Origin of the sequence: Exiguobacterium sp. 9-2, assembly GCF_036287235.1 — a bacterium.
GTDB lineage: Bacteria > Bacillota > Bacilli > Exiguobacteriales > Exiguobacteriaceae > Exiguobacterium_A.
The window spans coordinates 2,895,172-3,010,514 of the sequence record NZ_CP142850.1; the positions used below are offsets into that span (position 1 = coordinate 2,895,172).

The window sequence follows — 115,343 nt, forward strand, 5'->3', positions numbered from 1 at the left end:
ATTAACACCTGCCGGGGTAGCAGCGTTACATGCACAAGGACATCGTGTCATCATTGAATCGATGGCAGGCATGGGGAGTGGCTTCACGAACGAGGAGTACGTCAAAGCTGGTGCTGAAATCATCGCGACTGCTGCTGAAGTCTGGGCAACAGCCGAACTGGCTTTAAAAGTCAAAGAGCCAATCGCTTCAGAGTACCAATATTTCCGTCCGGACCTGACATTATTCACGTATCTCCATCTAGCTGCTGAGCCAGAACTGACACGTGCACTCGTTGATTCGAACATCACAGCAATCGCTTATGAGACAGTAGAGAAGAACCGTACACTTCCATTGTTAACACCAATGAGTGAAGTCGCCGGTCGTATGGCATCACAAATCGGTGCACAGTTCTTGGAAAAACCACACGGTGGTATGGGCATCCTGCTTGCAGGTGTCCCTGGGGTTCGTCGTGGAAAAGTAACAGTCATCGGTGGCGGTGTCGTCGGAACAAATGCTGCGAAACTCGCTGTCGGTCTTGGTGCAGATGTTACGATCATTGATGTTAGTCCAGAACGCCTTCGCCAGTTAGATGATATCTTTGGTAACTCGATCAATACATTGATCTCAAACCCGTACACGATTGCTGAAGCGGTCGCTGAAAGTGATCTCGTCATCGGTGCTGTCTTGATTCCAGGTGCAAAAGCACCGAAGCTCGTCACTGCCGACATGGTCAAACGGATGAAGCCAGGTGCTGTCATCGTTGACGTTGCCATCGACCAGGGTGGAATCTTTGAGACGGTTGACCGCATCTCGACGCATGATGATCCAACGTACGAAAAATTCGGTGTCGTTCATTACGCGGTCGCGAACATGCCGGGTGCCGTTCCACGTACGTCTACCCTGGCATTGACGAACGCAACGCTTCCGTATGTCCTTGAACTCGCGAATAAAGGCACACATCGTGCGCTTGCTGAAAACAATGCTCTTGAAAAAGGATTGAATGTCGCGCAAGGCTTCGTCACGTATGAAGCGGTCGCACGCGATCTCGGATACACGTACAAATCCGTTGAAGATGTACTTCACTTACACGCATAATTTCGAAAGTAAAAATAGCCGATGCTTCCTTTTCTAGGAATGATCGGCTATTTTTTATGAAAAGAAGAAATTGCGGACGAATCTCTTTATTATTTCTTGAGGCACCACTCGGCTTGTCATATGATGAAAATGAAAATATATGATTTTGAATTAATAGAGGTGATTTCATTACATGACACAAACCGTAACCGCTCATTCTCATGAACTTCAGAGCCATGTCGCTGAAGTTGCGTTACTCGAAGCACTGACATCTGATACAGAAGAGAACGTACGTATTGCCGCAACCGAGCGCTTACGTGTTCTTGTTCCATCCCATCCATTGCTCAACATTGCTACAGCCCATTCCCTTTATTTTAAGAACGAACTCACTCAAGCGCGTCGACTTATTGAAGAGACGCACCAGCAAATCGGCGAGCATGTGCAAGGATACATTCTTCTCGGTATCATCAGTGAAGAGGAAGGATATATGCACGAAGCAGAACAGTTTTTCCTTTCAGCCATCACACGGTTCCCGGAAGAACCGGCAGGACATCGTTCTCTTGCCGTCCATTACAATCATCGACAATTTTATGGAGAATCAGCCGTCCATGCGTTTACATATTTAAAGAAAGTTGGCGCATCTGGAATCGATACGCTGATGGCTATTGATTCCATCCAACAACTAGACGGTCATTCGATCGATATGTTGGAAACACTCTATGCGTTAATCATCGGGGTATCTCATCTCGATAAAACAGCTGTCTTTCATGCGACTGCTTCTGCTAATCAAGGTATTCAATACGAGATGCTACATGCTACATTGCGTGAAGACAGCGACGATACACTCTACGCTAAACTCGACGAACGCATTTCCAATATGCTCGAGCACGGCTTGTACGCAGCTGTTTATGACGATTCCGAAGAAAAAATCTATCGCTATGTTTTCCGTGATATGTGTCGAGATATGACCATCCGTCATGCAGGATGGCGTGCGTACCCAGACTATATTCGACTACGTTTTCTCTATTTCAAACAATTGTTGTTACGCGACTGAAAGTCAAAAAGCAAACGCAACGAGTGCCGCGATCGTCCATGGCAAGATTAAGTTGTCGAGATCGCGATATGAGATTGCTTCGATTAAGGCTGCGATGTTTGCAAGCAAGAAGCCGTAACTGACAGCGAGCCAAATCGGTTGTCCATAAAATAAGAACGTTACAGTCAAAACAAGGAATGACGCTAAAAACAAAGCGATACTTCCTTCAAAGGAACGTTTCGTCTCACCGCGGACGTAAAACGTCTTCCCGAAGCGTTTTCCGACGAGTGCCGCGAGACCATCTCCCCAAGCGAGCACCATGCTTCCCGCAACGAGTGCCATCGGTTGTCGTTCGAAGAAGAATAGGACGAGTCCTGCCAATGCGAGCGGATAATAGACCGTTCCATAAGAAGGACGGTCGACGCCATGCATCTGTCCGATTCCTTTTCGTAATGTCAACAGATTGACGAGAGCAAAGAAAAGTAATGGTACGATCGCGATGTACCAGTGATCAAGCCATAGCAGCGCAAGAAATACCCAGTGACCGACAGCGACATGAATCCATTTCCGAACCGTCTCGGGAGAAAAACCGAAACGGCGTCCAACGAATTCAAGAATGACGAGAATGAAGCCAACGATTCCAATCGTGCCAATGGCAGCAAACCATTCCATCGTGATTCCCCCTTTCCTATTATTGTACGTTGTTTTAGTTGCCATTTGCCCTATTGAACCTTCATTTGATAACATAAGGTCAAATGACGTCCTAGAGAGGAAGTTTTGGAAATGTATGATGCTCAAGCAGTCCAAACATTATCAAGTTGTCTGCAACGCCTGAACGAGGGGAAAGGAATCGAACCCCTCGTCGCAATAGAAGGAACGGAATTGCCAAAGGTCATCAATCGCCTGAAACAATTCGATCCATTAAAAAATGGTTTATCGATCAATGAAATCGTTCATTTGGCAAATGCTCTAATCGGAGAACACATGTCAGCGACGACGATCCAGAACTGGACGAAACGTGAAGTTCGGGACATCATCGGCGTACCGCACCGTGGGAAAAAATACTCGATCAATCAAGCCGCCATCATCTACCTGTTGGATGATTTAAAACACCTCTTCTCGTTAGAAGAAACACGGGAACTGCTGACGATTGTCTTCCAGAACCCAAATATCGATGAGGATGATTTAATCAGCCCTCTTAATTTTTATCTCGTCTATACGCAGCACGCGGAGACAAGTGGACCGATCGAATTAACGGAGAAGCGTCTCAAACGCTCGCTCGAGCGGATTAACGCCTACCGCCCTGAAACTGTTCATGTCTTACAACTCTGCCTCTACGCCCGTCGTGTGTCGCATTTGACACACGAAGCCAAACAACGCCTCCATCATGTCCTGCAAACGACATGATGAAAAAAAGATGCCATCCATGTCATGGAAGGCATCTTTTTTTATTTAAACAGCTGTCAGTGATTTATAGTGGACGTTGTTCGTCAGACTTTTCAGGACAGAGAGTAGTTCGTACATCGAGAGCTTGTCAGCATCCTTGACAAGACGGTATTCATCACCGTCCTGCAATAATTCCGCAACGACTTCTCCGGCTGCACTCCGTACGGAGAATTTTCCTTTTGTCAGGTCGAAGGAAATCGTGAACGTACCACGCTCATATACGTTGTACTCACATTTCTTCGAGAAGAGCGAAAACTTCTCGCGCATTTGACCTACCTCTTGTCCATCATGGTTCATCACGACCCATTTCTTACATGTCGGAATGAACTTACCAAACGCTACCCCTCTACCTTCACCATTCATTACTTGAACACGACCGTTTTCGTCGTGTTGAACCGCACCGATCATTTGGTGCGCTTCATCATAAATCGCGGCATGACCTTGCGAAAAAACGCAACCCTGCACATAGACAACTTTGCGCAACAGAAATTCTCCTCTCACTGCTAAAACGTGCTGGTTTTTCGTCCCCAGTTTATTTAGACATCCTGTATAGTTTAACTTTCTTTATCTGTATGATATTTCGTTAACGAAAATGATTATTGCACCGTTTCTTCAAATTGACAACCCCCTTTTGTCGACAATCATTCGACAAGTTCAATGCAGGTTCATCTCCTTTGCAAATGCGAGCAATTCTTCCCGATCGATGAGGCGAACTTGATTCGGTTCTGCCAGTTGATACGCGGCTTCTGTAAAGGTCGAATTCGTAACGACCCATCCCTCGTCCATTTCGTAGAATGGAACCGAGGCAGCGACCTGTTGAACCGCTTCGAGCCCTACAGCCGCACTGTATCGCTTCGCCTGGATGGCAATCTTATACCCTCGTTCATCCTCTATCAACAAATCTGCTCCGAAGTCGCGTGAGGCAGGTGTCAACTCGACCCGATATCCTGCTGTTTCAAATAAATCGGCAAGCCATTCTTCAAATTCTCGTCCTTCCATTCGATCGAGTCTTTTTTCAAGCGACGGCGTTAAAACGGACAAAAGAAGAAAAAGGATACACCCTACTATACTGATGATTAAGATTAAAGGTTCCCAAGAACTCGAAAAAAAATAAGTTCCGAAAATTCCTATCATGGCAAACAAAGCTGCTAGTAACAATCGTTTTCTTTTTAATTGTTTCATCCTACTTTTCCCCTCTACTTCGTCGTGACCTTTTTTTCACTATACTAAAATTCTTCGTTGGTTGCTTCCTTCGACAGGAAACGCGGCTCGTCTTGCAGAAGTAAACTAACGAGGAAAGACTGTCTTAAAATCCACGGTCGAAGACCAGTCAGGAGGTAGCTCATGGCAGAACATTCATCTCCTTCATCGCTACGGATCATCCATTCGACGTTACGTGCTATGAAAGAACCCGTACTTCTTGTCGATGCAGATGGAAAGATTCACTTTCATAATGACGCGTTTCAACACCAGTTCATGACCGCTCCGGATAAAGAAACGATCCAGGAACTTTTTTCGATTACGGATGATTTGTTTCCGATCCAACAGGAAACCATCATTTTGACGACACATCAGTTAACAGTCACAGCGATTGAAGAGACGGACTATTTTCTTGTCCATGTCGCTTCTCTTAAAATAGAAGACTTATTCGATTCAACGCTTGATGCTGCCTTATTCATCACAGATCCGGAGTTTCGGATTCGAGCATACAACGAGGTAGCCAGTACCTTATTCCGATTCGATCTTGCTGAAGACATCATCGGTCTAAAACCGACGATTCTCCATGACGCAAAGGAAGTCGCTACCCGCCGTCAACATCTTGAACAACTGAACTTAAAAGATTTATCAGATGAACAACTCTTCTTACTCCATGGTCGGGACGCGGAAAATGAATGGACCTATCATCGTCTGGATGGTTCGACGTTCCATGGACGGCTTTATATGACACGTCTGCCGAATGATACGTACTTTTTACTCATTCAGGACATCACGACACAAAAACAAATCGAATGGCACCTGACGAAAAGTGAACGCCGCTTCCGACTCTTCTCGGAGTCCGTCGTCGAAGCCGTCATTTTTCATGATCATGGCATCATCATCGATGCCAACCGTGCAGCAGAGGTCATCTTCCGGACGAAGCTTGAAAAGATGAAAGGAAAAACGACACTTGAGTTGATTCATCCGGATCATCATGCGCGTGTCTTACAACGAATCGAAGAGCATCGAGAAGAGCCCTATGAAGTTCTTGGTCAACGTGCTGACGGAACTTCTGTCGAAATCGAAGTTTTCCCACGTGAAATCATCTACAACAAAATTCGCATGCGCGTCGCCGTCGTTCGGGATATCACGGAACGAAAAAAAATCGAGAAAATGCTTGAACGTGAAAAAAATGCCATCATGCGTCAACGTGACATCACACAATCGATTCTTCAAGCCTCTAATGAAGGATTCCTGCTGACGGAAGAGGATGGAAGTTTCATCTTCATGAACGTCAAAGCACGCAAGTTACTTGATGTACCAGGGATTGCGCCAAGTAAGATCCAAGAACGGATCAGCTTGATCCCGAATCTTGATTTGAATACCCGATTCGATATGTTACGACAAGTCGAAGAGCTACTCGCCGGAAAACATTCTGAACTATCGTTTCGTTTTACGTTACAGCGACCGAACGAATCAAGTCCACTTTATTTTGAATTTTATGCGACGGCGATCAAGAAGGAAAAGAGTCGTATTTCTCGTCATGGTTTCTTATTCGTTTTCCGTGACCGAACTGAGGAAGCAAAGATGGATCAAGTCAAGGATGAACTTGTCAGTACCGTATCGCATGAGTTACGGACGCCACTCTCATCGATCCTTGGGTATATGGAATTGCTTCGCTACCGAGAGCAACCAGCTGATAAAATCAAACGTTATGTCGAAATCGTTCATGAAGAGACCAAACGGCTGACGACACTATTAAATGAGTTTTTAGATATTCAGCGTCTAGAGGGTGGAAAACAGGAGTATATCTTTACCTCGTTCTCATTACGCGATCTCCTCACATCGACCGTCGATGCCTATCGGGAAACCGTCGAACACCGGATTGAATTGGAACTGCCGGAAGATCCTGTACTCGTTTTTGCGGATGAGCACAAAATCAAGCAAGTCATGTTGAATTTGCTTTCGAATGCTATTAAATACTCTCCACAGGCGGATCACATCCAAGTCCGTCTCTCGGCAAACGAAGAGAAAGCGACGTTCTCCGTGACCGATTACGGACTCGGTATTCCACAAAATGCATTCGACAAACTCTTTACGAAATTTTACCGGGTCGATAACTCGGACATCCGAAAAATTGGTGGTACCGGACTCGGTCTTGCCATCTGTAAGGAAATCATCGAATCACACGGAGGAGCGATTTCAGTTGAATCAGAAATCAATGATGGTTCGACGTTCACCGTCGTTCTCGAACGCGATCCAAGAAAGGAATGGAATTGATGCGGACCTATTTCATGACGGGTTTTCCCGGCTTTTTAGCGACCAAACTAATTGAACAACTCGCACGTATTCCAGATCAAATCGCTTGTTTTCATGTGCTTCATTTATCGTCAGAACGAAACGCAGCTGTTAAGCGACGCGATGATCTTTTAGAACGCACATCCTTACGACCTGAGCAACTCGCGTTGCACGAAGGCGATATCACGCTCGAACAACTTGCTTTGTCGTCTGATACACGGATGATCCTGCAACAAGAGGTCACACATATCTTTCATCTCGCCGCACTGTACGATTTAGCTACGGCATATGAACCTGCCTTTCGGATCAATGTCATCGGTACCGCGAACGTGACCCAGTTTGCCCACACGTGCCGTGCTTTAGAACGCTACATCTACTTCAGTACAGCGTATGTCTCCGGTCTGCGCTCCGGAACGATTCTCGAAGAGGAATTACAGGCAAGTCGCTTTAAAAATGCTTACGAAGAAACAAAATACCTTGCTGAAGTGCGCTTACGCAAAGAACTCGGAACGATTCCCTATACAATCATCCGCCCCGGCATCGTCGTTGGACATTCTGAAACAGGTGAAACACCGAAATGGGATGGTGTTTATTTCGTTTTGAACGCGATGCGTCTCCTGCAATCCTTTGCTCCTCTTCCGTATCCTGGTCGAGCAAACGCGCTCGTCAATCTCGTGCCATATGATTATGTCATTGAAGCGACTGCTTATCTCAGTCATGCACCCGTCGGAAAAAATAAGACATATCATCTGACGGATCCATTTCCACATGGCGCACGCGCGATTTTCGAGATGTTACATGTCGCCTATTATGGACGTTACCCGCGTGGTATCGTACCATTTCGGCTCATCAGTACAGCGTTGACACCCACCGTCGCAAAACGACTCCAGATGCAACTTCAGACACTCGATTATTTCATCCATCCTGTTCAATACGATACAACACAGGTCTTACGTGATTTACGAGATACTGGAATCATTTGTCCGGACCTAACAGAAACGATGCCTCGGCTCGTCCAGTATTACCAAACACACGCGACACACTAAAAAAGTCCAATCGCTCTTCCCTAAGGGAAGTCGATTGGACTTTTTTTATCGGTTACCCGATCAACATATTTTCTTTTGGATAACGAATCGTCCGGTCTCGTTGTGCCGCAAACGTGAACAAGATCGTCAAGGATCCCACACGCCCGAGCAGCATCATGAACATGATCAAGAACTTCCCAAAGCTATTTAACTCTGGTGTCACATTCAATGATAGACCGACCGTCCCGAATGCAGAGACGGTCTCAAAGAATAGACCGATGAACGATAGATTCGGTTGACTCAACGCAAGGAGCGTCGTAATCAAAGCGATGAACAATAAACTGAAGACAGCAATCGCATACGCTTTTTGGATTGCCTGTGCTTGCACCGTCCGTCGCATCAGAACGGTCTCACGCTGTCCGCGTAGATACGTCCAGACATTCTTTAAGATGACCGCCGCCGTCGTAACCTTGATCCCGGAGCCTGTCGACGCGGAACCTGCTCCAATATACATTAAGACCATCATCAAGCCGATCGAGAGCGGCACCATCGTCGTTAAGTCGATTGTCTGGAAACCAGCCGTCCGTGTCGTGACGACTTGGAAGAATACGATATGAAGTGCATGAAAGAACGACTCGTCGCGTAATGAACCTAAGTGAGACACCCATTCATAGAGCATCATCGCTAAGACACCCAGTCCGTTAATGACGAATAACGACAGCACCATCAATTTCGAGTGTAGGGAGATTTTTTTGAAGCTTCGTTTTCCCGCGATGTCAGCAATGACCGTAAAGCCTAATCCACCAATCATCAAGAGCGCCGCGATCGTCAGGATGAACGTCGTATCTTGTTGGAAACCAATCAAGTTATCGCCCCAAAGTGCGAATCCTGCATTGTTAAAGGCAGATACGGCATGGAACAAACCGTAGTAAAGTGCTTTCCCAAAGCTATATTTGTATTGAATGAACAAATCGAGCGCAATCAAGAACATACCAACGATTTCGACAAGGACTGTCGTGACGATGATATTTCGAACAAGACGAATCGTTCCCCCTGGGCTATCGAGGTTGAACATTTCTTGGATGATGATGCGCTGACGAATTCCGATCTTTCGCCCTGTCACGCTCAGCAAGACGAGCGCAATCGTCATGAAGCCGAGCCCTCCGACCTGAATCAAGAGCATCATGATAAGTTGCCCGAACAGATTAAAGGCTTCCGCGATATTAATCGTCGATAGACCGGTAACGGTTCCGGCAGAAGTCGCGACGAACAAACAATCGATGAAGGAGATATCTTGCCCCTCCTGTTGCGAAATAGGCAACCATAACAAAAAACCACCTAGCAAAATCGTCAATGTGAAACCCGTCGCGATGAAGCGTGCCGGTTTATCGAACAACTGATGGTAAATCAATTCACCCACACGACCAAAACGTGCCAGTGGTGAACGTCTTTTATGCGAGAACATCTTACTCCCCCTAGATTTTTTTCAGACAGAATTGTCTTTATCATACTCCCTCGAATTAAGAAGTTCTATCGAAATATGCAATCGACTAAACGTTTTCTTATTTTTTTGGTAAACTAGATAAAAGTGGACGTGTAATCATTAAAGGAGGTTGAGGGAAACAGTGGACCCTAAGACGGCTGATCATTCGATTGAGGATGTCTGGCGAAGGCTGGAACGGCAATCACAATGGATGCCTGCGCAATTGTATTATCAATTTGAGGAACTCTTGTCACTACATTTGGAGCAACCGATTCTAAATGAATTGTATCAAGTGTTAAAAAAATACGACGTACTGACCGATATAGAGCGTGACGAACGAAACGAAAGCATTCAAATGCTAATCGATGAAAACGGCGCTTGATTCTCGGTTTTTGGATTTCCGAGCAGAAGAAGTGTCTTCTGCTCTTTTATTTTTCGTTCTTATACGCATTACATACAGAAAGGTGGCACACATCAATCATGGATATCGTGTCGATAATCGGGATCATACTAGGTCTTATCACATTGATCGGAGGAATGATCTTAAAAGGTGCGCCTCCAGTCGCCCTACTTAACCCTGCAGCCCTCGTCATCATCTTCGTCGGGACAGCCGCTGCCATCATGATTTCCTTCCCGAAGGAACGCCTAAAGGTACTACCGGCACTGTTTAAAGTCATCTTTTTCGAACAAAAATTAATGACGAAACAAGTCTTACTCGGACAGTTTCTGACACTTTCGACGCAAGCACGGAAAGAAGGACTGCTGTCATTAGAAGCAGCTTTAGAAGAAGTCGACAATGCGTTCATGAAGCGTGGTGTCATGATGGTCATCGATGGGCAGCCATCTGAATATGTCGAGGACGTCATGACGCGCGACCTCGAAAACATGACGGAACGGCATCATGCCAATGCAAACATCTTCACGCAAGCTGGAACTTACGCTCCGACCCTTGGGGTTCTCGGTGCCGTCGTCGGTCTTGTTGCCGCTTTATCCGATCTGTCGGATATTGAAAAATTAGGTCATGCGATCTCAGGTGCCTTCATCGCGACGCTGTTCGGGATTTTCACTGGGTATGTCCTTTGGTTCCCGTTCGCAACGAAACTGAAGCAAAAATCAGCGAGCGAGATTCAACTGTACGAGATGATGATCGAAGGCATTCTGTCGATCCAAAACGGTGAATCACCAAAAAACTTAGAAGATAAGCTACTCGTGTACCTGACACCGAAGGAGCGTGCGAACTATGAAGCGGAAAAAGAAGCCGCATGACGAACATATCTCCGAAGGCTGGTTGATTCCCTACGCCGACTTATTGACCTTACTTCTAGCACTCTTCATCGTTCTTTTTGCTTCGAGTAATGTCGATGCCGTCAAGCTAAAAGCGATGTCCCAGTCGTTTAGCTCCGTCTTCAATGGTGGTTCAGGGATGATTACGAACAGCTCGCTCTCCACTCAAGAAGAAGAGGATTCGAAAAAACTCGACGCGCGAACGAAGGCACAAAGCTATGAAATCGCAGAACTCGAGAAGATTAAAGACGAAGCAAACAAATATATCAAAAATGAACAACTCGAAAAAGACATCAAGGTGGAAATTACAAATGAAGGACTTGTCTTCACGATTCGTGACCGAGCCCTCTTCTCGCCAGCTCAAGCAGAAGTAAGAGGACGCTCGCTTCAAATCGCAGAAGGCATGAGTGCTCTACTCGTCAAGGCAGGACAACGTCAGATTCAAGTCTCTGGTCATACGGATAATATCCCAATCAATACGGCACAGTATCCATCAAACTGGGAACTCAGTGCAGACCGGGCGATCAGTTTCATGCGTGCCTTACAACGCAATCCAAAGCTCGAACCAAAACGGTTTACTGTCAGCGGTTACGGAGAGTTCCAACCGATTGCGTCCAATCAAACAGAATCCGGTCGTAGTCAGAATCGACGTGTCGAGGTATTGATTCGACCATTGATCGACTTAAAAGCAAACGTACTCGACGAAACGAAAGTTAAGTCCGGCACGTAAAAAAAGATCCTTCGTGGTTACCCACGAAGGATCTTTTCAATAATACGGACGAATCATGATATAGACGATGACGCCAGTGAAGCTGACGTATAACCAAAGCGGCATCGTAAAGCGTGTCCATTTTTTATGCTTTTCGAAATTTTGATTCACAGCATGCGCGAGTGACATCAAGACGAGCGGAACGATGACTGCAGCTAGAATGATGTGCGTAATCAAGATGAAGAAATAGATTGGACGAACAAATCCTTCTCCACCGAACTTCGTCGATTCACTGACTGCATGGTACGTGACGTATGAAATCAAGAATAGCGTTGTCGTCGTCATCGCACCACCAATGAAGCGGCGATGATTCACGCGGTTACCGCGACGAATCGAAATCCATGCGCCGAGCAACAGCATGAAGGTAAAACTATTAAAGATGGCGTTCAAAAAAGGAAGTAACGTCCAATCGAATCCTGAGTCGACTTGTACAGGTGGCGCAAAAAATAAGAGAGCCACGAGTAGGTTAATGACAAGAGTCAACAGGATGACGAGTGGGACAAAATTCCGTTTAGTAGCAGGTTGTTGCATGAATCATTCTCCTTGTTTCCAGTCGAAATAACGTTTCAACCATTTTGGGATCGGACCAGCGAATAAACGCTCACGCCAGTAGACATCAGCAGCACGCTGAACGGCAGCACCACGAATCGGATACGGATGCACGACACGTGACAGTTGACCGACCTTATCTTTACGTGCCATTGCATAGACGACTTCTTGCATCCACTCGCCGGCTTGTTCTCCGATCGCATGTGCCCCGATCAGTTTCCCGCGTTTATCGGCGATGAGCTTGACGCGCCCTTCCGTCTGACCATTGATGACGAAACGATCCACTTCATCGAGACCCGTCTGGTAGACTTTGATGTCACCGTGTTTCTTACGTGCTTCTTCTTCTGTCAAACCGAGATGGAACAATTCAGGCGTTGTGAATGTTACCCACGGGACCGCTCGATAATCAGGTTTCGTCCGTAAACCGAACAAAGCATTTGTGACGACGGTTTTTCCTTCTAGTCCTGCGACGTGCGTAAACGGTAAGGAATCAATCGTATCTCCGACGGCAAAGATATGCCGCTGACTTGTCCGGAGCGAACCGTCGACTTGGACGAATCCTTTTTCGACATGAACACCAGCCCGGTCAAGACGTAACGCCTCGATGCGTGGCTTACGACCGACCGCGACAAGAACGGCATCCGTTTCGATGACACGTGATTCCCCATTTGCTTCGACCGTCACTTCGATGCCTCCAGCTGACTTGCGGACATGCGTGACCTTCGTATCGAGATGCAACGTCAATTCTTGCTCGAGCTGACGTTGAATGACTTCGACCATGTCACGATCTTCTTTTCCGAGCAGCGTCTTCATGCCCTCGATAACTGTGACTTCCGTTCCGAGGTGCGCGTAAGCTTGCGACAGCTCAAGACCGATCGCCCCGCCACCAATAACGAGCAGCCGCTCAGGACGCTCTGTTAATTCAAAGATCGTCTCGTTCGTTAAATAATCGATCGTATCTAGTCCATCAATCGGTGGAATGATCGGTTGAGATCCTGTTGAGATCGCAAACTTTTCACCAACGACAAGCTGTCCCGCTACTTCGACTTCATGTGCACTAAGGAATGTCGCTTCTCCGATATAGACATCGACACCAAGATCTTCAAATCGTTTCGTTCCATCATGTGATTGAATGATGTTACGCGCACGATCAACGCTTGCTTTCGTTTTGGAATAGACCGCGTCTCCGTTCAGCGTCACGTTGTATTTTTCAGCCGTCCGCTTCATGACGTGCACGTCGTGTGCGGCTTCAATCAAAGCCTTTGAAGGAACACAACCATAATGGAGACAATCTCCACCTAGATGTGCATGACGTTCAATCAGGGCAACATGTGCACCAAGACTTGCTGCACCGGCAGCAATCGTCATTCCGGCTGCACCACCACCGATGACAACTAATTGATAGGTCTTCATCGCAAACCCTCCTCATACCGACGTGTGATGTCTTCCATCCGTTTACGGTTGACGCCCCAGTCAGAGTATCCGACGCGTGATGCCGAACGGAAATGAATCACTTGTGCGGCTTCATCGAAGTAAAATTCGACGTCATCCTTGAAGCGAAAGACTTTACTCGTAAAGATGGCATGGATGTATGTTCCTTCCTCCTTAACGATTTTTACTCGGTCGAGGCTTTGTAGAATACGTAAGAGGTGGAACTTCGAATCCGCAAGCGTTCCTTTGAACGGGAGCGGACGCATTTTCATATCCTGTAGATCGGTTTGAGTAGATACCGCATTCGGTTTTCCGGAGAGCGGTTGAAGCGTACCATTTGAAACACCAAGTGCCATGACTGATTCCTCCGTTTCCTATCATCTGATCCATTTCGTACTATAATCCACTTTACTTTACCAGTTTCTGTTTCACTCTGCCTGTCTGAGTGTTTACGCTTTCGTGACAGGGAGCAGAATCGTCGCGATGACGCCGCCTTCTGGCTGATTGTCGATGAATAGCTTGCCTTCATGTGCTTCAACAAGCTCTCGACAAATCGATAGCCCGAGTCCCGTTCCGCCCTTTCCTTTTTGCACTTGATAAAACTTTTCCGTGACATGACGTAGGTGTTCTTTCGGAATACCAGGTCCTTCGTCACTGAAAGAAAGGAATAACACACGCTCGGAACGAACGAGTCGAACCGTAATCGCTCCTCCAATTGGTGAAAAACGGATTGCATTATCAAGGAGGTTCAAGAAGACTTGTTTCAATCGGTTTTCGTCGTATAGACCAATGACTTGCGCCGGTAACTTTTGCACAATCTGAACATTTTTCTCTTCCAGCTTTTGACGTAGTTGCGCTGCGACGGTCTCGATGATTTCCGTTAAGTTGACTTCCTGACGGTATAGGACGAGACGACTCGTCTCGAGTTTTGAGAAATCGAGTAACTGTTCAACGAGCGAAATTAAACGCTCCGTCTCTGAATGAATGATGCCCATCCCAAGCGACGCCTCTTCCGGCAACTGATCCTGTTCGACGAGTAACGTCTCACTCCAGCCTTTGATCGATGTCAACGGTGTCCGTAACTCATGGGAGATACCCGAAATGAATTCATCTTTCAATGTTTCCTGTTGTTTGATCTGTTGCCCCATATAATTGATCGTCCGTGCTAGTTCTCCAAGTTCGAACGAATACTCCTCGTTCACCTTAACGTCGTAATGTTGTTTCGCGATTTGGTCCGACGCACCGATTACCTCTTGAATAGGTCGAACGATCGAAGACACCAGACGTGAGGAATAAATGAAGGCAAGTCCCCAAACTACTGTACCCAAGAGGACGATCGCTAAACAAATTTCAATCACACGTCGGTCGATTCGTTCAAGCGATGTCGTATAACGGAGCGCTCCCGTCGTCTGACCGAATGACACGACAGGTTCCGTCACTTCCAGCAAATGCTCTCCCGTCGCCTCATCGTCATATCGTTTCGTGACGGTTTGACCCGCTCTTACTTGATTGACTGCTTCTCGCGTCAATTTACGTTGCGAAATGAACCCTGTCGAGGAATAACGCGGAATGCCTGTCGCATCCAACACTTCGATTTCTGCATCTGGATAGGCATAAGAATCGAGTACATCATGAATCGTCGCTTCGGAATCCGTGTAATCATAAGCGAGACCGCTATTTGCAAACAACACCGCACTCGCATTCGCATGACGTTTCAAGACATCCGTCACCGTCACGTAATAATAGTTATAGGTCACGAACGAGAGAATCCCGATGACAAGTAGGACCGTCACCGTGATGATCGTCATGAACCGCATTAATATCTGGCGCTTCATTCTTCGTTACGCCACTTGTATCCATGTCCCCACAGTGTCTCGATAAACTTCGGTTCCGCTGGATTTTCTTCGATTTTTTGACGAAGACGGCGAATGTTGACATCGACTGTCTTTCGATCGCCGAAATAGTTCTCGCCCCATACCGCATCGAGTAGTTCATCTCGCGACATGACTTGATCCTCATTTTTAATGAAATGACAAAGTAAATCATATTCAGTCGGCGTCACTTCGACGTCAATGCCGTCTTTTTGGACACGCTTCGCTCCTAAATCAATTCGGAACGGTCCAGAAACAAGTTCACGCGGCTGTTTTCTGCGGCGTAATGTCTCTACCCGTCGTAACAGCGACTGGATACGTGCGAGTAATTCTGCTGGACTGAACGGCTTCGCGATGTAGTCATCCGCCCCTACGCTTAGTCCCATGACTTTATCTTCTTCTCGCGTCCGTGCCGTCAGCATGATGATCCCGACCACTTCATCCTTCGCCCGCGCCTGTTCACAGACAGCGAAACCATCGACTTCCGGCATCATGATATCCAGTAACAGAATATCAAAGGTTTGTTGATCAAATTGCGCGAGTGCCTCTTTTCCGTTTTCCGCTTCAATGACGTCATAGCCTGCCCGTTTCAAATTGATGACGATGAAACTGCGAATCGCGTGTTCATCCTCGGCTACTAGTATTTTGGTCATTCTTTTCTCCCCCTGATTCTTTATTCCACGAGTGTGACACGATTGACGAACATTTCATAATCCTTCGTCGCATCGATCACATAGACATAATCGATGCCCTCTTTAATTTTTCGTTTTTGGTCACTAGCAATGTATTGATTCTTTGGAATGATCTCTAATTCAAAATCAACCTGCTTCGTATCCCGATTGATGAAACGAACGCGATTTTCACGTTTTTCGATCGTTTCCCGTGTCGCCCAATTGGCCGGGAAACGCATAACGAAATTGTATTCCTGATCAATGTACTGCTCTTCCCGTAGTTCGAATCCACTCTCAAGAAATGGCGGATTGTCCGATCCATTCCATGTGTAGTACGCGGTGATACGTGGTTTCGGCTCACCTTCACGCCCTTCACTACCGCCCGGCGTATATTGATGACCGAACTCGACGATTCCGTCTTGATCGACATCCTTCGGAAACGTATACATCGGTTCAACGATCTCATCGACTTGACCGAAGCGCACTTGTTCCAACGTATCGTTCGCTAAACGGAATAATGCGATGTGCATCTTAGCATCACGTGTATAAGAGACAATCAAGCCTTTATTGCGCGCAGCATTGATCGTATCGACTTCAAATAAATCATGTTCTGCGAATAAATCGCCATCTTTTGTCGCTAGCGTCGTCTCTTGACGCTTTTTCGACAAGATATCCTTATAATAGATCAAACGAGATGGACTTCCCTTTTGTAGAAGCACCATATCTCGCTCGCGATCTTGATTCAAATCATCCACCGACAGGCGGTCATACCGATCCACCTTCGTGACATCTCGTTGCTTCGACAACAGCTGTTCAATGATATATAACGTGTTTTCACCATAACTGGTAATCCCGATGACTAAATGGTTTTGTTTATGTTGCGCGTCAGATACGACTTCGAGTCGATCGATGGCTCGCCCATCAGCAACTGTCTGCCGTGTCACAAGTCGCCATTTTTCACCTTGTCGTTCATGAACGAGAAGATGAATCGTGAAACGTCCATCCTGCTCACTACGGTAGAAGGTGATCGCCTCATCCTTACCGTTTCGATCTAAATCAACGAGTTCGTATAGACGGGATACTGCTTGATTTCGTGGCGCCACGATTTCTGCCTGTTTCGGCAAATCGCGGTCAATCCGCTCTTTCAACGACTGCTCCCATGCCGGAAGGGACGGATGTTGGAGTAGAGAGGCGGGATGCGGAAACATCGTACTGCATCCTGCTAATAATAGACTTGATATGATCATGAAGAGATATTTCATAAAGTTGGAATCCTTTCCGTACGGGCTCTGTTTCCACTTTATCATACTCTCTCAATGGAGAGTATATTGTCGAATGGGACACAAGTTGTTACGATATACAGATAATTGAAAGGGGTTTGAATGTATGACGTACAAAATGATTGTTCTCGATTTAGATGATACCTTGTTGACAAGTGATCATACGATTTCACCACGTACGAAAGAAGCCTTACTTGCTGCGCAACGTCGTGGGAAGAAAGTCGTTCTTGCAAGCGGTCGTCCGACATATGCGATGCTTGATCTTGCAGAAGAACTAGAACTCGCACGATACGGAAGCTACATCCTGAGCTTCAACGGAGCTTCGATCATCGATTGCAAAACGAACGAATCACTTTTCCTCAGTACCCTCTCTCCGGAGACGGTCCATCGTCTTTATGATGTAAGTAAACGGGAGGATGTCTACATTCACACGTATGTCGGACATGAGATTCTGACAGAACAACCGAACGAGTATACGACACTCGAAGGACAATTGACTGGTATGGACGTCATTCCCGTCGCTGATTTTAAAACAGCGATTCAAACACCTGTCGTCAAGTGTTTAATGATGGCAGAAGAGACACACCTCGCGCGGGTCGAGCAGACGCTTCAACAAGAGCTTGCAGGGGAACTCGCGGTTGCTCGCTCAAAGCCATTTTTCCTTGAATTCACGGAAGACGGTGTCACAAAAGGCACAAGCCTTGCCTTACTGTCTGAGAAGCTTGGTATCGCTCAGGAAGAAGTCATTGCTTGTGGAGACGGCAACAACGATCTATCGATGATCGAATGGGCAGGTCTTGGCGTCGCGATGGCGAATGCAGCCGATACCGTTAAAGAAAAAGCCCAGTATATGACCGCTTCGAACGATGAAGATGGTGTCGCCCTCGTCGTCGAAAAGTTCATGATGGATGAAGAACCGACTATCTCAAGTCACTAAGTAACTCAAAAAAGCGTGTGTTCCGCATTCAACGGAACACACGCTTTTGATTTACGATAAACACCAGTCAATTGGCTCTCTTCCCTGCTCTTTCAGCCAAGCATTCGTTTGCGAATAAGGTTTGCTACCGAAAAATCCTCGGCTCGCTGATAAGGGACTTGGATGAACGGCCTCGAGAACAAGATGACGATTCGTATCAATCAGCACCTTTTTACTCTTCGCATGATTTCCCCATAGGATGAACACGATCGGTTGTGTCTGTGTTCCTAGGACTTCAATGACCCGATCCGTGAATGATGCCCAGCCTTTTTTAGCATGCGATCCCGCTTTTCCTTCTTCAACCGTGAGCGACGTATTCAGTAAAAAGACACCTTGTCGTGACCAAGCTTCGAGATTTCCGGATGTCGGAGCCGGACAACCGATATCCGCGACGAGTTCCTTATACATGTTTCGAAGGGACGGCGGGATCGGAACTCCGTCATGGACAGAAAAGCTGAGTCCGTTCGCTTGTCGTGGACCATGGTAGGGATCTTGTCCTAAAATGACGCACCGGACGTCTTCCGGTGCGACCGCATCAAACGCATGAAAGATCCGCTCTTTCGGAGGATAGACGGTCGTCGTTTGATAGGCTTCCTTCAAAAAAGCCCACAATTCCTGAAAATAAGGTTTTTCCTTTTCTTCTTTTAACACCGTTTGCCAAGATGGATGCACATGGATCCGCTCCTTTTTCAGTCTCAAGTCGCTGTTCGTACGTCTTGATTCTGCTATGATGGATGATGAGGTGGGAAACTATGATTCAGACAAAACAATTATTTGGACTACCATTCGTCGATGCGACACCTTCGCAATGGTATACCCATATTAAAACAATCTTACACGACCGCGGAAAAGCCTTTCTTGTCACGGCGAATCCTGAGCTCGTGTTGCGTGCATTGCGCGAACCTTCTTACGAAGCCATTTTACGGCAGGCGACGTTTATCACACCAGATGGAATTGGTGTGACCGCTGCCAGTAAACGAATGGGAGCGCCCCTCACTGCGACATTGCCAGGGATCGAGACGGCACGTGAACTATTGCGGACGGCAGATGCACTGAAGAAGCGTGTATTTTTGCTTGGTGGACGCCCGGAAGTTATGAAATCGTTGATCCATCAGTTATCGATTCGTTTTCCGAACATCCGCTTCGTCGGAACGTTTCACGGTTTTGGAAAGACAGAGGAAGCAACGCAAGCGATCGCAGAAGCACAAGCTGATCTTATCCTCGTCGCACTCGGTGCGCCAAAACAGGAGGAATGGATCGCTTCTGTTTATGATCAAGTCGATCACGGCATCTTCATCGGTGTCGGTGGTGCATTCGATGTCTGGTCCGGACATAGTAAGCGTGCTCCAAAATTATTCCGTCGCCTCAAGCTAGAGTGGCTCTATCGTATCTCGACGCATCCCCGCGGCTTTGAGAAATTAAAAGATTTGTTGCTCTTCCTGACGCTTGTGCTTCGCAAAAAATCAACGCTCTCTTAACTCAATACAAATACAAAAAGGCTCCCGACACGGCGGGAGCCTTTTTTACGCTTATCTTATGCGTTGACAGTCGAGAATGAACGACCGAGTTCTTTCGCTTTTGCGATTGCTGCTTCTTTGATTTCTTCTGCTTTTTCTGGGTTCATCGCCATACCTTCGATGAAGAGGGCATCGTAGTCTGTTACACCAGTGAAAGCAAGTGCTTGACGGAGGTAGTCATCACCGAAGTTAAGACCAGATCCTGTGTACACGCCACCTGTCGCTTGGATGTGGAGTGCTTTTTTGCCTTCCATCAAACCTTTAGGACCTTCTGCAGTGTAAGCGAATGTTTTACCTGCAAGAAGTACGCTGTCGATGTACATTTTGAGACGTGCTGGGAAAGAGAAGTTCCACATTGGTGTGACGAAGACATACTCATCTGCTTCCATGTATTGTTCGAGATGTTTTGTCATCGTACCAACTTTTGCGATCTCCACTTCTGTTAATTCTTCGCCTGTTGCGAATTTGCCCCATGCGCTTAACACGTCTGTGTCGATTTCTTGGACTGTTTCGTTATATAGGTCAAGAACTTCTACTTCAGCTGAAGGATTCGCTGCTTTATAGCTTTCGAGGAATGCTTCACCGACTTGAAGGCTGAAAGAGTGTTCTGTAGCTTTTGGGTTAACAGTTACATAAAGTAATTTAGTCATTATTATTTCTCCCTTTTATTTAAAGTAAATTCTGTAACTAAACATACCAACCACCTTTTCGTTTGTCAATTAGTTTGACTTCTGATTGTAGAAAAAAAGCTCAAGTCCGTGACTTGAGCCTTTTCCATCATATGAGTGCTAATCCTTATGCATTTTCGAGCGGCGTATAATGTTCGGCTCGTAAACCGATTCGTTTCAATTGATCAATCAACTGTTCCTTTTCCGACACTGACAAATCCTTGAACAAGTCTGCTAAAAAGGCTTCATGCTTCGGGAATGTCTCTTCCATCAGTTCGCGTCCAGCTTCCGTTAATGTTCCAAACGTGACACGACGATCCGTCGCACATGATTTTCGCGCAATCAATCCACGCTTTTCGAGTTTATCGACGACATACGTCACACTGCCGCTCGTTAACAGAATTTTATCACCGATCTGTTGTAAAGGCGTATCCCCTTTGTGGTAAAGCAATTCCAGGACTCCGAATTCCGATAAATTCAACTGATGTGTTTTGATGTCTGCCTTTACTTGCTCCGTCACCGCATGCATCGTCCGAGATAGAACAACGAGCATTTTTAATGCCAGCTTCGAGTCTGTCGATTCCATTTTACGTTCGCCCCTCTTTGTGTTGTATCGTCACAATCATAGACTTCTTTGTCTACTCGGTCAATTCTTGCTGAATTTTCTCAATCAATCCATTGCTCAAAAATAGTTCTTGCCGTGAAACGCGTTTCATACCCTATCGTCTTGATATACACTAAAAAGGAGGTAATCATCATGTCGATCCATACTCGGTTAACCCAGCTATTCAAGCGGAATGTTGCTTTTGAATGGGCGATTGAACAATTGCATACACCAGCAGGCTATTATTTGTGTCAACACACGTTGGTTGATCAATATCCTGATTTGTCTCCTCAAGAAAAAACACGACTGCTCTCAAAAATCAATGAATTGGCTGAACAGACATCTCCATTCTCGGCTCCCGTCTCCCGACAGGATTGGCGCCGACTTGAACAACGATTATCTCGCCAGACCTAAAGGAGGGATGCGCGATGACGAACATCCGAGACTTGGCACGTGAAGCAAACGTGTCCGTCACGACAGTCTCACGTGTACTAAATGATCACCCATACGTGGCGAACGAGAAGCGACAAGCTGTCCGAGAAGCGATAGTAAAACTTGGCTATATCCGTAATCAAACCGCTGTCCATCTTTCGACGGGCATGACGAAGACGGTCGGTGTCATGCTCCCATTCGTTGATCATCCATATCACGCCGCCATTCTCCAAGGCATCGCACAAGCGGCTTTTGACGCCAGTTATCGTTTCTTGACGTGGCAAACGAATTATTTGGAAACGCGTGAGCAACTCGCTCTTGATGCGCTAGCGCAACAGGAGATCGACGCACTCATCGTCGTGTCGCACAGCCTTCCGTTATCAGCGATTTTACCGTACGAACGCTATGGACCGATTGTCTTTTGTGAACACCACGAAGACGTCGCTGCTGTCTATATCGATCACTATACGGCCTTTCAACAGGGACTTGCACATCTACGACAACAAGGACATACAAGCATTGGTATTTGTCTCGGGCGCCCCGACAGTACGAATAGTTTGGCGCGTAAACATGCGTATCAAGAAGTTGTCAGTGACGCGTTCGTCTACGAACTGACATTGACGATCGAAGATGGTGCGAACGTCGCAAGGCGCTGGATGCAACAAAAACAACGACCGAGCGCCATCTTGACTGCCAGTGATCACGTTGCCGCGGGACTGATCTTGGAACTACGAAAACAAGGCTATCAGGTCCCGGGAGATCTCTCTGTCATTGGCTTTGATGGAAGTGAACTCGCTGAAGTCTTATCGATGACGACGATCGCGATTCCATATGCTACGATCGGACGACATGCTTTTCAGCTAACAGTTCGAAACGATATAAATATTCGTCCGCAAATCGAAGTACCGTCAACGTTCATTGCTGGAACGACCGTTCTTCCTTATACCTGAATCCATATAAAAAAGCGACGAGTTCATCGATTTGAATTCGTCGCTTCATTTCGTTTAAAGTGCCCCTGCTGCTACATACCGTGATCCCCAGTAGCCGCCACGGAACGATTCTTTGACAACTCTTCCATAATACGAGTTCGCATTGATCATCGTACTCCCATCGACAGCGATCCCAACGTGCTGAATGCCACTACCGTGTGTAAAGAAGACGAGATCCCCGGCACCAGGAGCTGTACGTTTCGTCGATGAATACTGAGCAGCTGCTGTGCGCGGAAGTGATTTTCCTAGTGCTTGATAGACGTAACGTGTAAATCCAGAGCAATCAAAGCTAACTGGACCCGTCGCGCCAAAAACATAAGGGCGTCCTTTAAGACCTTCCGCTACCGATACGATTGTTGATCCTGTTTTGCTCAATCCTTTTGTTGCTTTTGCATTGTATGCTTTCGTATACATCGAAGCGATATACGCTGTTTTTCCTTGATGACGAATTTGGTACCAATCTTTCACTTTTCCGCTCACTGCCACAGACTGTCCAAGTTTCAATTGACCGACTCGCTTACTCGATGCTGTCGCTTTCGCTCGGATATTTAACACATCCACGGAGATCGTGACTTTCTTACTCGTTGCGGCTTGTGTTGATGACGGAACGAGTGTCCAGCTACTGATTAGTAACGTTAAGGTTAGCAAAACGCGAGTGACAGTTTTCATCGATTCATTCTCCTCTTATGTATGAGTATAATATGCACTTGAATTGTCAGATAATTTCTGTTTTTATCCTATCACGTTCCAGATTTTCATCATGTTACAGTTATTTAACGCGAATTCTTTCTTGTAATACTTTTGTAACAAAATAAAAAAACAGATATGCTGAATGGCTTATTCTCGCCATTTCTGCATATCTGTCCGTTTTAGTGATTTAATCGTTTTTTCAAGAATCAATTGACTTCTTTTTTCGGAAACGTGCTAAGAATTCGTACACGATTGGAACGATAAGAAGTGTCAACAATGTCGAACTTGTAAGTCCACCGATGACCGTCACGCCTAATCCTTTTGAAATTAATGCGCCACCTTCGAGTCCAAGGGCGAGTGGTGCAAGGGCACCGATCGTCGCAAGGGCTGTCATCAAGATTGGACGTAAACGTGTACCTGCTGCATCGAGTAGTGCTTGACGCGTCGATAAACCTTCTGCTTCTTTATGAATGACACGGTCGATCAAGACGATCGCATTTGTCACGACGATCCCAATCAACATCAAGGCACCGATTAAGGACGATACAGAAATCGTCTCGCCTGTAATCAGAAGTGCAACGAGCCCACCGATGATTGCGAATGGAAGTGAGAACAAGATGACGAGTGGCGTCAATGCTCCTCCGAACGTAATGACAAGGACGAGATAGACGATGGCTACAGCTGCTGCCATTGCTAGACCGAGTTGTGTGAATGATTCTTGGATCTGTTCAGTAACTCCGCCTTGCTCATATGAGACACCCGTTGGACGATCGATATTCTTGACGGATTTTTCAATCGCTTGAGAAGCTTCTGTTGCTTTATCCGTTTTCAGTTCTGCTGTCACAGTAGCAACGAGTTTTCCATCGCGTTCGTTGAGTGAGTCAGGTGTCGTTCCTTTTTTCACTTCAACAAAATCGGACAGTTTACGAACACCAAGTGGTGTCACGACATCTGTCTCTTCCAAGTCTCGTATCGAATCATATGTCGTTTGTTCGTTTGGAACGATGACATCGAGTTCCTTCCCATCCACCTTAATAGTAGAAAGTGGTTTTTCCTCACCTTGGACATTCGCGATACCTTGTGCGAGTTGTGCTGTTGAAACACCGAACTCAGCCGCTTTTTGCTGATCGACTTCGAACGTATACTGCGTATAAGCTTCTTTTAAATCTGTCGTTACTTTTCGAACATATTTCGTTTCGCCTTCGATCGCATCGACGAATTTCGGTGTAACTTTTTCTAAATCTTCAATGTTATTCGCGAAGATCGAGTACGAGACACCTGACGACGCAGCTCCACCACTAAAGTCTTGCTCTTTCCATTCTCCTGTCGGAATGTCGGCATTCAACTGCTTGATTGCTGTCTGTTTAACATCTGCGAAATCTTCTGTGTCTGGATCATACTGGACGATAAAGACACCTTGTTTTGTATTCCCTGGGTTCAATGGATTTTCTCCACCGACGGTAAACTGAAGATTGTCGATATTTTTTTGTTTGTTGAAATAATCTTCTGCTTGATCAGCTGCTTTTAACGAATCATCCAACGTTTGTCCTGGTTTTGGATTGTACGTGACATACAGTGTTTTTTCTCCTTCTTGATTCAAGAAGTTGACACCAATTGTTGGTACAAGTGCAAAACTTCCGATCAATAGTAGGACGGATAGTCCAAAGACGATGAATTTATGGTTCAACGACCAATTCAGCATACGACGATAACCGTTCGCTAACTTCCCACCTTCTTCTTTTTCTGGTTTTGGTGCCTTACCGCGCTTAAAGAGCGAGTCCGCAAACATCGGAACGACCGTGACCGCTACGATCAAGGACGCAAATAGTGCAAAGACGACTGTCAATGCGAACGGTAAGAAGAGTTCTCCGACGAATCCCGTAACAAATCCGAGTGGTAAGAATACAGCAATCGTAACGACCGTTGACGATGCGATTGGAATGAATACTTCTCGTGTTGCACTGATGATCAGTTCTTTTCCTTTTAACTTTTCTGTCGGATCCGTCAAACGACGGTAAATATTTTCGATGACGACGATGGAATCATCAACGACTCGACCAATTGCGACCGTCATTGCCCCAAGCGTCATGATATTTAAAGAAATATCCATCTGCTTCAGCACAAGAATCGCCATCAGAAGAGATAGTGGAATCGAAATGACTGCGATGATCGTTGATTTGATGTTTCGAAGAAACAGCAAAATGATGACGATGGCAAATAATGCACCAATCAGTGCCTTACTAATCATCGTTGAAACGGATTCCTCGATTGGTTTTCCTTGATCAAGTGTCACAGATGCATTGACCGAACCGTTTTCTTTTTCAAAGTCTTTAATCGTCTGCTTGACGCCATTGACGACATCAACCGTATTTGCGTCCTGCGATTTCGTCACTTGAACACCGATCGATCTTTCGCCATTCGAACGAGAAATCGATTCTTCAATCCCTTTGTCTTCAATCGTCGCGACTTGCGACAACGTGACAGTTGGTACTTGTGTTGGTGCTTGAGTTGCTTGTCCCGACGTAGCACCTGTCGACGGTGTCGTTTGGGATGCTGCCTCTGCCTCTCCTGTTGCTGATGGTGCTTGCCCTGCTTGCCCTGCTTGCCCTGCTTGCCCTGCTTGCCCTGCTTGCCCTGCTTGCCCTGCTTCAGGAGTATTCGCTGCTGGCGGTGTATATGGAAGACGAAGATCTTTTAATTCTTTGACCGTCGTTGCTTTTCCATCTAGTACAACTGCCTGTTCTTTATCTCCTAGCTCGTACAAACCAAGCGCTAAACGTGAATCATTAGCTTGAATTAATTGTTTCGCATTCTCTTCTGTTAAACCGTAACGTTCGAGTTTTTTCTCATCGAAGCGAATCTCGATTCGGCGAATCTCTTGCCCTGCGACTTGAACCGTTTGAGCACCTTCGATTCCCTCAAGCTTCGGTTGAAGTTCGTTTTCGACGAGTTTCGTCAACTCAGACAGAGAGCGTTCCTTGTCTGAGACAGCGAATCCGATGACTGGAAATGCATCAAAGGAAATCCGTGATACTTGTGGCTCTTGGACACCTTCTGGTAGTTCTACGTTTGAAAGAGCTTCTTTTACCTTTTGCTCTGCTTCTTCCATGTCTGTACTGAAGTTGTAGTCAATTTGTAAGTTCGATGCATTTTGGAAGGACGTCGAACGTACAGTATCGACACCTGGTAAATTTTCGACCTTACTTTCAAGTTCTCGACTGACTTCATCTAAAACCTGTTCTGGTGTAGCACCCGGATAAATCGTCGTCACGGACACGGTTGGTGTCGTGATGTCTGGCAATGTCTCAAGCTTCATCGATGTTCCCGCATAAATACCGGCAACTGTGATGATGATCGTCATAAGCCAGAGGGCAAACTTATTGTTCACCGAAAACTGGATGATCTTTTTCATCGTATGGTTCTCCTTCACTCTTCAATTTGCTTGTCTAATTGTCGTGCACGTTCTATTAATTGCTGAATCAATTGTTGTCGGATAGTCGGAGAAGGTGCACCAAACTGAAAATGCTCCGACAGTTTCAAACCGTCTAATGTAAAACGAATCGATAACACCTCAACCGGATCCATCTGTTCTGTCAGTTGGCGGAAGAAATGCTCAACTTGTCGCTTTCGTTCCTCGACGAACGTCGCGTGATCCTTTAACAAGGACAATAAGTAAAGAAGCGCATCCATATCGAGGTGGAATTCCTCTTGCTGCTGGATTTGCAACGTCACGAACGCTTCCATCGGTCCCATCGTCAACTGATGCTGTTCGTACAGTTCAAATTGACGTGCTTCTTGCGCTTCGATGACTCCCATCAGCAACGCTTCTTTCGAAGCAAAATGATACAATAGTCCACCTTTCGAGACATTTGCCTGTTTCGCGACTTCATCGAGCGTTAGCTGAGTAAAGCCTTGTTGCAATATGATCGCTGTCGTTGCTTCAAGAATCCGGCGACGTGTCTCTTGTGCTTTTGCACTAGCCAAAAGCCTCCCCCTTTTCCTATCTATTTTACTGTACCGTCTGGACGGTTTCTTTTTATAGTGTACGGATTCTCATTTCGAGATGCAATCGCTTTGCTTATGTTTCACGTGAAACTTTCGTGAACAAAAAAAACGCTTACGCATTTTATTATACGTAAGCGTTCTGAAGTGGATTATTCGTTTGCTTCACGTGCACTCTCTCGTAGCGCCGCTTGCATCGTTTCGAACAGGTGACGCTCCCGTAACACTTGGACACCACGATCCGTCGGTCCACCAGGTGCTGCAACGTCAGCAATGAGACGATCTGTGCTCTCATTAGAACGCATGAGAATTTCAGCTGAACCTTTCATCGCTTGAGCAACGATTCGACGTGCATTTCCCTCTTCAAAACCGGCATCCGTCAAAACTGGTACCATACCAGCTACGATTTCATAGAAGAATGCTGGACTACATCCAGCTGCCGCCATGAACGCTGGCATCGTTGTTTCATTTGCCTCCGCGATTTCTCCGACACGTTCAAATAATGCCTCGACTACACTTCGGATCTCTTCGTTCACGCGTGAGCCGAACCATAGTCCAGTCATTCCTAATCGATGGGCAACGGGTGTATTCGGCATGACAGCAACTGTCGGACGTTCCGTTAACCGTTCGATTTCGTCCGGTGTAATGTGAGCCGCAATCGAAACGATCGTTTGATGCGTCCATTGTTGGTTTGCTACGTAGGCAAGTACACCATCGGGTTGCATGCCAAGCATGACGACATCATATAAGGAGACATCTTCTTGCTCGACTGTTTGAATGCCGTGTCGCGCCGCGACTTCCGTCAAGCGTGCTCCACCACTGCGATTCGTCATCGTAATGTCCTCACGCTTAAATCCAGAAGCGACCCACCCTTGAACGAGCGCCTCACTCATCGCACCTGCTCCTACTACTAATAGTTTCATCGTCTATCCTTCCTTTCCCTCAAAAAAAGACCAGTCATGACTGGTCTTATGCGGGTCCATTATACACGAACAGCTAAATCTTCAACAGCGACGACACGAAGACCCTTGTCGTCAAGTTTCTTCACGATTTTTTTCTTCGTCTTCTCGTCACAATCCGTTGGTAACGTAATTAATACGCGACGCATGACACTACTCTTTGCATCGAGAGTCATCAGACTCGCCACCGTTGAATATTTGTTAACGATCTTCGAAATTTTCTCGAGCGCCCCTTTTTGTTCACTTAAGGCTACCGTTAAGACGTAACTTCCCGAATCACGATTCCACGCTTCCTCAAGCATTCCAAGCATCTTCCCGTGCGGTAAGATACCGAAGAAATGACCGTCGTCATTTAAGACCGCAATATACGGTAATTCCTTAATTGAGAAGAAGACTTCAAAGAAATTACTTCCTGTATAGATGTATTTGGATGTATTCTTAATCAGCGACATGACATTGTCGTCTAAACTGCCACCATTCATCCCATGACGATAAATGTGCATCTTATAGATATTCCCCTTGAAATCCTGTCCTGTCTGACTAAGAACCGGGACACATCGGTATCCGGTTTTTTCAAGCGTGTCAAGCGCTTCACGGATCGTCGCTGTTTCGGAAATCGTGACACATTGGTGCTTCGGGATACATAAACTTTGAACGAGCATAATAAAATCCTCCTCTTTTACCTAATTACGCAGACTTAATCATATCATTCGATTTTCATACGCCATATCCTCTTTTCCCACTTCTGATGCGCTTTTATTCTTACAATCACAAGACATTCGCTTGTAATCACAACGCAATCCAACCTATTTCAATTAAGTACACATGTAATCTCCTATTGTCAGATAATTTATTAAATCTACAATCACCTTCATATTAAGATTTATTAAGATTTCGTAAAGACGCTTCATAAATGTATTCTTTTACAATACCGTCTGCTACAATCGAACTCGTGAAGTTGCTTCACTATTCTATTCTTGTTCTTAATATGGAGGCAGAAGAAATGTTTAGTAAAAAACAAGATCCATTCGCAGTTAAATTATCAGAAATCGCAGGACACTTAAAAACGACTTCGCAATTCTTCGTTGACTTTAAAATCAACGGCATCGCGGATGTAAAAGAATTTGCACATAAAGTAAAAGACTTCGAAACAGCTGGGGACGATTTGATGCATCAGTTGATCATCGACTTGAACAACGCGTTCATCACGCCAATCGATCGCGAAGACTTACTCGCACTCGCTAACGCACTCGATGACGTCTTAGATGGCTTTGAAGAATGTTCTGCTATTTTCGAAATCTACAATATCGTTCAAGCAGACGAGCACATGATTAAGTTCGTTGATGAAATCAACATCGCTGTTTCAGAACTCGCAACGTCAATGGATCTTCTTGTTGCACGTAAATTGCAACCGATGCGTGAACATGTCATTAAAATCAAAGAACAAGAGACGATTTGTGACAACTTACGCCGTAAATCAATCAAAGCATTGTTCGCAACAGAAACAGATCCAATTAAAATCATTCAATACAAAGAAATCTATGAATCGCTCGAATCAATCGCGGACTACTGCCAAGACGCAGCTAACGTCATTGAAACGATCATCATGAAAAACGCTTAAGTGAGGAGCTAACGAGATGGATAGCCTGTTTATCATCACCGCCATAATCGTGATTCTCGCACTTAGCTTCGACTTCATCAACGGTTTCCACGATACAGCGAACTCAATCGCGACTGCTGTATCGACTCGCGCTTTGAAACCACGCCATGCCATCATTTTGGCTGCATCGATGAACTTCCTAGGTGCAATCACATTCACTGGAGTCGCAAAAACGATCTCTGGTGACATCGTTGACCCGTCAACACTTGAACACGGGAGCTATGTCGTCATCGCTGCCTTGATTTCAGCCATTGCTTGGAATCTCTTGACTTGGTACTTTGGTATTCCGTCAAGTTCGTCGCATACACTGATTGGTTCGATTGCTGGTGCAGCTGTTGCCTCTGTTGGATTTGGTGGCATCGAAGCAAAAGGGTTCTTGAAAATCGTTGAAGCTTTGCTGATTTCACCAGTACTCGCCTTCACACTCGGTTTCATCGTATATGCAGTCTTTAAAATCATCTTCAAAAAAGGAAATTTGGCGAAAACGAATCGTCGCTTCCGCCACGTCCAAATCGCAACTGCTGCATTACAATCGTACACACACGGTACGAATGATGCACAAAAAGCGATGGGGATCATCACACTCGCTTTGATTTCGTCTGGTTTCCAAACGGATCACGAAGTTGCCACTTGGGTTAAACTTTCCTGTGCGATCGCAATGGGTCTCGGAACATCTGTCGGTGGATGGCGCATCATCAAAACCGTCGGTGGTCAAATCATGAAAATCCGTCCAGTCAATGGTGTAGCAGCTGACTTAACATCAGCAGCAATCATTTTTGGTGCAACGGCGATTCATCTTCCTGTTTCGACGACACACGTCATCTCATCTGCCATCTTAGGTGTAGGTACATCGCACCGTAAGAAAGGTGTCAAGTGGGGAACAGCGCAACGCATGCTTATCACATGGGTCATCACATTGCCGATTTCAATGGCTTTAGCTGCTATGATCTACTATATTCTCGACTTCTTATTCATTAAATAAGTACGCACCCCGCCTATTCAAGATAGGTGGGGTTTTGTCTACGCTAGAAGCGTCGACAGTTGTTGTTTTTCCCATAATTCGCTATCATGAAGAACAAGAAGGATTGTCTATTTCTTTAGGAGGAATGCCCCATGACAAAACGTAAAGCCTTAACGATTGCTGGTTCCGACACGAGTGGTGGAGCTGGCATTCAAGCTGATTTAAAGACGTTCCAAGAACTTGGCGTCTACGGAATGAATGCCTTGACGGTCATCGTCGCTCAAGATCCTGATCACTCTTGGCATCATGCGGTTTACCCAATCGACACAGAACTCGTCCGGACACAAATCCACACGGTCCTTGGAGGTATTGGTGTTGATGCGATGAAGACGGGAATGCTCCCGACTGTCGAAATCATTGAAGCCGTTGCCGAAAAAATCAAATCATCCGGCGTCCAAAACGTCGTCATCGATCCTGTTATGGTCTGTAAAGGCGAGGATGAGGTGCTAAACCCTGATACAGCGAACGCACTTCGTGATGTCTTGACACCACTTGCGACAGTCGTCACACCGAACGTCTTTGAAGCAGGTCAATTATCGGGTCTTGGTAAAACGCCAGCAACGATAGACGAAATGAAACTTGCAGCAGCGCGGATTCATGAAAAAGGTGCGCAATACGTTCTTGTTAAAGGTGGCAGTAAGATTGACCATCCACAAGCAGTTGACGTGCTTTATGACGGAAAAGAGTTTATCCTGATTGAGGACGAACGAATCGAGACACCGTACACGCACGGTGCCGGCTGCACGTACTCTGCAGCAATCACGGCCGAACTCGCAAAAGGTGCATCGGTAGAAGCTGCTGTCCGTACAGCAAAATCTTTTATCACTTCTGCGATTCGTCATTCATTCCGTTTGAATGAATACGTCGGACCAACTGATCACGCTGCACATCGTACAGTCCAGTCTTGATCCGCTTAAGAAGTCCGCGATATCCGCGGACTTCTTTCTGTATAGGAGAGGAGAATGATTTATGCAAGCCATTGATTTACAAGAGATACAGCGTTATATCGACGAACATGCGAATACACCGTTATACGTACACGTTGAGACGACGAACGGTGCCTACGCGACGCACCAAGATCCGACCTTCCATAGCGCAGGGATGTTTTTCCGTAATGCGGAAATCACTTACGAACGTGGTTTGATCACAGGAAACGGTCCTTACCGGATCGGTTTGAAACTTGCACACGGCTGGTTATACGGTGAGGGATTAACTGATTTCGAATTTGCTGGGGATCAATTGTTGATTGCCGGTCACGATGTCGAAGGACGTCTTGCGATTGCTTTTGAACTTAGCCCGACACCATTTGCTCAAGGTGCAGAGGAGGTAGACGCATGACACACGAAGATCATTTACTCGTCGTCTTCCCTCACCCGGATGACGAAGCCTTCAGTTCTGCTGGTACGATCATCGAGCACGCAGAAAATCGTGGTCCTGTCACATATGCTTGTTTGACGCTCGGTGAGATGGGCCGTAACATGGGACGCCCTGTCTTTACGAACCGGGAACAGCTCGCAACGATTCGCAAACGTGAGTTGATCGATGCAGCTGAAAAAATGAAGATTTCGGATCTCCAAATGTGGGGACTTCGCGATAAGACCGTTGAATTCGAGGATGAAGCGGCACTTGCTGACCGTATCCTTACGTTGATTCAACAGACGCGCCCGACTCGCTTGATTTCATTTTATCCGGGTTACGCGGTCCATCCCGATCACGAAGCGACAGCTCGCGCCGTCGTTCGTGCCCTTCGGATGATGGATCCTGCCGATCGCCCTGAGTTCCTTGCGGTCGCTTTTGCGAACAATACGAAAGAAGAGCTTGGAGAAGGAACATTCATTCACGATGTCAGTGCCTATACGGATCAAAAGATCAAGGCACTCGAAGCACACGCTTCTCAAACAGGTGGTTTGATGAAAGTCATCTCGGAAGACTCGAACATCCGTGACCTGCTCGTCAAAGAACGCTATTACCACTATCCGCTGTAATTTCCTATTAAGAGATGCCGATCGTCCGAGCGACAATCAGCATCTCTTTTTTGGCCTTCATTAGAAAACGTCGACTTTTTTGATGGCTTCTGCTAGTGTGAATAGTTGAGACTACGTCTCCGGAGTTCGTAACCTCCTCCGTTATAAAAACTAGGAATGGAAGTGTACATTATGAAAAACGAACGTGCTCTTGTCGTCTTTAGCGGCGGCCAAGACTCAACGACTTGTCTGTTTCAGGCACTGAAACAGTATGAAGAAGTCGAAGTCGTGACGTTTAATTACGGACAACGTCATGCACAAGAACTCGAAGTCGCACGCGACATCGCCTCTGAGCTCGGTGTCAAACACCATGAGCTTGATCTCTCTCTTCTCAGTCAACTAACGAGTAACGCCTTGACTGACCACAGCCAAACCATCACGACGAACGAAGATGGTCTACCTTCTACTTTTGTAGATGGACGGAACCACCTGTTTCTTTCGTTCGCAGCCGTCCTCGCGAAAGGACGCGGAATCCGTCATATCGTCACTGGCGTATGTGAAACGGACTTTTCTGGTTACCCAGACTGCCGTGATGCCTTCATCAAGTCACTGAATGTGACATTGAACCTTGCAATGGACTATCCATTCGTACTGCACACGCCACTCATGTGGCTCGACAAAAAAGAAACGTGGGCGCTTGCCGACTCGCTCGGTGCGTTTGATTTCGTTCGAAATCGCACGTTGACGTGTTACAACGGCGTCATTGGAGATGGTTGCGGCGAATGCCCGGCCTGTGAATTACGAAAAAATGGATTAGATGCATACATCAAGGAGGTTCAACACACATGACATTCAATTACGAAGCACCTGAAACGGTCGAGCGCCCGACTGGCGACTCGCTTATCTATACGAAATCTCGCGTCATGATCGTCAAAAAACTGACGTTTGACGCAGCGCACCACCTATATGATTACGATGGGAAATGCCGTGCGCTTCATGGTCATACGTACCATGTCGATATGGGCATCAGTGGTTTTCTTGATCACCGCGGTATGACACTTGATTTTGGTGATCTTAAGAAAATCTTTAAAACACATCTCGAACCACTTCTCGATCACCGTTATTTAAATGAATCATTACCATACATGAATACGACAGCTGAAAACATGGCGGCGTGGATTTTTGAGACGCTCGGACAACACCTTCCAGACGAACGTGGACTTCGTGTCGAATTCGTCAAACTTTATGAGACGCCGACTGCTTTTGCTGAAGTCCGTCGTGAGTGGATGAACGAAACATGAGTGCCTTAACGAAAACGCCAAAAATTCCGGTTCTCGAGATTTTCGGACCAACGTTCCAAGGGGAAGGACGATCAATCGGTCAAAAGACGATGTTCGTCCGAACCGGTGGCTGCGACTATTCCTGTTCATGGTGTGACTCCGCCTTCACATGGGATGGTTCTGAAAAACCTGAACTCTTGACGGCAGAGACGATCATGGAACGCCTCGATGCACTCGGCTCTTACGGACATGTCACGATTTCTGGTGGGAACCCGTTACTTCATGCTTCGATCGGTACGCTGGTTGAGGCATTAAAAGAACGAAACATCACGATGTCGGTTGAGACACAAGGTTCTTACTGGCAAAATTGGTTACTTGATATCGATGACGTCACACTCAGTCCTAAACCGCCTTCAAGTGGCATGAACATCGATTTTGATCGTTTGGATGTTTTTTTCAAGCGTCTACCAGAACAACAGCGTGCCGTTAAAATCGTCATTTTTGATGAAGCAGATCTTGATTTCGCGGCGATGATTTCAGAGCGATATGCCTTAAAAACGCTCTATCTATCACTCGGAAATCCGGATCCGCACGAAGAAGGTACGATCGCCCCACGGATGCTACACGATTTAAAAACACTTTGGGAACGCGTTGCTCGTGATGAACGTTTTAATCACGCACGTGTCCTACCACAACTACACGCCCTCGTTTTCGCGAACGATCGTGGCGTCTAAGGAGAAATGATTCATGCGCCCTGAAGATCTAAACGACTTATCGTTACTCGGCCAAAAAGCCGTTCCATACATTTTCGAATATCAACCAGAAGTACTCGAAGCGTTTCCGAACCGCCATCCGGAAAATGATTACTTCGTAAAATTCAATGCACCAGAATTTACGAGCCTTTGCCCGATTACGAATCAACCGGACTTCGCGACGATCTACATTTCGTATATCCCGGATGAAAAACTCGTCGAATCGAAATCACTTAAATTGTATCTATTCAGCTTCCGTAATCACGGTGATTTCCACGAGAACTGCATCAACGTCATCGGGAAAGATCTCGTGAAATTGATGGAACCGCGCTACCTCGAAGTGTGGGGGAAATTTACGCCACGTGGGGGAATTTCGATTGACCCGTACTACAACTACGGAAAACCTGGTACAAAATATGAACGAATGGCAGAACATCGTCTATTCAATCACGATCTCTATCCTGAGACTGTCGATAATCGTTAAACGCTCAAAAGAGGAACAGTGGACTTTTCCACCGTTCCTCTTTTTCATACCCATTAACTCGACGGGATGTCGATCAAGGTCGTACGATCGTGCTGACAGATGACTTCAGATGACCAAATATAAATATGCCGTAACAAATGATCCAAAAGAATCTGCAAAGCACGGACCAGCCGCTCAATCATCAAAAAAGACGGATCCACAATGCTATTTTCGATACATCGAATCATCTCAAGTGTCATTTTAGTCAATTCAGCTAATGTATGCTGATCTAACTGATGACGTTCTCGTAATGTACGAATCCGCTGACCGTACTGCCCGATCGGTTGAATCCCTTCTTTCATCCGCCCAACATCTTTTCTTTTTTGAAACCAAACAATGTTCACTGTAGCCTTTTTCTCTTTTTTTTTAAATTTGAATACCTTTCCGAACTGTCATTTTTCCAATGAAATAAATTTCCGAATGTTTTTCTTATAAAACACTAGCTTTTTAAAAAGTTATCGCTTACAATTCTATATGCAAACGGTTGCATTAATCGCTTACATTATTGCACTGTTCTTACACACATATTAGAGAAAAAGAGATCCAAAAGGAGTGAATGATCTTGAAAAATGCTATTTCGTTCGATTTTTGGCAAAAACTCGGTAAAGCGTTGATGGTCGTCATCGCTGTTATGCCTGCTGCAGGAATCATGATCTCGGTCGGGAAACTGATCGGCATGTACGGAGGCGACATCGTATTAATGCAAACGATTGCCCGGATCGTTGAGGATTTAGGTTGGGCTATTATTACGAATCTCCACGTCTTATTCGCCGTCGCGATTGGTGGATCGTGGGCAAAAGAACGTGCTGGTGGTGCGTTCGCAGCGTTACTCGCCTTCATTTTGATCAACCGTGTCACAGGCGCTATCTTTGGCGTCAATGCTGACATGATCGCGGACCCAAAAGCAACGGTCAATTCATTGCTTGGTTCTGAGCTCATCGTAAAAGATTATTTCACTTCAGTTTTAGGGGCACCTGCGCTTAACATGGGGGTCTTCGTCGGAATCATTTCTGGTTTCCTTGGTGCCGTTCTCTTTAATAAATTTTATAACTTCAGTAAATTGCCAGATGCGCTCGCCTTCTTTAACGGAAAACGTTTTGTTCCATTCGTCGTCATCGGTGGATCGGTTGTTGCAGCATTCGCATTGTCACTCGTTTGGCCGTTCGTCCAAGGATTGTTGAATGACTTCGGGCGCTGGATTGCCTCTTCACGTGATTCTGCACCGATCATTGCACCGTTCGTATACGGTACACTGGAACGTCTATTACTTCCGTTCGGTCTGCACCATATGTTGACTGTACCGATGAACTACACGGAATTAGGTGGAACGTACAAAATCTTGACAGGTGCTGCTCAAGGATCGACGGTTGCTGGTCAAGATCCGCTTTGGCTCGCTTGGATCACTGACCTTGTCAACTTAAAGCAAGCCGGTAACACACAAGGATACAATGACTTAATCAACAGTGTCGTTCCTGCCCGCTTCAAAGAAGGACAAGTCGTCACATCACTTGCTTCATTGATCGGTATTGCTATCGCAATGTACATGTCAGTCGATGAAGATAAGAAAAAAGCATACAAACCGGTCTTCCTATCTGCAGGACTTGCTGTCTTCTTGACAGGTGTCACAGAGCCAATCGAGTTCATGTTCATGTTCATCGCTCCTGTTCTTTACGTCATCTATGCTGTACTAACAGGTGTTGCCTTCGCACTAGCAGATGTCATGCATCTTCGGATTCATGCGTTCGGTGCGATCGAACTTCTGACACGCATTCCATTGATTGCAAAAGCTGGTTTGATTGGTGACTTAATTCGTTTCATCGGTGTGTGTGTATTCTTCTTCTTCTTGAACTTCTTTACTTTCCGTTTCGTCATCAAGAAGTTCAACTATGCGACACCAGGTCGTAACGGGAACTATCTGGACGATATCAACGTATCGACTACTGAAGCTTCAGGTGAGGCTGCTGCAACATCCGCTCCTGCCGATGGTTCACAAGCTTCCCAAATCATTGAATTACTGGGTGGACAGCAGAACATCGAAGACGTCGATGCCTGCATGACACGTCTTCGTGTCACCGTTAAGAATCCAGCGCTTGTCGCACAAGAAGCGGACTGGAAAGCAAACGGTGCAATTGGTCTGATCCTTAAGAACAATGGCGTGCAAGCCATCTACGGTCCAAAAGCCGATATCTTAAAATCAGATATCCAAGACCGGATCGGCGCATAAACCTGCGAGATTAGGGAACTACCTAAAGGTGAAGCTCTTTCATAAGAGTTTCACCTTTCTTATTTGAAAAATCAGGAGGATCACTCATGCGTCTACTCACATTGAACTGTCATTCGTGGCAAGAAGAACAGCCACTCGAAAAATTAAAGCAGATCGTCCAACAGATCCTCGCACAAGATTATGATGTAATCGCACTGCAAGAAGTCAGTCAATTAATGGATACACCGATCGTCCATGATGAGGTGCGTAATGATAATTTTGCTTATTTAATTCAGCAAGCCTTAAAGGAACAAGGTCAAACCTACTCCCTCATCTGGGATTTTGCCCATATCGGATACGATAAATACGAAGAAGGACTCGCCTTATTGACGAAACACCCGATCTTGAAGTCAGACAGTTATTATGTCAGCCGTAGTCAGGATACACTCGATTGGAAATCACGGAAAATCGTCCGTGCCACGATCCAAGTCGACGGAACACCCATCACGTTCAATACCTGTCATCTCGGCTGGTGGGCAGATGAAGTCGAGCCGTTCCAGGAACAATTCAACCACTTGATGGCTCGGATGGATCCACTTGAATGGACGTTTTTCCTCGGGGATTTCAACAATGATGCCTTAGAACGAAATACAGGGTATGACTATATGATGCAACGAGGATTACATGACGTTTTTCTGCTTGCTAAGGAAACGGTCGGGATTGAAACAATCGATGGCAACATCGATGGATGGGAAGACAATCAACAAGGATTACGCATCGATCTTGTCTTATCGAACCGAAAGATCGATGTCGAGCGCGTCGGTGTCGTCTTCGATGGGATTCACGGACCCGTCGTTTCCGATCACTACGGGGTTGAGGTTGATATTCGGATTCAAAAAAATGAAAATTGATTGTTGACAACGCTTTCTTTTCTGCTTTATGATGAAATCAAATCAATAGTGCGGATTGTGACAGTATGGCTGGCAAGACCGAAATGACACCTTCTTAGGAGAGGTGTCGTTCGGTCTTGCCTTTTTTTGTCTCATCTAGCGTGTTTCACGAAAAAAGGAGGACTTTTCCGATGGACTATCAACAAACTGCTAAACGTGTACTTGAACTTGTCGGTGGACGCGAGAACATCATTACTGCCGCTCACTGTGCGACACGCTTACGCCTTGTTTTACATGACGAATCAAAGGTAGATCAAGCGGCACTTGAAGATTTGGATGGTGTAAGTGGTGCCTTCTCGAGCTCTGGTCAATATCAAATCATCTTCGGGACCGGTACCGTTAATAAGGTATTCGCTGCGTTTGCACCACTCGCTGGTGTGAAAGTCGATGGAGAAGAGCCACTCGACGTTAAAAAGGCTGCATCTCAAAAATTAAACCCGTTCGCCCGTCTTGCCCGTTCCCTTTCGAACGTCTTCGTTCCACTCATTCCGGCCATTGTCGCAGCTGGTCTCTTGATGGGATTACTCGGTATGATCAAAGCATTCGGTTGGGTCGAGGGCGATTCGCCGATTGTTCAACTACTTGATATGTTCTCGTCTTCAGCCTTCATCATCTTACCGATTCTGATCGGTTTCTCGGCAGCTCGTGAATTCGGTGCAAATCCGTATCTCGGTGCCGTCATCGGGGGAATCATGACACACCCGTCCCTCTTGAATCCATGGACACTTGGGAACAGTGATCCTGAAGTCATGAAATTCCTCGGAATGAACATCGAGTTAATCGGATACCAAGGAACGGTCTTCCCGGTTCTCTTAACTGTCTGGGTCATGGCAAAGATTGAACAACAAGTCCGGAAACGAACACCTGAAACGCTCGACTTACTCGTCACACCATTCGTTACGGTCCTCGTCACTGGTTTCCTAGCATTGATCGTCATCGGTCCAATCGGAACGTTGCTCGGGAAAGGAATCTCATTCGTACTCGTCTTCTTCTACGAACAGTTCTCAGTCGTCGCTGGTCTCCTCTTTGGTGGACTTTACTCGACGATTGTCATCACTGGGATGCATCACAGTTTCCATGCAATCGAAGCAGGGTTACTTGCCGATAAAAGTATCGGAAAGAACTTCCTTTTACCGATCTGGTCGATGGCGAACGTCGCTCAAGGCGGTGCCGGACTTGCCGTCTACTTCTTGACAAAGAACGTCAAACTCAAAGCACTTGCCCTACCGTCTGCGTTCTCAGCCTTTCTCGGTATCACGGAACCTGTCATCTACGGCGTCAACTTACGTCTTGGAAAACCATTCATCGGTGGTGCAATCGGTGGTGCGATTGGTGGCGGTTATGTCGTCTTGACGCAAGTCGCGGCGAACGCCTACGGACTAACTGGAATCCCGATGATCGCGATCGTCGCCCCGCTCGGTGCAACGAATTTGATCAACTACCTCGTTGGATTCGCGATTGCGGTCGTCACTGCTTTTGTTTCGACTGTCGTCTTGATGCGTCTTGATGCACGTAAACAAAAAGAAACAGACATTGCTGCTTAATCCTTCATGCGACCAAACCGGGTCCACTGACTCGGTGGTCGCATTTGTCGGTTCGCAAAGCTCTACGTTCGCTTTATAATAAAGAAAAGACTGGAAAGGAGGACGTCAGGCTGATTATTCATAAAATCCTCAACAACAATGCAGTTGTCGTTAAAGAAAATGGACAAGAACGCATCATCATGGGACCCGGTATCGCCTTTGGAAAAAAGAAAAAAGATCCGATCCAAGCGACGAAGATCGAAAAAATGTTCATCCCTTCGTTTGAAAATGCGGAACAGTTCAAAGAGATTCTGACGACGACACCACTTGAGATCATCGACTTATCCGAACGCATCATCTCGCATGCAGAAGGTGAACTTCAGACGCCGTTTCATGACTATATTCATGTCAGTCTGACGGATCACCTCGCTCATGCCGTACGGCTAGCACGTGAACAACTCGTCGTGCATAATAGACTAGCAGAAGAGATTCGTCTTTTATATGGACCAGAATATGCGATCGGAGAATGGGCAGTCCTTGAAATCGAACGCGCGTTACAGGTCACCCTCCCTAAAGAAGAAGCAGCGAACATCGCGCTTCACTTATATAATGCACGCCAGACTCATCCGAACATGGCAACTGCTTTGCAGACGGTCACATTACTCAATGAACTGCGTGAACAGATTGAAGTCTTTTTTGGAAAAACGATCGAAACATCGTCGATGACGTACTATCGTTTCTTCACGCATATGAAATTGGTCCTCGCTCGGATCGAACAGGGAGAAACGTTACACGACATGGATGACGTAATTCTATCAGCTGTCAAAACCCGTTATGCAGACGCCTACGCCTGTGCGAATCAGATGGGAGACTGGCTGGCAGTCGAACTCGATACGCGTGTCCCTGAATCAGAAATTGGTTATATGGCTTTACACATTGAACGGATTCGTCCCGACCTTGAAAGGAGTTCTACGTATGAAAATCTTTAGTTTAGGGGAAGCACTGATTGATTTGATTCCTCTTGATGCCGAGAACATGACATTTCAAAAAAATCCTGGGGGTGCTCCTGCCAATGTCTCCGTCGGACTCGCTCGATTAGGCGCAGACAGTTATTTTCTTGGAGCGGTCGGAGATGATTCGATGGGCCACTTCTTGAAAGATACGTTACATCACTATGGCGTCCGCACGGATTACCTCATCCATGATTCAACACAAAAGACAGGTCTTGTCCTCGTCACGAATGGGCAGGATGGCGAGCGGTCATTTGAGTTCATCAATGCGGAACGCGCTGATATGCATTTTCACGAAACACATGTACCAGAGGACTTCGAGTCCGTCGATTTATTACACATCGGCTCTATCTCTTTGATCACTGGTGAAGCCGTCAACGCGACACGAACAGCTATCGCTCGTGCGAAAGCACACCAAGTGCCTGTCTCGTATGATCCGAATTTGCGTGAATCGTTATGGCCAAATCTCGATGAAGCACGGACGACGATCCGGTCCGTCCTACCGGATGCACAAATCGTCAAACTCGCCGAGGAAGAGTTAACGTTTTTAACAGGACAAACAGACCTTGATGACGGGGCTGCCGAATTGTTAGCTGAATACCCGATCCGTCTTCTCGCTATCACGCGTGGAAGTAAAGGGTCGATTCTGTATACGGATCACGCGATGGCTGTCATCGATGCGATTACGGTCGACGCGATTGATACGACAGGAGCTGGGGATGCTTTCATGTCCGGGTTACTCTATCAGTGTGCGTTACGTGATTTTTCATTCGCTTGGTCAGCAGATGAACTTCATGATATCGGACGATTCGCAGCGATTTCAGGTGGGCTTGCTGCTTCCGTCAAAGGTGCAATGGCTGCCTTGCCAACACTTGATGAAGTCGCTCATCGCTTGAGTTAAATCCGTAAAAAAAGACGGAGAGATTCCGGACGCAGTGCCGGAATCTCTCCGTCTTTTTCGTTTGGTTGATGAATCGTTTCTTCCTAAAGAATCGATCAAGGCATATCGATAAATTGTTTGATTTCGTCTAACGCCTCATCTTGTTGCTCTTTTGACGTCAATGGGCTCCTGTTGTCCCCTTTTTGTGGTCCATACATACCAAAGTTCGCATGATTTCCTTGTTTGATTTCATGGAATACCGCATCTTTTCGAACATTCTGCTTACTTTTTTCGATATCAGCGATTGGTAAGACACCATCTTGTCCACCATAGACCGTTAGTGAGGGCACATCAATCGAATCAATCGGATAGGATGCGAGGAAGATGATTCCTTTAATCTTCGAATGTTGTTCGACGATTGTCGAAGCCGCGCTTCCACCTAGTGAATGCCCGATCAGATACCACTTTTTGACCTGCGGATATTCCTCGACGATATCGAGTCCTTCGTTTGCATCGAGCAAGGCAATCCGAAACGGTAGCTTCGGTATGATGACAAAATGTCCATCTTTCGCTAGTTGATTACCATAATAACTGTAAGCAGCTGCATCGACTTTTGCCCCTTGATAAAAAATGAATCCGACGTCGCTCGTCTCTTTTCCAAACGTCAGCTCACGTGGTGTCTCTGTCTCCACGTAAGATGTCGCTTGCTGCGAAGCGTCATAATCGAATTGTGCCCAAATCATAAAGGCAAATACGAGTAGCGCAAGTACTGCAACAATCGTTCCAAGGATTCGTTTACTCCATTTTTTCATGTCATTCCCTCCCTATAGCGTTATACCTATTGTTATGTGTTAAATCACATATGAAAACAAATGATAGAATTTTCAGTCATTGTAAGCATCCCTATCTCTTTTTCATGAATTGGTTTAAGATAAAGTCACTATTGTTTTTTCGAAAGGAGATTTACGTTTTGCCGCGTACCCTTGTGTCTACGATTCAATGGTTTTTATTCATCATCTGTACCAACATTGCCCCACCCCTTGCCATCGCAGCATCGTTTGAACTCTCGGGTGCCGAGACGCTTTCCTTTTTATCTCGTTGTCTATTCGTATTTGCCATCTTAAGTCTATTTCAAGTCCTACTCGGACACCGTCTTCCAATCATGGAAGGTCCTGCTGGAATTTGGTGGGGAGTATTCGCTCTCTATTCATCGATTGGTGTCACGCTGTACGGCAGTTATTCGAACACGCTACAATCGCTCGGATTCTTACTCTTACTCAGCGGAATCATCTGTATCATCTTGACGGTGACAGGTGTCTTACGACGCTTAGTTCCGCTCTTCACTCCACAAGTCATTGGTGTTTATATGTTATTGCTGTCGGCACAGCTGTCGGGATCCGTCATGAAAGGATTGTTGAATATCGAAGACGGACGGATTCAAGCATTACCTGCCGTCATCTCGATTTTGACCGTCTTGATCTCGCTCTATTTAGAACGCAGTGATCGCTTACGACAATATGCTTTATTGATTACACTACTCGTCGGTTGGAGTATGTTCGCACTGATCGGACGTGCTGAGATGCCGAGCTTCGACGGTCCACTGTTCACTTTACCGAGCCTATTACCATTCGGCGGTATTCATATCGATTGGAGCCTATTACCGACTGCTATCATCATCTCGTTACTCTTGATGACGAACGTCTTAGCGAACATCAAGGTCATTGAACGAATCATCAGTGCGAAGCGCGGAGAAACGGTCAAAGGACAAGTCGGGACGGCTGGTATCACGGCTGGTATCGGACAACTCTTCGCCGGTCTGTTCGGTACAGTGGGTCCTGTTGCTATTTCCGGAACGGCTGGATTCATCGCCTCAACGGATAATACGGACCGCAAAGCGTTCGTTTATGCGAATATCACGTGTCTCTTCCTCAGTATCGTGACACCGTTCGTCGGTTTGATTGCTAAAATCCCTGTCGCTGTTGGTTATGCGATGGTCGCCCCGATCGTTGCCGGCATGGCAATCATCGGCGTCACGGAAGCGGCTCGCGATTTGAATCGTCAAACAGCGATGATCACAGTTGGTCTTCCAGTTCTCGTCGGCATCGGTGCGTTGTTGTTACCGAAAGAAGCAACGGCCGATTTACCACCACTCATGACGACACTGATGTCGAACGGTCTCGTCCTCGGAACGTTAGTCGCCTTGCTTGCAGAGGCCTTACGCCATATCCGGACGAATGATTAATAAAAAGACGCTTTCTCGATCGAGAAAGCGTCTTTTTTGAATATCTTAACGAATGCCGCGCATGTATTTTTGAAGTTTTGGTGCGAAAGCGAATAAGAGTAATCCGAAGATGACGGCAACGATACCTGTGATACCGAAATATAGAATCTCTGTATCCGCTTTATAGTACTTAACGATTTGCGCGTTGACCGCTTGTCCCGTTGCGTTCGTCAAGAACCATAGACTCATTGTTTGCGCTGAGAAGGCTGCCGGCGCCAATTTTGTCGTTGCCGATAAACCGACTGGTGACAAGAAGAGCTCACCGATGACGACGAGGAAGAAGCTGAGCGTCAGCCAGAGCGGACTAACTGTTGTTTCAACACCGAATAGGATACCTGGTAGTGTCATGACGATGAACGAAAGCCCTGCAAACAGAAGACCGAACGAGAACTTTTGCATCGTCGTCGGTTGACGATCCCCTAGCTTGACCCAGAAGCTTGCAAATACAGGTGCTAATACGATGATGAAGAGCGGATTCAACGATTGGAAGAATGCCGGTTGAATCTCAAATCCTAAGAATGAAAGGTTCGTCCGTTCACTTGCAAAGATCGAGAGGACATATGAACCTTGTTCTTGGATCGCCCAGAAAATCGCTGCTGCGATGAAGAGCGGAATATAAGCAATCAAGCGCGATCGTTCGTCATCTGTAATCTTTGGACTACGAAGCATGACTGTGAAATAGGCGATTGGAATCAAGATTCCGAGAATCGTGACCATCAAGGTAAAGCGAGAAATCGTCAACAATCCTGTCATCGATGCAATGACACCGAGAACCGCAATGACGACGACAACGATCGACGCAATCGTGATGAAGCGTTTTTTCTCGTCCCCTTTTAATGGGTTTAAGACATACGTACCTGCTTGACCAAGGTTTTTCTTTTTCGTCAGGACGAAGACGATAAGTCCTGCGAACATTCCGATGGCGGCGAGTGCGAAACCAGCATGGTACCCACCACGGTCAGCCACTTCACCGACGACGAGTGGTGAAAGGAATGCCCCAGCGTTGATCCCCATGTAGAAGATACTAAATCCAGCATCACGACGATTATCCGTCTTACTGTACAAATCTCCGACGATATTCGATACGTTCGGTTTCAAGAAACCGGTACCGATGACGATGAGTCCCATCGAGACGAAGAGTGCCGTAATGCCTGCTGGTAAAGCAAGAACGATATGCCCCAGCATTATCAAGATACCACCATAGAATACAGTTCGAGACGTACCGAGCAAACGGTCAGCTACCCATCCACCAATGATCCCAGACATGTAGACGAGTGAACCGTAAACGGCCATGATTGACGCAGCTGTCGTCTTGTCAATTCCTAGACCACCATTTGCGACTGAGTCGTACATATAGAAGATAAGGATGGCACGCATACCATAGTAGGAGAAACGCTCCCAAAACTCGGTGAAGAAGAGGGTGAATAACCCTTTCGGATTTCCAAAGAATCCTTTTTGCGGAACGGTCTTATAGACCTGATCGCGATCAAACTCTGCCATATGATTGGCTCCTTTCATCTGCCCTGAATAAGTGCATAATCCATCATCTTTTCCCGCTTTCCCCAAACGATAAGCGTGACGAAACAGATAGGATACGAATACACTGTTTTGCCTGAATTGTCTCACTTCTTTTTTTATATATGAGACAGCACTTTACCATTCAACCGCAAATCATTTGATGAGTCAAATATTATTTATATTACAAGAATAATAAAAGAGCAACCGACAAGTCGGCTGCTCAAGATTGCATCTGTTTTGATTCGATGATCGTAATTCCAGGCGGCGCATGTAGCGTTTCATGAATCATCGCCGCAGCGACTTGACCGGCTTCGATCGGAGCGATGGCACTGCGTTTTAATAACGGTCGTAACACCGTCGAAATTTTCGCAGCTGCCTGTTCGCCTAAACGAAACTCGTCTCTTTCTCCTAACAAGAGCGAAGGTCTGAAAATTAGTAATGCATCGTATCCTAGTACGCGTAGTCCATTTTCCGTATCCCCTTTTACGCGATTGTAGAAGGTTTTGGCATTCGGATGGGCACCAAGAGCTGAAATCAAAGCAAAACGTGTCGCACCGAGATCTAACAGTTCACGACCAAGTTCAACCGGATACGTATAATCAACTAGACGGAATGCATCTTGCGAGCCTGCTTGTTTAATCGTCGTACCTAGTGCACAGTAGACGTGATCAACGACAGGCAATTCGATTTCTGTCACACGATCAAAATCAATCACCCATTCTTCAAGTTTCGGATGAAAACGGCGTATCGGTCGGCGAACAAGAACATGTACCTCGCTATATGCCTCTTCTGCCAACAAACGGTCTACGAGTTCTTGGCCAACTAGACCGGATGCTCCTAAAATGGCTGCTCTCATATGTTTCTCCCTCCTTCATGCTGTCGACCGATTGGTACGAAATAGGAACGATTCCCAGTAATCCGTTCTCCAGCACGTACACCAATCGCACTCGGTCTTCCACCTAAAATAAAAACACCGTACATATACGCGACGTCTCCCTCTTCTTGAAGTGGATACGTCGGTAATTCTCGATACGCTTGATAGACAGCCGGTTGATCAAGAAACGTATGCTGTTCATTCTTTAGCAGCACTTCTCCCTGTCCGTCATGGACCGTTACAGTGTCCCCTTCGCGTCCAAAGATCGGTTTCTTGACGAACGGTTGTCGGCTTGAGATGAATGCATCTTCTGATAAGTATGTCGGTAAAAAATAACGTGCAATCATCGTATGATCCATTTCGCTCAAGTATGGATGCTTGGTTTCGTGTAACATCCAGATCAACGCAAGAACCGACTTGGCTTGCATTAAAAAAGCGGACGGTGGATTGATGATTTCTAGCCGCCCCGTCTCGACAAGTTGCAACAATAACTGTCCTAGGTTTCGCCCCTCTTCATCCCGGTCCAGCAAAGCCATCTCGATTGGAAAGGTTTGCCGATATAAAATATCAATTCTTTTACCTGTCTCATCGTACAAGCCCTCTTCCGGGCGAATCTCTAGTGCATCAAGCGGACAATAGACCGCGCTACTCCAGAACGACTGCAAATACTCAGACGTCAGCCGATCTTCGATATGGTCGCCATGTGAAGTGAAGACAACATGCGGATCCTGCTTCGTCCGATATGTCGCTGCTTCGATTGCACGACGGACAGCTTCCTTGAGCCATTCGTTTTCTCCATCATTGACACGTTTAAATCCTTGTTTCTCTGCTACGACATCGTTGACTTCAAATACTTCCTTAATGAAGGTCGGCGTATCGGCATTCCATTCCATGAGTGAAATGCGATCAGCCGTCACAATGAAATCAAAGCGCCCGATGACGGTCAGCGGTCGCATCGTCTCGAGTCGTAAGAAGGCAAGACTTTCGACTGGGAAGCCAAGTTCAAGTAGTGCCTGATCATCCATTGAGCGAAGAATCGGAAGTACTTTTTCAAATATCCGATACACTTCTTGCGCCGCGATATGCAGTTGATCGATTCGTTTGTCCGAGATCGGCATGATTTCCGTGACAGCGTACGGTTCCCCGTCTAGCACATCCCAAAAACGATCGATGTCTCCATAAAAGGTCTGTCGTTTATTCATCCGCCGAAAAAGCCGGAGGACGAGCCCGTTCCGAATCCTTTTGTTTTCGTATTGTAACTCTTTACTTTTTTCGATTTCGGCGTATATCCTTTCGTTCGCATCGCACTGTGCATCAAGGCACGTGAAGCGAAATAACTACCACCCCAGTAATAGTAGCCTGAATGAGTCGACGAACTATCATCACAGTACCAGACACCTTCATCGTTATCATATTCATAGTCATCACAATCCGGATCATCTGGTCGTTCCGCTCGCGCATCATCCGATCCACACCCACTTAATGTCGTTCCGATCAACAGTGTCGCAGCTAGTGTAGCTTGTTTCATCCAATTCACCTTCTCAGTCCCCTTTCCTTTTACTCTCGTTATGGATAGTATACGCTTTTTCGAAGAGAAAAGTTTCTTTGTTCTGCCGGAACTTTTTTTATCAAAATGTGGTAATAGTATCTATAGAATGAAAAGGAGGATTTACGCATGTCACTTGCCTACTATGTTGAAGAAAATAGTGAATTCCAGCCGATCTATCAATATGATCGTTATGCGATCGAACCGGAAGAAATCATCGCCCACCAACTCTGCGAATTCCATATCATCGAAGGACATCAATACGAGCTTCGTTCCAATGAGATGGCAGGTGAATACGATCAATTGATTGTCGACCACATCAAAGCATCACCGCGTGCGACGGAAGAACGTGTTTATCCACCGCATCAAATTCATATTGAATTCAGACAGTATCTATCCGACAGCGCCCAACCGCTTTTAAAGACATCAACGGTTCCAAATCACATCCAAGCGATGCGTTTTTTGATCAAAGACAAGATTGAAGTCGAAGGACACGGTATTTTTGAGCGTGACAGCTGTGAAATTGATATCGATCGGAATTGTTATGTCGTCTATCTTGCAGATACACTTTGAGATGTAAAATCGAGTCTCTTCATTTCCAAGAGACGTTTTTTTTGGCATACTAGAAGGTAAGAACGAATCAATCGAGGTGAACGAACATGAGTGAACAACCAAAAAAACTATCATTGCAAGAGGCAATGATCGAGCGCTTGAAAGCAAAAAAACAAGCGCAAACTAAACGTCCGACTGGCTTACAAGGAACACAAACGAAACAATTGACGAGCCAACAGACGAAAAAAGCGAATAACCAGAAAAAACGGACAGGCGTCTAAGTCACAGGAATTCATGAAATAAGGAGCAATTATGAGTATTTTAACGGTATCTAACTTAAGTCACGGATTCGGTGACCGCGCCATTTTCGAAAATGTCTCCTTCCGCCTGTTAAAAGGCGAGCACATCGGTCTCGTTGGTGCGAACGGTGAGGGGAAATCGACGTTCATGAATATCATCACGTCGCAACTTGAGCCGGATGAAGGGAAAGTTGAATGGGCGAAGCATGTGCGCGTCGGCTATTTAGACCAGCACGCTGTCCTTGAAAAAGGATTAACGATTCGGGATGCTCTCAAAGGTGCATTCCAGTACATGTTCGATATCGAACAGGAAATCAATGATTTGTACGGTAAAATGGGTGAAGTCGAGCCAGAAGAACTCGAAAAAATGCTCGAAGAAGTCGGTGTCTTACAAGACATTTTGACAAATAACGACTTCTATACGATTGATGCAAAAGTCGAAGAAATCGCACGCGGTCTTGGTCTCGATGAAATCGGACTTGACCGGGATGTACAGGAGCTCAGTGGTGGACAACGGACGAAAATTCTGCTTGCGAAACTCCTTCTTGAAAAACCAGATATTCTCTTACTTGATGAGCCGACCAACTATCTCGATGTCCAGCATATCGAGTGGTTAAAACGCTATTTAAATGAATATGAGAATGCATTCATCTTGATTTCGCACGATATTCCATTCCTCAATAGCGTCATCAACTTGATTTATCATATGGAAAATCAAGAATTGAACCGTTATGTCGGTGACTACGACAACTTCGTCACGATCCACGAAGCGAAGAAAAAACAACTTGAGTCTGCATTCAAGCGTCAACAGCAGGAAATCTCTGAGTTGAAGGATTTCGTTGCCCGGAACAAGGCGCGTGTCTCGACACGGAACATGGCGATGTCACGTCAGAAAAAGCTTGATAAGATGGATGTCATCGAACTCGCACAGGAACGGCCAAAACCAGAGTTCCACTTCCTCCAAGCACGGACACCAAGTAAATTGATGTTCGAAGCAAAAGGTCTTGTCATCGGATACGATGAGCCACTGTCTCGTCCTCTTGATTTGACGATCGAACGCGGACAGAAGATCGCCTTGCACGGTGCGAACGGAATCGGGAAATCGACGTTGCTCAAGAGTTTACTCGGTGAAATCCCGGCTGTCTCGGGTGTCGTTGAGCGGGGAGAGAACTTGCATATCGGGTACTTCGAGCAAGAAGTCAAAGAGAAGAACTCGAATACGTGTATCGAAGAGATCTGGAATACGTTCCCGTCTCTGACACAACAGCAAGTCCGCGCCATGCTCGCGAAGTGTGGTTTGATGACGAAACACATCGAATCGAAAATCGAAGTACTCAGCGGTGGAGAAAAAGCGAAAGTCCGTCTTTGTAAATTGATGAACACGGAATCGAACATCCTCGTACTCGATGAGCCGACGAACCACTTGGACGTCGAAGCAAAAGAAGAATTAAAACGTGCGTTACAAGAGTACAAAGGAACCGTCCTCTTAATCTCACACGAACCAGAATTCTATGAAGCTGTTGCAACAGACTTATGGAATTGTGAATCATGGACGACAAAAGTATTCTAAGCCATGCTTTACAAAAGATGGGATGCCCAGACGGGTATCCCATCTTTTTAGTTCATACACTTAATCATTGCATGATTGTGCATCTTCACGCACACTAAGACTTAGAAAATGGTTATGAAGGAGCGTGTTTTTTTGGAAACGATCACGAAAAAAGCAACTTTATCCTATTTACATGTTCCAAGCGGTGGTTCGGAACAATTGATTGCCCGCCTCTATTCACCTGAACATACAGAGGATGCTCCATTAATTGTCCTCTTTCACGGATTTCCCGGGAAACAGTTAAACATGGACTGGGCAGTACAACTTCAAAGCGCAGGATACCATGTGCTTGTCACGTCATATCGTGGAACGATCGGAAGTCCCGGAACCTTCCGATTCCAACATGTTCTGGAAGACGCAACGGCAACTTTACGTTACGTCTGCTCCAAGTCTTTCACTACTGAACACGGTATCAAGGCTGATCAGATTACCGTTGTCGGTCATAGCATGGGTGGGTTCGCCGGTCTGCATGCTTTTTCTGAGACACCGGAGGCTGCACATTATGTTGGGATTTCTCCGTTTAATTTTGGACTCGTCGGTCAGCTCGTCCTCGAACATCCGGAATACGAGCCTGTGCTTCATGGTATTCTCGAGCGAGGAGCTGCTTTCCTAAATGACGCCACTGCTGACGCGTTACTCGACGAGTTAAAGCACCATCATACGACCTGGAACTTACTAACGCTAAAAGAACGTCTAGCCGATCGCTCGATGTTGCTCATGACGTCAGAACGGGACGAAACATCGATCAAAGCGCTCCATCATGACTTATTGGTATCGGACAGTCCGTTTGAGGAATCAATCGTCGACAGTGACCATAATTACATCGAGAACCGGGATGCTGCCTTTAACGAATGGACTACTTGGCTCGCACGACAATGAAAACAGAGCTCAGCGGACGACTGACTGCTGTTTGGTCTCAGGATGTGTGATCATGATGTTCCGGCTCAGCACCGGATTAGACGATGACATCATCTTTCACTTCATTCAATTCACGATTCCAGTTTTTTCGCAGTTGTTTCCATCGTCGGTAATGCGCTACTCGCTCATACAGGATACCTCGTTGACTAGATGGTTTACGCCAAATAAGACAAGAGCCAGTCTATTTCCTCCATTTATTGGAGAAGTAAACTGGCTCTTGTTATCTTTTATCTTATTTTTCGTTACTTACGGTGTGCGCGTCCCGGACGACGGTTATTCGAACGACGTGTGTTTCCACGTCCTTCTGTCGTCTTCCGAGATCCTTTACTCTGGTCGTGCTGTGCGCGAATCGCCTCTTCAGACAATTCGACGACGATTGGCGTGACCGAGATGTTTAATTCACGTTCCATATCACGGAATGTCCGACCATCTTTTGGTGTCACGATCGAGACGGCAATTCCATCGTTCCCAGCACGTCCTGTCCGACCGATCCGGTGAACATAACTTTCGGCATCGTCCGGTAAATCGTAGTTGAAGACGTGTGTCACACCTGTCACATCGAGTCCACGGGAAGCGACGTCTGTTGCAATCAGGAATTGTGTTTTTCCTTGATAGAACTTCGCCATTGCCTTTTCCCGTTTCCCTTGCGTCAACCCACCATGCAGTTCATCCGTCGGATACCCTTGCATCTGCATTTCTTCGTTTAATTTACTGACACGACGTTGCGTACGGCAGAAAATGATAGCTGCATATGGACGCATCTCGTCAAGCATCGTCCGTAGTGTCGCCTGCTTGCGACGATCCGTCGTCTCGACGACGAACTGCTCGATCGCTTCTACAGTGATGCTTTCCGCTTCTACCTGCACTTCGACTGGGTTACGCAAATACGTTTTCGCCAGTTCCTCTACTTTAGGTGGCATCGTTGCTGATAACATGACGAACTGGCGATCAACAGGTGCTGCCTCGATGATATCTTCAATTTCTGGCAAGAAACCGATTTGAAGCATTTGGTCTGCCTCATCTAAGACGAGTGTACGTAATTCGCTTAAGTCTAGTGTGCCGCGACCGACATGATCGAGAATCCGTCCTGGTGTTCCGATGATGATTTGTGGCATCCGTCCGAGTCGTTGAATCTGTTTAAAGACGTCTTGCCCGCCATATACTGCAAGAGCACGGTACTGTTCCGTATTGCGAATCAGCTTATGGGTCTCATCTGCGATTTGACGCGCGAGTTCGCGAGTCGGTGCGACGATCAATGCTTGGACCGTTTGCGATTCGACATCGATTTGCTCAAGAATCGGTAAGAGGAACGCTAGTGTCTTTCCTGTTCCGGTTTGCGCCTGTCCAATCAAGTCGCGTCCGTCAAGTAATGATGGAATCGCTTGTTCTTGAATCGGTGTCGGCTCCTTGATGCCTTGTTTTTGTAATTTTTTTATCCACAGGTCACTGATGTGTAATGTTTCAAATGTTGACATAATATATCCTCCTAAAAATTATCCACAGAAAAAAGCTGTGGATAACCTGCTTCGCATAGACAAAAACAGTTATCCACAGCCGTGCTCTATTCAGTATACACAATTTACGCGTTTGTTGCTTCCTGTTTTAACTTCCGATCGAGTATGAACGTGCCGAACGGGATGAATGATGCGATGAACGCAATACCCGCCTTGATGATCGACCAATCGTATTTGAATTTCACAACGGCGAGCCAGATCGCGTACATGACGAATAAGACACCGTGAAGTGCACCAACGACCGAAACTGCTTGTGGAATGTCCGCCATATATTTCAGCGGCATCGCAATCAACAGTAAGACTAAAAACGAAATTCCTTCTAATATCGCAATCATCCGGAATTGCCCAAGCGTAGTTCTTAACATCCCGTCACTCCTTTTTCCTGATTCCTGCTCTTAGTATACGGGATGGACGATCCATCTGTGACCTGTGTCACAGGATTGTCAGATTTCGAGTGGTCGTAACCGAGCTTCGATGGCAGCTCGTTTTGGCTCAAGAAACGGAGGTAACGCAAGTGTCTCCCCTAATGTTTCAACCGACTCATCCGTCGCAAATCCTGGTGTATCTGTCGAGAGTTCAAATAAGATATGATTCGGTTCCCGGAAGTAAAGGGCTTGGAAATAGTGACGATCGACTTTACCGGAGTTCGGTAAGTGATAAGCATTCAGACGTTCGACCCACTTCTCGTACTCCTCACTGTTCGGTACACGGAACGCGACATGGTGCACACCACCACGACCTAAACGTTCCCGATCAAGGTCTGGACGCGCTTCGACGTGGACTTCTGCTCCGATTCCCCCTTCTCCTGTCGCATAGACTTCGATTGGAGCAAAGTCACCTGCTAGTGAAGGATAGCGACCAACGTTCCGGAAACCCATCACTTCCGTCAGCACGCGGACCGTTAGTGTCGGATCGTTAACCGTCAATGTCACGGCTCCAAGTCCAACGATGGCATGTTCAGAAGGAATCTCTTCTTGCGGCCATGGGACACCGCCTGCGACACCTACTTCGCCATCTTCCGCGACAAGAATCAAACGCGTTCCTTCCTGATCACGAAATGCCAGTGTCTGTCGTCCAGCACGCTCAATGATTTCGTCATGCTCAACGTCCTTTTCCTCAAACCGTTTTTTCCAAAATTGAAGAGCGGCTGTTGTTTTGACACGAAGAGATGTCGAAGAAATACTCGATGCTCCTGGTACACCCGTTCCAAGATGTGGAATATCGAAAAACGTCAAATCTGTTCCAGGATTCCCTTCCGCATCTCCATAAAACAAATGATACGATGTCGTGTCATCTTGATTGACTGTCTTTTTAATCAAACGCATTCCGAGTACTTTCGTATAAAAATGATAATTTCGCTCTGCCATGCCTGTTAAGATTGATACATGATGAATTCCAAGTAGCTCCATCTTCGTCACTCCCTGTAAATGATTTGGTAATTGAAGTATAACGCACTAATATCTTGAATTCAAGATATTAGTCTAATAAAAAACCGCCCCTCCGAAAAGGAACGATTGAATAGTTGAAATTAAAGTTTTACGACGTTAGCAGCTTGTGCTCCACGTGCGCCTTCAGTGATTTCGAACTCAACTTCTTGACCTTCGTCAAGTGTTTTGAAGCCTTCACCAGTGATTGCTGAGAAATGTACGAATACGTCTTCTCCGCCTTCAACTTCGATGAAACCGAAACCTTTTTCTGCGTTAAACCATTTTACTTTACCTGTGTTCATGGGAACAACCTCCAAAAATAAATTACTTAATACATATGCTGAGCATATGAAAGGAATTCATTATTGTCCCGAAATACATGGAGCAACGAAAAGATTGTTCGTGACACGATGTGAATCCGTAATGACAATAACAATATTAAGCTAACGTAAGTATAAAATGGATGCGCTTTAAAAGTCAAGTTGCCAGACCAATGTTTTTCCAATTGATTCCACTTCTTCTACGTAACTCAAATAAAAAACAGGTTCAGCTGAAACTGAACCTGTTCTTCTGTTTTTAACGGTGGATCCAGACTGCTCCAGCAGAGTTATCTTTTGCTTCACCGATGACTTGAATTTTCAATCCATTGTTCGGAAGCAATTTCCCTGCATCCGGAATCAACTGGTTGATATACGATTTTGAATCATCAAACTTCGTCACACCTGGAAGACCTTTATAGTCGTAAAGTCCACGTGATGGTGAATCGATGAGCCATGCAGGTGCTTTATCATAACTGAAAGCAGCATCTGCGATTTGGTAACGTGTGCTTCCTGTCGTGACTGGCTTACCATTAAGTGTTCCAACGATTGCTTCAGGATGCGAGTCAACGACTCCGAGGAATCCTTCACCTGGGTGAATGCCAACCCAGTTATCGTCAAAGCTTGAGTCACCATACCAAACGACAAGACCTGTGTTGTACTTGACGCCACGTGCATGCTCAAGTGCTTTATCCGAGCCTGCATAGTTACGCCATTCGAGGTAGTACGCGTTATCAGCATAAGAGAAACCGTCTGAAGCGATGAAACCATCAAGCGTGAACTTCGGTGTACCTTCAGCATCGTCTTCAAAGACGACTTTTCCGTCAACTGTCAATTTCGCGTTATCTAATGCGAAGCCGTCAAGAGCAAGTCCAGCATCTGTAACATATTCGAATTTCAACGTGACTTTCTTACCAGCAAATTCGCTCAGGTCATATGATTTATCGACCCATGCGCCTTTTGTTGATTCGGCACGTTTGTCGCCATCTGTATCTTGATCACCAATCGTATCGATGACTTTCGATTGACCACCAGCAGTCGCTGTGACTGTCAAGAAGTCATAATCGAATTCAACATCATAGAGTGCTTTGAAGTCGAACTTCGCTTCTTTTGCATTCGTCAAATCGAACTCTGGAGATGTCATTGACGTATGCAAATCATTGCCTTTCGTGCTGTAGTAATACTTTTTACCGAATGCTGGATCGATTCCTTTTACCGGTTTTTTCGGTAAGTTCACTTTAATGATCCCTGGATTTTTTGATTTCGTGACACTCTGATCGAGGTACGAAGCTGTTCCAGCTTTCGTGAGCGAATCAAAATCAATTGTTTGGATGTTTGCCCAGTTTCCACCCATTACATTTTGGAAGAACTCTTTATTTTGTGGCGAGAAACTTGTTGGTTCTGTTCCTGCGACGTTACCGTTCCAGCTACCGCCACTCATGATGGACCATGAAGCAACTGGCTCGCCTTGACCTGTGTACTGTGTATCATACTCATCCGGTAATCCAAGATCATGACCGAATTCATGCGCGAATACACCGACTGCTCCATCTTCCGGTTGGACCGTGTAGTCATAAGCAGCCATTTTTCCGCCCCAGTAATCTACACTTGCTGTCGTATTAGCTACAGGATAAACGCCTCCAAGTGTCCAGCGGTGTGACCAGATCGCGTCATCACCAAGTGTTCCGCCACCCGCTTCTTGTCCAGTACCCGCGTGAATGATCATCAAGTGATCGACGAGACCATCTGGTTCATTTAAGTTACCGTCACCATCCATATCATACTGATCAAATTGATCATATTCTGCTAAGTTAATGCCTGATTTGACAGCAGCATTCAATGCATCTTTAACGAGCCCGCGTGGTCCTTTTGCTCCCGGTAGATTATCGTTCCCGCCTTTTGGATCATCTGAACCGTAATCCTTAGCAGTTCCTGGAACCGTTAGCCAGTTCGAAACCTTCCCGTCAACGGAATAACTTCCACCTGATTGCTCTTCGTAATATTGTTTGAATGTCTTTACTTTTTCACCGTTGAAGAGTTCGAATTCCTTATCTCCGAACATGAGATCTTGATAATGTTTTTGGTTAAAATCATTTGAGTACATATATCCAGGTTCTTGCACGACGTTGTTGTGCTTGAAGTCGCTATACTCGACGAGGAGAACGAGGACTTTATCTGTCCGCGTTGCTCCGTTATAGGCTGCCTGTTTTGCTTTATCAACTTTGACGAAGCCATTCGGATTGCCTTTTTTGTAGTTGTCATGCTTTTTCTTTAATTGTTTAGCCAATTGATCTTTCTGTTTCGACAAGAAATCCTTTGTTTTCTTATCAAACGCTGCTTCCTTACTTGATTCATGATGATCATGATCGGCTGCCGGTTTCCCATTTGCCTTCTTATCAAGATACTTTTGAACAGCTTGTTGCTTCGTCGCAGCTGAAGCTGCTTTTGAAATGACCCCACGTTTTTCAAGCACTTTGACTAAACGATCCTGATCGACCGTATTTAAGTCCATTGGTGCACCAGAGGCTGCTTTTTCTGCTGCTTGTACGGATTTTACCTGCCCACCAGGTAAGACCGGACCGACAGCAAAAGCAGCTGCCGTAATTCCAGACAGTACGGCTAAGCTAAGCTGTTTCTTTTTTCCCACGTGAATTGACCCCCTATGTAGTAGTGAAAAGTAAAAGATTACTATACTTTTCTGAATATTCAAATCTTAGTTTATTTTACTTCCTTAATCAATCTTTTTTAAGATAATTAGTGCTTTATGACCATACCTATTTTTGAGTATTAATTTCAAAAGATTTTCAAAAGATTCTTTCACCTTTTTTTCAAAAAAACATCCTTCCACCGTTTTAGAAAACGGTACGCTGAAAGCACTCTAATTCACTAAAGGGGAGGATACAATGAGCGCTTTACAACGTTTTGAACGCCACTTACTAAGAAACTATCTGCTCGGTTCATTCATCGCGGTGTTCGGCGTCGGGTGTCTGTTTATTTTTGAGACCCTTACCTTCACGAGGAATGAACAGTTGATTTTAATGGGTATCATGGGTTTATCTGTCAGTCTGATGTTCTTACTAGAATATATGATTTATTCTCGGCACATCGGTGCCTTACGACGCTTCTTCCAAAACGAGATTCCTTCACTCGCCTCTTTCCAAGAGGCTTATCAAACGACCCATCACTTTCCGGTTCTGACTGTTCAACGCATCATGGGACCACACTTCTTAGGTCTCTCAGTTCCCGCATCACTCCTGACAGCACTCGCAATCTCTCAAGAGTGGTTAAAGATGCCGTACTACTTGATTGGTCTCGCCTGTTTTGGTGCTGTTCTCGTCGCGATTTTACACGGTCTGATTGAATTTTTTCTAACCTACCGCGTTACGGAGCATATGCTCCTCACGTTAGAGAAGTATGCCTTCGAACATGGCTTTGATGTTCCAAGAAAAACGACGGTCGTCACGTTAAAGCAAAAAATGCTGATCAGCACATTGATTATCGGTGTTTTTCCGATCATGCTGTTCGTGCTCGCCTCAGCCGTTCAGTTAACGGAAAATGAAAGCCTCCGCTCTTATTGGAGCTGGTCGACGCTTATTTTAATCGTCATCTTGTCCGTCGCGACGTTTTGTAGTCTTCTTCTTTATGAGAACATTCGAAAACCGATTGCGATTCTTCAACAAGGCATTCAAGATGTCGAAAACAATCGTCTCGTCTCGTTACCGAATCCGTATTCTGATGAATTCTCGCACCTCGTCTCTGGTTTTAACCTGATGATGGAAGGAATCAAAAAACGCGATGAACAAAATGAGCAATTGCTGGACAGTCTATTTACGTTATTTGCCGCAACACTTGATGCCCGGGATCCTTATACGGCAGGACACTCGCTTCGTGTCGCTGCTTATTCAGTGGAAATCGCTACGGCTGCCAACCTACCTTACGAACAAATCGAGTTATTGCGCAAATCAGCTTTGTTGCACGATATCGGAAAAATCGGCATTCGTGACGATGTGTTATTAAAAGAAGGTCGCCTGACTGACGAAGAATTTCAGATCATTCAGCAACACCCGGTCATCGGTGTGCATATTCTATCGCAAGTTCAGCTTCCAAAGACGTTATATCCGATTCTTCCTGGGGTAAAGTATCATCACGAACGCTATGACGGAAAGGGGTATCCGGAAGGTCTCGCAGGAGAGGACATTCCACTCTTCGGTCGGATCATGGCGATTGCTGATGCCTACGATGCGATGACATCTGACCGTCCTTATCGTAAGGGAATGCCAGTGGAAAAAGCTTTATCCATCTTAGAAGAGGGCATGGGTACACAATGGGACGCCACTTTTACGCGTCTTTTTCTAGACTTGAAACGTTCGCCGATTGAAGACGTGTCGTAAGTATGGAAAGGAGTTTCTCATGCATCCTAAAATCGTGGAACGTCATGAATTTTATTTTGTTGGTCTTGGACTGACATGTGAAGAAAACGAATTGCATACGTTGATGCCGGAACTCTGGCGTGAATTTTCAAGACGCTCACATGAGATTCCTGCAAAACCAGATAGCTATCCGCTCGATATCTCACTTGAACGAAACGGAACCAAATACTCGCAATGTGTCGGGTATCCGGTCTCGTCACTCGACGGTATTCCAAAAGGAATGAAAGGTCACCGTATTCCTGCTGCACGTTATGTTTTTTGGAAACATGAAGGACCTGATATCGAAATTTGGAAGTCCTTCGAAAAAATTCAACGTTTTGCCTCTAAGCAAGGGATTGAACTTGATCCTCATGACTTTAAGATTGATGAGACTCGGGACGATGTCCACCATCTCTACCAACGGATTCGTTGAACCATTCGCTTGAATGGTTCTTTTTTTGCGTTGAAATATCTTTCATACTTAATAATTCAGTACAGGTACTACGGACTATATTCAGAAAATTCGATTTAATTCGAATGACTTATTCTCGCTTTCTTAATTCTTTGGCATAGTTAGACTCAACCCAAACAAGGAGGCGATTTATTTTGAAAAAGTTTCTCGCTACATCGCTTGTCGCAAGTGTACTTGTCGTTCCTACGGTCGTAGGTGCAGAAGGTCTTCAAGCTGGTAAACTCACGAAAGCTTCGTCAGAACCAGCTGCAACAATCGTTAAAGATTTCGTGAACAAAAAAGGTGACTTTGCTGTTCAGAATGTCGAAAAAGACGGATCTTCGCAGATCGTACGTCTCCAACAAGAAGTGGATGGCGTCCCTGTCTTTGGTAGTGTCGTCGTCGGGAACGTCGCGAAAGACGGTACTTTGAAAGCAATCGTAAACGATGCGATCAACGTCAAAGGAAAACCAGGTCTCGCGAAAAAAGCAACTCTTTCTGAAAAGAAAGCAATCAAGTTATACCAAAAAGCAATCAAGGCTTCTGAATTCGAAGTCGCTCCAAAAGCAGAACTCGTCATCTATCCTGTTAAAAATGATGCAGTCTATGCGTATAAAGTGACATCGACGGTCCTCGCTGGTAAAGAACCATCACGCTGGACATATTTCATTGATGCAAACTCAGGTAAAGTACTTAATAAATTCGACCAACTGGCACATGCGAAGCCAGTCAACACAGTTACGGGAACAAATGCAGTCGGTACTGGAACAACAGTCCTTGGCACGAGCGCATCATTTAATACAGTGAAGAGTGGCTCGTACTACTATCTTCAAGATTCAACTCGCGGTAAAGGCATCTACACATATGATGCGAAGAACCGGAACACACTTCCAGGAACACTCTGGGCTGACCTCGATAACCAGTTCAATACGACATATGACCGCGCTGCTGTCAGCGCACATGTCAACGCTGCGAAAACATATGATTTCTACAAAAACACATATGGTCGCAACAGTTATGACAACGCAGGCGCTGCCTTAAACTCATCTGTCCACTATTCAACAAGCTACAACAATGCATTCTGGGATGGAACGAAGATGGTCTACGGTGACGGAGACGGTTCAACGTTCACATACCTCTCAGGCGCACTTGACGTCGTAGCGCATGAATTGACACACGCTGTCACAGAATACACAGCTGGCCTCGTTTACCAAAACGAATCAGGTGCAATCAACGAAGCTGTTTCGGATATCATGGGTACGGTTGCTGAATACTCAGTCGGTTCGAACTTCGACTGGCTCGTAGGAGAAGACATCTACACTCCTGGTGTCAGCGGTGACGCACTCCGTTCAATGTCGAACCCAGCTGCTTACGGCGATCCGGATCACTACTCAAAACGCTACACAGGTACACAAGATAACGGTGGTGTCCACACGAACTCTGGTATCGTCAACAAAGCTGCTTACCTTCTCGGTAATGGTGGAACTCATTACAACGTGACTGTCACAGGTGTCGGCGTACCGAAACTTGGAGCAATCTACTACCGTGCTCTTAGCGTCTATTTGACTCCGAACTCGAACTTCAGCGCACTTCGCGCAGCAGTCGTTCAATCGGCGAAAGACCTTTACGGTTCAACAAGTGCAGAAGCAACAGCTGCAGCGAAATCATTTGATGCAGTAGGCGTCTACTAAGAAAATCTCCTCCCAAAGGATTTTCATATTTCCTCCCGAGTGTCGGACTCGGGAGGTTTTTTTATGCGCAAAAAAGACGGATTCGCTTGGAGCAAATCCGTCTTTCCATTAGTCTTGTCCAGGATCACGGGCAAGACGTAAGCGCATCTTTCCGTTGTCCGGGAATACTTTCAATTGTAAAGATTCTCCCTCGTACCATGTCCCGTAGCTCGTATCGACGACAGGTTCACCGAGCGTTGACAAGGCGTTCGTTGAGGCATTCGTCCAGTCGATCGCTTCAATGATTCCGTCCGAGACGACGAGCAGGTATCCGGCGTTTGAGAAGTAATACGTATTGACCGCGTCCTGTTGCGTATTACCAACAGCACCATATTTTGCTTCGAACTCAGCAATTGGTTTTCCGAGATACTGCTCCGGCTTATCAATCGGTTGGTTGGCAACTGCTTGCGAGAGTGCCGTAAGGACTGCTTTATCTGATGTTCCTTTTGGTGCTTCTAATCGGACATCGGTCTCAGGCAAATACCCTTCGATACTATCGTTTAGTTTCAAGTGGACCATTCCGTCTTTTGCATCCAATACCTCATAGACATCACCTAAATCTGCTTTATAAATGACACTACTTCGACTTGCATCGCGATAGACGTTCGCGAACGGACGTGTCACCCAAGCTGCTTGCGCATACTCTGCCGCCTTTTTCTTTGATTTCTTCTTCTCTTTTTTCGCTTCTTTTGGATTCTTTGTCGAGGCTGCCTCTTTCTTCGACTTTTCGTTTTTCGTTGCTTGATCCGTCGTTTTCGGCTTCTCAAGCGTCGATGTTGCTTGAGAGGCATCGTTATTCGTCAACATATACAACCAGCCACCTACGATGAATAGCGTTGCTAAAATACCGCCAAACGCAATCCCTCGGCGATTACGTTTCTGTTTCCGTCGTTCTTGTCGAGACTGTCGTTCTTGTTGGTGTTCACTCATGTATGGTTCCTCCTGAAAAGTCGACACAGTTTTTCCCCACTATACCACCAATGTTTACTCGAAATATTTAAATTTCGATGACAGTTCGACCACGATGACGAGAAGTCAGCAGAGCTTCTGCGATTTTAGGTAAGTCGTTCAGTGTTTTGACGTCGACTTCTGGTTCAAGATCGACACGCCACTCATCCGCCAGCCGTTGCCATAAGATCTCTCGATATGCAATTGGTGTTTGTACCGCATCGATTCCGATCAAACGAATGCCACGCAGGATGAAGGGATAGACTGTCAGCGTCATCTCTGCCCCACCGACGTTACCACACGTCGTCACGACACCACCATACTGTACGAAGCGAATGACGGATGCGAGCAATGGACCCCCTACCGTATCAATGACACCTGCATACGTTTCTTTTTTTAATGGACGGTCTGTTTCTTCTAAGAACGTAGTGCGGTCTAATACCTCCGCCACACCTTTTTTAAGTAATCGTTCTTGTTCTACTCGTTTCCCGGTTACGGCGTGTACTGTATAGCCTAATCGAATCAGTAAGGCGATCGCAATCGTACCGACACCTCCTGTCGCTCCAGTCACAAGGATGGGTCCTGTCTCCTTTGAGACAATTCGTGATAGTTCATCGACTGATTGCGCTGCTGTCAATCCTGCCGTTCCATGTCGCATCGCTTCTAATGGGCGAATGGATTCTGGAAGTGGCGTCACCCAATCGGCTGGTACGCGTATGTATTCTTGAAATCCGCCAGAGGTATTCATTCCAAAATCAAAGCCATTGACGACGACCGCTTGACCGCTTTGAAACCGTTCATCTGTCGTTTGTTCGATATATCCTGCTGCGTCAACGCCTGGTGTGTGCGGATAGGATTTCGTCACCCCTCGATTACCCGACATCGATAAGGCATCCTTATAATTGACACAGGAATGCGTGACACGAATTAAGACGTCTCCTTCCGGTAAATCATCGACTTGTTTCGCCTCAACCTTCCCTTCATAGTTCCCATCCACCTCTCGTACGACGAATGCTGAAAAAGTGTGTTTCATGATGTCTCTCCTTTCTCTTGTGCTTCTCTATACCCTGTTGTTTCCATCGACACACTAAAAATCCCTGTCGTTTCTCAAAGAAACGACAGGGATCGGGGACGGAAAAAACATCAGCGTTCCATAGGTGGTCAAAGGTAACAGGTCAGTCTGTCAATGGTTCATGGTCATCGGTTTGCCATCGCCATCTCTTCTCCACAGAGGAAAATTGAGGTCCGTCCCCTCTCCTTGACGTGGAGTCTCACCACGTCAAGGAATTACATATAACGTCCACCATCAAAGTCAATTGTCGTTTGATAGTTCGCGGCATTGATCGCATTCGACACTTTGTGTGCTTGCCGTTCCACTTCCTCCGCTTTTAAGCGATAGGCATCTGGATCGAATAAGGCATGACGAATGATCGTCGTTCCTTCAAATCCGTATTGGAACTCGCGTTTTGGTCGACTTGCGAGCATCTGATAATTTTGTGCCTTTGCCCGCAATTGGGTCGCCCACTCGATTGCTTCGACGAGCGGCATTTCTCCTTCATCCGTCACGATGACAGTTTCTAGATTCGCCGCGTAGACGAGACGATCCAAGACTCGCATATCATGACGCACGATGTCCATGGCGGCTTCGACGTCGGTTAAGCTCCGGCCTTGTTGTGCGGGGAGTGCTTCTCCCTTTTCTAAATCAATGAACGCTACGCGCTCCATTTCTTCAATCAGCTGATCAAGCTGTTTCCTCAGAATACTCTTTAATTTCACGGCATCTGCTAGGTACATCATCAACTCCCCTTTCCTATTCCATTTACGTCATTCCTTTCAAAAGGTTTCAATCAAACTGATGGACGAAGGCTCCAAATTCCCCCTGAATCGTTTGCTTGTCCATCTCCGATATCGTAGTAGCTCGGTCTGTATAGCGTTCTAAGAGATAGGCTTTTATTAGGACATGTGACGGTTGGAATCCGATACGCAGGCACCATTCCTGAAGTGTTTCTGTATCGTGTCGTCGTAAGCGGGTCGGGAGTATGTGATTGAACTGGATGAGTTGTTTACGAATCCAGGCATCTGGCAGATCAATTTGTTTCTCGATCGAAACATAATCGTTGTCTGAAGACTGCAACGGAATATCAGTTCTTATCCATACTTCATCTTGTTTCTTGATCTTTCGACGTTTCCACCAAACGATATAGCCTATTGCGATTAGAAGGAGAACAAGCAGGGGTATAAATACCATCGATGAGGAGGAATTCCCCTTTTCATTCGTACCTCGTTTAGCGTTTTCAACTCCTACAATGATGATCTTGTTCTTTTCCTTTTGGGGTTTGAGGTCTTTCTGCTTTTTGGGCTTTTCATTCGTGTCCCAAACACGTAAATCTTCGTCATTCTTCGTCTGCTTTTTAGGCAACCACGAAAGAAATGGAATGTTTAACAGCTTGCCGTTTTTCTTGCAGTTCGGTTTACACGATCCGTTCGTTTCGACTCCTGACATCTTTATCGCTTGTGGCTTCAATGCTTGAAAAGCCGCTTCCGTCAGCGGCTTACTGATCCCTAATATCAGCAAAATCAATCCGATACCAATTACGAGTCGTTTGCGAAGTGACATCAAAAGCCCTCCTTTTTATAAATCCATTATAATCCAACTGTATAGTTTTAGTGTATTTTTATGGATGTTATGAAACAAGGAATGATTGTTCAATTAGAGGGGAAAAGGTAGACAGACCTATTCAGAGAGGAGAACTATTTCATGTTGAAACTCGATCACACGCATGATCCGTATCAAAATGCGGCGCTGATTCAAGAATACGTTGAAACATCAAGCAACGAACAGGCTGTTCGACAAGCAGAACAACTACTACACGATAGTACATTTATTGCACCACGACGTGATCCTAACCTCAGTCGAACACTTCGTTCGATGATCTCACCGTTATTTTTGACAAACCGTGATAAACATATTTTACCGCTGACACCAGCTTTCGTAACGCCACACGATGAGATTCGACCGAGTTGGTTCGGGCGGCTCAATCATGAGTTCGAACGTTTGATCAGTGAAGTCGAAATCGTTGATATCACTTCCTATGGTGCGGTCGGTGATGGACAGACAGATGATACACAAGCGTTCATCGAAGCGCTCGGTGATGGACATCGACAAGTCCATGTTCCAGCCGGTACGTACATCGTTCGAGGAATTCGTTTACCTAGTTATACGATTTTAACGGGAGCTGGCAAAGGGAAAACGATTATAAAGATGCACGATGACGCACCTAAAGGACGACGTCTTGTGACGAACCAAAATTATCTCCTTGGCAATCATCACCTGCTTGTTGAGAAAATGACGCTTGATTGGAACATCAAACGAATCGGTGACGCAAAGAAAAGTAGCACATGGGGCAATCACTCCAGTTGTCTCACATACGCACATGTCACTTATGGTTGGGTCTTTGATGTCGAAGCTGTCAATCCAGGACTCCATTGTTTTGATATCTCGACACCGTATTACAATTACAACGGGGACGGTGCTCGAGCGAACTTAAGTAGTTCATTCATCTGGTTCGATGGATTAACCGGTTACGGGTTCGGAGACGACGGGATCACGACGCATCATAGTGACCATCTCTTCATCTCGAACTGCTTTATGCATGACCCGAGTGGACGTGCCCATGCAGAAGGTTTTTCCAATTCGAACGGGATTGAAATCGATGATGGGTCACGCGATGTCTGGTTATTCAATAACGCATCAAGTCGTTGCTTCGGTGGACTTGAAATCAAGGCGCATGCGACCTCTTCTGCTGCCTCAACCGTTAAAATCGTTGGTCATTTATCAATTGATGACCACCGTGCCTTTAATTTCCGCCATATCGGGCATCATCAAGCAAGTGATCCAACATCTCAGACGGCTTACAATATCATCGCAACGCGCTTGATTGCTCAGACTCCTCAATATACGGCGCTATATGCGAATTCAAAACCGCGCGCTCTCGTCGTTTCCGCTTATCGTAATGTCGTTATTCATGATTTCACGGTGCTCGGTGATCCGTATTATGACTACCAAGAACAGCCAATGATCGGAATTCAATATAAGGCACGCAATGTTACGATCAGTCAGTTAAAAATGAGTGGATTTCGCCACGCAAAAACGGATATCCAAATCTTTGGTGGAGAAAACGGAGCTGAGGATGTATGCCTTCGGGATATCCGGATCGAGGATTCTGCCAAACACGGGATTACGATCGGTCCTGACATCAATCGCGTCAAGTTAACGAATGTGGCACTAAAAGGAGAGGGGACAGTTGGCTTGAATGCTAAATCGGAACCGGAAATGGAACGGTTCATCGCGACCGGATTTAAAGTACCGATTCGTGCTCAGTCGACGCAAGCATGAACAAAACGACAGGATGGACCGTGGTCCATCCTGTCGTTTTCATTGGGATCGAATGTACGCGAGGACACGTGTATCAATCGCACGATCCGCTTGTTCGCGCATCTCAAAGTTTTCCGTATGCAGATATGTCCGGAGCGCTTCGTCGAAATCACCGCGGTAGCCAAGTGTCAATAATTTATCCATCAACTCCGACTCTAACGCATCATCGATGGGCTTGATTTCTTCCGGCTTACTCGGTTGTAGGTAAAGTGTGTGCAATTGATAGATACGTTCGAGTTCTTCAATTGGATTCGGGTGATCATCAACACGTAGATCAATATAGCGATCGTTGAATCCACCGTACCCGCCACCTTCCTTAACGACGAGCAGTGCTGCTGATTGCATCCCACGCGAGTCCCCGCCTGCTGCTTGCCCCGCAGCCAACGCACGCAACAACCGTTCTGCAAGTGGCCCTTGCGTCGATTCAAAGACACGTGCCATCTCTTTGACCGTATTGCCATCTACAAGAATATTCCCTTGCGCCGCAAAATGTTTCCCCGCAATTCCGCCTGCCCAGTCGTTACATCTCTCTCCCGTAAAAGTCGCACTTTTGCCCTGCGCATCGATGATTCCGACTTGACGATCTGCTCGCCCTTCATCCGCTTCCGTTAATCGACGGAGCACTTCATCCGCTGAAGCGCCTTGTTCGATCATCTGCAACCCTTCAGGGCCATACGTCGTATTTGCAAATGATTGTGTCGCTACAGCACCTACTCCCGCTTTCGCAAACGGAACAGCACTCCCAACAGCTAAAAATTTCGATTGGACAGCAACACCCCATGCTTGTTCTTTCTCGCAATAACCAACGATTGAATATGTCACTTCAGTTCCCCCTTTAGTCACTTCTCTACCCGTTCGTGATAACGCTTCCCGATTCCTGCAACAGAAAAACCTTCCGGACAGATGTCCGAAAGGTCGACTTCATTGAATACCGAGCGTCACAGCAAGTAATAAGGCGGCACATGCTAAAGCAATCCAAATCGCGAAGAGTTTCCAGACGAAACGTAACCATTGCTCATACGGAATACCTGCGATCGCAAGAAACGCCATCAAATGCGCACTTGTCGGAAAAATCATGTTCGTCAATCCATCTCCGTATTGAAATGCTAAAACAGCTACTTGACGCTCGATACCGAGTAAGTCAGATAAAGGTGCCATGATTGGCATCGTTGTCGCGGCTTGCCCGCTCCCCGATGGAATGAAGAAATTCGTGATCAGTTGTACGATGTACATTCCGATGACAGCGAAGAACGTTGGTAAATGTCCTACGGCATTCGATAAGCCGTAAATGACCGTGTCAATGACACGACCTTCTTCAAGAATGACGACAATGGCACGGGCAAAGCCAACGATCAATGCACCGAACGTCACGGCTTTCGCCCCGTCAATCAGACTCTCAAAAGTACCGTTCACACCGAGTGTGATGATCCCAGCAATCAGTCCAATGATCAAGAACGAGGCTGTCAGTTCCGTCAAATACCAGCCCCACTCGAAAATTCCGATGACGTTGAGCGTGATTCCACCGATCAAAATCAGTAAAACAAAAGCATGACGTTTCGAAAAGCGTGAAATCGTCGTTGCTGCTTCTTCCGCACGACGTTGTTCGAGATCATAAACGAGGCTACGCGTTGGATCCTGTTTGACTTTCCGTGCGTAAGTCATGACATAAAGAATCGTTACGACTAAGAAAACGATATAAACGGCGGTTCGATAACCAAGACCGCTAAAGAGTGGAACTTCCGCGATCGATTGAGCAACACCTACCGTAAACGGATTCAGCATCCCGCCAGCAAAACCAACCGCCGCTCCTAAACTAACGATTGCAGCTCCTGTCATCGCGTCATAACCGAGTGCACGCGCGAGCATGATACCAATCGGTACAAAGATGATTGTTTCCTCTGCCATCCCGATTGTTGCTCCGGCAATCGAAAAGACGAACATCGTCATCGGAATCATGATGTGTCCCTTTTGACCAAACCGACGAATCAATTGATTGATTCCCGCTTCGATGGCACCCGTTTGACGAATGATGCCAAAGACACCACCGACTAAGAAAATGTAAAAGATGATCGCAGCGCCTGCTTCCATTCCTTTCGGGATCGCTTCGAATAAACCAAAGAAATTGACAGGTGCAGACTCCACCGCGCGATAGGTACCATCGATAACGACGGTCTGACCATCCTGTTTTTCACGGTCGAATTGTCCTGCTGGAAGCGTGTACGTCAAGATGACTGAAATAATGAGAATCGCCATGATGATGGCATATGTATGAGGCATCTTGAAGAATGATTGCTTCGACTGTGTGGTATCTGTTCGATCATTCATGATAAAGGCCTCCTTTTCGTGTCTTTATCAGAATAATGCCCTATTCAGGGAAAAACTAACAGTTTTAATGAAATGTTATGTGATTGTAAAAGAAAAGTGGAACATTTTTAATCAAATCTTCATCTGAAGATAAACTAGCGAAGGAGCGCGTTGTATAAAACAAAAAAGAAAGATATCCTAGGTCATAAAACCTAGAATACCTTCCTTATGTGTTACATTCGCTTCTAACTCGTTTCATTATGCTTGGAATGATTGAACGTTCAATGGTTTAGCAAGAGCTGTTTGAGCAAATGCAACGAATTGTCCGAAATGAGCACTTGTGTTATGAGCTTCGATCGCAGCTTGGTCTTCCCATTTTTCAATCATCATGAAAACATTTTCGTCTTCTGTACTTTGGAACAGATCGTAGCTGATGTTTCCAGCTTCAGCACGCGATCCTTCTACTAATGTTTTAGTTGCTGCTAAAAATTCTTCTCGTTTTGCGGGTTGTACTTCTAACTTTGCTTCGATGGCGATCATCGGAAAGCCTCCTTTGTAATTTCGTTAACTTAAGCATCGTAGCACCTCCCGATTCGTTACGCCATAAAGATGCTCGGACGATTGATGATATTTAAATACGGGTAATTACAGAGGGAATTATTACTTTGTACCACATCAGAGAAGGGAGCAACGAAGATGCGTGTTGAGGTATTTTACTTTGAGGATGACGGACATATTCCGAATAACCCTAATTTTCCGGTGTTGATTTATCGGCATGCATTTGAAGAACCGTCACGCATCGAACAGACTTTCCATTCACATGACTGGCGCAATAGCTGGGTGGATGGCATTTTTGACTTTCATCATTATCATAGTATCGCTCATGAAGTGATTGGTATCCTCGAAGGACATGCGACCGTCCAACTCGGTGGTCCACTCGGTAAGACCTTCACCTTGACGAGTGGAGATGTTCTCTTACTTCCTGCAGGCACAGGACACAAAGCACTTGATACAAGTCGACACTTCCGTGTGATCGGTGCCTATCCGAATGGTCAAGACTACGACACACTGACCGGGCAAACAAGTGAACGTCCGGAAAATCTTCAACGGATTCGTCAGGTGATACGTCCCGGTCAAGATCCTGTACTCGGTGATCACGGTCCTTTATTTGAGCATTGGTGACATCTCCTTCTTGTGAAGAAGACGTTTTTGTTCGGAGTTCGCGTGGTAAATCCTACTATTGTCTCTCTACTAAAGGAGGAAGAACGATGAACACAACAGAAAAGACGTTGATACTTGCTGCGTTAAAGCAAAAAACAGTGACGTTTCCCGATCAGACACATGTGCGCGCACTCGGACAAGGCACGTGGCGGATGGGGGAAGAGTCGGAGAAGCACGAAGCAGAAATCGAAGCACTCCGTGTCGGTCTCGATAGCGGAATGGAACTCATCGATACGGCAGAGATGTACGGGGAAGGCGCCTCTGAAGAATTGATTCGCGACGCGATCGCTGATCGACGCGAAGAAGTCTTTCTTGTCTCGAAAGTCTATCCTCATCACGCTGGTGGGGAAGCGTTAAAAAAAGCTTGTTCCAAATCGCTTGAACGTCTCGGTACGGATTATCTTGATCTCTATCTTCTTCACTGGCGTGGCGACATTCCACTAAAGGAAACCGTTGAAGGACTGGAAGCCTTAAAACAAGAGGGCAAGATTCGCCGTTGGGGTGTATCGAACTTTGACGTATCAGACATGAAAGAACTGTTGACACTACCAAACGGTGACCAGTGTGCTGTCAATCAGGTACTCTATCACCTCGGCTCACGCGGAATCGAGTATGAACTGCTCCCGTTACTACGCGAACATGGTATTCCAGTAATGGCGTATTGCCCACTAGCTGAAGGTGGTTCACTGCGTGATCAACTCCTGAATCATCCGACCGTCGAGGAACTCGCTGAGACACATGGTGTTGAACCGGCACAGATCTTACTTGCTTGGACTATGCGTGAAGGTGACGTCATCGCAATTCCTAAAGCAGGACAAGCACATCATGTCGAAGCCAACGGTCGCGCCGCACTTTTGAATTTAACAAAAGAAGAGCTAGCTGCACTTGATCAAGCGTTCCCAGCACCAACAAAAAAAGAACCACTCGATATCGTTTAAGGAGGTCATTGTCATGACAAAACATGTTCAACTCGGTCAATCTAACCTATTCGTTCACCCAATCGGTCTCGGTACGAATGCTGTCGGTGGACACAACTTGTATCCAAATCTCGATGAGCAAGCAGGACGCGATCTCGTTCGTGTCGCGTTACAGCAAGGAATCAATTTCCTCGACACAGCTTTCATCTATGGACCAGAACGTTCGGAGGAACTCGTCGGTGAAGTCTGGAACGACACGGTCGCTCGAGAAGATGTCGTCCTCGCGACGAAAGGTGCACATCAGTTCGTTGACGGAAACGTCGTCATGAACAACTCACCTGACTTTCTCCGTCAATCGGTCGAAGAGAGTTTAAAACGTCTTAAAACAGACTATATCGATTTATATTACATCCATTTCCCAGATGAATCGACACCGAAGGATGAAGCCGTCGCTGCACTTGCTGAACTGAAAAAAGAAGGAAAAATTCGCGCGATTGGTGTCTCGAATTTTTCACTCGAACAACTGAAGGAAGCGAATAAGGACGGACATGTCGACGTCTATCAAGGAGAATACAATCTGTTTAAACGGGATGCGGAAAAAGAGTTACTCCCATATATCGTTGAGAACGGTATGTCCTTCGTCCCGTACTTCCCACTCGCTGCTGGATTATTGGCAGGGAAATATACAAAAGAGACGACGTTTGATGATTTACGAAAAAACGATCCTTTATTCCAAAAAGATGTCTTCGAAGAAAACCTCGCAAAAGTCGATCAACTGCGTCCGATCGCAAAAGCACATAATGCGGAAGTCGCACACGTCGTACTCGCGTGGTATTTGGCACAGGACGGTATCGATGCCATCATCCCTGGTGCGAAACGACCGGATCAGGTGACGGATACGTTGCGTACGTTAGATGTTCAGTTGTCACAAGAGGATATCGAAAAAATCGACCAAATTTTTAGCTGATCGTTCTCTTCTAATTGAACATGAGCAGAATAGGCGAAAAATCATGCTGAACTTCGTATGATGGAAGCATGGAGGCGATTGATCATGAAGCACCATTTTCATTTAACCGCAGACTGGCCCGGCAATCGCAATGATGTTGGTCAGATCGAGACGGGTGAACTAAAAACAAAAATCTCAATTCCGGACGCCATGGATGGTCCAGGTGTTGGTACGAATCCAGATGAGATGTTACTTGGGGCAGCTGCTACATGCTATATCATCACGCTTGCCGCAATGCTTGAGCGTAGTAACATCCCAAAAGTCTCCTTAACGATGGAATCTGAAGGCATCGTTGATGTCACGAACGGCGTCTTCACATACGATGCGATCATTCATCGTCCGAAACTCTTATTACCAGCCGATCTGTCGGATCGTGATGTGGAGAAGGCGCAACGTCTCGCTGAAAAAGCAGAAGGTTCGTGTATGATTACGCGGGCACTGGCTGGTAATGTCAAAGTATCGCTTGAAGCTGTGGTAGAGAGAATCTCAAATTAACAAACAAAAATCATCGTTTAACTTTTTAGTTGAACGATGATTTTTTACTTTATTTATCTACTTATTGGTATATTATTGATGATTTAATCATTCTAAATACCATTTACTATTATTCGGAGGATAACCATGTCTTATTATGAAACATTACGTTCTTCAACTGAAACTAACTCACAATCCGATGCAATAAGTGTATCTGTACCAGCACATGACTACACAACAGAATTACTTACACACCTCAATCAAGTACTATATCAATCTTTAGACCATTTCCAAAAACAAGATAAACCTGATCAAATGGTTGAAACGGTCAATGAATGGCTCATGCATTTAAATCAACCTCTGATCGACTTGCCACTTCATCGTGAACTCACTACTAGCACAACACATGCTTTACCTACACAATATAAAAATTCTTTGCGTGCTTGGGAACTCATTGCTCCTGGCCAACTGGAACAAGAACAGTTATTGCATCATATCAGTCAAGAATTATGGACAGCATCTGCTGCCGATTGGATGGTTAGTTTTACACGTCATTCTGGAGTACAGACGCTTGTCCCAGCTTTGAAGGAAGCAGAAGCTCAAAGCAAATCAATCCGCATTTTGACTTCATTTTATATGAATATTACAGAAGCGAAGGCTATCCGACAGTTGATGGAATTCAGAAATATTGAAGTAAAAATTTATGAACCGATAAAAAAAAATCATGCTTTCCATCCGAAAGCCTATTTATTTTCTCGTCCTGATCAGTTGGATAGTGCTATTGTTGGGTCCTCTAATTTATCAAAGTCGGCTTTAACGCACGGTATGGAATGGAATATTCGTATACCTTCTACACCCGTTACAACATTAGTCACTCAAGCGAAAAACTTATTTGAACAACTTTGGAACAGCCCAGAAGCGACTATTTGTACAGAAGAATTATTACTTCAATACGAACAGTACCAACAAGAAACACCACCTATAAAATCATTTTCTATCCGCGATACAATTGCCGAACCCGCTGTCGATTACAACGTTATTGAACCGAACCTCATGCAGATTCCGGCTTTAGAAGAACTGGATCGTTTACGCGAGCGAAAAGAAACAAAAGCAATGGTCATTGCGGCAACTGGAACTGGAAAAACGTATTTAGCAGCATTTGATGTCCGTCAAACTCAGGCTAAAAAAGTATTATTTGTTGCACATCGTGGAAAATTATTATCACAAGCTGAGCATACATTTAAACAAGTTTTTTCAAATGAAAATTATACATTTGGTAGATATTCAGGATCACAACAAATTCAAGATGCACAATTTACCTTTGCTACCGTTCAAACACTTTCAAAAGAGGTTCACCTTAATCAATTTTTACGGGATGCGTTTGACTACATCATTATTGATGAATTCCATCACGCTTCATCTGCTTCTTACCAAAACATTCTTGACTATTTTACGCCTCAATTTTTGCTTGGAGTAACAGCAACACCAGAGCGTATGGATGGTCAAAATATCTTCCAGCTCGTTGACTATAATATTGCTTACGAAGTTCGTCTGTATGATGCCTTAGCACAAGATTTACTTTCACCATTCCATTATTTTGGCATTCAAGATGATGAATCGGTTGATTATTCTCTTATTCCTCAACAAAACGGCTTTTATGTAGAACAGGATCTGGTTGTTGCACTCGAACGCTCAACGCGAACAGATTATATTGTTGAAATGATTCGTAAATTTGGGTTCAGTGGTAATCAGGCTGTTGGATTAGGATTCTGTGTCAATATCAATCATGCAGAGTTTATGGAGAAGGAATTTAAACGACATCAGATTGAAGCAATGGCTGTTACAAGTAAACAGTCCGAAGAAGCACGCGAAGAAGCCATTCGCCGACTAGAGGATGATCAAGACCCACTGCAATATATTTTTACCGTTGACTTGTTTAACGAAGGAGTCGATATTCCAAAAGTCAATCTAATGCTATTTTTACGTCCAACGGAATCCCCTACTATTTTTATTCAACAATTGGGTCGAGGCTTACGTAAACACAGCTCAAAAGAATTTGTTACGATTTTAGATTTTATCGGAAATAGTCAAAAAGCTTTTGTTGCACCACTTGTGTTATCTGGTCAACAATCGTTTCATTCTATTGATCGTTATAAAATTGCTACTGCTGTAAAACAACATTTTCCGATTCTACCCGAAGGATCTTTAGCTATTCTGGATTCAATTACAGAAAGATTTATTATTGAACAAATGAAAAAAATAGAGTTTTCAGCTAGCAAACAGCTTCGTGAAAGTTATCAACGATTGACACGTATGATCGGAAATCCTCCGAGTTTAAATGATTTAGTTACGCACAAAGACGCACCAGCTATTGAGAGTATTGTTCAGCAATGGAGAAGTACATTACGTCTTAAACAACTTGAAAAACATGCTACCGATGAAGAACTACGTTTACTGCAAGATGATACTACACGCAAAATTGTTGAACAGCTCGAAGGACTATTCCCAATTCGTGAGCCTTTCAGCTTACTGATTTTAAAACAGTTACTGCGTCATTCTTCTGCTTCAGTACAAGATATTGAACAAGAAGTTTTCAAAGAATTTGCCTTATCGACGAAGCATTCTTTTTCAAAGCGCCCTATTATTCATCATCTTTTTAAACGCTGGTCTACTGCGTTAAAAAATGATCGTATTCAATTACTAGATGCTGTATCAGAAGAGCACTATCGCTTTTCAAATACAGTCGTCCAAGCACTTCAGCAATCAACTGAATTGCGTTCATATATGATGCATTTTATCCAAGCAGGTCTACTTGCATTTCATCAACTACCAGATCGAATTAATTGGTTGATCGAAGACCAGGCGTTTCTATTACATCAAACATACAATCGTTCTGTTATCCAACGTCTTCTATGTTCACCAAGTCAGGAAGGTTCTTGGCGTGAAGGTGTAGCTCAAGCTGGTAACGACTACATTTTATTTGTGAATTTACACAAAGATGAAGCCATTGATGAGCAACTGAAATATAACGATTATTTCTTAGATCAATATCGTTTCCATTGGCAGTCTCAAAGTAATGCAACTGCTACAGGTAAAGCGGGTACTTTATATCAAAACCATGAGAGCGAAGGAATTCGTATTCATTTGTTTATGCGTAAAGCAGATAAAGAACAAGGAAAAACGCTACCGTTCACATACTTTGGCCAGTTAAAGCATCTTCAAAGTACAGGTTCTAAACCGATTAGTGTGACTTGGTCACTTCATTCTCCACTATCAATTGAACTGTTTAAGGAGTGGCAAACTCTTTCTTAATGTACTCAACTGCAGGAATATCGGCAGGAGCCCATTCAAGCTGATCAAGGTCTGAAACAGCCACCCAGCGAAGCTCTGCATGTTCTACGGCAATCGGTTCTCCTGTTACGATTTCAGCTTCAAACGTATGCAATGTAACAATAATAGCATCGTACTCGTAAGTCGTTTTTTCGATTGGTTGCTTGACCTTAATATTACATTTTAATTCTTCATTGATTTCACGAACTAACGACTGTGATGGCGTTTCATGTAACTCAATTTTCCCACCAGGAAACTCCCATAAGTTGGGCAATGACATTTGGCTACTACGAAGTGCACATAATATTTCATTATGATCGTTGCGAATGACAGCACCTACGACTTGAACTTGTTTTTTCATTTTTTATGTTTCACTCCAAATCATTATAGATTTTTTAGTTCTCTGCTTATCATAACAAAAACCGTTATTCCTTTGACTTGTGCAAAGAATAGCGGTTTTATTTATATAACAGTTATCCACATGTGGATAACTCCATTTATGGTATACTTATGCCACTTATCCACAAGTAGAAATGAGGAAACTTACATGTCTCGTGAACTTTATCCAGTTGTCGTCAAACCAGAATGGATTGAATCGATTCGAAGCGGGTATCCCGCGTTACGCAAGGAAATGTTCGAAGCCTTACAACATGTCAAAGAGGCAGGCGGACTGCTCCATCTGATGACAGAACATAAAGAATACCTCGCGACTGGTTATTTTGGCAAGCAAGAAAAAGGTGTCGGTTGGACTCTCTCAATGGACGAGCAAAAAGCGATTGATGTCGACTTCTTCAAACAACTTTTTGAACAAGCATTAGACAAACGAAACGAATTTTTTGAAGAGTATTCAGAAGCCTTCCGTATTTTTAACGGTGCAGGAGATGGTATCGGTGGTTTGACAATTGATTGTTACGATCATCATTACCTTATTACATTCGAAAATGAAGGCATCTATACATTCCGTCCATTGATTCTTGAAGCTCTTGAATCACTACTGAATTACAGAAGCATTTATGAAAAACGAGATTTCCTCGTCGATCTTCAACCCGTCAAAGGCGACGACTTTTTGAAAGGGGAACGAGGCGATTTTCCTGAAGTCGCACAAGAATACGGTGTGTTGTATGAGTATGACTTGGATGCTGGTATGCGGACTGGTTTTGACATTGCCCAACGTGAACTTCGCCGAATCCTTCTCGATTCCGTCGAACGAAAAACCGTACTTAATCTCTTTTCTGATACAGGAACATTAACGGTAGCTGCCCTTTATGGTGAGGCTACTCAAACGACAAGCGTTGATTTCTCGACACGTAGTCGAAATAAGACAAAAGATAATCTTGTGTTGAACAGTTTTACTCCTGAGGAACAGAAGATTTTAGTTCAGGATGCGTTCGACTACATCGAACAAGCGGATAAGAAGACTCGTTTTGACGTCGTCTTGTTCCATCCGCCCGTACAAGTCAATACACGAACACGTCAGTTTCGGACCGAACAGGATCTCGCTCTTTGGATCCAAAAAGTCATTCATTTGACGAATCGCGGAGGACTGCTAGCGATTACGACAGATAGTCCCGCTCTTGATGCGTCACAATTGAAAAAAGCTGTGGAGCAGGCGTTCAACAAGTTGCGTCAAAAATTTGAAGTCGTATGGGAGCAGCCGGAGCAGAAAGATTTCCCGACTCCTCCTTCCATGCCACAACTCAATCCAAAAAGTATTCTTGTTCGCCGTAAATGACGTGTTATCTAAAAAATCCGCTACTGAATTTTTCAGTAACGGATTTTTTATATTTTTAACAGGAAATGTAAAATGAATGGCGAATCATTTTTAATGGGTTGGATATACACTCACTTTACCAAAGTGTGATGTTTGATCAAATCGTTGATAGAGATCGTTTAACGCATCGCGTTCATAGGGAATCTGCTCTTCAATCCGTATTTCAATCACTCCTTCTTCCACTAAACGAATGAGTTCTGCTAAGTGATGTTGCTGTTGCTTCATCTCCTCTACTTTTCCTTTTAGCAACGGGAGCGCGACGAACACAGCTTCGAGTGACAAGGCTTTACTATGCATCATCGTTAAATCTTGTGTCGTCCGTGTCGCGATCGAAATGATGCGTCCCCGCTCTTTTGCGAGTATGAACGATTCTTGTAAATGGTCACCACCCACTGTATCAATGATGACGTCGAATCCATCCAGATCGAGTCGTTTGAGCAATATTTCAGCTGATTCTTCCTTGTACCGGTGAATACGAATCCCTTTTGCTTCTAGCCAAGCTGCCTTCTCGTCAGAAGAGGCGCTCGCTGTAACGTCACATCCATAATGACGAGCCAGTTGAACGGTAAGATGTCCTACTCCACCCGTTCCGCCTGCTACATATACGCGGATTCCTGGGGTAATCGCGATTCGCTCTTTTAAAATTTCCATTGCTGTCAATCCAATCACCGGTAAACAACCAGCAACCTCAGCCGATACCCCTTCCGGTCGTAAGACTGCCATTTGTTCAGGCACAAGCATTTCTTCCGCTAACGCACCGGCGCGTTTTCCAAGTCCACCGCCGAATGCGACGATGCGATCGCCGACAGAAAAAGACGTCACACCCTCCCCGATTTCAATCACTTTCCCCGTTACATCACCCTGGAGAATTCCAGTCGTTGAAGCCGCCACCACATGTCCGAAAAACATCTTCGTATCAAGTGGATTGATGCTTGACCCCTCGATTTGAACCCGTAATTCGTACTTCCCCGCTTTTTCGGGTGTGACGTCTTTTTCTGTAAGTGATGCATTTTTTCCGTACTGATCGACTACGAATGCTCTCATGAAGAATTCCCCCTTTTTCAATATTAGTCTATCATGATTCAGAATTCTCTCACATTAGTCGTTCATGCTATGATGAAGATATCTTATGACGAGAAGGGACGTTTTTGATTTGAAACAAGAATTGATTGATCGTCTAACTACATACGTGAAAGTCGATACACAGTCGAACTATGAGAGTATGACTGTTCCAACGACAGAAGGGCAATGGACACTAGCTCGTTTGCTCGTAGAAGAATTAAAGACAATTGGCATGGAAGAAGTCACCGTTGATGATAATGGTTATGTCATGGCGACATTACCTGCCAATACAGACGCAGACATTCCAACAATCGGTTTTCTCGCTCATCTCGATACAGCGACAGACTTCACAGGTACGAATGTCCGTCCACAACTCGTGGAAGCATATGACGGAAATCCCATCACATTAAGTGAAGTGCCATCCGTCATTCTATCGCCAACTGATTTTCCTGCACTGCACAACTACGTCGGTCACACCTTGATGACGACAGATGGGACGACATTACTCGGAGCCGATAATAAAGCCGGAATCGCAGAAATCATGACAGCCATGCATCATTTGATTTCACATCCGGAAATTAAGCATGGTCGCATTCGTGTTGCCTTCACACCTGACGAAGAGATTGGTCGTGGACCACATCACTTTAATGTCGAAGCGTTCGATGCCACGTATGCTTATACGGTCGACGGCGGTCCGCTTGGTGAGCTTGAATACGAGAGCTTTAATGCGGCGGCGGCTAAAATCGTCTTCCACGGAACAAATGTCCATCCGGGAACAGCAAAAGATAAGATGGTCAATTCGCAGAAACATGCGATGGCGTTCCACGATCGTCTTCCCGGAGAAGAGTCTCCTGAATTCACGGATGGTTTTGAAGGATTCTTCCATCTGATTTCATTTGACGGTTCGGTCGAAAAAACGACGCTCGACTACATCATTCGTGATTTTGATCGTGAAGCCTTCGAGGGACGGAAACACTTCTTGTCTGCCCTTGTCGATGAGTGGAACAAAAAGTATGGTGCTGGTAGTGTGGAAATCGACTTACACGATCAGTACTACAACATGCGTGAAAAAATCGAGCCCCACATGCACATCGTTGATATTGCTCATGCAGCGATGGAGTCGCTTGATATTACGCCAATCGTTAAACCGATTCGTGGTGGAACAGATGGATCACAACTCTCATACATGGGACTTCCGACACCGAACATTTTTACCGGCGGTGAGAACTATCATGGCAAGTTCGAGTTCATCTCTGTGGATAACATGGTGAAAGCAACACAAGTCATCATTGCCATCGCTCAAGGTTTTGAACAAGCTTCGCACTAATCAAAAAGCAGATTCTCAGCGCTGAGAATCTGCTTTTTTCACGTCTGCCGTTGTGGTCTTTAAGCGGTTTATCTTAGACATATTTCAATTAGTTTTTTTCTTGTGTCGTACCGTCAGGAATCGGTAGTTGAACCATACTCCCTGATCCACTGACAAGTGGTGATTTCCCGTCCCACTTCTTGACAGCTTCGTATTGAATCATTTCTTTCGTCAACGTCTTCTGTAATTCTTTTTGTGCTTTTGCCAACCCTTGAGCTTCGATCAAACGCGCATCGGCTGCTCCTTTTGCTTCTACGCGAAGACGTTCTGCCTCTGCTTTAGCGATTTCAAGATCCGTTTTCTTTTTATCGAGTTCCTGCGACGCTTTGACACGCGCATCGATTGCTTCCTGTGTCTTTTCATCTGGTTTTGGTGCACCGAGTGCGACATCCTCGATGATGAAACCGATGTCCTTGACGTCTTCTGCAAACTGCGTCTGAATGCTCGTCGAGACGTTTCCTGATTTTTCACCGAACAGTTCAAGAACAGTAACTTTCGAGATTTGCTCACGCGACGCATCATAGAGTCGTTGTTTCAAGTAACCTTTGGCAATCTCATCGATTTCGATCGGTCCGAACTTGTTGAAGACTTTTGTCACCTTATCCGGCGAAACGGAGAAGCTGTATGTAAAGTCGACGACGATGTTCTTTCCGTCTTTAGTCGCAAGCGTCATGTTATCAAGCGATTTCGTCTGTGTACGGATCGGATACTCCGTCACCCGTGTGATTGGTGAAACGACATGCCAGCCTTGCGATAACGTCTCATCTTTGACACCGCTTGACGGGGTATAAACGACACCAACTTGTCCGGGTTCGATTTGTTCGACGACGAACGGCGTTGTAGCCAGCAGGGCTAATACAAGTACACCAGCGATGATCATCGATGGACGAATTTTTTTCTTCGGTTTGATTTCTCTCATTCTGAATCTCCTTTATCAATCTTTTCTTGGATATAGCGATAGAGTTCCATGCCAAGCAAAACGATGAGGGCGAAAAACAATAACGTGAAAAAGATGGCCATCTAACCCCTCCTCTAGCGAATTCCTTACTTTCTTCTACGCATCCATCTGGAAAATGTTTCATTATTTTAAATATCCGGTTGCTTATTTTTAATTTCTGTCCTAATATGGAAAGAACTTTGCCTGCTCTACGACAGATCATGATTTGTGGTACACTCGAATGAGCACATCACTTACTAGAAACGAGGGTTCATCTCTATATGATTACAGTACAAAACGTCGGTCTTCGCTTTGCGGACCGAAAATTATTCGAAGACGTTAACATCAAGTTCACGCCAGGTAACTGTTACGGTCTGATCGGTGCAAACGGTGCCGGTAAATCAACGTTCTTGAAAATTCTCGCTGGTGACATTGAAGCACAACAAGGCGATGTCATCATCACACCGGGCGAACGCTTAGGCGTCCTTCGCCAAAACCATTACGAATACGAAGAATTCCAAGTCATCGAAACAGTCATGATGGGACACAAACGTCTCTATGAAGTCATGAAAGAAAAAGATGCGATCTATATGAAAGAAGATTTTTCAGATGAAGACGGCATGCGTGCTGCTGAACTCGAAGGTGAATTCGCTGAAATGAACGGTTGGGAAGCGGAGTCGGAAGCAGCGATGCTTCTACAAGGACTTGGAATCAAGGAAGACCTTCACTCGAAAACGATGGCTGAGCTGACAGGATCTGAAAAAGTCAAAGTCTTGCTTGCACAAGCGTTGTTCGGTAAACCTGACATTCTTTTACTCGATGAGCCGACAAACGGACTCGACCTGAAAGCTGTCAAATGGCTTGAAGAATTCTTGATCGGATTCGAAAACACGGTCATCGTCATTTCCCACGACCGTCACTTCTTGAACAACGTCTGTACGCACATGGCGGATCTTGATTACGGTAAGATCCAACTGTATATCGGAAACTATGATTTCTGGTATGAATCAAGTCAGCTTGCTTCGCGTATGGCAAGTGACCAAAACAAGAAAAAAGAAGAGAAGATTAAAGAACTTCAAGCCTTCATCGCACGTTTCAGCTCAAACGCTTCGAAAGCGAAACAAGCGACGTCACGGAAGAAATTGCTTGATAAAATCACACTCGACGACATTCGTCCATCATCACGTCGTTATCCGTTCGTCGGCTTTACGCCAGAACGCGAAATCGGAAATGACCTCTTGATGGTCGATGGTCTCTCGAAGACGATCGATGGCGTCAAAGTCCTTGATAATGTCCGCTTCTCGTTGAACAAGACGGATAAAGTCGCGTTCATCAGCCAGAGCGATATCGCGATCACGACACTATTCAAAATCCTTATGGGTGAGATGGAACCGGACAGCGGTACATTCAAATGGGGCGTCACGACTTCCCAATCATACTTGCCGAAAGATAACTCGGAATTCTTCGAAGGCTCGGATAAGACGATCCTCGATTGGCTCCGTCAGTATTCACCGGCAGATGAGAGCGATACGTTCCTCCGTGGATTCCTCGGTCGGATGCTCTTCTCAGGAGAAGAAGTCATGAAAAAAGCATCTGTCTTATCTGGGGGCGAAAAAGTCCGTTGTATGCTTTCAAAAGCGATGCTCAGTGGTGCTAACGTCCTTGTACTCGACGATCCAACGAACCACTTGGATCTCGAATCGATCACGGCACTAAACGATGGTTTGATCGCTTATAAAGGCGCAATGCTCTTCAGCTCGCATGACCACCAGTTCGTCGAAACGATCGCGAACCGGATCATCGAGTTGACACCAAACGGTATCGTCGATAAAGAAACGACATACGATGAGTATTTGAACAACGATACGATCCAACAGCAATTGACAGCGTTATACGCACAATGATTTTGAAAGAGACCGGAACTGTCGTTTCGGTCTCTTTTTTGAACACGTTGAAGGAGGAATGCGATATGCGACATCGCGTATGCGCTGCGTTGATTGAAGAGCAACAGATTCTAATGGTCAAATTACATACCTCTTCCCGGACATTTTGGACGTTACCCGGCGGAGGTGTCGAGAATGGTGAAACAAAAGAGCAAGCCATCATGAGAGAAGTGTTAGAAGAAACGCATCTTCACGTCACGGTCGAACGGAAACTTTACGAGATTTCAATTGATCAAGGAACAGAGACATGTTTTCTCGTTCGCCGTGTCTTAGATAGTCCTGAACCTCGACTCGGGATCGATCCTGAACTATCGCTTGATCAACAAGAATTACGAGCCGTTCGGTTTCGACCACTGAATGAGATGCAAAATGATTCACAGATTTCTCGTTTGCGTCTACTATCGTAACGATATAATCTTTGGATTAAATGAAAATTTAATAACCGTATTTATACTTAAAAATAGTAGTCGATAACTAAGCTTTTTGATAATCCAAAATCGCTCGATCCAGCGATAGAAAACGAGAATGTTATCAAGGTATCGACTGCCTATCCGTTTTACCGAGTGGTCATAAATCGTATACGAATCGATAAGATATGAAAAAACGGATTCCCCAGTGCGGGAATCCGTTTTTTCATGCATTGTTCTTCTTTTGTTTCGCTGCCTCTTCTTCGACACGTTGCAACAAGCCCTGAACAATTTTCTCGTTTTCTCGTTCGCCACCGAGTGACAAGAGACTTTTCCCAACAAAGTTTGCCCCTTCATTTTTTCCTGTATAAATCAACAGACAACGAGCGTGTCCAAGTGGTTTGAGCGTAAACGTCATCTCAATCTTGAATATTTTAGCTAACGTGAATCCAATCGTATTTTGTTTAAAGTCCGGCTCATTCGTATAGGCTAAATCGGTCACGATGTAGGTTTCGAGTCGGTTGCCCTGCATGTATGTTTGACGATACGTCGAACCGACGACACCCGGTTTTCGTTCAATCACTTCATGCTGGACGACGTTCGGAATCAGACGTTGCAGCCGCGTGTGATCAAACAAGTGCCATGCTTCCTCAATCGGGATATCGAGCTGTCGTTCTTCTCTCCACGTAATCATAGATCCGCCCCCTTTCTATAGAAATACCCCGTCATCCGGTCTTGTAACGTCCGGTGACAGGGCGGGAGCCGATTCTTATTTTACTGTGCTTGTTTCAAGTGCTGCACCGAGGAACTTCGCCAGTTCGAGCATGCCGTAGCGTCCTGCAGCTGCCTCAGCATCCGAATTGTAATTCGTATTCGTATTGACGTCATACGTATAGATCGTACCTGACGCATCCTTGATGAACTCGATACCTGCGACCGCAATCTGGTTCGCATGGAGGAACGCTTCGTACTTTGCAATGATTGGATCATCGAAGCCTTCAACGATTTGGAACTTCATCGGCGTTTGCGGCGCTTCTTCCCCGACTGGGCAGAACAAGTCTTCGATCACACATGCATCCGCTGGGCAAAGCTCAAAACCTTCTGATGTATCGACTCGAACCGCGTAGACAAACTTTCCACCTACGAACTCACAGCGCGTGATGTACGGTTCTGGTGCTTGGATATACTCTTGAATCAATGTGATGCCATCGACTGGTTCGTCGAATGTCGGACCATCGAGATAAGCTTCAAGTGCTTCAATCGAATGGAATAACTGGACGCCGAGACCTTTCCCGGCACGGTTATGTTTCGTGATAAATGACGAAACACCGATTTCTTTTGCTGCTTGTACGATTTGATCACGTCCGACAGCAGCCGTTGTCTTTGGTACACGAATCCCAGCCTTACGTAACGCTGTGTATTGATTGACTTTGCTGACTTCAAGACGGAGCGCACGCGTTCCGTTAAAGACAGTGCGGTCATGCTCTTCTAACCAAGCGAGGACCCCTTCCGTCAACTCTGGCGCATAACGATGCCCCCGCGTATGCGAAGACGCACTCATACGACTGTAAAAGACACCTTCTGGCGGCAGTTCATCTAACGGTACGATTCCTTCATTCAAGTGCCACTGCTCGTACGGCAACTTGAGTTCTTCGAGACGTTTGATGAGATGATCCGTCCATTCTTGGTTTTCGTGGAGAATATGAATTTTTGTCATGATTGTTGACCTACCTTTCGTTTCGCTTCGACCAGTGGCATTACGTCACGGGCAAAGCGTTCCATTTCTTCGAGTTGTGGTGAGAATTGTAACAAGAGCAACGTGACACCAACGGCTTCGAACGCTAGAATCCGTTCGGCAATCTGTTCTGGTGTTCCGATCAAGTTCGGTCGCAGACCACGGTTCGAGACGGAATAATCATTTCGTTCGACCTGTTGTTCGAGTTGTGATTTACTGATGAAATCTTGATAACCGGCATAACCGGCGCTGTCTTCCTTAACGTCCGTGATGCGTTGCCACTCAAGAAGCGCTTCTTCTTCCGTATCCCGACAAATGATGTAGGCAGCAAGACCGAAGCTCTCAAGCGGTGCGTGTTCCGTCGCTTCCCGGCGTACTTTCATATCATTGATTTTATGAGCTACTTCTTCAACAGTGCCTCCATGCATGACGTAGGCATCACAATGTTCGACGATCGTCCGTTTTCCGGCTTCACTCTCTCCACCAGCGTAGAGCTTAATCCCCGGACGCTGGACGGGTTTCGGATGGAGTTCTGCCTGTTCGATCGTGTAGTGATTACCGAAGAAGCTGTACGGTGACGCATCTGCCCATAGTCCTTTCATGACCGTGACGAACTCTTCCGTCCGGGCATAGCGCTCATCATGTGCAGTAAAAATACCGTTGTATTGTTTTGCTTCTTCTGCCCACCAGGCTGAGACGACATTGAGCGTAAATCGCCCTCCACTCAACTGATCGATGTTTGCCGCCATCTTCGCCGTCGTCGCTGGATTATGGAACCCGGGACGAACCGCTGTCATGATCTCAAGGCGTTCTGTTGTTGCAGCAATCGCCGCTGCCGTTGTCCATGCCTCAAGACTCGGTTCCTTGATGCCTTTGATATCGTTCAAGTTCAATTCCGCAATCAACGTCGTCGAGAAGCCGATGCGTTCAGCTGTTTGTGCGACTTGTTTCGCATAATCGAATGTTGCTGGCATCTGTTCATCCTCGACGTTACGTAGCCATCCCCCAAAAATCGGTAACCAAAAACCATACTCCACTCCATCGTCCCCCTTATCATAAAAAAACGCTCTTTTCGAAGTTCGAAAAGAGCGACGGTATCTTGTCCTGTCCGCTCTTATCTTCAGAAGGTATTCCTTCCTGGAAGTAGCACCTTCCGCCATAGCGGGGTTGCTGAAGTGTCTTCGGGCCAGTCCCTCGACTTCTCTAGATAAGATGTGTTGCATTCATCGTACAGAATTCATTGAACTAAAGCAACCATTAAACCGTCTTTTCCTATCGGATTTATTCCAAAGAAAAATCCCGACGTAGTGTCGGGATTCGGAATTAGTATGGTGCGACGAAATCTGATGTCTGCTCTGGCGCCTGCTCCCCACGAATACGATCGTAGAATTTGGCAAGCGTGACACTGAAGTATGGTCCGACCCATAGGACAGCAAGACCAAGCGTAACGATGACAAGCAACGCCCAACCGATAAACGATAAGAAGAGCAAGAATGCTTCCATCTTGTGTCCATCCATGAGTTGCCGTGAGCGTGTAATTGCCTCGAGAATACCGATTGACGGCTCATCCCGAAGGATGTAGTACGTCAACAAGTAAGAGAATGACTTGATGATACCAGGGATGATTAAGAGTAACGTCCAGAGCGCGATAAAGATGAACTGAACAATGGCCAGCCCCACCACTTTCAGGAACATACCATATGGCTCAAACAAATCCGTCACTTTCGTTTCTTCGCCACGAGCAATCGACATGGCAATCCATGTCCAACCGACTCCTACTGGAATCAATAAAATCGACACCAATGATACAACGAGATCTATACTACTAGACGGCTCATCGATATCCGATCCAAATAAATTAGGAACACCCTGAATAATACTAAACAGCAGAAAAGCTAGGACTGCAAATCCCCAACGACCGCTGAGCGACTCCTTCGCTGCTTTTTTTAATTGAGATGACATGAGTAAGGTCCTCCTTGAAAAATAAGTTCTCACCTTACTCTACGGCTTAAAACTTCTAATGTTTCACTCTTTTTTCAATAATTTCCCGTCTCGTCACTGGTTGAGCCAAACACGCTCAAGTTGTCGTCCACATGTTAGAACGAACGTTGAACATCGAAGCGCTCCATCACAAACGAAATGTCATGTTTTTTATCTATGTACGCTGATATATCTCCACAGCCGGATCCCGTTGCTTGTATTTCGCGACGATGACGATCAGGACCGTGATGATCACAAGCAGGAACCAAGAAGACAACTTTCCGAGATCAACGACTTCCCATCCTCTTTCCTGATGTGGATAGACCCACCCTTTAAAGAACGTCACGATATTCTCAGCGATCCAAATAAAGAACGCGATCAGTAAAAAAGACAGGACGAGCGGCATCCGGTAGATCGTCTGCTCGATCGTAAAATGAACCCATGACTTATAGAAGACAAGGACGACAAGGACCATCAATAGCCAGCGTGCATCGAAGATCCAGTGGTGTGTGAAGAAGTTGAGATAGACGAGACTGCCTACGCTGATCGCAAGCCAAGGTGGTGGAAATGCTGTGAAGCGTAAATGAAATCTTCGGAACGCTTGACAGACATAACTTGCGACACTTGCATACATGAATCCTGCATACAAAGGAACACCAGCCACTTTCGTTAGAGCCTGTTCCGGATAACTCCAAGACCCAACGTTCACTTTGAACAGTTCAAGTGCTAGACCAATCACGTGAAAGAGTAAGATCAGTTTGAACTCTTCCAGCGTTTCATAACGCGTGACAAGTAAGACGATTTGGACGAGAAGACACCATAGCAACAGGAGATCGTATCGAGCGACCGGTTCAGCAGGAAGATAACGTGAAAGAGCAAGCGCTGCGAAAATCATGACGGGAAAGACGCAACAGACGGCTTCTATGTATGTAAAACGAATCAGGTGTCGAATCGCTTTCATCCTGTCATCTCCTTTTTTCTTCAGTATACGTTTCTCTTTCGACCTTCCCCTCCTTCTTAAGATGGAAAAAACGGAAAATTTCGTCTTTCTTCTTCTACTTTCCTCATGATACAGTTAACGAATCAATTATTTTTAAGAAATGAGGTGTTAGACATGACGCGTCATCGTGCTTCCTGGTTATTACGCGCTACGTTAAAGTGGGGACTCTTCCTACTCGGTTTATTTTTACTCGCTCTCGGCTCATCGATGATGATCACTGCTGAACTCGGTGTCTCGACGTGGGATGTATTGCATCTCGGTCTCCAAAAGAAAACACCACTGTCCGTCGGAACGATTATTTTGCTCGTTGGTCTATTACTCGTGTTCGTTAAGTACACATTAGACCGCGTCACACCACAAATTGGAACACTCGTCAACGCGATCTTCGTCGGTGTCTTCATGAATCTTGTCCTTAATTCTCATCTCTTACCCTCTTTTGAGTCGATCTGGTTGAATACGATCTGGTTGATTTTCGGCATCTTCATCATCGGCATGGGGGCAGGTCTTTATGTTGCTGTCGGATATGGAGCCGGTCCACGCGATGGGTTGACGCTGACACTTGCAGAGCGATTTGGAACGTCGATTCGTCTGATGCGGACGATCATGGAGGTCACGGCATGCGGCATTGGCTGGTTGCTCGGTGGTCCTGTTTTCTTCGGTACAATCCTCTCGATTTTCTTAATCGGACCGTTCCTGCAATTTTGGTTGTTCTATTTCCGTCGGATCATTGCAGCGATTGATGCAAAAGGAATTCCAGCGTCTAAACGCCAAATTAGCTAAGTCGCCTGACTCGATATCATTCCGCGTGAATGATATCTCTTTTTATGTTAAAAGCAAATAAGTTGCGCCATCAAATTAAACACGTTATATTCGTTTACATATCAATCTTTGATACGTCAAAGGTTTCTTCGAACGAAGGGAAGGATGTGATGGATTGAGTATCTCCTGCACTGAAAAAGGACGATTGATCTATGCACTCGTTTCTGTCAATAAGACGATTGCTCAAAAATTCGATCTCTGTACGGATGGTTTTAGTCAGACTCGAATGGATCTACTCGCTCAACTACAAGTCGATCAAACGATTAGCCAAAAAGAGTTACAAAAACGCGTCAATGTGGATCATGCGGCAGTGACCCGTCATCTCAAGCACCTGGAATCGACCGGGATGATTGCTCGCGAGCGTTCAGCTGCTGACAATCGGGTGATTCTTGTTTCTTTAACGGAACAAGGGGCGACGCGCATCGCTCAATTACGCGAACAAAAAGATGAGTTTCTCGAGGATCTACTCGAAGGATTCTCTGCTGAAGAACAACGGACGTTAGCTGAGATGATTCAGCGCATCGAAGCAAACGCTGACGCATTACCTAAACTAAAAGAGGAGTCGATTTAATATGGCAACGCAAACTCAAACAGACTTCATGGAAATCGTTAAAGGACGTCGCTCGATTCGTAACTACGACACGAACGTAAAAATTTCAAAAGAAGAAATGACACAAATCCTTGAAGAAGCAACACTTGCACCTTCTTCCGTCAACATGCAACCATGGCGTTTCCTCGTCATCGATAGCGAAGAAGGAAAAGCAACACTTGCACCACTCGCGAAATTCAACCAAGTCCAAGTCGAGACATCTTCTGCTGTCATCGCTGTCTTCGGTGACATGAACGCAGTCGATCAACTCGAAAACATCTACGACACAGCTGTTGCGAAAGGGCTCATGCCACAAGAAGTACGCGATCGCCAAGTACCTGCGATCCAAGGCATGTACAGCAGTATCTCAGCAAACGATTTGAAAGATAGCATCTTGATCGACTCAGGTCTCGTTTCGATGCAATTGATGCTCGTCGCTCGTGCGCACGGATATGATACGAACCCAATCGGTGGTTACGAGAAAGATCAAATCGCAGAAGCATTCGGTCTTGAAAAAGAGCGTTACCTCCCAGTCATGTTGCTTTCAATCGGTAAAGCAGTAGATGCAGGATACCCATCGGTTCGCCTACCGATCAACGACATCGCAGACTGGAAATAAGTTTTTCACACCACAAAAAAGAAAAAACATACACAAGGGAGATTGAATAATTATGACTACTCAAACAACAACGGACTTCATGGAAATCGTTAAAGGACGTCGCTCGATTCGTAACTACGACACGAACGTAAAAATTTCAAAAGAAGAAATGACACAAATCCTTGAAGAAGCAACACTTGCACCTTCTTCTGTCAACATGCAACCATGGCGTTTCCTCGTCATCGATAGCGAAGAAGGAAAAGCAACACTTGCACCACTCGCGAAATTCAACCAAGTCCAAGTCGAGACATCTTCTGCTGTCATCGCTGTCTTCGGTGACATGAACGCGGTCGATAGCATCGAGACAATCTACGATATGGCTGTTGAAAAAGGTCTCATGCCACAAGAAGTACGCGATCGCCAAGTACCAGCCATCAAAGGTTTCTACCGTCCAGAAGACGTTGAAACATTACGTGACAGCATCTTGATCGACTCAGGTCTCGTTTCGATGCAATTGATGCTCGTCGCTCGTGCGCACGGTTACGACACAAACCCAATCGGCGGTTACGAAAAAGATCAAATCGCGGAAGCATTCGGTCTTGAAAAAGAGCGTTACCTCCCAGTCATGTTGCTTTCAATCGGTAAAGCAGTAGATGCAGGATACCCATCGGTTCGTCTACCAATCGCTGACATCGCAGAATGGAAATAAGCGATCTCACTCAGTCCGGATTCCTTTTATAGGAATCCGGCTTTTTTGTATACTCAGAGAAAAGGAGGCGTCTGTAATGTATGATGTGACGATTATCGGAGCCGGTGTAGCGGGAATCTTCCTTGCTCATCAGCTCGTTGAAGATGGGCAATGCGTCTTACTGCTCGATGCCGGAAAACCAATCCGCAAGCGAACAGTAGAAGATGCGTATCTTGGATTTGCAGGGCTTGGAAAATCAGAAGGAAAATTCAATTATGCGATGGGATTCGGCGGAGAGCTCGTCTCAAAAATCGGTGAAGAGACGACACGACGACTGTTCCAAGAAGTCGATAATCTTTTATGTACATACGGTGCCGATATGATCGAGACCTACTCGACGCATTCACCTGCTGTCGCAATTCGCGCCCGTCGTGCTGGTCTCCATACGGTCGAGACGACCGTCCGTCATTTAGGCACAGCACGGACAGTTGGCGTCTTCACGGCGTTTGAGGATGCTTTATTGCCACGACTCGATGCTCGTTTCGAAACGACGATCGAACAGATCACGAAGTCGGAGGCGTTTACGATTAAAACAGCGGACGAAACCTTCGTAAGTCGACGGATCGTGTTCGCGACAGGTCGTTCCGGTGCAGACTTTACGTTGCAACAGTTAGCGACGCTTGGTGTCATCCCACAGCGGACCCGACTTGATCTCGGAGTGCGGGTCGAGACGGATGAGGCACTATTTCGAACATTACTACAGGAGACGTTCGAGACAAAGCTCGGTTACGACTCACCTTATGGTAAAGCCGTCACCTATTGCATGAATCCATGCGGACGGATCATCCGCAAATATCAAGAAGGACTCGTCATGCCGGACGGTCAAAACGTCCATGAGACGGCAGATGGATCAACGAATTTGAACTTTACACTGTTTCTCCCGCGTTATTTTTCGACGTTAGCACAAGCCAATGCATACGCCACACGCGTTATCGGAGGAATCAATCAAGGACAGGATCGCATCGTTGTCCAGCGCCTCAGTGACTTTCGAAAATCGCGAGCGACAACAACGGATCAATTGCTTCATAACGGAATCATCCCTTCGCTAGCTGCTTCCCCTGGAGATTTACACGCGGAAGTACCTGTGGAAGACCTCCTCGTCTTGGAAGGTTTTTTTAAACGCCTCGAGCGACTCCTTGAGACGGAACTTCCAGCAGATACGTTACTTTATGGACTAGATGGTAAGTTTTACGCACCGATGCTTGAGACGTCAGAAACGTTTGAGACGACATGCTCCGGTGTCTATGCGATCGGTGATTGCTCTGGTGCAACGCACTCTCTTGCCCAAGCAGCCGCTAGCGGACTTCATCTCGGACATGCTTTAACGCAAACAAGCCGGTCCCTCTTCGCCTAAGCGGAGATGGACCGGCTTGTTTTACTTCTTGAATGCTTCATACACCTTCAATTGTTTCCCTTTGACTTTCGTCGTCTTCATCGCTCGTAAGACAAGCGGACCTTTGCCGTTCAGGATATCGACATACGTCAACGTATCCTGAATCGAGATAATCCCGATATCGTCTGCTGTGACGCCTTCAATCTTCGCGATCGTTCCAACGAAGTCGACGGCACGAAGTTTCTTTTTCTTTCCGCCGTTAAAGAACAACTTCATGATGTCGGCATCGAGCTGTTCCGTTTTCGACGAACGCGTATCTGCCGTCGCCATTTTCTCTTCGAACGCATCCGCTGTCCGCATCAAGTCCTTTTCCGTCGGTGCTTGGCGGCGTGTCAGCTTCCCGTGATATTGCTCGATTTCCTTCAGGCGACGTTCGTCTGCTGGTGTGACGAGACTAATTGCTTGTCCAGTTGCTCCTGCACGACCCGTCCGACCGGTCCGGTGAACGTAGCTTTCTCGTTCGACAGGGAGATCATACTGGATGACATGCGTGATGTTCTCAATATCGATACCGCGTGCTGCGACGTCTGTTGCAACGAGAATCCGGAATTTACCGGCACGGAACGCCTTCATCGCATCAAGTCGATCGTCTTGTTCCATTCCTCCGTGAATCGCTTCAACCGGATAGTCATGTGCACGGAGACCATTTGCAACGAAATCGACATGTTCTTTCGTCCGACAGAAAATCATACAGCGATCCGGGTTTTCAGCGACGAGGACATCTTTTAGAATCGCGAACTTCGTCTTATCCGTCACCGGAATATAACTATGCGTAATCGTTGAGACGACGGTTTCACCCGCTTCGATTCGTTTCGGTGCATCCATGTAACGATTGCTCAACTGTGCGATATCTTCCGGGAAGGTCGCAGAGAATAAGAGTGTCATCCGATCTTTTGGTAACTCGGACAAGATGGCGTCGACTTGATCGAGGAAGCCCATATTCAGCATTTCATCGGCTTCATCCAAGACGACGTAACGGATTTTCTCAAGCGATAGCGTGCCCCGCTCGATATGATCGCGTACACGTCCCGGTGTCCCGACGACGACGTGTGTCTTTTGTTTGAGTTCCGTGACTTGTCCACGGAACGGTTGCTTGCCGAAGACGGCCGTCGCTTTGATCCGCTTATAGCGTCCGATGTTCATGATGTCTTCTTTGACCTGCAAGGCAAGCTCACGTGTTGGCGTCAAGACTAAGACTTGTGGTTTGTTTTCTTCCCACTCGACGAGTTCACAAAGGGGGATTGCGAAGGAAGCCGTCTTCCCACTTCCTGTCCGTGATTTGACGATGACGTCTTTTCCGGATAATACGACGGGAATGACCGATTGCTGGACTTCGGTTGGTGCCGTGTATCCGAGTTGCTCGATCGAGTCGAGAATCGGTGTGCTTAAGTTAAAATCATTGAATCGTATACGTGTCATAGGATGTCCTCATTTCTTATCGTAAAAAAAGCTTCCCACCGAAACGATGAGAAGCCCAACGAATTATTTGGATGCTACTTTATCTTTTTTGATTTGCTTACTACGTAATTGACCACACGCAGCATCGATATCTGTTCCGTGCTCAAGACGAACACCACAGTTCAAGCCGTTCTTCTTCAATGTATCGTAGAACGTCGTGATATCTTCAGACGTACTGCGTTGATATTGACCGTGCTCATCGACTGGGTTGTACGGAATCAAGTTGACATACGTCAGGTGACGTTTGTCTTCAAACAATTTCGCGAGTTCGACCGCGTGTTCTTTTTGGTCGTTGACGCCACGAAGCAAGATATACTCGATCGTGATTTTACGGTTCGTTGTTTGAACGTAATAATCGATTGCTGGCATCAATTTCTCAAGCGGAATCGCCCGGTTGATTTTCATGATTTGCGTACGCAATTCATTGTTTGGTGCGTGAAGCGAGATAGCTAAGTTGACTTGGAGTTTTAAGTCAGCGAACTTGTAGATCTTGTCTGCCAAACCACTTGTTGAAACCGTGATGTGACGCGCACCGATTGCAAGACCATTGTGGTCCTTGATGACGTTCAAGAAGTCGACCATGTTGTCGAAGTTATCGAACGGTTCACCGATACCCATGACGACGACGTGGCTGACACGTTCTTCGTTTCCGACTGCATCGAGGTGATGTTGAACGTTCATGATCTGCTCAACGATTTCGCCTGCTGACAAGTCGCGGCTCTTCTTGATGAGACCACTTGCACAGAAGCTACAGCCGATGTTACAGCCAACCTGTGTCGTAACACAGACAGAAAGACCGTATTTATGACGCATCAAAACCGTTTCGATCAAGTTGCCATCATATAATTTGAAGAGGAACTTAATTGTTCCGTCTGCTGATTCTTGCTTGACCGCTTCTGTCATCGAGTCAATCGTAAAACTCTGATCTAACAACTCAAGGCAATCCTTGTTGACATTCGTCATTTCCGCGAAAGTCGTGACACGTTTACGGTAGAGCCAATCCCATACTTGTTTGGCACGGAATGGTTTGTGCCCTTGATTCGATAACCATTCTGTCATCTGCTCAAGCGTTAATCCATAAATGGATGGTTTATTCATTTCAAAAGACCTCATTTCTTTTTCCAGAACTACAACATTCCTTTATCTTAGTAAAAATCAGCGCGTGACGCAACGTTCAAATCCTAAATGTTCAGTTTCTGTAAATTTTTTTCGTCACTTTCGATCAAATCGACAGACTTCGACGCCCGAATTGAACGAATGCTCCAGTCAAGAAAATGAGAAATAGGACGAATAGGATGACCGAATGGAGCAGAAAATGATTCGTTCCTTCTAGTAATTGCGTCGTATTGAATAAGGAGAAGACGGATAGATAACGGAGCCACTCTGTCTTGTCACTCAGTTCAGACAGAATCGTCAAGACGATCGATAGGACGAGTACACTACCAGCAAGCGAAAAAGCACGTCGTTCTTCATCGAATAACGTCGCAATGAATAACGTAAATGTACCAATTGCAAAGAGTAACATTAGCGCATTGAGTTGAATTCGCCATAATACCATAGTATCGATCGTAATTCCGCTCATCCACCAATCCGCTACCATCAATACGAGACCGTTCAGCGTGACGAAAAGAAGACTAGCGAGTCCGATGACGCTTGCAACTGCTAACGTATAGTCATTTCGTGTGATCGGTGCCGCTAGGTAGACGATCAATTCTCCATTGTCGATTGGTCGCGCGACGAGTCGTGCTGCTAGCGAGAGTAAAAATAGACTCGCGATGACTTGGAAGATCAATCCGTAATAATTCCCACCGAGCAGATCAAGCACATTATTGAATCCTGTCACCTTATCGTATTGGAATGCTTTTAAGACTTCCGGGGGTAATGCTTGAAGCTTTGCTTCTAATAAACCTGTCTTCATCATCGATGGATAAAGCAACGCAAGCATCAACAAATAAAGACTCGTTCCAATCGCATAAGCAAGAACAGGCTTTCTGACTTGCTTGAATAAAGAGCGGATTAGCAACATCACGATGGTTCCTCCTCGCCGTAATAATGCAAAAAGACCTGTTCTAGATCATCCGCCGATTGTCGGATCAATCGCACATCATACTGCGTTAAAAAAGCAATCACCTGATTTAAGGTCAACGTCTCATCCGTTTGAAAACTGACTTCTGTCCGCTTCGGTTCAACGCCGACTTGCATCGCGAATTGCGCCGCTTCCGTCTCGCTTTGAAAAACGATCGTGTACACCTTTCGACTCGATCGAATCAACGCATGAATATCGGATTCGACGATGATGCGACCCGCTTTGATTAAAGCGGCTCGATCACACGACTTTTCCATCTCTGGAAAGTGATGCGAACTCATCAAGATCGCTTTTCCCGCTTGTTTCTCCTGTTCAATCCACTCTAAAAAACGCTCTTGCATCAAGGGATCAAGTCCACTTGTCGGCTCATCGAGTAGGTAGACCGGCGCATCCTTCATGAAACAACCGACAAGTGCCAGTTTTTGTTTCATTCCTTTTGACATCTTTCGGATTTTTGTCTTCGTCTCAAAGGGAAACCGTTTCAACAACAATTGCCGCCGTGCCGGATCGCTGCCGTGTAGTCGCTGCATCAAATCCAGCATGTCTGCTCCTGTCATGTCTCCAGGCAGACTAATTTCACCCGGTAAATAACCGACCAACTGCTTTACTTCTTTACTTTGATTCCAGCAATCAAAACCGCCCACGATTGCTTTTCCATCGTCCGCAGCCAGTAGTCCCATTAAATGCCGGAGCGTCGTTGATTTTCCGGATCCATTTGGTCCGATAAAACCGAATATCATACCCGGCTCAACCGTAAAACTGACATCGAATATCCCCCGTCCCGGCGCAAATTCCTTCGTCACATGCTCCAAACGGATCATCATCCGACCTCCTCATCCCTTATTTCGCTCATCACTGTATTCATACCCGTTTTGAAGCAGTTTGTTCGGATCAAAACGATAGATGACGAATCGCTCGTCGTGATTTTTGTCATAAAGATCCCGCAATCGAATCTCATCAACTTGATCAAATACGGTATGGCGCTCTAGATACTCCCGGTATTCATCGGTTGGGTAATACAAAATGAGATCAACTGAACGCGAGGAGCGCTCGACTGAACTTAAGATGTGATCGACTATTTTCATGAAAATTTGCGAAGAGAATGGATTGAAAAAATAAAACTTGTTTGCCTCATCCGGAATGACGTACTGCTCGGCATACGCCTGTTCAAATCGTAAACCTCCGGAGCGCCGCTTCCGTCGACTTTGGTAGTTCCCCATATTCCGGATCGCGTCTTCGTAAAATTGTCCGTTCATCTCGATTCCGATGACGGAGCAGTCAAAACGGTCGTGTAAGTAAAAGTTCAAGCGCCCTTTCCCACATCCGAAGTCAATGACAGTATCCTGTTTTTGAAACAAATACGTTTCGCACAGTTCGTCTAATGCTGCATAGGGCGTTGGTTCATATCGATTGTAGTGACTAAACACACTATAAAGATGTTGCATTTCAATGGTCTCAATTCGTAGTTGTTGATCGTATTCCTGTTCATTCATCGTTTGTTCCTTCTTTCCGGCATTCTTGCCTTCATCGTACTATACTGAAGAAGTACATTATTCGTTTTTTGAAAGGGGATTTCATAATGATCGTCGTTACGAACCGTATTAAAGTCAAAAAAGGCATGGCTGCTGCCCTCGCTCCTCGTTTTACACGTCCAAGTGGACTTGATACGATGGATGGATTCATCCGCGTCGAGGTCTTGTTGACACAAAACATCGAAGAACATGATGAGATGAACGTCAACATGTACTGGGAAGATATGAAGAGTTTCCAAGCATGGCGGGAAAGTGACGATTTCAAAGCGTCCCATAGTCGACCGGCGAATAGTGAAGCCGGAGAATCGCCAATGCTCGGTAGCGAAATTCTGACGTACGAAGTCGCTTCGGTCAAAGAACGCGCGCAATAAACTAAAAAGGACTCGTCTTGAGTCCTTTTTGTGTACCCCTATCAAAATAGTGAAAGGGTGTATTTGTCTCAAATGGTATTATTTGTTATTATAGTGCCAATACAGAGAGAAGAGGACCTTTCATGAATTCGTTAACTATATTTGAACAAGTCATTCGTAGCTTACCTGACGATCGTACGTTACGACGTGATGAATTATGGACGGATGATTTTTTATTGCAACAGGAGAATAATCTAACCGTCTACTATTCTCCGATCGGTGAATATATCAATACTGAGGCTAAAGTCGTCATCGTCGGGATCACACCTGGCTTTGAACAGATGCGAATCGCCTTTGAGGAAGCGACGGATGCGCTCCATCATGGTGCTTCGCTAGAAGAGACGGCACGGCTCGTCAAATATACAGCCAGTTTTGCTGGAACGATGCGACGTAATCTCGTCCAGATGTTAGATGCACTTGAGCTTCCAGCATTGCTTGGAATCGAGACGACGGCTAGCTTATTTCATCAACATCAGAAATTATTACATCCGACGTCACTGTTAAAGCAACCCGTCTTCTATCGGGAAAAAAATTATTCGGGGCATCAACCGAAGATCAGTCGCAGTCCTTTATTGAGACATTATGCGGAGGAACACTTCGTCGCTGAAATCAATCAGCTACGAAAACCGACACTGTTGATTCCACTTGGTCGTGTCGTCGAAGCACAAGTCCGTAGTTTGATTCATGATGGACGAATCGAACAGCATCAGCTTCTTTCAGGCTTCCCTCATCCATCTGGTGCGAATGGTCATCGGAAAAAACAGTTTGAAGAGAATCAACCGTACTTAATGAAACAGCTCATTCAGCATTTTGCGGAGTAGCTCATTCTTTTTTTGAAAAATGACGCCATCCTCATACGGATAGCGTCATTTCAATTTAAACCATTAATAAACACACATCATTCGCGAATGCTACTGGATCCTCGAGTGGGAGTCCTTCGACAAGCAATGCTTGTTGATACATCAGTTTTGTATAGCGCTCAAATTTCGAACGGTCATTTTGATAAGCTGATTCAAGAGATTTAAACACTAGGTGTGACGGGTTCAACTCGAGAATCTTGACCGCTTCTACCCCTTCATTATTCGGTATCGCTTTCAAGATTTTCTCCATCTCGATTGAGACGGCGCCGTCTGTCGCAAAGCAGACAGGATGCGATTTTAGACGCGTCGATGCTTTGACTTCCTTGACCTGTCCACTTAAGATCTCCTGCATCGCTTGGAACATTTCTACTTGTGCCTCTGTCGTCTCTGCTTCTTCTGCTTCGATTCCTAAGTCACTGCTCGTAACTGATTTGAATGTTTTCTCGTCATACGTCATCAGCATCTGAATCGCGAACTCATCGATCTCTTCCGTGAAGTACAAGATGTCATATCCTTTATCACGGACGAGCTCGGATTGCGGTAATTTATCCAAACGATTTGTGCTCTCACCAGCGGCGTAGTAGATATGCGCTTGGTCTTCCGGCATCGCTGCGACGTATTCTGCGAGCGTGATCAACTTCTTCTCCTTCGCTGAGTAGAAGAGGATGAGGTCCTGTACCTGTTCTTTATGCATGCCGTAATCATTGTACATACCAAACTTCAGCTGACGTCCGAACGCTTGATAGAACGTTTCGTACTTCGCGCGATCTTCGCGCAAAAGTGCTTCGAGTTGTGTTTTAATTTTACTTTGGATATTTTTCGCGATCAGTTTCAATTGACGATCGTGTTGCAACAACTCACGCGAGATGTTAAGCGATAAGTCCTCCGAGTCGACCATTCCTTTGACGAAACTGAAGTGATCCGGCAACAAATCACTGCATTTTTCCATGATCAAGACACCATTCGCGTAAAGCTCGAGTCCTTTTTCAAATTCTTTCGAATAATAATCGTACGGTGCCTGTTCCGGAATGAATAAGATCGATTGATAACGAACGGCGCCATCGACGCTGATATGAATGTGTTTTGCCGGTTTGTCAAAACCATACCGCTTCTCTTGGTAGAAGTTCGAATAGTCTTCGTCTGTCAATTCTCGTTTGTTCTTCCGCCAGATCGGCACCATGCTGTTGATCGTCTTGACGACCTCGACCTCTTCCGTCTCGTCACTGCCCTCGATCGGCTGACGTTCGAGTTCCTTCATCTCGATCGGATAACGGATGAAATCCGAGTATTTCTTGATGATGTTGCGCAGACGATACGTCTCGAGGTATTCGTCATACGATTCTTCTTCCTCGTTCGCCTTGATGTGGAGCGTAATCTCCGTTCCGACGGTTTCTTTGTCGACTTCCTCGATCGTATAGCCTTCGACACCACGCGATTCCCATTTATAAGCGATCTTACTACCGAACGGTTTCGTAACGACAGTGACGACGTCTGCGACCATGAACGCGGAATAGAATCCGACACCGAATTGACCGATGATATCATGACCATCTTGTGCTTCATTCTCTGCCTTAAAGGCAAGCGATCCACTCTTCGCGATCGTTCCAAGATTTTCTTCTAGCTCGTCTTTCGTCATTCCGATTCCTGTATCACGAATGACGAGCTGTCGTGTTTCTTTATTTGGTTCGATCGTAATTTTGTAGTGTTCCTTCTCGAACGAAATCGTATCGTCCGTCAATGCTTTATAGTACATCTTATCCATGGCGTCACTAGCATTCGAGATCAATTCGCGCAGGAAAATCTCCTTATGCGTATAGATGGAATGAATCATCATCTCCAGCAATCGTTTTGATTCCGCCTTAAATTGTTTCGTTTCCATGCTTATTCTGCCTCCCCTTTTTTTAGCACTCATTCGTATAGAGTGCTAATTCATCTCCTATTATTAGGGAGTTCTAAATATCTGTCAATCTTCTTTCCCGCTATTTTTTACGACTTTTTCATGGACGATTTTTCCGATTTGACGTAAGTGTTCCGCTGACCCATAGGTGCCATGGCTGACGCCGTTTTCATCTTTTCGATTACCGAGACCGATGAATTGCTCACTTGGTTTGAAGTGGAGACCGACCACGGGGACCTGAAATTGTGATGAAAAGCCGATTTGAAAAATCGCGTCTGGATAATCCGTTGGTCGATAGGTTGTCCAATCGATATCTGGTTCGAGCTTCGCAAATCGTTCCGTGTGTTCCTTACCGAGCAGGATGATTCCTTTTATCGAAAACAGTTCAAGCAGGCGTAACAAAAATGTCTGACCGAACGGACTATCTTCCAACACGCTGCGTTCTTTGATCGCTCCCATGTAGTGGTGCGTCGGAAATGGAAAAAAATCCAAGTGAATGACTGGATCAAACGTCTTTTCGTAAAACGACGCACCGAGTCCGTTCAAGAATCCTTCGAGTTTACCGCCACCTGGTCGACCGAACCAGGTCCGGTACACATTTGGTTGTTTAAAGTAACGATTGAAGCGCCGGATTGAATCTGTCAGCGTCTCCTCCTGGAGATAATCCTCCCATGACATCGACTTCGGACGAATAAAGAGCGGACCGGTCTCGTCGAATCGTAATGCGCCCGTCCGGTCTAAAAACTGCGTTCGGGATGGGTTCGTCGCGATCGTCACCCAACTGCTACGCGTCGCATCACCAAACCAAAGGACAGGTGTCGTTTGATCAATCAGTTGATCTGCGAACGCACTTTTCTCGAGCGTCATTTGATACTCGACAGCTTCCTGTAATAATTTTTTGGCAAGTTGCCATTGATCGGATGTCAGCGTTCTCATCTCCCTTTTTACAGCGATTATGCTGTTGTAGATGTACCCCTTATCTTCTATTACTAGACGCATCGATGGGTTTAATCTCCATTTCTCCGGGAATGTTTCATAAGGTGAACGATACGACTTAGGAGGGATTTAGCAATGGGTAGACTGGATCAAAAAATAGCTGTCATTACCGGCTCGGCAACAGGGATTGGACAAGCGACTGCGCTTGTATTCGCAGAACAAGGAGCAACGGTCGTTTGTGCCGATGTCTCACTTGAAAAAGCAAAACAAACAGTAGAACAGATTACACAACAAGGCGGGAAAGCGGAAGCCGTCCATGTCGACGTCTCAGACGTCGAGAGTGTTGAGCAACTTGCGAAGCATGTCAAAGAGACATACGGTACGGTCGACGTCCTCTTCAACAATGCCGGAATCGATGAACAAGGCGGGAAAGTCCACGAGTATCCAATCGATCTCTTCGACCGGATCATCGCTGTCGATTTACGCGGTACATTCCTCGTCAGTAAATTCTTGATTCCACTCATGCTGGATAACGGTGGTTCGATCATCAACACGTCATCGATGTCGGGTCGCGCAGCTGACTTGAACCGGTCTGGTTATAACGCGGCGAAAGGCGGGATCGCGAACTTCACTCGCGCGATGGCAATCGATTACGCGCGTCATGGTATTCGTGTCAATTCGTTATCGCCAGGAACGATTGAAACACCACTCATCGATACACTCGTCGGTGAAAAAGAAAAAGAACAAGGCAAACAGTTCCGCGATGCGAACGCCTGGATCACACCACTCGGTCGACTCGGTAAACCACGCGAGATGGCAACGGTCGCCCTCTTCCTTGCTTCTGACGACAGCTCATATGTCACAGGTGAGGACATCACGGCGGATGGCGGCATCATGGCTTATACATGGCCGGGAGAGATGTTAATCGATTCGAAGTGGAAAGACGAAGCAGAAAAAAGTGAATGAGCAATGCGCGGTGTAACCCTTTAGTTGCACCGCTTTTCTTTTACCTCAAGACGTTCAGTACCGTAAATTATTTTCTGAATCAGTTTACCTCCCTGAAGTATTTTTATCAGGGTACACTACAGGTAAAGGGGGAAAAATTCATGCAAACAGCGATTACTTACTTACAACGGTGTCTTCAAATTCCAAGTGTCAATCCGATGGACGGAGAAGAAGCCGTCGCACGTTACGTGTACGATGTATTGGTCGATCATCAGATCTCGACAGAATGGATTGAAGTTTCACCAAAACGAATTTGTCTCGTCGCGACCGTCCCTGCGAGCGAGGATGTTTCACGTCCTGCCGTCCTCGGTCTATCTGGTCATCTCGATACGGTTCCAGTTCAAGAAGACGGCTGGACGAAAGATCCATATGGTGGCGAAATCGAAGACGGCCGCATCTATGGTCGTGGGGCTTCTGATATGAAATCAGGTGTCATGGCAATGGTGCAAGCACTGATTCAATATAGAGAACGTCAAGAACGACCAAACACTATCAAACTTCTGATTACATCCGATGAGGAGAATGGAATGACGGGTGCTCGTCATTTGACCGAACAAGGACACGCGGATGATTTAGACGCTTTACTGATCACAGAACCAACAAGCGGAATGATCGGTTATGCACAAAAAGGTGTCGTTGGGATCGAAGTGACATGTCGTGGGAAAAGTGCACACAGCTCTGCCCCTCAACTCGGACGTAATGCGATCGATGACGTCTATCGCGTCATCCAGGAAGTGAAGTCGGAACGCTTCTCGATTACAGCGAATCATCATCCGGCGCTTGGTCCAGTCGTCGCGTCAATCACATCCATAAAAGGAGGCGAAGGACCGAATGTCGTTCCGAGTCAGGCTTCCTTTTATATGGATATTCGGACGATTCCCGGGTTCGGTCGAGCGGACGTTCTTGCTGCCTTTACAGCTATCGAGCGTCGTCTTGTAGCAGAAGATTCCGAGTTTGATATGAACGTGACCGTCATCAAGGATATTCCTTCTTGTGAAACCGATGAACAGGCGCCTTTCTTGCAACAGGTCGCGGATACGATGGAGCAGGTTAGCGGCGTGACACCACGAAAAATCGCTATTCCAGGTGGAACGGATGGTGCGATGTTCAGCCAAGCGAAAAAGTCATTTCCAATCGCAATCGCTTCATTCCATGATTTCCGTCTCGCACACCAAGTGGATGAATCGATTCCGTTATCCGAATATGAACAAACGATTGCGTTTTGCTTCAACTTGATCAACACACCATTACATCAATCGCTCCCATCACATTAAAAAAAGAAGGAACGACATTCGATATTGTAACCGAATGTCGTCCCTTCTTTTTGTATTAGCGCCTTTCATCAGCTGATTCAGTAGACGCCAAGTTGTGCTAACGCCTCACTTAAATAACTTTGATCACTGCGAAACTGGTGACTCGTTTGTCCGTCAGACCAACTGATGAAGACACGACCAAGTCGGTCATAGCGTAAGCGGAGTCGAATTACTCCCTGCTCGAATACGACTTCACCGTGTAACGACTCATGGACGTGAGCAAAGTTACGGATGAACGCATCATATTGATTGAATGTAACTGAAAACTGGTGTTCACTATTCCGCCCTACCATCTGAATCGTTAGTTCTTCTTGCGTTGGATATACGTGTAAGATTTCCCATAGTACACTGCTTTCTTCTCCTCGAAACACGATACGATGCTTCATTCGATTTCCACCTCTGAGCCACAGGATATTTACTAGCACTTCTCGAAAGTAACCCATATCTTCTTCATCCGAAAGGAGTCTGCTTATGCCTGATACGCCAAAGACAGGTCCTACCGAACAGTCCGTTGATGCCTTTCTGACACAAGTCGAACCGCCGCAACGTCAAGCAGATGGTATCACACTACGTCAGTTCTTCGAAGATGTCACGGGATATGAAGCCGTACTTTGGGGTTCATCCTTGATTGGTTTTGGTTCCTACCATTATCGCTATGCCTCCGGCCGCGAGGGCGATAGCTTTTATGTCGGCTTTTCTCCGCGGAAGACGAACCTCGTCCTTTATCTCGCACTTGGTGAAGACGCAGTCTCAGAACGACTGCTTGCCAGTCTCGGTACGTATCGACGCGGTAAGTCCTGCATCTACGTAAAACGACTGACTGACATCGACTTAGGCGTACTTCGGGAAATGATCGAGCACTCGATCCGCACGTTAAGAACCATGTACCCCTCTTGATTTTAATCAAAAACAGCCGAAGCGAATGCGCTTCGGCTGTCTTGTTATCGAATTAATGTCCGCCTTCCGTCCGGTCGATATGGCGAATGTGTTTGAGATTGACCCCGATGATGATGACGGATAAGAGGACGAAGCCACTTCCGACATAAAACGGTAGATTTGCGTTGAAGATTTCAGCCAATTTACCGGCCATGAATGGCGCGATGGCTGCCCCGAGAAAACGTAGGAAACTGTATGCCGCAGATGCTGTCGAACGTTCGACAGGTGCTGCATCCATGACAGCTGTCGTGATGAGCGTGTTGTTATTCCCAAGCACAGCTCCCGCCAAGATGACACAGACGATGACGACGGCTGGAGTTTCCGTGAAGATTCCCATTAAAAGAAGCAAGATCGCGAATGTGATCAACATCATGATCATCGCTTTGATCGTTCCGAACCATTGTTTCAGTTTCGGAGCCGTTAAGACTGATGTGATCGCAAGCAACATCCCCCAACCGAGGAAGACGAATCCGAGTCCTTTCGCTGGTAGTTTCATGACGAATGGTGCATAGGCCATGATCGTAAAGAAACCAACGTTATAAAGCGCCGCAACGATCCCGAGTGTCAAGAGCGAACGATGCTTCATCGCTTGGAACGGTGCTTTTAATGATAACTTTTGTTTTGGTGCAGCAGATGCTGCTGGTTTTGGCATCAAGAAGAGCAAGACGAGAAACGCGATGACCATGATTGTCGCAACACCCATGAATGGGGCGCGCCATGTGATCGAACCGAGTGTTCCGCCTAATAGCGGTCCAATCGAAATCCCAAGACCAACGGCTGCTTCATACAAAATGATGGCTTTTGCTGTTCCGCCTGACGACAGCGAAACGATCGCAGCCAGTGCGGTTGCGACGAACAAAGCGTTCCCAAGTCCCCATCCACCGCGTAACGCGACGAGCGTCCAAATGCTGTCTGCTTGTGAAGCAAAACCAGCAACAGTTGCGATGACGGCGATCCCGAGCATTAATGTTCCTTTTTGACCAATCCGTGATGAGATCGCGCCTGTAATTAACATCGCGAATGCCATGACGGCGTTATAACTTGTAAATAAGAGCGTTACTTCACTTTTGGACGCTTCTAAATTCTCGGCAATCGTCGGTAACACGGGATTGACGAGTCCCATTCCCATGAATGCTGTAATACTGGCGAAAAAGACTGCCCAAACAGCAACCGGTTGATGGAATAATCCATGTTTGCTTTCCGCTAATACCGTTTCCGGCTCAAGCGTCGTTGTTTTTTCAGCAAGTGCCATAGTGTCCCTTCTTTCTATTGAATGTATTATATGAACTGTTTAAACGAATGGCGGATGACGTCGCCTCGACTAATGATCCCAACAAGACGTCCTGCCTTAAGGATTGGAAGCTTTTTGATCCGTTTTGAACCGAGCGTTGCTGCAATCTCTTCCATTTCTGTATCAGCGTCTGCTGTTACAACCTTCCGGCGTGCAAGTTCCATGACAGGTCGATTCAAGATATGACGAATTCGATCTTCATAATCTTCTTCGTCTCCTTTGATGACATCTACATATAAGAATGTATCGACGATGATGTCCTTGTGTTTTCCGATCGCGCGCATGATATCTCCGTCACTGATATAACCGACGACCTCTTGCTCGGCATTGATGACGGGTACGCCGCTAATACCAGATTGAATGAATCGTTCGATGACCGTACGAATCAGATCTGTATCGTTTACCGTAATGACCTCTTGTTTCATCGATTCATAAGCTTTCATCTGAATTCTCCTTTGTCGTTCGTTTCTCATCTACGAAAGTTGTATGATACAATTAAAAGAACAAAAATGATTGTATAATACAACTACAACTCTGTCAAGCCTCCTGCTTTTCGCATTGACAGCTTATCCACATTGGGTAATCATGAGGGACAGAGAGACTTTTTTGAAAGGGGAGATACCCGATGTCTCAACAATCACTCGAAACCATTGAACTCGAGTTAGCGATCCTGATCCGGCGCTTAACGACGGCGACGGCAGACAATCGTAATTTGGACCGTGCTTCTTATCTCTTACTGCGACAATTAGCGGATTCCGGCAACGTCGGTGTTAAAACACTTGCCCGTGAACTTCAGCTCGATGTCTCGACCGTCAGTCGTCAAGCAGCGGCACTCGATCAGAAGCAACTCGTTGAAAAAGTAAAAGATCCGACAGATGGGCGAGCCTTCTTCTATCATATTACAGATAAAGGACAACAAGAACTCACCATCTACCGAACCGCACGTCTCGCGAGCATCGAACGTCTACTGACAGACTGGCCAGCGGATGATGCAGAAGATTTCGGACGCCTATTGCAACAATTCAATCGCGCCTTGCGCGAACGGTAATGGAATCACACCATTAAAAAAACGGACGCGAAATCGATTGATTTCGTGTCCGTTTTTTCGTCATCATTCATCACGTATGAGAAACCTGGCAAACCGAACGAATTTGCGCGATATGTTCCGGTGAAGTTCTACAACAACCGCCAATCAATCGTGCTCCAGCTTCATACCATGTCTTTGCGATGGCTTGGAACGACGTGCACTGATTCGTACCCGACCACGTCTTTGCGACCGGATCATAGACTTCACCGGAGTTCGGATAGACAATGATTGGAACACTCGTCAACGTCTTAACGTGACGGATGAAGTCGGTCGCGTAGGATGCCGGAAAACAATTTGCGCCGATTGCTGCAAGTTGCGGATGCTGTCCGATCGTCTCGATGCATATCGCAAGCGGTGTTCCCTCACTGATGTGCGTCGCATCTTGAAGCGAGAACGTCAGCCAAGCAGACACTTCCGGGAACGCTTCGAGAATCCCGAACAACACGACAGCTTCCTCAAGCGACGGAATCGTCTCGAATGCCAGCAGATCAGCCCCCGCTTCAATCAATGCTTCGATGCGCGGTCTGTGGAAGGCTTCTAGCACATCTGCTGACACTCCATAATGACCGCGATACTCAGAACCATCTGCTAAGTAGGCACCATAAGGACCAACCGATCCCGCGATCAGTGCGGCATTCTTTCCGCTACGCGTCCGTGCGTCTTGCGCTAAGGTAACCGTTTGTCGAATTAACGCTTGTGCTTCCTCGGTCGTGATATGACGTTGCTTAAATCCTTCGATACTTGCTTGATAGCTTGAGGTGATCGCAACATCGGCGCCCACTTCAAAGTAATCGTGATGGACACGCTCAATCTGTTCCGGTGCTTCGATTAAGAGGCGTGCCGACCAGAGTGGATCGTTCAGGTCGAATCCCTTTTGTTCGAGTTCAGTCGCAAGCGCACCATCTAAAATCAGGAAAGGAACTTCCTGTAATCGTTGATCAACTGGATTTTTGATTCGGGACATTTTCAACACTCCGTTTCTGAGAAGAATTCGTGAACGCATGAACGACATAACAGATCACGATGAATGGGATACCGCAATACAAGGCGACTCGTTGCGTCGGATCAAATCCGATACCAATCAGGGAAATCAAACAGACGACGAAAGCGGCGATCGGTACCAATGGAAAGAGTGGTGTACGATAGACCAATTCGTCGACCGTATGCCCTTCGCGGAGGAATTGTTTCCGGAAGCGATACTGCGCAACGCTGATACTCATCCAGACGATGACAACAGCAAGACCGGAAATCGAGACGAGCGCGATATAGACACTTCCTGCTGCATAGATGCTAGAAAGCAAAGCAAGTCCTCCACCAAGCATGCTGAACAAAACAGCTCGAAGTGGAACCCCACTTGGCGTCACCTGGGCGAAGAAACGCGGAATCATGCGTTCGTTCGCAAGCGACCAAAGCATCCGGGAGGCAGCGTAAAGCCCAGAGTTCGCTGCCGATAAGATCGCTGTCAGAATGACGAAGTTCATCACGTCTGCCGCATACGGAATCCCGATTCGTTCGAACACCGCGACGAATGGACTTTCGAGCACGCCCTTCCCTTCCGTTGGCAATAAGACGGCTAATACAATGATCGTACCGACGAAAAAGAGGACGAGTCGCAAAATCGTTGTTCGGATCGCAAGCGGAATCGTCCGCTTCGGATCGACCGCTTCACCCGCTGCGACGCCGATCAATTCCGTTCCTGAGTAAGCAAAGTTCACGGCAAGCATCGTCATGAAGATCGCAAATGCCCCATTTGGAAACAATCCTCCTTCCGTTAAGGAAGAAAAGAATGAGGCTGGGCTACCATCTTGTAATGGGATGAAGCCAACGATGGCTCCCGCACCAAGTAAAATGAAAGCAATGATCGTTACGACCTTAATGGCGGAGAACCAAAACTCGACTTCAGCAAATACGCGGACCTTCAAGACGTTGATACCAAGGATCATCGCAGCGAATAATGCACTGAACACCCAGACTGGAATCGACGGGAACCAACGTTGCATTAAAATGCCTGCTGCCGTGAATTCTGAACCAAGGGCGACCGTCCACGTCAGCCAGTAGAGCCAGGCCACCGTATAACCGGTACCGGGTCCGATATACTTCGTTGCGTACTTATGGAATGATCCGGTTTCCGGCATGTGCACAGCGAGTTCACCGAGACTTAACATGACTAAGTAGACGACGACGGCTCCGATCAAATACGACAAAATCGTTCCGACACGTCCCGCTTGTTCCAACGTATAACCTGTACTTAAAAATAATCCTGTTCCAATGACGCCTCCTAACGACAGCATGATCAGATGACGTGATTCCATCTTGCGTCGAAACGCTCCGCTCGTTTTCATGAATCCATTTCCTCCTCGTTCCACCTATTTCAAACAAAAAACGCATCCTCACGGATGCGTCGGTCGACAATTCGGAAATCTTATCGATCGGGTGCAACACCCGCAGGAATTAGCACAGTATCTTTCGACCTGTTGCTGAGGTTTCATAGGGCCAGTCCCTCCACCTCTCTGGATAAGTATGTAATTGTTCCTAACCCTATCAAGTCTTTTCCGGATTGTCAACGCAATTCAGAATACTCCTACCAAAAAACATTCCGTATCGTAATGACCCGGAATGTTAGAACACTTTATTTTTTTGCGAATAGATCCGCTGTCTTTAAGGCTGCCCGAACCGCTTTTCGGTTCAATGTCCCTTGCTGGTGCTTCATTTTCTTCGTTTGGGCAGCCAGTTGCGCTTTGAGCGCCGCAATTTCCTGATCTTTTTGAGTCGTCGTTGTTTGTTTCTGCAATGCTTTGATTTTCTTATCTTTTTCGGCCAATTGCGCTTTTGCCTGTTTTTGCGCATCCGCGATCTTCTTCTCTTGTTCCGGGAAGAACCGTTCGAAACGGGCGACTGCTTCTTCGAGACTCACGCCAGAAATCGGTTGAACCGGTGGAAGTAGTTCCGCTTGCGCCATTTGACGGTCAAACGGCACATTCTCAGGATAATTCGTCTCTTGGTAAATGTGTTCAAGATCATTCACGTTCAAGAAGTCAACGAAGTTGTCGAAGTTACGTGCTTGAACACGTACTGGACTTTGGAAATCAGCATTGGCTACGACGTCGGATAATTGTGTATCCGCTTTGATGTCGTTCGCCCAAATATGCGTCAACTGATGATAATCCGTTAGTTCGCGCATTCGTGCATCCTTTGGAATGAGGATACTCGGCGTACCCGCAAGCGTTGCTGTGATATTTCCATGCAAGCGCGCACCAAAACTGAGGTCTGCCTGCCCGATGAAATCGAACCATGTTTGTGCGTTCAAGAAGAAACGAACACGATCGTTCATGTAAGCAGGATCCGACATCTTCACCGGATAGTTCGTCACGGACAAATCTGCGATCGGATGCGTTCCTGTATACGTCAATTTCAGTTCCTTCATCCATTGGGGAATGAAGTAATGATTCGGATACTCTTCCATTCCGCGCGTAATGAAATCAAGAACATTTTGTGGTGCTAAACGTGACGAGTTGACCGTAATCATCGACTCGGGCGTAATGTTCGTTTCACGAATATGTAAGTCGCGACCAAACGCGTACATCGAAGGACATCCGATGACACGATGATCAATGCCTTCGCGAAAACCAAGACGCGTCAAGTATTTCGACGTGATTTCCCCACGAAGACCAAGCATGCTTGAGCGCTCAAGTACAGCGCTGACGAATGCTTTGACATCTTCATCGAACGGGAATCCGCCGTCTAGATCTGGTTCAAACGGTGCACGTAAGCCTACACCGATGACGACGACTGGAATTTTTAATTTCTTGATAAGGCGGGTGTACTTCCGCAACGTCGGTACGAATTCTTTTCGGAATGCATCCGCTAACGGAATGACATAAAGATCAAAGTTGGCATTGATTTCGTCCGCCCGTTCTTCATCGTAATAGTAATAGTCCGGTGTAATCGTCGTACCTTCTGTCATCAACGTCCGAAAGATACTGTATTGATAAATGAGATTTCCAACGTTTCCTCCAATGGAATTATGTTTCATCAAATAAGGAGCATCGAACTGTTCGAATGGTGTCATACCTGCACGAATAATAATACGTTTCATAATGGATAAACTTCCCCTCTCGTCTGCTTCATTCGTCCTTGCAAGAAAAAATGCGGAAAAATATATTATCACTTTTTTTCAATCTCATTAACAATAGATGAACTTTATTTCGGAAGTCAACGATTCCTAGGGGAAACAGGTCTTTCGTCATCAAAACGAAACATTTGTACTACTCCATTATTTTTCTAAAATAGAAAAATGTAACTATTTAATCGTTCCAAGATACATGCGTAAGTTTGCTTCGACTAATTTTAAAGCTCTGAACCGTTCTGTCGAAGTAGGTTTTAACAAGGCGCTGAAAAAATGTTCCACTTCGACTGGCTGACCTTTTTCCATATCGCGCAACATCGACGATTTCATCGTATCTTCCATCGCATGCATCTGCTTCAATAGCACCGTTTCTGTATCGTCATTGAAGACCGCGCCCTGTTCTTCCATCGCCTGTTTCGCTTCGTTCATGACGTCTACAATCATCTGACGCCCGACAGCTTCTTCCCGAATCGAACCGATTGCTGAACGAAATAGCGTCGTCACACCCGCAAATGTCGAAATAAAAAGATACTTTTGCCACATGTCATCCATGATATGCATCGAGTACGCCATCGGTGCCTTCGCTTTCGCAAAACGTGTTGCGATCTCCTGCAAACGAGCTGTTGGTTTGCCGGTTCGTGAGCCAAACAACAGTCGATGTGACGGACTCGTCTGTAAAATGCGTCCTTCTGCATCAAGCGTCGATTCAATGAAGCAAAGACCGCCCAGTACACGCTCTTCTCCGAAGACTTCTGTTAACCGACGAATATGTTGCATGCCATTCAATAAAGGAATGATATACGTCTCGTTCGAAACGAATGGCGTAAGATCCTCTAAGACATCATCTAAGTGATAGGCTTTCGTCGAAAGCAAAACGACATCAAATACGTGATCCGGTCGCATGTCTCGTGTCACTAACTGAGGCGTAATCGTGATATCGCCATGAGGACTAGTGATCTGTAGACCTGTTTTTTGTAATTGTTCATATCGCTTCGGACGGACGAGAAAGGTCACCTGTTCACCTTGCTCAGCAAGACGGCCCCCGAAATAACCTCCGACTGCTCCTGCACCTACAACTAAAATGTTCATATGTACTATCTCCTCCTTACCCGTTCTGGTTATTGATTACTCCTTCACCCTAACATATTTGGAACCGATTTCCTGATTGCCAGTTGAATCTCTAATATTTAAGTGAAGCGTTTGCATTTTAGAAAAAAACGTATATACTAACTTGTATACAAGTATACCCACTCTAGAAATCAGGTGATTCTATGTCAGAACTGTTATACCCCTTGAAGTGGTTGTCAAAAGCTTCTGCCGGAGATCGTGTCGCGCACGAACTACGAATGCGGATCATTTCAGGAAAAATTGAAAGCGGTACCATTTTATCCGAAAACAAAATAGCCTCTGATTTTTCAGTCAGTCGCTCACCTGTCCGTGATGCGTTAAAGGTCCTTGCAGCCGAACAGTTGATTCGTCTCGAACGAATGGGGGCGGTCGTCGTCGGTTTATCCGAGCGCGACATTCAAGAAATCTATGATGTCCGGTTACTCATCGAAACGTTCGTCTTCGAGCGACTTGTTAAGGTCGAACGGGCAGAACTCGTCCGTGAACTCAGCAAAATTCTCGAAATGATGAAGGTTGCTATCAAATATAAGGATGCTGATGAATTCTCTTTCCAAGACGTACTGTTTCATGAAACAATCATCCGCTCGATTGATCATGGGTATGTCAGCATGATTTGGCAAAATCTCAAACCAGTCATGGAAAGTTTCATCCTCCTATCGATGCGGGTACGATTCGAGGAAGACATCGAAGACTTCGAACGCATCCTCGCGAACCATGCCTTGTATATCGAAGCGATTGAGACAGGGGATCGTGAACGGATGGTTGCTTCCTTACATCAGAACTTTGATGATGTTCAGGAAGTCGAAGATCTCTGGAAAACGCAACAAATGATGTCGAAAGGAGTCGATTCACATGACTGAATACATGTTAGGCGTCGATATCGGAACGACGAGTACGAAAGCAGTCTTATTTACGACAAAAGGAGAGGTCATCGGACAAACGAACGTCGGTTACCCACTCCACACACCGAACCGTTCGACGGCGGAACAGGATCCGGAAGAAATTTTTGATGCCGTACTCGAATCCATCCGCTTGATCACAAAACGTCATCCGAGCATGCCACCGAAGTTCGTCGCGTTCAGTAGTGCCATGCACAGTTTGATTGCGATGGACGCACAACATCAACCGTTGACTGCCTGCATCACATGGGCAGACAGTCGGAGTGAAGCATGGTCGAACAAGATTAAGGAACAATATGGTCTCTCGATCTATCACCGGACCGGGACACCGATTCATCCGATGTCACCGCTTAGCAAAATCAGTTGGCTCGTCGAAGATCGTCCGGAGCTCCACGCTCAAACGAAAAAGTATGTCGGGATCAAGGAGTTCGTGTTCCAAAGACTGTTCGGAACATATGTCATCGACCACTCTCTCGCTTCAGCAACTGGTCTCTTTAATATTCATGAATTAGGTTGGGATACGGGCGCATTGCATGTCGCAGGTATCGATGCAAGCTATTTATCGGAACCCGTACCGACAACGACGTCATGTACCGGACTCAATACTGATTACGCACGACAAATGGGATTATCCGTCGATACGCCGTTCTTAGTCGGTGCTAGTGACGGTGTCCTCTCCAATTTAGGTGTCAACGCGATTCGCAAAGGGGAAATCGCGATCACGATCGGAACGAGCGGTGCCATCCGAACGATCATTGATCGTCCACAGACGGATGAAAAAGGACGAACGTTCTGTTACGCACTGACCGAGGACCACTGGGTCATCGGCGGCCCCGTCAATAACGGTGGAATGGTCTTACGTTGGATTCGAGACGAACTCGCTTCAGCAGAAGTCGAGACAGCAAAACGTCTCGGTATCGATCCGTATGCTGTCCTGACGAAGATTGCCGAACGCGTCCGCCCGGGGTCCGACGGTCTGTTGTTCCATCCTTACTTGTCCGGTGAACGAGCACCGCTATGGAATCCGGACGTCAGCGGTTCATTCTTCGGTTTGACGCTCTCACACAAAAAAGAGCACATGATTCGGGCAGCACTAGAAGGCGTCATCTACAATCTGTATACCGTCTTCCTCGCACTCGTCGAATGCATGGATGGTCCTGTGACGCGGATTCAGGCAACCGGTGGATTTGCCCGGTCTGAAGTCTGGCGCCAAATGATGGCGGACATCTTTGAGTCGGAAGTCGTCATTCCGGAAAGTTTCGAAAGTTCATGTCTTGGCGCTTGTATTCTCGGACTGTATGCGACAGGGGAAATCGATTCGTTCGAAGTCGTATCCGAGATGATTGGGGAAACACATCGCCATGTACCAAATGAAGAAGCGATGCATGAATATCGTCAGCTTTTACCGATTTTCATTAGTCTAGCGCGGACATTATCCGAAGACCACAAACGAATTGCTATGTATCAACGGAGCTTGATTCAAGAGGAAAACTAACTTAATCTTTTGGGGGAAGTCATCATGCCTTTAGTCATCGTAGGAATTGGGATCGTCGCATTGCTCGTTCTCATCATGGGGTTAAAATTAAATACGTTCGTTTCACTCATCATCGTTTCCTTTGGCGTTGCACTATTACTCGGTATGCCGCTCGATCAGATCGTCAAGACGATCGAAGCCGGTATCGGAGGAACACTCGGTCACCTAGCACTGATCTTTGGGCTTGGTGCGATGCTTGGAAAGCTAATCGCTGACGCCGGGGGGGCGCAGCGAATCGCGATGACGCTTGTCGCACGATTCGGGGAAAAGAACATCCAATGGGCGGTCGTCGTTGCTTCGTTCATCATCGGAATCGCACTTTTCTTCGAAGTCGGACTCGTTCTGTTGATTCCAATCGTCTTTGCGATTTCACGCCAGCTCCGCGTTTCGATCTTATATCTTGGGATCCCAATGGTCGCAGCA

The 115,343-nt window shown here is 45.9% G+C and carries 116 protein-coding genes and 2 riboswitches (2 of these 118 only partly in view); of the genes, 58 read left to right on the forward strand and 58 right to left on the reverse strand.

The annotated features are described in order from the left end of the window. Both ald and VJ374_RS15140 read left to right on the forward strand, forming a co-directional pair. A protein-coding gene (gene ald, locus VJ374_RS15135) for an alanine dehydrogenase (protein WP_329469482.1) crosses the window boundary here: on the forward strand, positions 1 to 1,075 show its 3' portion. It extends 50 nt beyond the left edge of the window; the window shows 1,075 of its 1,125 coding nt (coding positions 51-1,125); its start codon lies beyond the left edge, outside the window; its stop codon occupies positions 1,073 to 1,075. A 172-nt stretch (positions 1,076 to 1,247) separates the two neighbouring features. Further along, a complete protein-coding gene (locus VJ374_RS15140) occupies positions 1,248 to 2,108 on the forward strand; it encodes a tetratricopeptide repeat protein (protein WP_329469483.1) in 861 nt (286 codons plus the stop codon). A gap of 3 nt (positions 2,109 to 2,111) precedes the next feature. On the opposite strand, the gene VJ374_RS15145 is transcribed toward VJ374_RS15140, so the two are convergent. Continuing rightward, a complete protein-coding gene (locus VJ374_RS15145; RefSeq protein ID WP_035412085.1) occupies positions 2,112 to 2,759 on the reverse strand; it encodes a diacylglycerol/polyprenol kinase family protein in 648 nt (215 codons plus the stop codon). Between the two features lie 111 nt (positions 2,760 to 2,870). On the opposite strand from VJ374_RS15145, the gene VJ374_RS15150 reads away from it, so the two are divergent. Continuing rightward, entirely contained in the window at positions 2,871 to 3,494 is a 624-nt protein-coding gene (locus VJ374_RS15150; RefSeq protein WP_035412080.1) for a DUF1836 domain-containing protein, read from the forward strand. Positions 3,495 to 3,539: 45 nt separating this feature from the next. Here the strand turns inward: VJ374_RS15150 and VJ374_RS15155 are convergent, their stop codons facing one another. Both VJ374_RS15155 and VJ374_RS15160 read right to left on the reverse strand, forming a co-directional pair. Then, positions 3,540 to 4,016, reverse strand: coding sequence for an LURP-one-related family protein (locus VJ374_RS15155; RefSeq protein ID WP_023469691.1), 477 nt, complete (start codon positions 4,014 to 4,016; stop codon positions 3,540 to 3,542). A 171-nt stretch (positions 4,017 to 4,187) separates the two neighbouring features. Continuing rightward, positions 4,188 to 4,532 (reverse strand): restriction endonuclease, encoded by a 345-nt coding sequence (locus VJ374_RS15160; RefSeq protein WP_231496919.1) that lies wholly within the window; start codon positions 4,530 to 4,532, stop codon positions 4,188 to 4,190. Between the two features lie 345 nt (positions 4,533 to 4,877). Here VJ374_RS15160 and VJ374_RS15165 point away from each other — a divergent pair, with 345 nt between their 5' ends. After that, positions 4,878 to 7,010 carry a PAS domain-containing sensor histidine kinase gene (locus VJ374_RS15165; protein WP_329469488.1) on the forward strand — a complete coding sequence of 711 codons (2,133 nt, stop codon included), beginning with the start codon at positions 4,878 to 4,880 and terminating at the stop codon, positions 7,008 to 7,010. A 14-nt stretch (positions 7,011 to 7,024) separates the two neighbouring features. Beyond that, positions 7,025 to 8,074: an SDR family oxidoreductase gene (locus VJ374_RS15170; RefSeq protein WP_308102285.1), complete on the forward strand. Its 1,050-nt coding sequence runs from the start codon at positions 7,025 to 7,027 to the stop codon at positions 8,072 to 8,074. Positions 8,075 to 8,126: 52 nt separating this feature from the next. Here the strand turns inward: VJ374_RS15170 and VJ374_RS15175 are convergent, their stop codons facing one another. After that, positions 8,127 to 9,518, reverse strand: coding sequence for a TrkH family potassium uptake protein (locus VJ374_RS15175; protein ID WP_329469490.1), 1,392 nt, complete (start codon positions 9,516 to 9,518; stop codon positions 8,127 to 8,129). A gap of 160 nt (positions 9,519 to 9,678) precedes the next feature. Here VJ374_RS15175 and VJ374_RS15180 point away from each other — a divergent pair, with 160 nt between their 5' ends. The 3 genes from VJ374_RS15180 to VJ374_RS15190 all read left to right on the forward strand — a co-directional run bounded on the left by VJ374_RS15180 (position 9,679) and on the right by VJ374_RS15190 (position 11,550). After that, positions 9,679 to 9,918, forward strand: coding sequence for a hypothetical protein (locus VJ374_RS15180; protein WP_023469697.1), 240 nt, complete (start codon positions 9,679 to 9,681; stop codon positions 9,916 to 9,918). A 98-nt stretch (positions 9,919 to 10,016) separates the two neighbouring features. Next, positions 10,017 to 10,802: a flagellar motor stator protein MotA gene (gene motA, locus VJ374_RS15185; RefSeq protein WP_035412066.1), complete on the forward strand. Its 786-nt coding sequence runs from the start codon at positions 10,017 to 10,019 to the stop codon at positions 10,800 to 10,802. Then, a complete protein-coding gene (locus VJ374_RS15190; RefSeq protein ID WP_308102286.1) occupies positions 10,777 to 11,550 on the forward strand; it encodes a flagellar motor protein MotB in 774 nt (257 codons plus the stop codon). The genes motA and VJ374_RS15190 overlap by 26 nt, the downstream gene beginning before the upstream one ends. A gap of 36 nt (positions 11,551 to 11,586) precedes the next feature. Here the strand turns inward: VJ374_RS15190 and VJ374_RS15195 are convergent, their stop codons facing one another. The 6 genes from VJ374_RS15195 to VJ374_RS15220 all read right to left on the reverse strand — a co-directional run bounded on the left by VJ374_RS15195 (position 11,587) and on the right by VJ374_RS15220 (position 17,373). Then, a complete protein-coding gene (locus VJ374_RS15195) occupies positions 11,587 to 12,120 on the reverse strand; it encodes a DUF420 domain-containing protein (RefSeq protein WP_056064864.1) in 534 nt (177 codons plus the stop codon). 3 nt (positions 12,121 to 12,123) lie between these two features. Then, on the reverse strand, positions 12,124 to 13,551 hold the full coding sequence (locus VJ374_RS15200) for a dihydrolipoyl dehydrogenase family protein (protein WP_035412058.1): 1,428 nt from the start codon (positions 13,549 to 13,551) through the stop codon (positions 12,124 to 12,126). After that, positions 13,548 to 13,925 (reverse strand): DUF1499 domain-containing protein, encoded by a 378-nt coding sequence (locus VJ374_RS15205; protein WP_056064860.1) that lies wholly within the window; start codon positions 13,923 to 13,925, stop codon positions 13,548 to 13,550. Before VJ374_RS15205 ends, VJ374_RS15200 begins: the two co-directional genes overlap by 4 nt. Positions 13,926 to 14,018: 93 nt before the next feature. Then, a complete protein-coding gene (locus tag VJ374_RS15210; RefSeq protein WP_329469496.1) occupies positions 14,019 to 15,377 on the reverse strand; it encodes a sensor histidine kinase in 1,359 nt (452 codons plus the stop codon). 23 nt (positions 15,378 to 15,400) lie between these two features. Next, the gene (locus VJ374_RS15215) at positions 15,401 to 16,093 is read right to left on the reverse strand and encodes a response regulator transcription factor (RefSeq protein ID WP_035412051.1); all 693 of its coding nucleotides are present in this window, start codon (positions 16,091 to 16,093) and stop codon (positions 15,401 to 15,403) included. Positions 16,094 to 16,113: 20 nt separating this feature from the next. Then, positions 16,114 to 17,373, reverse strand: coding sequence for a hypothetical protein (locus VJ374_RS15220; RefSeq protein WP_235514052.1), 1,260 nt, complete (start codon positions 17,371 to 17,373; stop codon positions 16,114 to 16,116). A 124-nt stretch (positions 17,374 to 17,497) separates the two neighbouring features. Here VJ374_RS15220 and VJ374_RS15225 point away from each other — a divergent pair, with 124 nt between their 5' ends. Beyond that, entirely contained in the window at positions 17,498 to 18,328 is an 831-nt protein-coding gene (locus VJ374_RS15225) for a Cof-type HAD-IIB family hydrolase (RefSeq protein ID WP_290755363.1), read from the forward strand. 51 nt (positions 18,329 to 18,379) lie between these two features. On the opposite strand, the gene ung is transcribed toward VJ374_RS15225, so the two are convergent. After that, positions 18,380 to 19,039, reverse strand: a complete 660-nt coding sequence (gene ung / locus VJ374_RS15230) for a uracil-DNA glycosylase (RefSeq protein ID WP_197026245.1) — start codon at positions 19,037 to 19,039, stop codon at positions 18,380 to 18,382. 80 nt (positions 19,040 to 19,119) lie between these two features. Here ung and VJ374_RS15235 point away from each other — a divergent pair, with 80 nt between their 5' ends. Next, on the forward strand, positions 19,120 to 19,845 hold the full coding sequence (locus VJ374_RS15235) for a WecB/TagA/CpsF family glycosyltransferase (RefSeq protein ID WP_035412042.1): 726 nt from the start codon (positions 19,120 to 19,122) through the stop codon (positions 19,843 to 19,845). Positions 19,846 to 19,901: 56 nt separating this feature from the next. On the opposite strand, the gene VJ374_RS15240 is transcribed toward VJ374_RS15235, so the two are convergent. Next, the gene (locus tag VJ374_RS15240; RefSeq protein WP_023469709.1) at positions 19,902 to 20,534 is read right to left on the reverse strand and encodes an NAD(P)H-dependent oxidoreductase; all 633 of its coding nucleotides are present in this window, start codon (positions 20,532 to 20,534) and stop codon (positions 19,902 to 19,904) included. Between the two features lie 145 nt (positions 20,535 to 20,679). Beyond that, positions 20,680 to 21,138 (reverse strand): MarR family winged helix-turn-helix transcriptional regulator, encoded by a 459-nt coding sequence (locus VJ374_RS15245; protein WP_035412039.1) that lies wholly within the window; start codon positions 21,136 to 21,138, stop codon positions 20,680 to 20,682. A gap of 171 nt (positions 21,139 to 21,309) precedes the next feature. Between VJ374_RS15245 and VJ374_RS15250 the strand changes: the two genes are divergently transcribed. Both VJ374_RS15250 and VJ374_RS15255 read left to right on the forward strand, forming a co-directional pair. After that, complete coding sequence (locus tag VJ374_RS15250; RefSeq protein ID WP_035412036.1) at positions 21,310 to 21,570, forward strand: hypothetical protein; 261 nt, start codon at positions 21,310 to 21,312, stop codon at positions 21,568 to 21,570. 14 nt (positions 21,571 to 21,584) lie between these two features. After that, positions 21,585 to 22,538 carry a LacI family DNA-binding transcriptional regulator gene (locus VJ374_RS15255; RefSeq protein ID WP_329469505.1) on the forward strand — a complete coding sequence of 318 codons (954 nt, stop codon included), beginning with the start codon at positions 21,585 to 21,587 and terminating at the stop codon, positions 22,536 to 22,538. A 54-nt stretch (positions 22,539 to 22,592) separates the two neighbouring features. On the opposite strand, the gene VJ374_RS15260 is transcribed toward VJ374_RS15255, so the two are convergent. The 5 genes from VJ374_RS15260 to cbpA form a co-directional block, all read right to left on the reverse strand. Next, positions 22,593 to 23,246 carry a C40 family peptidase gene (locus VJ374_RS15260; protein ID WP_035412031.1) on the reverse strand — a complete coding sequence of 218 codons (654 nt, stop codon included), beginning with the start codon at positions 23,244 to 23,246 and terminating at the stop codon, positions 22,593 to 22,595. Positions 23,247 to 23,466: 220 nt separating this feature from the next. Next, entirely contained in the window at positions 23,467 to 26,679 is a 3,213-nt protein-coding gene (locus tag VJ374_RS15265) for an efflux RND transporter permease subunit (protein WP_329469507.1), read from the reverse strand. 14 nt (positions 26,680 to 26,693) lie between these two features. After that, on the reverse strand, positions 26,694 to 27,251 hold the full coding sequence (locus VJ374_RS15270) for a TetR/AcrR family transcriptional regulator (protein ID WP_290788302.1): 558 nt from the start codon (positions 27,249 to 27,251) through the stop codon (positions 26,694 to 26,696). A 170-nt stretch (positions 27,252 to 27,421) separates the two neighbouring features. Then, complete coding sequence (locus tag VJ374_RS15275) at positions 27,422 to 28,192, reverse strand: pyrroline-5-carboxylate reductase family protein (protein WP_035412024.1); 771 nt, start codon at positions 28,190 to 28,192, stop codon at positions 27,422 to 27,424. Positions 28,193 to 28,251: 59 nt separating this feature from the next. Then, positions 28,252 to 28,890, reverse strand: coding sequence for a cyclic di-AMP binding protein CbpA (gene cbpA / locus VJ374_RS15280; protein ID WP_035412021.1), 639 nt, complete (start codon positions 28,888 to 28,890; stop codon positions 28,252 to 28,254). Between the two features lie 341 nt (positions 28,891 to 29,231). Here cbpA and VJ374_RS15285 point away from each other — a divergent pair, with 341 nt between their 5' ends. The 9 genes from VJ374_RS15285 to queF all read left to right on the forward strand — a co-directional run bounded on the left by VJ374_RS15285 (position 29,232) and on the right by queF (position 35,389). Next, positions 29,232 to 29,849, forward strand: coding sequence for a DUF47 domain-containing protein (locus VJ374_RS15285; protein ID WP_035412018.1), 618 nt, complete (start codon positions 29,232 to 29,234; stop codon positions 29,847 to 29,849). A 16-nt stretch (positions 29,850 to 29,865) separates the two neighbouring features. Continuing rightward, positions 29,866 to 30,870, forward strand: coding sequence for an inorganic phosphate transporter (locus VJ374_RS15290; RefSeq protein ID WP_035412015.1), 1,005 nt, complete (start codon positions 29,866 to 29,868; stop codon positions 30,868 to 30,870). A gap of 131 nt (positions 30,871 to 31,001) precedes the next feature. Next, positions 31,002 to 31,817, forward strand: coding sequence for a pyridoxine/pyridoxal/pyridoxamine kinase (gene pdxK, locus VJ374_RS15295; protein WP_023469720.1), 816 nt, complete (start codon positions 31,002 to 31,004; stop codon positions 31,815 to 31,817). Positions 31,818 to 31,878: 61 nt separating this feature from the next. Further along, positions 31,879 to 32,247 carry a YojF family protein gene (locus tag VJ374_RS15300; RefSeq protein WP_035412012.1) on the forward strand — a complete coding sequence of 123 codons (369 nt, stop codon included), beginning with the start codon at positions 31,879 to 31,881 and terminating at the stop codon, positions 32,245 to 32,247. After that, the gene (gene bshB2 / locus VJ374_RS15305) at positions 32,244 to 32,894 is read left to right on the forward strand and encodes a bacillithiol biosynthesis deacetylase BshB2 (RefSeq protein ID WP_214856686.1); all 651 of its coding nucleotides are present in this window, start codon (positions 32,244 to 32,246) and stop codon (positions 32,892 to 32,894) included. The genes VJ374_RS15300 and bshB2 overlap by 4 nt, the downstream gene beginning before the upstream one ends. 171 nt (positions 32,895 to 33,065) lie before the next feature. Further along, on the forward strand, positions 33,066 to 33,722 hold the full coding sequence (gene queC, locus VJ374_RS15310; RefSeq protein WP_023469723.1) for a 7-cyano-7-deazaguanine synthase QueC: 657 nt from the start codon (positions 33,066 to 33,068) through the stop codon (positions 33,720 to 33,722). Continuing rightward, positions 33,719 to 34,174 carry a 6-carboxytetrahydropterin synthase QueD gene (queD, locus tag VJ374_RS15315; protein WP_329469513.1) on the forward strand — a complete coding sequence of 152 codons (456 nt, stop codon included), beginning with the start codon at positions 33,719 to 33,721 and terminating at the stop codon, positions 34,172 to 34,174. Before queC ends, queD begins: the two co-directional genes overlap by 4 nt. Next, on the forward strand, positions 34,171 to 34,887 hold the full coding sequence (gene queE, locus VJ374_RS15320; protein ID WP_035412005.1) for a 7-carboxy-7-deazaguanine synthase QueE: 717 nt from the start codon (positions 34,171 to 34,173) through the stop codon (positions 34,885 to 34,887). Before queD ends, queE begins: the two co-directional genes overlap by 4 nt. Positions 34,888 to 34,900: 13 nt before the next feature. Further along, positions 34,901 to 35,389 carry a preQ(1) synthase gene (gene queF, locus VJ374_RS15325; protein WP_035412002.1) on the forward strand — a complete coding sequence of 163 codons (489 nt, stop codon included), beginning with the start codon at positions 34,901 to 34,903 and terminating at the stop codon, positions 35,387 to 35,389. A 53-nt stretch (positions 35,390 to 35,442) separates the two neighbouring features. On the opposite strand, the gene VJ374_RS15330 is transcribed toward queF, so the two are convergent. Further along, positions 35,443 to 35,730 (reverse strand): helix-turn-helix domain-containing protein, encoded by a 288-nt coding sequence (locus tag VJ374_RS15330; protein WP_329469515.1) that lies wholly within the window; start codon positions 35,728 to 35,730, stop codon positions 35,443 to 35,445. A gap of 254 nt (positions 35,731 to 35,984) precedes the next feature. On the opposite strand from VJ374_RS15330, the gene VJ374_RS15335 reads away from it, so the two are divergent. The 5 genes from VJ374_RS15335 to VJ374_RS15355 all read left to right on the forward strand — a co-directional run bounded on the left by VJ374_RS15335 (position 35,985) and on the right by VJ374_RS15355 (position 42,015). After that, the gene (locus tag VJ374_RS15335; RefSeq protein ID WP_329469517.1) at positions 35,985 to 37,652 is read left to right on the forward strand and encodes a PTS transporter subunit IIBC; all 1,668 of its coding nucleotides are present in this window, start codon (positions 35,985 to 35,987) and stop codon (positions 37,650 to 37,652) included. Positions 37,653 to 37,738: 86 nt separating this feature from the next. Then, entirely contained in the window at positions 37,739 to 38,542 is an 804-nt protein-coding gene (locus VJ374_RS15340; RefSeq protein WP_035411996.1) for an endonuclease/exonuclease/phosphatase family protein, read from the forward strand. Between the two features lie 170 nt (positions 38,543 to 38,712). Continuing rightward, complete coding sequence (locus VJ374_RS15345; protein WP_035411994.1) at positions 38,713 to 40,125, forward strand: sucrose-specific PTS transporter subunit IIBC; 1,413 nt, start codon at positions 38,713 to 38,715, stop codon at positions 40,123 to 40,125. A gap of 44 nt (positions 40,126 to 40,169) precedes the next feature. After that, positions 40,170 to 41,093 (forward strand): PRD domain-containing protein, encoded by a 924-nt coding sequence (locus VJ374_RS15350; RefSeq protein WP_313489613.1) that lies wholly within the window; start codon positions 40,170 to 40,172, stop codon positions 41,091 to 41,093. Next, positions 41,080 to 42,015 carry a carbohydrate kinase family protein gene (locus VJ374_RS15355; RefSeq protein WP_329469519.1) on the forward strand — a complete coding sequence of 312 codons (936 nt, stop codon included), beginning with the start codon at positions 41,080 to 41,082 and terminating at the stop codon, positions 42,013 to 42,015. The genes VJ374_RS15350 and VJ374_RS15355 overlap by 14 nt, the downstream gene beginning before the upstream one ends. Positions 42,016 to 42,110: 95 nt before the next feature. Here VJ374_RS15355 and VJ374_RS15360 read toward each other — a convergent pair whose 3' ends face one another. Further along, positions 42,111 to 42,806, reverse strand: a complete 696-nt coding sequence (locus VJ374_RS15360; protein WP_329469521.1) for an alpha/beta hydrolase — start codon at positions 42,804 to 42,806, stop codon at positions 42,111 to 42,113. Positions 42,807 to 42,979: 173 nt separating this feature from the next. On the opposite strand from VJ374_RS15360, the gene VJ374_RS15365 reads away from it, so the two are divergent. Next, positions 42,980 to 44,236, forward strand: coding sequence for a purine/pyrimidine permease (locus VJ374_RS15365; RefSeq protein ID WP_329469523.1), 1,257 nt, complete (start codon positions 42,980 to 42,982; stop codon positions 44,234 to 44,236). Between the two features lie 45 nt (positions 44,237 to 44,281). On the opposite strand, the gene VJ374_RS15370 is transcribed toward VJ374_RS15365, so the two are convergent. The 4 genes from VJ374_RS15370 to VJ374_RS15385 all read right to left on the reverse strand — a co-directional run bounded on the left by VJ374_RS15370 (position 44,282) and on the right by VJ374_RS15385 (position 48,195). Further along, positions 44,282 to 45,775 (reverse strand): peptide MFS transporter, encoded by a 1,494-nt coding sequence (locus VJ374_RS15370; RefSeq protein ID WP_035411982.1) that lies wholly within the window; start codon positions 45,773 to 45,775, stop codon positions 44,282 to 44,284. A 238-nt stretch (positions 45,776 to 46,013) separates the two neighbouring features. Continuing rightward, positions 46,014 to 46,649 carry a Rossmann-fold NAD(P)-binding domain-containing protein gene (locus VJ374_RS15375; protein ID WP_035411980.1) on the reverse strand — a complete coding sequence of 212 codons (636 nt, stop codon included), beginning with the start codon at positions 46,647 to 46,649 and terminating at the stop codon, positions 46,014 to 46,016. Then, on the reverse strand, positions 46,646 to 47,869 hold the full coding sequence (locus VJ374_RS15380; protein ID WP_290774403.1) for a glutathionylspermidine synthase family protein: 1,224 nt from the start codon (positions 47,867 to 47,869) through the stop codon (positions 46,646 to 46,648). Before VJ374_RS15380 ends, VJ374_RS15375 begins: the two co-directional genes overlap by 4 nt. Beyond that, positions 47,866 to 48,195, reverse strand: coding sequence for a hypothetical protein (locus VJ374_RS15385; protein WP_035411974.1), 330 nt, complete (start codon positions 48,193 to 48,195; stop codon positions 47,866 to 47,868). Before VJ374_RS15385 ends, VJ374_RS15380 begins: the two co-directional genes overlap by 4 nt. Before the next feature lie 147 nt (positions 48,196 to 48,342). On the opposite strand from VJ374_RS15385, the gene VJ374_RS15390 reads away from it, so the two are divergent. The 4 genes from VJ374_RS15390 to VJ374_RS15405 all read left to right on the forward strand — a co-directional run bounded on the left by VJ374_RS15390 (position 48,343) and on the right by VJ374_RS15405 (position 51,552). Further along, positions 48,343 to 48,786, forward strand: coding sequence for a hypothetical protein (locus VJ374_RS15390; protein ID WP_056064819.1), 444 nt, complete (start codon positions 48,343 to 48,345; stop codon positions 48,784 to 48,786). 86 nt (positions 48,787 to 48,872) lie between these two features. Further along, positions 48,873 to 49,046, forward strand: a complete 174-nt coding sequence (locus VJ374_RS15395; RefSeq protein ID WP_023469740.1) for a hypothetical protein — start codon at positions 48,873 to 48,875, stop codon at positions 49,044 to 49,046. 31 nt (positions 49,047 to 49,077) lie between these two features. Then, positions 49,078 to 50,634: an ABC-F family ATP-binding cassette domain-containing protein gene (locus VJ374_RS15400; RefSeq protein WP_023469741.1), complete on the forward strand. Its 1,557-nt coding sequence runs from the start codon at positions 49,078 to 49,080 to the stop codon at positions 50,632 to 50,634. Positions 50,635 to 50,766: 132 nt separating this feature from the next. Continuing rightward, positions 50,767 to 51,552, forward strand: a complete 786-nt coding sequence (locus VJ374_RS15405) for an alpha/beta hydrolase family protein (protein ID WP_329469531.1) — start codon at positions 50,767 to 50,769, stop codon at positions 51,550 to 51,552. A gap of 281 nt (positions 51,553 to 51,833) precedes the next feature. On the opposite strand, the gene VJ374_RS15410 is transcribed toward VJ374_RS15405, so the two are convergent. The 5 genes from VJ374_RS15410 to VJ374_RS15430 all read right to left on the reverse strand — a co-directional run bounded on the left by VJ374_RS15410 (position 51,834) and on the right by VJ374_RS15430 (position 57,496). After that, the gene (locus VJ374_RS15410) at positions 51,834 to 53,066 is read right to left on the reverse strand and encodes a DEAD/DEAH box helicase (protein WP_023469749.1); all 1,233 of its coding nucleotides are present in this window, start codon (positions 53,064 to 53,066) and stop codon (positions 51,834 to 51,836) included. 104 nt (positions 53,067 to 53,170) lie between these two features. After that, positions 53,171 to 53,470 carry a DUF3817 domain-containing protein gene (locus VJ374_RS15415; RefSeq protein WP_035411945.1) on the reverse strand — a complete coding sequence of 100 codons (300 nt, stop codon included), beginning with the start codon at positions 53,468 to 53,470 and terminating at the stop codon, positions 53,171 to 53,173. Between the two features lie 78 nt (positions 53,471 to 53,548). Then, complete coding sequence (locus VJ374_RS15420) at positions 53,549 to 54,514, reverse strand: ring-cleaving dioxygenase (protein WP_329469535.1); 966 nt, start codon at positions 54,512 to 54,514, stop codon at positions 53,549 to 53,551. A 119-nt stretch (positions 54,515 to 54,633) separates the two neighbouring features. Beyond that, positions 54,634 to 54,834, reverse strand: coding sequence for a cold-shock protein (locus VJ374_RS15425; protein ID WP_023469752.1), 201 nt, complete (start codon positions 54,832 to 54,834; stop codon positions 54,634 to 54,636). A 274-nt stretch (positions 54,835 to 55,108) separates the two neighbouring features. Next, a complete protein-coding gene (locus tag VJ374_RS15430) occupies positions 55,109 to 57,496 on the reverse strand; it encodes an immune inhibitor A domain-containing protein (protein ID WP_329469537.1) in 2,388 nt (795 codons plus the stop codon). A gap of 256 nt (positions 57,497 to 57,752) precedes the next feature. Here VJ374_RS15430 and VJ374_RS15435 point away from each other — a divergent pair, with 256 nt between their 5' ends. The 3 genes from VJ374_RS15435 to VJ374_RS15445 all read left to right on the forward strand — a co-directional run bounded on the left by VJ374_RS15435 (position 57,753) and on the right by VJ374_RS15445 (position 61,400). Beyond that, positions 57,753 to 59,240, forward strand: coding sequence for an HD domain-containing phosphohydrolase (locus VJ374_RS15435; protein ID WP_056064808.1), 1,488 nt, complete (start codon positions 57,753 to 57,755; stop codon positions 59,238 to 59,240). A gap of 19 nt (positions 59,241 to 59,259) precedes the next feature. Further along, complete coding sequence (locus tag VJ374_RS15440; protein WP_023469755.1) at positions 59,260 to 59,691, forward strand: GyrI-like domain-containing protein; 432 nt, start codon at positions 59,260 to 59,262, stop codon at positions 59,689 to 59,691. 173 nt (positions 59,692 to 59,864) lie between these two features. Further along, the gene (locus tag VJ374_RS15445; RefSeq protein WP_329469540.1) at positions 59,865 to 61,400 is read left to right on the forward strand and encodes a M4 family metallopeptidase; all 1,536 of its coding nucleotides are present in this window, start codon (positions 59,865 to 59,867) and stop codon (positions 61,398 to 61,400) included. A 108-nt stretch (positions 61,401 to 61,508) separates the two neighbouring features. Here VJ374_RS15445 and VJ374_RS15450 read toward each other — a convergent pair whose 3' ends face one another. The 4 genes from VJ374_RS15450 to VJ374_RS15465 all read right to left on the reverse strand — a co-directional run bounded on the left by VJ374_RS15450 (position 61,509) and on the right by VJ374_RS15465 (position 65,004). Continuing rightward, positions 61,509 to 62,369, reverse strand: a complete 861-nt coding sequence (locus VJ374_RS15450; RefSeq protein WP_329469543.1) for a hypothetical protein — start codon at positions 62,367 to 62,369, stop codon at positions 61,509 to 61,511. 67 nt (positions 62,370 to 62,436) lie between these two features. Continuing rightward, entirely contained in the window at positions 62,437 to 63,420 is a 984-nt protein-coding gene (locus VJ374_RS15455; protein ID WP_329469545.1) for a YhdH/YhfP family quinone oxidoreductase, read from the reverse strand. Positions 63,421 to 63,674: 254 nt separating this feature from the next. Next, on the reverse strand, positions 63,675 to 64,181 hold the full coding sequence (locus VJ374_RS15460; RefSeq protein ID WP_035411922.1) for a hypothetical protein: 507 nt from the start codon (positions 64,179 to 64,181) through the stop codon (positions 63,675 to 63,677). Positions 64,182 to 64,230: 49 nt separating this feature from the next. Next, on the reverse strand, positions 64,231 to 65,004 hold the full coding sequence (locus VJ374_RS15465) for a hypothetical protein (protein ID WP_329469547.1): 774 nt from the start codon (positions 65,002 to 65,004) through the stop codon (positions 64,231 to 64,233). A 141-nt stretch (positions 65,005 to 65,145) separates the two neighbouring features. On the opposite strand from VJ374_RS15465, the gene VJ374_RS15470 reads away from it, so the two are divergent. Continuing rightward, on the forward strand, positions 65,146 to 66,783 hold the full coding sequence (locus tag VJ374_RS15470) for a glycosyl hydrolase family 28-related protein (protein WP_329469549.1): 1,638 nt from the start codon (positions 65,146 to 65,148) through the stop codon (positions 66,781 to 66,783). Between the two features lie 39 nt (positions 66,784 to 66,822). Here VJ374_RS15470 and VJ374_RS15475 read toward each other — a convergent pair whose 3' ends face one another. The 3 genes from VJ374_RS15475 to VJ374_RS15485 form a co-directional block, all read right to left on the reverse strand. Further along, complete coding sequence (locus VJ374_RS15475) at positions 66,823 to 67,644, reverse strand: DUF1028 domain-containing protein (RefSeq protein ID WP_329469551.1); 822 nt, start codon at positions 67,642 to 67,644, stop codon at positions 66,823 to 66,825. Positions 67,645 to 67,743: 99 nt separating this feature from the next. Then, entirely contained in the window at positions 67,744 to 69,147 is a 1,404-nt protein-coding gene (locus VJ374_RS15480; RefSeq protein ID WP_329469552.1) for a YfcC family protein, read from the reverse strand. Between the two features lie 237 nt (positions 69,148 to 69,384). Next, positions 69,385 to 69,666, reverse strand: a complete 282-nt coding sequence (locus VJ374_RS15485) for a putative quinol monooxygenase (RefSeq protein WP_329469554.1) — start codon at positions 69,664 to 69,666, stop codon at positions 69,385 to 69,387. Between the two features lie 156 nt (positions 69,667 to 69,822). Here VJ374_RS15485 and VJ374_RS15490 point away from each other — a divergent pair, with 156 nt between their 5' ends. From VJ374_RS15490 to VJ374_RS15510, 5 genes are all read left to right on the forward strand, one after another. Further along, on the forward strand, positions 69,823 to 70,308 hold the full coding sequence (locus tag VJ374_RS15490) for a cupin domain-containing protein (protein WP_290755279.1): 486 nt from the start codon (positions 69,823 to 69,825) through the stop codon (positions 70,306 to 70,308). An 86-nt stretch (positions 70,309 to 70,394) separates the two neighbouring features. Next, on the forward strand, positions 70,395 to 71,285 hold the full coding sequence (locus tag VJ374_RS15495) for an aldo/keto reductase (protein WP_329469557.1): 891 nt from the start codon (positions 70,395 to 70,397) through the stop codon (positions 71,283 to 71,285). A gap of 13 nt (positions 71,286 to 71,298) precedes the next feature. After that, a complete protein-coding gene (locus tag VJ374_RS15500) occupies positions 71,299 to 72,231 on the forward strand; it encodes an aldo/keto reductase (protein ID WP_329469559.1) in 933 nt (310 codons plus the stop codon). 81 nt (positions 72,232 to 72,312) lie between these two features. After that, entirely contained in the window at positions 72,313 to 72,765 is a 453-nt protein-coding gene (locus VJ374_RS15505) for an OsmC family protein (protein WP_155960205.1), read from the forward strand. Positions 72,766 to 72,891: 126 nt separating this feature from the next. Next, positions 72,892 to 76,056, forward strand: a complete 3,165-nt coding sequence (locus VJ374_RS15510; RefSeq protein WP_329469562.1) for a DEAD/DEAH box helicase — start codon at positions 72,892 to 72,894, stop codon at positions 76,054 to 76,056. Here VJ374_RS15510 and VJ374_RS15515 read toward each other — a convergent pair. Then, on the reverse strand, positions 76,031 to 76,435 hold the full coding sequence (locus tag VJ374_RS15515) for a (deoxy)nucleoside triphosphate pyrophosphohydrolase (RefSeq protein ID WP_035411892.1): 405 nt from the start codon (positions 76,433 to 76,435) through the stop codon (positions 76,031 to 76,033). The two genes, VJ374_RS15510 and VJ374_RS15515, sit on opposite strands and share 26 nt — an antisense overlap. Before the next feature lie 186 nt (positions 76,436 to 76,621). On the opposite strand from VJ374_RS15515, the gene VJ374_RS15520 reads away from it, so the two are divergent. Beyond that, complete coding sequence (locus VJ374_RS15520) at positions 76,622 to 77,806, forward strand: class I SAM-dependent rRNA methyltransferase (protein WP_329469563.1); 1,185 nt, start codon at positions 76,622 to 76,624, stop codon at positions 77,804 to 77,806. A gap of 90 nt (positions 77,807 to 77,896) precedes the next feature. On the opposite strand, the gene VJ374_RS15525 is transcribed toward VJ374_RS15520, so the two are convergent. Beyond that, positions 77,897 to 78,889 (reverse strand): zinc-binding dehydrogenase, encoded by a 993-nt coding sequence (locus VJ374_RS15525; RefSeq protein WP_329469565.1) that lies wholly within the window; start codon positions 78,887 to 78,889, stop codon positions 77,897 to 77,899. A 109-nt stretch (positions 78,890 to 78,998) separates the two neighbouring features. Here VJ374_RS15525 and pepT point away from each other — a divergent pair, with 109 nt between their 5' ends. After that, positions 78,999 to 80,234, forward strand: coding sequence for a peptidase T (gene pepT, locus VJ374_RS15530; protein WP_035411883.1), 1,236 nt, complete (start codon positions 78,999 to 79,001; stop codon positions 80,232 to 80,234). Between the two features lie 88 nt (positions 80,235 to 80,322). Here pepT and VJ374_RS15535 read toward each other — a convergent pair whose 3' ends face one another. Next, on the reverse strand, positions 80,323 to 81,192 hold the full coding sequence (locus VJ374_RS15535; protein ID WP_058713675.1) for a prohibitin family protein: 870 nt from the start codon (positions 81,190 to 81,192) through the stop codon (positions 80,323 to 80,325). A 299-nt stretch (positions 81,193 to 81,491) separates the two neighbouring features. Between VJ374_RS15535 and VJ374_RS15540 the strand changes: the two genes are divergently transcribed. Then, positions 81,492 to 83,114, forward strand: coding sequence for an ABC-F family ATP-binding cassette domain-containing protein (locus tag VJ374_RS15540; protein WP_035411871.1), 1,623 nt, complete (start codon positions 81,492 to 81,494; stop codon positions 83,112 to 83,114). A gap of 65 nt (positions 83,115 to 83,179) precedes the next feature. After that, positions 83,180 to 83,560 (forward strand): NUDIX hydrolase, encoded by a 381-nt coding sequence (locus tag VJ374_RS15545; RefSeq protein ID WP_329469569.1) that lies wholly within the window; start codon positions 83,180 to 83,182, stop codon positions 83,558 to 83,560. A 226-nt stretch (positions 83,561 to 83,786) separates the two neighbouring features. On the opposite strand, the gene VJ374_RS15550 is transcribed toward VJ374_RS15545, so the two are convergent. The 5 genes from VJ374_RS15550 to VJ374_RS15570 all read right to left on the reverse strand — a co-directional run bounded on the left by VJ374_RS15550 (position 83,787) and on the right by VJ374_RS15570 (position 88,236). Next, positions 83,787 to 84,254, reverse strand: coding sequence for an SRPBCC family protein (locus VJ374_RS15550; RefSeq protein WP_056064751.1), 468 nt, complete (start codon positions 84,252 to 84,254; stop codon positions 83,787 to 83,789). Between the two features lie 75 nt (positions 84,255 to 84,329). Further along, positions 84,330 to 85,277, reverse strand: a complete 948-nt coding sequence (locus tag VJ374_RS15555) for an ATP-grasp domain-containing protein (RefSeq protein ID WP_329469572.1) — start codon at positions 85,275 to 85,277, stop codon at positions 84,330 to 84,332. Then, positions 85,274 to 86,332, reverse strand: coding sequence for an LLM class flavin-dependent oxidoreductase (locus tag VJ374_RS15560; protein WP_329469574.1), 1,059 nt, complete (start codon positions 86,330 to 86,332; stop codon positions 85,274 to 85,276). The genes VJ374_RS15555 and VJ374_RS15560 overlap by 4 nt, the downstream gene beginning before the upstream one ends. 74 nt (positions 86,333 to 86,406) lie before the next feature. Beyond that, positions 86,407 to 86,509, reverse strand: a riboswitch (SAM riboswitch). Between the two features lie 109 nt (positions 86,510 to 86,618). Further along, on the reverse strand, positions 86,619 to 87,257 hold the full coding sequence (locus VJ374_RS15565; protein ID WP_035411859.1) for a DUF975 family protein: 639 nt from the start codon (positions 87,255 to 87,257) through the stop codon (positions 86,619 to 86,621). 193 nt (positions 87,258 to 87,450) lie between these two features. Continuing rightward, positions 87,451 to 88,236, reverse strand: a complete 786-nt coding sequence (locus VJ374_RS15570) for a DUF817 domain-containing protein (RefSeq protein ID WP_308102313.1) — start codon at positions 88,234 to 88,236, stop codon at positions 87,451 to 87,453. 153 nt (positions 88,237 to 88,389) lie between these two features. Between VJ374_RS15570 and VJ374_RS15575 the strand changes: the two genes are divergently transcribed. The 5 genes from VJ374_RS15575 to VJ374_RS15595 all read left to right on the forward strand — a co-directional run bounded on the left by VJ374_RS15575 (position 88,390) and on the right by VJ374_RS15595 (position 92,383). Next, positions 88,390 to 89,055, forward strand: coding sequence for a YczE/YyaS/YitT family protein (locus VJ374_RS15575; protein WP_035411857.1), 666 nt, complete (start codon positions 88,390 to 88,392; stop codon positions 89,053 to 89,055). A gap of 154 nt (positions 89,056 to 89,209) precedes the next feature. Further along, positions 89,210 to 89,665 (forward strand): MarR family winged helix-turn-helix transcriptional regulator, encoded by a 456-nt coding sequence (locus VJ374_RS15580; protein WP_035411854.1) that lies wholly within the window; start codon positions 89,210 to 89,212, stop codon positions 89,663 to 89,665. Between the two features lies 1 nt (position 89,666). After that, positions 89,667 to 90,302, forward strand: coding sequence for a nitroreductase family protein (locus VJ374_RS15585; protein ID WP_035411851.1), 636 nt, complete (start codon positions 89,667 to 89,669; stop codon positions 90,300 to 90,302). 52 nt (positions 90,303 to 90,354) lie between these two features. Further along, on the forward strand, positions 90,355 to 90,990 hold the full coding sequence (locus VJ374_RS15590) for a nitroreductase family protein (protein ID WP_023469790.1): 636 nt from the start codon (positions 90,355 to 90,357) through the stop codon (positions 90,988 to 90,990). Positions 90,991 to 91,066: 76 nt separating this feature from the next. Beyond that, positions 91,067 to 92,383, forward strand: a complete 1,317-nt coding sequence (locus VJ374_RS15595) for an NAD(FAD)-utilizing dehydrogenase (protein ID WP_329469579.1) — start codon at positions 91,067 to 91,069, stop codon at positions 92,381 to 92,383. A gap of 21 nt (positions 92,384 to 92,404) precedes the next feature. Here the strand turns inward: VJ374_RS15595 and VJ374_RS15600 are convergent, their stop codons facing one another. The 5 genes from VJ374_RS15600 to VJ374_RS15620 all read right to left on the reverse strand — a co-directional run bounded on the left by VJ374_RS15600 (position 92,405) and on the right by VJ374_RS15620 (position 97,459). Then, the gene (locus tag VJ374_RS15600) at positions 92,405 to 93,841 is read right to left on the reverse strand and encodes a DEAD/DEAH box helicase (RefSeq protein WP_035411845.1); all 1,437 of its coding nucleotides are present in this window, start codon (positions 93,839 to 93,841) and stop codon (positions 92,405 to 92,407) included. A 63-nt stretch (positions 93,842 to 93,904) separates the two neighbouring features. Beyond that, the gene (gene rlmN / locus VJ374_RS15605; protein WP_023469793.1) at positions 93,905 to 94,978 is read right to left on the reverse strand and encodes a dual-specificity RNA methyltransferase RlmN; all 1,074 of its coding nucleotides are present in this window, start codon (positions 94,976 to 94,978) and stop codon (positions 93,905 to 93,907) included. A 124-nt stretch (positions 94,979 to 95,102) separates the two neighbouring features. After that, positions 95,103 to 95,906, reverse strand: a complete 804-nt coding sequence (locus VJ374_RS15610) for an ABC transporter permease subunit (protein ID WP_329471074.1) — start codon at positions 95,904 to 95,906, stop codon at positions 95,103 to 95,105. Further along, positions 95,906 to 96,787: an ABC transporter ATP-binding protein gene (locus VJ374_RS15615; protein WP_329469582.1), complete on the reverse strand. Its 882-nt coding sequence runs from the start codon at positions 96,785 to 96,787 to the stop codon at positions 95,906 to 95,908. Before VJ374_RS15615 ends, VJ374_RS15610 begins: the two co-directional genes overlap by 1 nt. Before the next feature lie 12 nt (positions 96,788 to 96,799). Beyond that, entirely contained in the window at positions 96,800 to 97,459 is a 660-nt protein-coding gene (locus tag VJ374_RS15620) for a methyltransferase (RefSeq protein WP_329469583.1), read from the reverse strand. Positions 97,460 to 97,545: 86 nt separating this feature from the next. Here VJ374_RS15620 and VJ374_RS15625 point away from each other — a divergent pair, with 86 nt between their 5' ends. Beyond that, positions 97,546 to 97,869, forward strand: coding sequence for a heme oxygenase (locus tag VJ374_RS15625; RefSeq protein WP_035411837.1), 324 nt, complete (start codon positions 97,546 to 97,548; stop codon positions 97,867 to 97,869). A 122-nt stretch (positions 97,870 to 97,991) separates the two neighbouring features. Then, positions 97,992 to 98,729, forward strand: coding sequence for a uracil-DNA glycosylase family protein (locus tag VJ374_RS15630; RefSeq protein WP_329469584.1), 738 nt, complete (start codon positions 97,992 to 97,994; stop codon positions 98,727 to 98,729). A gap of 55 nt (positions 98,730 to 98,784) precedes the next feature. Here the strand turns inward: VJ374_RS15630 and htpG are convergent, their stop codons facing one another. After that, complete coding sequence (htpG, locus tag VJ374_RS15635) at positions 98,785 to 100,647, reverse strand: molecular chaperone HtpG (RefSeq protein WP_329469586.1); 1,863 nt, start codon at positions 100,645 to 100,647, stop codon at positions 98,785 to 98,787. Between the two features lie 84 nt (positions 100,648 to 100,731). Continuing rightward, entirely contained in the window at positions 100,732 to 101,601 is an 870-nt protein-coding gene (locus VJ374_RS15640) for a PDZ domain-containing protein (RefSeq protein ID WP_329469588.1), read from the reverse strand. Between the two features lie 135 nt (positions 101,602 to 101,736). Here VJ374_RS15640 and VJ374_RS15645 point away from each other — a divergent pair, with 135 nt between their 5' ends. Together VJ374_RS15645 and VJ374_RS15650 are read left to right on the forward strand one after the other, a co-directional pair. Next, complete coding sequence (locus VJ374_RS15645) at positions 101,737 to 102,567, forward strand: SDR family oxidoreductase (protein ID WP_035411826.1); 831 nt, start codon at positions 101,737 to 101,739, stop codon at positions 102,565 to 102,567. A 140-nt stretch (positions 102,568 to 102,707) separates the two neighbouring features. Continuing rightward, positions 102,708 to 103,880 (forward strand): M20 family metallopeptidase, encoded by a 1,173-nt coding sequence (locus VJ374_RS15650; RefSeq protein ID WP_056064719.1) that lies wholly within the window; start codon positions 102,708 to 102,710, stop codon positions 103,878 to 103,880. 77 nt (positions 103,881 to 103,957) lie between these two features. Here the strand turns inward: VJ374_RS15650 and VJ374_RS15655 are convergent, their stop codons facing one another. Beyond that, a complete protein-coding gene (locus VJ374_RS15655; RefSeq protein ID WP_035411823.1) occupies positions 103,958 to 104,305 on the reverse strand; it encodes a hypothetical protein in 348 nt (115 codons plus the stop codon). Between the two features lie 85 nt (positions 104,306 to 104,390). Between VJ374_RS15655 and VJ374_RS15660 the strand changes: the two genes are divergently transcribed. Continuing rightward, positions 104,391 to 104,816 (forward strand): DUF1801 domain-containing protein, encoded by a 426-nt coding sequence (locus tag VJ374_RS15660; protein WP_290753691.1) that lies wholly within the window; start codon positions 104,391 to 104,393, stop codon positions 104,814 to 104,816. Positions 104,817 to 104,868: 52 nt separating this feature from the next. On the opposite strand, the gene VJ374_RS15665 is transcribed toward VJ374_RS15660, so the two are convergent. Both VJ374_RS15665 and VJ374_RS15670 read right to left on the reverse strand, forming a co-directional pair. Next, the gene (locus VJ374_RS15665) at positions 104,869 to 106,107 is read right to left on the reverse strand and encodes an MFS transporter (RefSeq protein ID WP_035411817.1); all 1,239 of its coding nucleotides are present in this window, start codon (positions 106,105 to 106,107) and stop codon (positions 104,869 to 104,871) included. 26 nt (positions 106,108 to 106,133) lie between these two features. Then, complete coding sequence (locus VJ374_RS15670; protein ID WP_035411814.1) at positions 106,134 to 106,589, reverse strand: CBS domain-containing protein; 456 nt, start codon at positions 106,587 to 106,589, stop codon at positions 106,134 to 106,136. A 182-nt stretch (positions 106,590 to 106,771) separates the two neighbouring features. Here VJ374_RS15670 and VJ374_RS15675 point away from each other — a divergent pair, with 182 nt between their 5' ends. Beyond that, the gene (locus VJ374_RS15675; RefSeq protein ID WP_035411811.1) at positions 106,772 to 107,194 is read left to right on the forward strand and encodes a MarR family winged helix-turn-helix transcriptional regulator; all 423 of its coding nucleotides are present in this window, start codon (positions 106,772 to 106,774) and stop codon (positions 107,192 to 107,194) included. A 70-nt stretch (positions 107,195 to 107,264) separates the two neighbouring features. Here VJ374_RS15675 and mmuM read toward each other — a convergent pair whose 3' ends face one another. The 4 genes from mmuM to VJ374_RS15695 all read right to left on the reverse strand — a co-directional run bounded on the left by mmuM (position 107,265) and on the right by VJ374_RS15695 (position 112,448). After that, complete coding sequence (gene mmuM, locus VJ374_RS15680) at positions 107,265 to 108,197, reverse strand: homocysteine S-methyltransferase (RefSeq protein ID WP_329469593.1); 933 nt, start codon at positions 108,195 to 108,197, stop codon at positions 107,265 to 107,267. Then, positions 108,172 to 109,575 (reverse strand): amino acid permease, encoded by a 1,404-nt coding sequence (locus VJ374_RS15685; protein ID WP_329469594.1) that lies wholly within the window; start codon positions 109,573 to 109,575, stop codon positions 108,172 to 108,174. The genes mmuM and VJ374_RS15685 overlap by 26 nt, the downstream gene beginning before the upstream one ends. 77 nt (positions 109,576 to 109,652) lie before the next feature. After that, positions 109,653 to 109,754, reverse strand: a riboswitch (SAM riboswitch). Between the two features lie 108 nt (positions 109,755 to 109,862). Beyond that, positions 109,863 to 111,329, reverse strand: coding sequence for a polysaccharide pyruvyl transferase family protein (locus VJ374_RS15690; protein WP_035411802.1), 1,467 nt, complete (start codon positions 111,327 to 111,329; stop codon positions 109,863 to 109,865). Positions 111,330 to 111,533: 204 nt separating this feature from the next. Beyond that, the gene (locus tag VJ374_RS15695) at positions 111,534 to 112,448 is read right to left on the reverse strand and encodes a ketopantoate reductase family protein (protein ID WP_329469597.1); all 915 of its coding nucleotides are present in this window, start codon (positions 112,446 to 112,448) and stop codon (positions 111,534 to 111,536) included. 182 nt (positions 112,449 to 112,630) lie between these two features. Between VJ374_RS15695 and VJ374_RS15700 the strand changes: the two genes are divergently transcribed. The 3 genes in view from VJ374_RS15700 to VJ374_RS15710 are tightly spaced (at most 24 nt apart) and all read left to right on the forward strand, a layout consistent with a single transcriptional unit that may run on beyond the window. After that, a complete protein-coding gene (locus VJ374_RS15700) occupies positions 112,631 to 113,347 on the forward strand; it encodes a GntR family transcriptional regulator (RefSeq protein WP_035411797.1) in 717 nt (238 codons plus the stop codon). Next, positions 113,340 to 114,881 (forward strand): gluconokinase, encoded by a 1,542-nt coding sequence (gntK, locus tag VJ374_RS15705; RefSeq protein ID WP_290756001.1) that lies wholly within the window; start codon positions 113,340 to 113,342, stop codon positions 114,879 to 114,881. Before VJ374_RS15700 ends, gntK begins: the two co-directional genes overlap by 8 nt. Before the next feature lie 24 nt (positions 114,882 to 114,905). Continuing rightward, a protein-coding gene (locus VJ374_RS15710) for a GntP family permease (RefSeq protein ID WP_035411791.1) crosses the window boundary here: on the forward strand, positions 114,906 to 115,343 show its 5' portion. It continues 909 nt past the right edge of the window; the window shows 438 of its 1,347 coding nt (coding positions 1-438); its start codon is at positions 114,906 to 114,908; the stop codon falls past the right edge of the window.

Coding starts and splice junctions, on each gene's coding strand:
- VJ374_RS15480 (WP_329469552.1), bottom strand. CDS start 69,147: ATGAATGATCGAACAGATACCACACAGTCGAAGCAATCATTCTTCAAG.
- VJ374_RS15700 (WP_035411797.1), top strand. CDS start 112,631: ATGTCAGAACTGTTATACCCCTTGAAGTGGTTGTCAAAAGCTTCTGCC.
- VJ374_RS15225 (WP_290755363.1), top strand. CDS start 17,498: ATGACGTACAAAATGATTGTTCTCGATTTAGATGATACCTTGTTGACA.
- VJ374_RS15525 (WP_329469565.1), bottom strand. CDS start 78,889: ATGAGAGCATTCGTAGTCGATCAGTACGGAAAAAATGCATCACTTACA.
- VJ374_RS15345 (WP_035411994.1), top strand. CDS start 38,713: ATGGACTATCAACAAACTGCTAAACGTGTACTTGAACTTGTCGGTGGA.
- VJ374_RS15250 (WP_035412036.1), top strand. CDS start 21,310: ATGTCGATCCATACTCGGTTAACCCAGCTATTCAAGCGGAATGTTGCT.
- rlmN (WP_023469793.1), bottom strand. CDS start 94,978: ATGAATAAACCATCCATTTATGGATTAACGCTTGAGCAGATGACAGAA.
- VJ374_RS15140 (WP_329469483.1), top strand. CDS start 1,248: ATGACACAAACCGTAACCGCTCATTCTCATGAACTTCAGAGCCATGTC.
- VJ374_RS15165 (WP_329469488.1), top strand. CDS start 4,878: ATGGCAGAACATTCATCTCCTTCATCGCTACGGATCATCCATTCGACG.
- cbpA (WP_035412021.1), bottom strand. CDS start 28,890: ATGCTCGTTCAAAGTTTATGTATCCCGAAGCACCAATGTGTCACGATT.
- mmuM (WP_329469593.1), bottom strand. CDS start 108,197: ATGTCCCGAATCAAAAATCCAGTTGATCAACGATTACAGGAAGTTCCT.
- VJ374_RS15470 (WP_329469549.1), top strand. CDS start 65,146: ATGTTGAAACTCGATCACACGCATGATCCGTATCAAAATGCGGCGCTG.
- VJ374_RS15390 (WP_056064819.1), top strand. CDS start 48,343: ATGTCACTTGCCTACTATGTTGAAGAAAATAGTGAATTCCAGCCGATC.
- VJ374_RS15625 (WP_035411837.1), top strand. CDS start 97,546: ATGATCGTCGTTACGAACCGTATTAAAGTCAAAAAAGGCATGGCTGCT.
- VJ374_RS15285 (WP_035412018.1), top strand. CDS start 29,232: ATGTTTAGTAAAAAACAAGATCCATTCGCAGTTAAATTATCAGAAATC.
- VJ374_RS15645 (WP_035411826.1), top strand. CDS start 101,737: ATGGGTAGACTGGATCAAAAAATAGCTGTCATTACCGGCTCGGCAACA.
- VJ374_RS15665 (WP_035411817.1), bottom strand. CDS start 106,107: ATGGCACTTGCTGAAAAAACAACGACGCTTGAGCCGGAAACGGTATTA.
- VJ374_RS15515 (WP_035411892.1), bottom strand. CDS start 76,435: ATGAAAAAACAAGTTCAAGTCGTAGGTGCTGTCATTCGCAACGATCAT.
- VJ374_RS15240 (WP_023469709.1), bottom strand. CDS start 20,534: ATGACTAAATTACTTTATGTAACTGTTAACCCAAAAGCTACAGAACAC.
- VJ374_RS15675 (WP_035411811.1), top strand. CDS start 106,772: ATGTCTCAACAATCACTCGAAACCATTGAACTCGAGTTAGCGATCCTG.
- VJ374_RS15565 (WP_035411859.1), bottom strand. CDS start 87,257: ATGTCATCTCAATTAAAAAAAGCAGCGAAGGAGTCGCTCAGCGGTCGT.
- VJ374_RS15220 (WP_235514052.1), bottom strand. CDS start 17,373: ATGAAATATCTCTTCATGATCATATCAAGTCTATTATTAGCAGGATGC.
- VJ374_RS15150 (WP_035412080.1), top strand. CDS start 2,871: ATGTATGATGCTCAAGCAGTCCAAACATTATCAAGTTGTCTGCAACGC.
- VJ374_RS15495 (WP_329469557.1), top strand. CDS start 70,395: ATGAACACAACAGAAAAGACGTTGATACTTGCTGCGTTAAAGCAAAAA.
- VJ374_RS15575 (WP_035411857.1), top strand. CDS start 88,390: ATGACGCGTCATCGTGCTTCCTGGTTATTACGCGCTACGTTAAAGTGG.
- queE (WP_035412005.1), top strand. CDS start 34,171: ATGAGTGCCTTAACGAAAACGCCAAAAATTCCGGTTCTCGAGATTTTC.
- VJ374_RS15370 (WP_035411982.1), bottom strand. CDS start 45,775: ATGGCAGAGTTTGATCGCGATCAGGTCTATAAGACCGTTCCGCAAAAA.
- VJ374_RS15145 (WP_035412085.1), bottom strand. CDS start 2,759: ATGGAATGGTTTGCTGCCATTGGCACGATTGGAATCGTTGGCTTCATT.
- motA (WP_035412066.1), top strand. CDS start 10,017: ATGGATATCGTGTCGATAATCGGGATCATACTAGGTCTTATCACATTG.
- VJ374_RS15400 (WP_023469741.1), top strand. CDS start 49,078: ATGAGTATTTTAACGGTATCTAACTTAAGTCACGGATTCGGTGACCGC.
- VJ374_RS15195 (WP_056064864.1), bottom strand. CDS start 12,120: ATGCAACAACCTGCTACTAAACGGAATTTTGTCCCACTCGTCATCCTG.
- VJ374_RS15585 (WP_035411851.1), top strand. CDS start 89,667: ATGGCAACGCAAACTCAAACAGACTTCATGGAAATCGTTAAAGGACGT.
- VJ374_RS15205 (WP_056064860.1), bottom strand. CDS start 13,925: ATGGCACTTGGTGTTTCAAATGGTACGCTTCAACCGCTCTCCGGAAAA.
- VJ374_RS15570 (WP_308102313.1), bottom strand. CDS start 88,236: ATGAAAGCGATTCGACACCTGATTCGTTTTACATACATAGAAGCCGTC.
- queD (WP_329469513.1), top strand. CDS start 33,719: ATGACATTCAATTACGAAGCACCTGAAACGGTCGAGCGCCCGACTGGC.
- VJ374_RS15660 (WP_290753691.1), top strand. CDS start 104,391: ATGCCTGATACGCCAAAGACAGGTCCTACCGAACAGTCCGTTGATGCC.
- VJ374_RS15200 (WP_035412058.1), bottom strand. CDS start 13,551: ATGAAGACCTATCAATTAGTTGTCATCGGTGGTGGTGCAGCCGGAATG.
- VJ374_RS15500 (WP_329469559.1), top strand. CDS start 71,299: ATGACAAAACATGTTCAACTCGGTCAATCTAACCTATTCGTTCACCCA.
- VJ374_RS15190 (WP_308102286.1), top strand. CDS start 10,777: ATGAAGCGGAAAAAGAAGCCGCATGACGAACATATCTCCGAAGGCTGG.
- VJ374_RS15360 (WP_329469521.1), bottom strand. CDS start 42,806: ATGAAAAAATGGAGTAAACGAATCCTTGGAACGATTGTTGCAGTACTT.
- VJ374_RS15590 (WP_023469790.1), top strand. CDS start 90,355: ATGACTACTCAAACAACAACGGACTTCATGGAAATCGTTAAAGGACGT.
- VJ374_RS15330 (WP_329469515.1), bottom strand. CDS start 35,730: ATGAAAGAAGGGATTCAACCGATCGGGCAGTACGGTCAGCGGATTCGT.
- VJ374_RS15435 (WP_056064808.1), top strand. CDS start 57,753: ATGAGCGCTTTACAACGTTTTGAACGCCACTTACTAAGAAACTATCTG.
- VJ374_RS15255 (WP_329469505.1), top strand. CDS start 21,585: ATGACGAACATCCGAGACTTGGCACGTGAAGCAAACGTGTCCGTCACG.
- bshB2 (WP_214856686.1), top strand. CDS start 32,244: ATGACACACGAAGATCATTTACTCGTCGTCTTCCCTCACCCGGATGAC.
- VJ374_RS15300 (WP_035412012.1), top strand. CDS start 31,879: ATGCAAGCCATTGATTTACAAGAGATACAGCGTTATATCGACGAACAT.
- VJ374_RS15545 (WP_329469569.1), top strand. CDS start 83,180: ATGCGACATCGCGTATGCGCTGCGTTGATTGAAGAGCAACAGATTCTA.
- VJ374_RS15265 (WP_329469507.1), bottom strand. CDS start 26,679: ATGAAAAAGATCATCCAGTTTTCGGTGAACAATAAGTTTGCCCTCTGG.
- queC (WP_023469723.1), top strand. CDS start 33,066: ATGAAAAACGAACGTGCTCTTGTCGTCTTTAGCGGCGGCCAAGACTCA.
- VJ374_RS15695 (WP_329469597.1), bottom strand. CDS start 112,448: ATGAACATTTTAGTTGTAGGTGCAGGAGCAGTCGGAGGTTATTTCGGG.
- VJ374_RS15395 (WP_023469740.1), top strand. CDS start 48,873: ATGAGTGAACAACCAAAAAAACTATCATTGCAAGAGGCAATGATCGAG.
- VJ374_RS15245 (WP_035412039.1), bottom strand. CDS start 21,138: ATGGAATCGACAGACTCGAAGCTGGCATTAAAAATGCTCGTTGTTCTA.
- VJ374_RS15175 (WP_329469490.1), bottom strand. CDS start 9,518: ATGTTCTCGCATAAAAGACGTTCACCACTGGCACGTTTTGGTCGTGTG.
- VJ374_RS15650 (WP_056064719.1), top strand. CDS start 102,708: ATGCAAACAGCGATTACTTACTTACAACGGTGTCTTCAAATTCCAAGT.
- VJ374_RS15620 (WP_329469583.1), bottom strand. CDS start 97,459: ATGAATGAACAGGAATACGATCAACAACTACGAATTGAGACCATTGAA.
- VJ374_RS15690 (WP_035411802.1), bottom strand. CDS start 111,329: ATGAAACGTATTATTATTCGTGCAGGTATGACACCATTCGAACAGTTC.
- VJ374_RS15600 (WP_035411845.1), bottom strand. CDS start 93,841: ATGACACGTATACGATTCAATGATTTTAACTTAAGCACACCGATTCTC.
- VJ374_RS15555 (WP_329469572.1), bottom strand. CDS start 85,277: ATGACAAAAATTCATATTCTCCACGAAAACCAAGAATGGACGGATCAT.
- VJ374_RS15460 (WP_035411922.1), bottom strand. CDS start 64,181: ATGTACCTAGCAGATGCCGTGAAATTAAAGAGTATTCTGAGGAAACAG.
- VJ374_RS15485 (WP_329469554.1), bottom strand. CDS start 69,666: ATGATCGCCATCGAAGCAAAGTTAGAAGTACAACCCGCAAAACGAGAA.
- VJ374_RS15170 (WP_308102285.1), top strand. CDS start 7,025: ATGACGGGTTTTCCCGGCTTTTTAGCGACCAAACTAATTGAACAACTC.
- VJ374_RS15385 (WP_035411974.1), bottom strand. CDS start 48,195: ATGAAACAAGCTACACTAGCTGCGACACTGTTGATCGGAACGACATTA.
- VJ374_RS15410 (WP_023469749.1), bottom strand. CDS start 53,066: ATGTCAACATTTGAAACATTACACATCAGTGACCTGTGGATAAAAAAA.
- VJ374_RS15595 (WP_329469579.1), top strand. CDS start 91,067: ATGTATGATGTGACGATTATCGGAGCCGGTGTAGCGGGAATCTTCCTT.
- VJ374_RS15685 (WP_329469594.1), bottom strand. CDS start 109,575: ATGAAAACGAGCGGAGCGTTTCGACGCAAGATGGAATCACGTCATCTG.
- VJ374_RS15160 (WP_231496919.1), bottom strand. CDS start 4,532: ATGGAAGGACGAGAATTTGAAGAATGGCTTGCCGATTTATTTGAAACA.
- VJ374_RS15260 (WP_035412031.1), bottom strand. CDS start 23,246: ATGAAAACTGTCACTCGCGTTTTGCTAACCTTAACGTTACTAATCAGT.
- htpG (WP_329469586.1), bottom strand. CDS start 100,647: ATGGAAACGAAACAATTTAAGGCGGAATCAAAACGATTGCTGGAGATG.
- VJ374_RS15640 (WP_329469588.1), bottom strand. CDS start 101,601: ATGAGAACGCTGACATCCGATCAATGGCAACTTGCCAAAAAATTATTA.
- VJ374_RS15420 (WP_329469535.1), bottom strand. CDS start 54,514: ATGGAGCTACTTGGAATTCATCATGTATCAATCTTAACAGGCATGGCA.
- queF (WP_035412002.1), top strand. CDS start 34,901: ATGCGCCCTGAAGATCTAAACGACTTATCGTTACTCGGCCAAAAAGCC.
- VJ374_RS15520 (WP_329469563.1), top strand. CDS start 76,622: ATGTCTCGTGAACTTTATCCAGTTGTCGTCAAACCAGAATGGATTGAA.
- VJ374_RS15275 (WP_035412024.1), bottom strand. CDS start 28,192: ATGAAACTATTAGTAGTAGGAGCAGGTGCGATGAGTGAGGCGCTCGTT.
- VJ374_RS15450 (WP_329469543.1), bottom strand. CDS start 62,369: ATGAGTGAACACCAACAAGAACGACAGTCTCGACAAGAACGACGGAAA.
- VJ374_RS15630 (WP_329469584.1), top strand. CDS start 97,992: ATGAATTCGTTAACTATATTTGAACAAGTCATTCGTAGCTTACCTGAC.
- VJ374_RS15235 (WP_035412042.1), top strand. CDS start 19,120: ATGATTCAGACAAAACAATTATTTGGACTACCATTCGTCGATGCGACA.
- VJ374_RS15550 (WP_056064751.1), bottom strand. CDS start 84,254: ATGATTACGTGGAGAGAAGAACGACAGCTCGATATCCCGATTGAGGAA.
- VJ374_RS15375 (WP_035411980.1), bottom strand. CDS start 46,649: ATGAGAGCAGCCATTTTAGGAGCATCCGGTCTAGTTGGCCAAGAACTC.
- VJ374_RS15380 (WP_290774403.1), bottom strand. CDS start 47,869: ATGAATAAACGACAGACCTTTTATGGAGACATCGATCGTTTTTGGGAT.
- VJ374_RS15615 (WP_329469582.1), bottom strand. CDS start 96,787: ATGATCCGTTTGGAGCATGTGACGAAGGAATTTGCGCCGGGACGGGGG.
- VJ374_RS15610 (WP_329471074.1), bottom strand. CDS start 95,906: ATGTTGCTAATCCGCTCTTTATTCAAGCAAGTCAGAAAGCCTGTTCTT.
- VJ374_RS15465 (WP_329469547.1), bottom strand. CDS start 65,004: ATGTCACTTCGCAAACGACTCGTAATTGGTATCGGATTGATTTTGCTG.
- VJ374_RS15415 (WP_035411945.1), bottom strand. CDS start 53,470: ATGTTAAGAACTACGCTTGGGCAATTCCGGATGATTGCGATATTAGAA.
- VJ374_RS15655 (WP_035411823.1), bottom strand. CDS start 104,305: ATGAAGCATCGTATCGTGTTTCGAGGAGAAGAAAGCAGTGTACTATGG.
- VJ374_RS15490 (WP_290755279.1), top strand. CDS start 69,823: ATGCGTGTTGAGGTATTTTACTTTGAGGATGACGGACATATTCCGAAT.
- VJ374_RS15335 (WP_329469517.1), top strand. CDS start 35,985: ATGATCTTGAAAAATGCTATTTCGTTCGATTTTTGGCAAAAACTCGGT.
- VJ374_RS15425 (WP_023469752.1), bottom strand. CDS start 54,834: ATGAACACAGGTAAAGTAAAATGGTTTAACGCAGAAAAAGGTTTCGGT.
- VJ374_RS15215 (WP_035412051.1), bottom strand. CDS start 16,093: ATGACCAAAATACTAGTAGCCGAGGATGAACACGCGATTCGCAGTTTC.
- VJ374_RS15670 (WP_035411814.1), bottom strand. CDS start 106,589: ATGAAAGCTTATGAATCGATGAAACAAGAGGTCATTACGGTAAACGAT.
- VJ374_RS15290 (WP_035412015.1), top strand. CDS start 29,866: ATGGATAGCCTGTTTATCATCACCGCCATAATCGTGATTCTCGCACTT.
- VJ374_RS15440 (WP_023469755.1), top strand. CDS start 59,260: ATGCATCCTAAAATCGTGGAACGTCATGAATTTTATTTTGTTGGTCTT.
- VJ374_RS15510 (WP_329469562.1), top strand. CDS start 72,892: ATGTCTTATTATGAAACATTACGTTCTTCAACTGAAACTAACTCACAA.
- VJ374_RS15340 (WP_035411996.1), top strand. CDS start 37,739: ATGCGTCTACTCACATTGAACTGTCATTCGTGGCAAGAAGAACAGCCA.
- VJ374_RS15455 (WP_329469545.1), bottom strand. CDS start 63,420: ATGAAACACACTTTTTCAGCATTCGTCGTACGAGAGGTGGATGGGAAC.
- pdxK (WP_023469720.1), top strand. CDS start 31,002: ATGACAAAACGTAAAGCCTTAACGATTGCTGGTTCCGACACGAGTGGT.
- gntK (WP_290756001.1), top strand. CDS start 113,340: ATGACTGAATACATGTTAGGCGTCGATATCGGAACGACGAGTACGAAA.
- VJ374_RS15540 (WP_035411871.1), top strand. CDS start 81,492: ATGATTACAGTACAAAACGTCGGTCTTCGCTTTGCGGACCGAAAATTA.
- VJ374_RS15210 (WP_329469496.1), bottom strand. CDS start 15,377: ATGACGATCATCACGGTGACGGTCCTACTTGTCATCGGGATTCTCTCG.
- VJ374_RS15535 (WP_058713675.1), bottom strand. CDS start 81,192: ATGAGAGAAATCAAACCGAAGAAAAAAATTCGTCCATCGATGATCATC.
- VJ374_RS15355 (WP_329469519.1), top strand. CDS start 41,080: ATGAAAATCTTTAGTTTAGGGGAAGCACTGATTGATTTGATTCCTCTT.